This is a genomic window from Clostridium rectalis (assembly GCF_900626095.1).
In the GTDB taxonomy this organism is placed as follows: domain Bacteria; phylum Bacillota; class Clostridia; order Clostridiales; family Clostridiaceae; genus Clostridium_AS; species Clostridium_AS rectalis.
The window spans coordinates 57,672-173,014 of record NZ_UYZZ01000003.1; the positions used below are offsets into that span (position 1 = coordinate 57,672).

At 27.0% G+C, this 115,343-nt stretch carries 123 protein-coding genes, 1 pseudogene, 2 riboswitches and 1 other annotated feature (2 of these 127 cut by a window edge); of the genes and pseudogenes, 26 read left to right on the forward strand and 98 right to left on the reverse strand.

Translation table 11 applies throughout. From position 1 onward, the window contains the following. The 7 genes from mtnA to EJL03_RS05605 all read right to left on the reverse strand — a co-directional run. Positions 1-233 carry the 5' portion of an S-methyl-5-thioribose-1-phosphate isomerase gene (gene mtnA / locus EJL03_RS05575; protein ID WP_125152981.1) on the reverse strand. Its footprint begins 820 nt before the window's first position, so the window shows 233 of its 1,053 coding nt (coding positions 1-233); the start codon lies at positions 231-233; the stop codon falls past the left edge of the window. Positions 234-252: 19 nt separating this feature from the next. Then, complete coding sequence (locus tag EJL03_RS05580) at positions 253-606, reverse strand: hypothetical protein (RefSeq protein WP_125152982.1); 354 nt, start codon at positions 604-606, stop codon at positions 253-255. 70 nt (positions 607-676) lie between these two features. Beyond that, the gene (locus EJL03_RS05585; protein WP_125152983.1) at positions 677-2,392 is read right to left on the reverse strand and encodes a methyl-accepting chemotaxis protein; all 1,716 of its coding nucleotides are present in this window, start codon (positions 2,390-2,392) and stop codon (positions 677-679) included. Positions 2,393-2,581: 189 nt separating this feature from the next. After that, the gene (locus EJL03_RS05590) at positions 2,582-4,735 is read right to left on the reverse strand and encodes a YhgE/Pip domain-containing protein (protein WP_125152984.1); all 2,154 of its coding nucleotides are present in this window, start codon (positions 4,733-4,735) and stop codon (positions 2,582-2,584) included. Between the two features lie 111 nt (positions 4,736-4,846). Continuing rightward, positions 4,847-5,803, reverse strand: coding sequence for an NAD(P)-dependent oxidoreductase (locus EJL03_RS05595; RefSeq protein WP_125152985.1), 957 nt, complete (start codon positions 5,801-5,803; stop codon positions 4,847-4,849). A gap of 74 nt (positions 5,804-5,877) precedes the next feature. Further along, complete coding sequence (locus EJL03_RS05600; protein ID WP_125152986.1) at positions 5,878-6,111, reverse strand: heavy-metal-associated domain-containing protein; 234 nt, start codon at positions 6,109-6,111, stop codon at positions 5,878-5,880. Positions 6,112-6,209: 98 nt separating this feature from the next. After that, positions 6,210-6,737, reverse strand: coding sequence for an ECF transporter S component (locus EJL03_RS05605; RefSeq protein WP_125152987.1), 528 nt, complete (start codon positions 6,735-6,737; stop codon positions 6,210-6,212). A 295-nt stretch (positions 6,738-7,032) separates the two neighbouring features. Between EJL03_RS05605 and EJL03_RS05610 the strand changes: the two genes are divergently transcribed. Next, positions 7,033-8,391 carry a YjiH family protein gene (locus EJL03_RS05610; RefSeq protein WP_125152988.1) on the forward strand — a complete coding sequence of 453 codons (1,359 nt, stop codon included), beginning with the start codon at positions 7,033-7,035 and terminating at the stop codon, positions 8,389-8,391. Between the two features lie 71 nt (positions 8,392-8,462). Here EJL03_RS05610 and EJL03_RS05615 read toward each other — a convergent pair whose 3' ends face one another. The 3 genes from EJL03_RS05615 to EJL03_RS05620 form a co-directional block, all read right to left on the reverse strand. Continuing rightward, the gene (locus EJL03_RS05615) at positions 8,463-9,539 is read right to left on the reverse strand and encodes a M24 family metallopeptidase (RefSeq protein WP_125152989.1); all 1,077 of its coding nucleotides are present in this window, start codon (positions 9,537-9,539) and stop codon (positions 8,463-8,465) included. A 205-nt stretch (positions 9,540-9,744) separates the two neighbouring features. After that, on the reverse strand, positions 9,745-9,885 hold the full coding sequence (locus tag EJL03_RS15990) for a hypothetical protein (protein ID WP_164509007.1): 141 nt from the start codon (positions 9,883-9,885) through the stop codon (positions 9,745-9,747). Positions 9,886-10,007: 122 nt separating this feature from the next. Continuing rightward, positions 10,008-10,343 (reverse strand): ATP-binding cassette domain-containing protein, encoded by a 336-nt coding sequence (locus EJL03_RS05620; RefSeq protein WP_125152990.1) that lies wholly within the window; start codon positions 10,341-10,343, stop codon positions 10,008-10,010. A gap of 259 nt (positions 10,344-10,602) precedes the next feature. Here EJL03_RS05620 and EJL03_RS05625 point away from each other — a divergent pair, with 259 nt between their 5' ends. Continuing rightward, the gene (locus EJL03_RS05625) at positions 10,603-11,472 is read left to right on the forward strand and encodes a cation diffusion facilitator family transporter (RefSeq protein ID WP_125152991.1); all 870 of its coding nucleotides are present in this window, start codon (positions 10,603-10,605) and stop codon (positions 11,470-11,472) included. 45 nt (positions 11,473-11,517) lie between these two features. Here the strand turns inward: EJL03_RS05625 and EJL03_RS05630 are convergent, their stop codons facing one another. From EJL03_RS05630 to EJL03_RS05685, 12 genes are all read right to left on the reverse strand, one after another. After that, positions 11,518-11,985 (reverse strand): metallophosphoesterase family protein, encoded by a 468-nt coding sequence (locus EJL03_RS05630; RefSeq protein WP_125152992.1) that lies wholly within the window; start codon positions 11,983-11,985, stop codon positions 11,518-11,520. Positions 11,986-12,226: 241 nt separating this feature from the next. Further along, the gene (locus EJL03_RS05635) at positions 12,227-12,916 is read right to left on the reverse strand and encodes a hypothetical protein (RefSeq protein WP_125152993.1); all 690 of its coding nucleotides are present in this window, start codon (positions 12,914-12,916) and stop codon (positions 12,227-12,229) included. 50 nt (positions 12,917-12,966) lie between these two features. Continuing rightward, positions 12,967-13,683 carry a hypothetical protein gene (locus EJL03_RS05640; RefSeq protein ID WP_125152994.1) on the reverse strand — a complete coding sequence of 239 codons (717 nt, stop codon included), beginning with the start codon at positions 13,681-13,683 and terminating at the stop codon, positions 12,967-12,969. Positions 13,684-13,691: 8 nt separating this feature from the next. Continuing rightward, positions 13,692-14,390 (reverse strand): hypothetical protein, encoded by a 699-nt coding sequence (locus EJL03_RS05645; RefSeq protein ID WP_125152995.1) that lies wholly within the window; start codon positions 14,388-14,390, stop codon positions 13,692-13,694. Between the two features lie 8 nt (positions 14,391-14,398). Beyond that, positions 14,399-15,286, reverse strand: a complete 888-nt coding sequence (locus EJL03_RS05650) for an ATP-binding cassette domain-containing protein (protein WP_125152996.1) — start codon at positions 15,284-15,286, stop codon at positions 14,399-14,401. Between the two features lie 29 nt (positions 15,287-15,315). After that, positions 15,316-15,630 carry a hypothetical protein gene (locus EJL03_RS05655; RefSeq protein ID WP_125152997.1) on the reverse strand — a complete coding sequence of 105 codons (315 nt, stop codon included), beginning with the start codon at positions 15,628-15,630 and terminating at the stop codon, positions 15,316-15,318. Between the two features lie 54 nt (positions 15,631-15,684). Further along, complete coding sequence (locus tag EJL03_RS05660) at positions 15,685-15,888, reverse strand: hypothetical protein (protein WP_125152998.1); 204 nt, start codon at positions 15,886-15,888, stop codon at positions 15,685-15,687. A 25-nt stretch (positions 15,889-15,913) separates the two neighbouring features. Then, a complete protein-coding gene (locus EJL03_RS05665) occupies positions 15,914-16,486 on the reverse strand; it encodes a hypothetical protein (RefSeq protein ID WP_125152999.1) in 573 nt (190 codons plus the stop codon). 4 nt (positions 16,487-16,490) lie between these two features. Further along, on the reverse strand, positions 16,491-16,856 hold the full coding sequence (locus tag EJL03_RS05670) for a GntR family transcriptional regulator (protein ID WP_125153000.1): 366 nt from the start codon (positions 16,854-16,856) through the stop codon (positions 16,491-16,493). 149 nt (positions 16,857-17,005) lie between these two features. Further along, on the reverse strand, positions 17,006-17,518 hold the full coding sequence (locus EJL03_RS05675) for a hypothetical protein (protein WP_125153001.1): 513 nt from the start codon (positions 17,516-17,518) through the stop codon (positions 17,006-17,008). 110 nt (positions 17,519-17,628) lie between these two features. Then, positions 17,629-18,492, reverse strand: a complete 864-nt coding sequence (locus tag EJL03_RS05680) for a hypothetical protein (RefSeq protein ID WP_164509008.1) — start codon at positions 18,490-18,492, stop codon at positions 17,629-17,631. Continuing rightward, complete coding sequence (locus EJL03_RS05685) at positions 18,467-18,988, reverse strand: sigma-70 family RNA polymerase sigma factor (protein ID WP_243108670.1); 522 nt, start codon at positions 18,986-18,988, stop codon at positions 18,467-18,469. Before EJL03_RS05685 ends, EJL03_RS05680 begins: the two co-directional genes overlap by 26 nt. Positions 18,989-19,270: 282 nt before the next feature. Here EJL03_RS05685 and EJL03_RS05690 point away from each other — a divergent pair, with 282 nt between their 5' ends. Further along, positions 19,271-19,501: a DUF1292 domain-containing protein gene (locus tag EJL03_RS05690; protein ID WP_125153003.1), complete on the forward strand. Its 231-nt coding sequence runs from the start codon at positions 19,271-19,273 to the stop codon at positions 19,499-19,501. Positions 19,502-19,534: 33 nt separating this feature from the next. Here EJL03_RS05690 and EJL03_RS05695 read toward each other — a convergent pair whose 3' ends face one another. Next, positions 19,535-20,362, reverse strand: a complete 828-nt coding sequence (locus EJL03_RS05695) for an alpha/beta hydrolase (RefSeq protein WP_125153004.1) — start codon at positions 20,360-20,362, stop codon at positions 19,535-19,537. 202 nt (positions 20,363-20,564) lie between these two features. Then, positions 20,565-21,545: a diaminopimelate dehydrogenase gene (locus tag EJL03_RS05700; RefSeq protein WP_125153005.1), complete on the reverse strand. Its 981-nt coding sequence runs from the start codon at positions 21,543-21,545 to the stop codon at positions 20,565-20,567. A gap of 193 nt (positions 21,546-21,738) precedes the next feature. Continuing rightward, positions 21,739-21,929, forward strand: a riboswitch (cobalamin riboswitch). Positions 21,930-22,055: 126 nt separating this feature from the next. Between EJL03_RS05700 and EJL03_RS05705 the strand changes: the two genes are divergently transcribed. Genes EJL03_RS05705 through EJL03_RS05725 form a run of 5 tightly spaced genes read left to right on the forward strand, consistent with a single transcriptional unit; the run spans position 22,056 to position 27,120 of the window. Beyond that, positions 22,056-23,642 (forward strand): ABC transporter substrate-binding protein, encoded by a 1,587-nt coding sequence (locus tag EJL03_RS05705; RefSeq protein WP_125153006.1) that lies wholly within the window; start codon positions 22,056-22,058, stop codon positions 23,640-23,642. Further along, on the forward strand, positions 23,643-24,593 hold the full coding sequence (locus EJL03_RS05710) for an ABC transporter permease (protein WP_125153007.1): 951 nt from the start codon (positions 23,643-23,645) through the stop codon (positions 24,591-24,593). A gap of 1 nt (position 24,594) precedes the next feature. After that, positions 24,595-25,410 carry an ABC transporter permease gene (locus EJL03_RS05715; RefSeq protein ID WP_125153008.1) on the forward strand — a complete coding sequence of 272 codons (816 nt, stop codon included), beginning with the start codon at positions 24,595-24,597 and terminating at the stop codon, positions 25,408-25,410. A gap of 14 nt (positions 25,411-25,424) precedes the next feature. After that, complete coding sequence (locus EJL03_RS05720; RefSeq protein WP_125153009.1) at positions 25,425-26,366, forward strand: ABC transporter ATP-binding protein; 942 nt, start codon at positions 25,425-25,427, stop codon at positions 26,364-26,366. After that, on the forward strand, positions 26,350-27,120 hold the full coding sequence (locus tag EJL03_RS05725) for an ABC transporter ATP-binding protein (protein WP_125153010.1): 771 nt from the start codon (positions 26,350-26,352) through the stop codon (positions 27,118-27,120). The genes EJL03_RS05720 and EJL03_RS05725 overlap by 17 nt, the downstream gene beginning before the upstream one ends. Positions 27,121-27,197: 77 nt before the next feature. Here the strand turns inward: EJL03_RS05725 and EJL03_RS05730 are convergent, their stop codons facing one another. From EJL03_RS05730 to EJL03_RS05740, 3 genes are read right to left on the reverse strand one after another with little or no spacing between them, the layout of a single operon-like run. Then, positions 27,198-27,962: an ABC transporter ATP-binding protein gene (locus EJL03_RS05730; protein WP_125153011.1), complete on the reverse strand. Its 765-nt coding sequence runs from the start codon at positions 27,960-27,962 to the stop codon at positions 27,198-27,200. Position 27,963: 1 nt separating this feature from the next. Next, on the reverse strand, positions 27,964-29,016 hold the full coding sequence (locus tag EJL03_RS05735) for a FecCD family ABC transporter permease (protein ID WP_125153012.1): 1,053 nt from the start codon (positions 29,014-29,016) through the stop codon (positions 27,964-27,966). Positions 29,017-29,028: 12 nt separating this feature from the next. Beyond that, positions 29,029-30,015: an ABC transporter substrate-binding protein gene (locus tag EJL03_RS05740; protein WP_125153013.1), complete on the reverse strand. Its 987-nt coding sequence runs from the start codon at positions 30,013-30,015 to the stop codon at positions 29,029-29,031. A gap of 181 nt (positions 30,016-30,196) precedes the next feature. Continuing rightward, positions 30,197-30,372, reverse strand: a riboswitch (cobalamin riboswitch). Positions 30,373-30,505: 133 nt separating this feature from the next. Here EJL03_RS05740 and EJL03_RS05745 point away from each other — a divergent pair. Then, entirely contained in the window at positions 30,506-30,775 is a 270-nt protein-coding gene (locus EJL03_RS05745) for a DUF1294 domain-containing protein (protein WP_125153014.1), read from the forward strand. A 46-nt stretch (positions 30,776-30,821) separates the two neighbouring features. On the opposite strand, the gene EJL03_RS05750 is transcribed toward EJL03_RS05745, so the two are convergent. After that, entirely contained in the window at positions 30,822-31,103 is a 282-nt protein-coding gene (locus EJL03_RS05750; RefSeq protein ID WP_125153015.1) for a hypothetical protein, read from the reverse strand. Positions 31,104-31,311: 208 nt separating this feature from the next. On the opposite strand from EJL03_RS05750, the gene EJL03_RS05755 reads away from it, so the two are divergent. Then, on the forward strand, positions 31,312-32,043 hold the full coding sequence (locus tag EJL03_RS05755) for a hypothetical protein (protein ID WP_125153016.1): 732 nt from the start codon (positions 31,312-31,314) through the stop codon (positions 32,041-32,043). Between the two features lie 100 nt (positions 32,044-32,143). On the opposite strand, the gene EJL03_RS05760 is transcribed toward EJL03_RS05755, so the two are convergent. From EJL03_RS05760 to EJL03_RS05780, 5 genes are all read right to left on the reverse strand, one after another. Then, the gene (locus tag EJL03_RS05760) at positions 32,144-33,154 is read right to left on the reverse strand and encodes a WG repeat-containing protein (RefSeq protein ID WP_125153017.1); all 1,011 of its coding nucleotides are present in this window, start codon (positions 33,152-33,154) and stop codon (positions 32,144-32,146) included. 246 nt (positions 33,155-33,400) lie between these two features. Further along, positions 33,401-34,930 carry a GTP pyrophosphokinase gene (locus EJL03_RS05765; protein WP_125153018.1) on the reverse strand — a complete coding sequence of 510 codons (1,530 nt, stop codon included), beginning with the start codon at positions 34,928-34,930 and terminating at the stop codon, positions 33,401-33,403. Between the two features lie 167 nt (positions 34,931-35,097). Beyond that, positions 35,098-36,462, reverse strand: a complete 1,365-nt coding sequence (locus tag EJL03_RS05770) for a Na+/H+ antiporter NhaC family protein (RefSeq protein ID WP_125153019.1) — start codon at positions 36,460-36,462, stop codon at positions 35,098-35,100. A gap of 77 nt (positions 36,463-36,539) precedes the next feature. Beyond that, the gene (gene megL / locus EJL03_RS05775) at positions 36,540-37,745 is read right to left on the reverse strand and encodes a methionine gamma-lyase (protein WP_125153020.1); all 1,206 of its coding nucleotides are present in this window, start codon (positions 37,743-37,745) and stop codon (positions 36,540-36,542) included. Between the two features lie 196 nt (positions 37,746-37,941). Then, entirely contained in the window at positions 37,942-39,699 is a 1,758-nt protein-coding gene (locus EJL03_RS05780) for a helicase-related protein (protein WP_125153021.1), read from the reverse strand. Positions 39,700-39,899: 200 nt separating this feature from the next. Here EJL03_RS05780 and EJL03_RS05785 point away from each other — a divergent pair. Next, a pseudogene (locus EJL03_RS05785) lies at positions 39,900-40,158 on the forward strand (carbonic anhydrase); the annotation flags it as partial. A gap of 132 nt (positions 40,159-40,290) precedes the next feature. Here EJL03_RS05785 and EJL03_RS05790 read toward each other — a convergent pair. The 7 genes from EJL03_RS05790 to EJL03_RS05820 all read right to left on the reverse strand — a co-directional run bounded on the left by EJL03_RS05790 (position 40,291) and on the right by EJL03_RS05820 (position 47,796). Beyond that, positions 40,291-40,596: a DUF4190 domain-containing protein gene (locus EJL03_RS05790; protein ID WP_206427345.1), complete on the reverse strand. Its 306-nt coding sequence runs from the start codon at positions 40,594-40,596 to the stop codon at positions 40,291-40,293. Between the two features lie 217 nt (positions 40,597-40,813). Further along, positions 40,814-41,806 (reverse strand): dTDP-glucose 4,6-dehydratase, encoded by a 993-nt coding sequence (rfbB, locus tag EJL03_RS05795; RefSeq protein ID WP_125153022.1) that lies wholly within the window; start codon positions 41,804-41,806, stop codon positions 40,814-40,816. Positions 41,807-42,191: 385 nt separating this feature from the next. Next, positions 42,192-42,845 carry a hypothetical protein gene (locus tag EJL03_RS05800; protein ID WP_125153023.1) on the reverse strand — a complete coding sequence of 218 codons (654 nt, stop codon included), beginning with the start codon at positions 42,843-42,845 and terminating at the stop codon, positions 42,192-42,194. A gap of 154 nt (positions 42,846-42,999) precedes the next feature. Beyond that, entirely contained in the window at positions 43,000-43,620 is a 621-nt protein-coding gene (locus tag EJL03_RS05805; protein WP_125153024.1) for a hypothetical protein, read from the reverse strand. Between the two features lie 198 nt (positions 43,621-43,818). After that, positions 43,819-45,120, reverse strand: a complete 1,302-nt coding sequence (locus EJL03_RS05810) for an acetyl-CoA hydrolase/transferase family protein (RefSeq protein WP_125153025.1) — start codon at positions 45,118-45,120, stop codon at positions 43,819-43,821. Positions 45,121-45,458: 338 nt separating this feature from the next. Continuing rightward, positions 45,459-46,841 (reverse strand): sigma-54 interaction domain-containing protein, encoded by a 1,383-nt coding sequence (locus EJL03_RS05815; protein WP_125153026.1) that lies wholly within the window; start codon positions 46,839-46,841, stop codon positions 45,459-45,461. 67 nt (positions 46,842-46,908) lie between these two features. Further along, complete coding sequence (locus EJL03_RS05820; protein ID WP_125153027.1) at positions 46,909-47,796, reverse strand: HD domain-containing protein; 888 nt, start codon at positions 47,794-47,796, stop codon at positions 46,909-46,911. 412 nt (positions 47,797-48,208) lie between these two features. Here EJL03_RS05820 and EJL03_RS15995 point away from each other — a divergent pair, with 412 nt between their 5' ends. Then, positions 48,209-48,370 (forward strand): hypothetical protein, encoded by a 162-nt coding sequence (locus EJL03_RS15995; RefSeq protein WP_164509009.1) that lies wholly within the window; start codon positions 48,209-48,211, stop codon positions 48,368-48,370. Between the two features lie 45 nt (positions 48,371-48,415). On the opposite strand, the gene EJL03_RS05825 is transcribed toward EJL03_RS15995, so the two are convergent. Then, complete coding sequence (locus EJL03_RS05825; RefSeq protein WP_125153028.1) at positions 48,416-48,781, reverse strand: VOC family protein; 366 nt, start codon at positions 48,779-48,781, stop codon at positions 48,416-48,418. A gap of 155 nt (positions 48,782-48,936) precedes the next feature. Between EJL03_RS05825 and EJL03_RS05830 the strand changes: the two genes are divergently transcribed. Next, positions 48,937-49,266: a HesB-like protein gene (locus EJL03_RS05830; protein ID WP_125153029.1), complete on the forward strand. Its 330-nt coding sequence runs from the start codon at positions 48,937-48,939 to the stop codon at positions 49,264-49,266. 32 nt (positions 49,267-49,298) lie between these two features. Here the strand turns inward: EJL03_RS05830 and EJL03_RS05835 are convergent, their stop codons facing one another. The 14 genes from EJL03_RS05835 to EJL03_RS05900 all read right to left on the reverse strand — a co-directional run bounded on the left by EJL03_RS05835 (position 49,299) and on the right by EJL03_RS05900 (position 65,959). Next, positions 49,299-50,090 carry a Cof-type HAD-IIB family hydrolase gene (locus tag EJL03_RS05835; RefSeq protein WP_125153030.1) on the reverse strand — a complete coding sequence of 264 codons (792 nt, stop codon included), beginning with the start codon at positions 50,088-50,090 and terminating at the stop codon, positions 49,299-49,301. A gap of 133 nt (positions 50,091-50,223) precedes the next feature. Beyond that, entirely contained in the window at positions 50,224-51,930 is a 1,707-nt protein-coding gene (locus EJL03_RS05840) for a methyl-accepting chemotaxis protein (RefSeq protein ID WP_125153031.1), read from the reverse strand. Positions 51,931-52,109: 179 nt separating this feature from the next. Then, entirely contained in the window at positions 52,110-52,652 is a 543-nt protein-coding gene (locus tag EJL03_RS05845) for an NADH peroxidase (protein ID WP_125153032.1), read from the reverse strand. 90 nt (positions 52,653-52,742) lie between these two features. Next, entirely contained in the window at positions 52,743-53,915 is a 1,173-nt protein-coding gene (locus tag EJL03_RS05850) for a MalY/PatB family protein (protein ID WP_125153033.1), read from the reverse strand. A gap of 94 nt (positions 53,916-54,009) precedes the next feature. Further along, positions 54,010-55,422 carry an aspartate ammonia-lyase gene (locus EJL03_RS05855; protein WP_125153034.1) on the reverse strand — a complete coding sequence of 471 codons (1,413 nt, stop codon included), beginning with the start codon at positions 55,420-55,422 and terminating at the stop codon, positions 54,010-54,012. Between the two features lie 24 nt (positions 55,423-55,446). After that, complete coding sequence (gene cuyB / locus EJL03_RS05860; RefSeq protein ID WP_125153035.1) at positions 55,447-56,142, reverse strand: cysteate racemase; 696 nt, start codon at positions 56,140-56,142, stop codon at positions 55,447-55,449. Positions 56,143-56,167: 25 nt separating this feature from the next. Beyond that, entirely contained in the window at positions 56,168-57,406 is a 1,239-nt protein-coding gene (locus EJL03_RS05865; RefSeq protein WP_125153302.1) for a dicarboxylate/amino acid:cation symporter, read from the reverse strand. Positions 57,407-57,443: 37 nt separating this feature from the next. Beyond that, positions 57,444-58,619, reverse strand: coding sequence for an NAD(P)-dependent malic enzyme (locus EJL03_RS05870; protein WP_125153036.1), 1,176 nt, complete (start codon positions 58,617-58,619; stop codon positions 57,444-57,446). Between the two features lie 420 nt (positions 58,620-59,039). After that, positions 59,040-59,711, reverse strand: coding sequence for a response regulator (locus tag EJL03_RS05875; RefSeq protein WP_125153037.1), 672 nt, complete (start codon positions 59,709-59,711; stop codon positions 59,040-59,042). Further along, on the reverse strand, positions 59,704-61,302 hold the full coding sequence (locus EJL03_RS05880) for an ATP-binding protein (RefSeq protein WP_125153038.1): 1,599 nt from the start codon (positions 61,300-61,302) through the stop codon (positions 59,704-59,706). The genes EJL03_RS05875 and EJL03_RS05880 overlap by 8 nt, the downstream gene beginning before the upstream one ends. A gap of 92 nt (positions 61,303-61,394) precedes the next feature. Further along, positions 61,395-62,312, reverse strand: coding sequence for a ComEC/Rec2 family competence protein (locus EJL03_RS05885; protein WP_125153303.1), 918 nt, complete (start codon positions 62,310-62,312; stop codon positions 61,395-61,397). A gap of 164 nt (positions 62,313-62,476) precedes the next feature. Next, positions 62,477-63,175 carry a metallophosphoesterase family protein gene (locus EJL03_RS05890; RefSeq protein ID WP_125153039.1) on the reverse strand — a complete coding sequence of 233 codons (699 nt, stop codon included), beginning with the start codon at positions 63,173-63,175 and terminating at the stop codon, positions 62,477-62,479. Between the two features lie 232 nt (positions 63,176-63,407). After that, positions 63,408-64,643 carry an NAD-dependent dihydropyrimidine dehydrogenase subunit PreA gene (gene preA, locus EJL03_RS05895; protein ID WP_125153040.1) on the reverse strand — a complete coding sequence of 412 codons (1,236 nt, stop codon included), beginning with the start codon at positions 64,641-64,643 and terminating at the stop codon, positions 63,408-63,410. Then, on the reverse strand, positions 64,643-65,959 hold the full coding sequence (locus EJL03_RS05900) for an FAD-dependent oxidoreductase (protein WP_125153041.1): 1,317 nt from the start codon (positions 65,957-65,959) through the stop codon (positions 64,643-64,645). The genes preA and EJL03_RS05900 overlap by 1 nt, the downstream gene beginning before the upstream one ends. Positions 65,960-66,139: 180 nt before the next feature. Between EJL03_RS05900 and EJL03_RS05905 the strand changes: the two genes are divergently transcribed. Continuing rightward, complete coding sequence (locus EJL03_RS05905) at positions 66,140-66,598, forward strand: spore coat protein (RefSeq protein ID WP_125153042.1); 459 nt, start codon at positions 66,140-66,142, stop codon at positions 66,596-66,598. A 39-nt stretch (positions 66,599-66,637) separates the two neighbouring features. On the opposite strand, the gene EJL03_RS05910 is transcribed toward EJL03_RS05905, so the two are convergent. The 6 genes from EJL03_RS05910 to EJL03_RS05935 all read right to left on the reverse strand — a co-directional run bounded on the left by EJL03_RS05910 (position 66,638) and on the right by EJL03_RS05935 (position 73,310). Then, a complete protein-coding gene (locus EJL03_RS05910) occupies positions 66,638-67,894 on the reverse strand; it encodes an esterase/lipase family protein (RefSeq protein ID WP_125153043.1) in 1,257 nt (418 codons plus the stop codon). A gap of 208 nt (positions 67,895-68,102) precedes the next feature. Then, positions 68,103-69,899 (reverse strand): MutS family DNA mismatch repair protein, encoded by a 1,797-nt coding sequence (locus EJL03_RS05915; protein ID WP_125153044.1) that lies wholly within the window; start codon positions 69,897-69,899, stop codon positions 68,103-68,105. 63 nt (positions 69,900-69,962) lie between these two features. Next, a complete protein-coding gene (locus EJL03_RS05920) occupies positions 69,963-70,277 on the reverse strand; it encodes a YbjQ family protein (protein WP_125153045.1) in 315 nt (104 codons plus the stop codon). Between the two features lie 76 nt (positions 70,278-70,353). Continuing rightward, on the reverse strand, positions 70,354-71,130 hold the full coding sequence (locus EJL03_RS05925) for a nitroreductase family protein (RefSeq protein ID WP_125153046.1): 777 nt from the start codon (positions 71,128-71,130) through the stop codon (positions 70,354-70,356). 265 nt (positions 71,131-71,395) lie between these two features. Then, the gene (locus tag EJL03_RS05930; protein WP_125153047.1) at positions 71,396-72,088 is read right to left on the reverse strand and encodes a nucleotidyltransferase domain-containing protein; all 693 of its coding nucleotides are present in this window, start codon (positions 72,086-72,088) and stop codon (positions 71,396-71,398) included. 67 nt (positions 72,089-72,155) lie between these two features. After that, positions 72,156-73,310: an amidohydrolase gene (locus tag EJL03_RS05935; RefSeq protein ID WP_125153048.1), complete on the reverse strand. Its 1,155-nt coding sequence runs from the start codon at positions 73,308-73,310 to the stop codon at positions 72,156-72,158. Positions 73,311-73,688: 378 nt separating this feature from the next. Here EJL03_RS05935 and EJL03_RS05940 point away from each other — a divergent pair, with 378 nt between their 5' ends. Beyond that, positions 73,689-73,901 (forward strand): hypothetical protein, encoded by a 213-nt coding sequence (locus EJL03_RS05940; RefSeq protein WP_125153049.1) that lies wholly within the window; start codon positions 73,689-73,691, stop codon positions 73,899-73,901. Positions 73,902-73,967: 66 nt separating this feature from the next. On the opposite strand, the gene EJL03_RS05945 is transcribed toward EJL03_RS05940, so the two are convergent. Beyond that, on the reverse strand, positions 73,968-75,761 hold the full coding sequence (locus EJL03_RS05945) for a putative bifunctional diguanylate cyclase/phosphodiesterase (protein ID WP_125153050.1): 1,794 nt from the start codon (positions 75,759-75,761) through the stop codon (positions 73,968-73,970). Positions 75,762-76,054: 293 nt separating this feature from the next. Between EJL03_RS05945 and EJL03_RS05950 the strand changes: the two genes are divergently transcribed. Beyond that, positions 76,055-77,350 carry a M48 family metallopeptidase gene (locus EJL03_RS05950; protein ID WP_125153051.1) on the forward strand — a complete coding sequence of 432 codons (1,296 nt, stop codon included), beginning with the start codon at positions 76,055-76,057 and terminating at the stop codon, positions 77,348-77,350. A gap of 45 nt (positions 77,351-77,395) precedes the next feature. Here the strand turns inward: EJL03_RS05950 and EJL03_RS05955 are convergent, their stop codons facing one another. After that, positions 77,396-77,905, reverse strand: coding sequence for a tryptophan transporter (locus EJL03_RS05955; protein WP_125153052.1), 510 nt, complete (start codon positions 77,903-77,905; stop codon positions 77,396-77,398). A 128-nt stretch (positions 77,906-78,033) separates the two neighbouring features. Further along, positions 78,034-78,278: a binding site (T-box leader), on the reverse strand. Positions 78,279-78,419: 141 nt separating this feature from the next. Here EJL03_RS05955 and EJL03_RS05960 point away from each other — a divergent pair. Continuing rightward, positions 78,420-79,304: a DUF2156 domain-containing protein gene (locus EJL03_RS05960; RefSeq protein ID WP_125153053.1), complete on the forward strand. Its 885-nt coding sequence runs from the start codon at positions 78,420-78,422 to the stop codon at positions 79,302-79,304. A 33-nt stretch (positions 79,305-79,337) separates the two neighbouring features. Here EJL03_RS05960 and EJL03_RS05965 read toward each other — a convergent pair whose 3' ends face one another. Beyond that, complete coding sequence (locus tag EJL03_RS05965) at positions 79,338-82,265, reverse strand: insulinase family protein (protein ID WP_125153054.1); 2,928 nt, start codon at positions 82,263-82,265, stop codon at positions 79,338-79,340. Positions 82,266-82,630: 365 nt separating this feature from the next. Here EJL03_RS05965 and EJL03_RS05970 point away from each other — a divergent pair, with 365 nt between their 5' ends. From EJL03_RS05970 to EJL03_RS05980, 3 genes are all read left to right on the forward strand, one after another. Continuing rightward, complete coding sequence (locus EJL03_RS05970; RefSeq protein WP_125153055.1) at positions 82,631-82,876, forward strand: AbrB/MazE/SpoVT family DNA-binding domain-containing protein; 246 nt, start codon at positions 82,631-82,633, stop codon at positions 82,874-82,876. Between the two features lie 146 nt (positions 82,877-83,022). Next, positions 83,023-83,997 carry an SH3 domain-containing protein gene (locus EJL03_RS05975; RefSeq protein ID WP_164509010.1) on the forward strand — a complete coding sequence of 325 codons (975 nt, stop codon included), beginning with the start codon at positions 83,023-83,025 and terminating at the stop codon, positions 83,995-83,997. Between the two features lie 114 nt (positions 83,998-84,111). Continuing rightward, positions 84,112-84,468, forward strand: coding sequence for a hypothetical protein (locus tag EJL03_RS05980; RefSeq protein ID WP_125153057.1), 357 nt, complete (start codon positions 84,112-84,114; stop codon positions 84,466-84,468). Here EJL03_RS05980 and EJL03_RS05985 read toward each other — a convergent pair. The 5 genes from EJL03_RS05985 to EJL03_RS06005 all read right to left on the reverse strand — a co-directional run bounded on the left by EJL03_RS05985 (position 84,465) and on the right by EJL03_RS06005 (position 89,429). Next, positions 84,465-85,331, reverse strand: coding sequence for a DMT family transporter (locus EJL03_RS05985; RefSeq protein ID WP_125153058.1), 867 nt, complete (start codon positions 85,329-85,331; stop codon positions 84,465-84,467). The genes EJL03_RS05980 and EJL03_RS05985 overlap by 4 nt on opposite strands. A 28-nt stretch (positions 85,332-85,359) precedes the next feature. Then, positions 85,360-85,611, reverse strand: coding sequence for a hypothetical protein (locus EJL03_RS05990; protein ID WP_125153059.1), 252 nt, complete (start codon positions 85,609-85,611; stop codon positions 85,360-85,362). Positions 85,612-85,636: 25 nt separating this feature from the next. Continuing rightward, a complete protein-coding gene (locus EJL03_RS05995; protein ID WP_164509011.1) occupies positions 85,637-87,013 on the reverse strand; it encodes a sensor histidine kinase in 1,377 nt (458 codons plus the stop codon). A 173-nt stretch (positions 87,014-87,186) separates the two neighbouring features. Further along, positions 87,187-88,713: a sensor histidine kinase gene (locus tag EJL03_RS06000; RefSeq protein ID WP_125153060.1), complete on the reverse strand. Its 1,527-nt coding sequence runs from the start codon at positions 88,711-88,713 to the stop codon at positions 87,187-87,189. A gap of 14 nt (positions 88,714-88,727) precedes the next feature. Continuing rightward, positions 88,728-89,429, reverse strand: coding sequence for a response regulator transcription factor (locus EJL03_RS06005; RefSeq protein ID WP_125153061.1), 702 nt, complete (start codon positions 89,427-89,429; stop codon positions 88,728-88,730). Between the two features lie 236 nt (positions 89,430-89,665). Between EJL03_RS06005 and EJL03_RS06010 the strand changes: the two genes are divergently transcribed. Genes EJL03_RS06010 through EJL03_RS16800 form a run of 4 tightly spaced genes read left to right on the forward strand, consistent with a single transcriptional unit; the run spans position 89,666 to position 92,259 of the window. Continuing rightward, positions 89,666-90,040, forward strand: a complete 375-nt coding sequence (locus EJL03_RS06010; protein WP_125153062.1) for a GntR family transcriptional regulator — start codon at positions 89,666-89,668, stop codon at positions 90,038-90,040. 27 nt (positions 90,041-90,067) lie between these two features. After that, complete coding sequence (locus EJL03_RS06015) at positions 90,068-90,922, forward strand: ABC transporter ATP-binding protein (protein ID WP_125153063.1); 855 nt, start codon at positions 90,068-90,070, stop codon at positions 90,920-90,922. Positions 90,923-90,936: 14 nt separating this feature from the next. Then, on the forward strand, positions 90,937-91,572 hold the full coding sequence (locus tag EJL03_RS16795) for an ABC-2 transporter permease (protein WP_125153064.1): 636 nt from the start codon (positions 90,937-90,939) through the stop codon (positions 91,570-91,572). 21 nt (positions 91,573-91,593) lie between these two features. Then, positions 91,594-92,259, forward strand: a complete 666-nt coding sequence (locus EJL03_RS16800) for an ABC-2 transporter permease (protein WP_125153065.1) — start codon at positions 91,594-91,596, stop codon at positions 92,257-92,259. A 27-nt stretch (positions 92,260-92,286) separates the two neighbouring features. On the opposite strand, the gene EJL03_RS06030 is transcribed toward EJL03_RS16800, so the two are convergent. The 4 genes from EJL03_RS06030 to EJL03_RS06045 form a co-directional block, all read right to left on the reverse strand. Further along, positions 92,287-93,210: a response regulator gene (locus EJL03_RS06030; protein ID WP_164509012.1), complete on the reverse strand. Its 924-nt coding sequence runs from the start codon at positions 93,208-93,210 to the stop codon at positions 92,287-92,289. A gap of 171 nt (positions 93,211-93,381) precedes the next feature. Further along, on the reverse strand, positions 93,382-95,382 hold the full coding sequence (locus EJL03_RS06035) for a methyl-accepting chemotaxis protein (protein WP_125153067.1): 2,001 nt from the start codon (positions 95,380-95,382) through the stop codon (positions 93,382-93,384). 150 nt (positions 95,383-95,532) lie between these two features. Next, complete coding sequence (ymfI, locus tag EJL03_RS06040; RefSeq protein ID WP_125153068.1) at positions 95,533-96,279, reverse strand: elongation factor P 5-aminopentanone reductase; 747 nt, start codon at positions 96,277-96,279, stop codon at positions 95,533-95,535. 118 nt (positions 96,280-96,397) lie between these two features. Beyond that, positions 96,398-96,658, reverse strand: a complete 261-nt coding sequence (locus tag EJL03_RS06045) for a DUF3892 domain-containing protein (protein WP_125153069.1) — start codon at positions 96,656-96,658, stop codon at positions 96,398-96,400. 177 nt (positions 96,659-96,835) lie between these two features. Between EJL03_RS06045 and EJL03_RS06050 the strand changes: the two genes are divergently transcribed. Next, positions 96,836-97,960 carry a hypothetical protein gene (locus EJL03_RS06050; RefSeq protein WP_125153070.1) on the forward strand — a complete coding sequence of 375 codons (1,125 nt, stop codon included), beginning with the start codon at positions 96,836-96,838 and terminating at the stop codon, positions 97,958-97,960. A 63-nt stretch (positions 97,961-98,023) separates the two neighbouring features. Here EJL03_RS06050 and rd read toward each other — a convergent pair whose 3' ends face one another. From rd to EJL03_RS06080, 6 genes are all read right to left on the reverse strand, one after another. After that, positions 98,024-98,185 carry a rubredoxin gene (rd, locus tag EJL03_RS06055; RefSeq protein ID WP_125153071.1) on the reverse strand — a complete coding sequence of 54 codons (162 nt, stop codon included), beginning with the start codon at positions 98,183-98,185 and terminating at the stop codon, positions 98,024-98,026. A 159-nt stretch (positions 98,186-98,344) separates the two neighbouring features. Next, a complete protein-coding gene (gene trmB / locus EJL03_RS06060) occupies positions 98,345-98,980 on the reverse strand; it encodes a tRNA (guanosine(46)-N7)-methyltransferase TrmB (protein ID WP_125153072.1) in 636 nt (211 codons plus the stop codon). 71 nt (positions 98,981-99,051) lie between these two features. Further along, positions 99,052-99,690, reverse strand: a complete 639-nt coding sequence (locus EJL03_RS06065; protein ID WP_164509013.1) for a site-2 protease family protein — start codon at positions 99,688-99,690, stop codon at positions 99,052-99,054. Between the two features lie 103 nt (positions 99,691-99,793). After that, entirely contained in the window at positions 99,794-100,816 is a 1,023-nt protein-coding gene (locus EJL03_RS06070) for a hypothetical protein (protein ID WP_125153074.1), read from the reverse strand. A gap of 14 nt (positions 100,817-100,830) precedes the next feature. Continuing rightward, positions 100,831-101,847: a phosphodiester glycosidase family protein gene (locus EJL03_RS06075; RefSeq protein WP_125153075.1), complete on the reverse strand. Its 1,017-nt coding sequence runs from the start codon at positions 101,845-101,847 to the stop codon at positions 100,831-100,833. 222 nt (positions 101,848-102,069) lie between these two features. Beyond that, a complete protein-coding gene (locus EJL03_RS06080; RefSeq protein WP_125153076.1) occupies positions 102,070-103,446 on the reverse strand; it encodes a PhoH family protein in 1,377 nt (458 codons plus the stop codon). A gap of 675 nt (positions 103,447-104,121) precedes the next feature. On the opposite strand from EJL03_RS06080, the gene EJL03_RS06085 reads away from it, so the two are divergent. Continuing rightward, positions 104,122-104,316 (forward strand): helix-turn-helix domain-containing protein, encoded by a 195-nt coding sequence (locus EJL03_RS06085; protein WP_125153077.1) that lies wholly within the window; start codon positions 104,122-104,124, stop codon positions 104,314-104,316. 135 nt (positions 104,317-104,451) lie between these two features. Here the strand turns inward: EJL03_RS06085 and EJL03_RS06090 are convergent, their stop codons facing one another. The 19 genes from EJL03_RS06090 to EJL03_RS06180 all read right to left on the reverse strand — a co-directional run. After that, positions 104,452-104,634, reverse strand: coding sequence for a hypothetical protein (locus EJL03_RS06090; protein WP_125153078.1), 183 nt, complete (start codon positions 104,632-104,634; stop codon positions 104,452-104,454). Continuing rightward, on the reverse strand, positions 104,621-104,776 hold the full coding sequence (locus EJL03_RS06095) for a hypothetical protein (RefSeq protein ID WP_125153079.1): 156 nt from the start codon (positions 104,774-104,776) through the stop codon (positions 104,621-104,623). The genes EJL03_RS06090 and EJL03_RS06095 overlap by 14 nt, the downstream gene beginning before the upstream one ends. A 35-nt stretch (positions 104,777-104,811) precedes the next feature. Next, positions 104,812-104,952, reverse strand: a complete 141-nt coding sequence (locus EJL03_RS06100) for a hypothetical protein (RefSeq protein ID WP_125153080.1) — start codon at positions 104,950-104,952, stop codon at positions 104,812-104,814. A 144-nt stretch (positions 104,953-105,096) separates the two neighbouring features. Then, positions 105,097-105,879 (reverse strand): N-acetylmuramoyl-L-alanine amidase, encoded by a 783-nt coding sequence (locus EJL03_RS06105; RefSeq protein ID WP_125153081.1) that lies wholly within the window; start codon positions 105,877-105,879, stop codon positions 105,097-105,099. Between the two features lie 43 nt (positions 105,880-105,922). Then, positions 105,923-106,117: a hypothetical protein gene (locus tag EJL03_RS06110; protein ID WP_125153082.1), complete on the reverse strand. Its 195-nt coding sequence runs from the start codon at positions 106,115-106,117 to the stop codon at positions 105,923-105,925. Between the two features lie 12 nt (positions 106,118-106,129). Continuing rightward, entirely contained in the window at positions 106,130-106,354 is a 225-nt protein-coding gene (locus EJL03_RS06115) for a hemolysin XhlA family protein (protein ID WP_125153083.1), read from the reverse strand. A 95-nt stretch (positions 106,355-106,449) separates the two neighbouring features. After that, the gene (locus EJL03_RS06120) at positions 106,450-106,632 is read right to left on the reverse strand and encodes a hypothetical protein (RefSeq protein ID WP_125153084.1); all 183 of its coding nucleotides are present in this window, start codon (positions 106,630-106,632) and stop codon (positions 106,450-106,452) included. Between the two features lies 1 nt (position 106,633). Next, the gene (locus EJL03_RS06125) at positions 106,634-106,960 is read right to left on the reverse strand and encodes a hypothetical protein (RefSeq protein ID WP_125153085.1); all 327 of its coding nucleotides are present in this window, start codon (positions 106,958-106,960) and stop codon (positions 106,634-106,636) included. Between the two features lie 13 nt (positions 106,961-106,973). Next, positions 106,974-107,732, reverse strand: coding sequence for a hypothetical protein (locus EJL03_RS06130; RefSeq protein WP_125153086.1), 759 nt, complete (start codon positions 107,730-107,732; stop codon positions 106,974-106,976). A 93-nt stretch (positions 107,733-107,825) separates the two neighbouring features. Then, complete coding sequence (locus tag EJL03_RS06135; protein ID WP_125153087.1) at positions 107,826-107,960, reverse strand: XkdX family protein; 135 nt, start codon at positions 107,958-107,960, stop codon at positions 107,826-107,828. 1 nt (position 107,961) lies between these two features. After that, a complete protein-coding gene (locus EJL03_RS06140; RefSeq protein ID WP_125153088.1) occupies positions 107,962-108,309 on the reverse strand; it encodes a hypothetical protein in 348 nt (115 codons plus the stop codon). Between the two features lie 13 nt (positions 108,310-108,322). Further along, positions 108,323-109,735: a phage tail protein gene (locus EJL03_RS06145; RefSeq protein WP_125153089.1), complete on the reverse strand. Its 1,413-nt coding sequence runs from the start codon at positions 109,733-109,735 to the stop codon at positions 108,323-108,325. 3 nt (positions 109,736-109,738) lie between these two features. Next, entirely contained in the window at positions 109,739-110,365 is a 627-nt protein-coding gene (locus EJL03_RS06150; protein ID WP_125153090.1) for a putative phage tail protein, read from the reverse strand. Then, positions 110,346-111,440 carry a baseplate J/gp47 family protein gene (locus EJL03_RS06155; protein ID WP_125153091.1) on the reverse strand — a complete coding sequence of 365 codons (1,095 nt, stop codon included), beginning with the start codon at positions 111,438-111,440 and terminating at the stop codon, positions 110,346-110,348. Before EJL03_RS06155 ends, EJL03_RS06150 begins: the two co-directional genes overlap by 20 nt. Then, the gene (locus tag EJL03_RS06160; protein WP_125153092.1) at positions 111,440-111,850 is read right to left on the reverse strand and encodes a DUF2634 domain-containing protein; all 411 of its coding nucleotides are present in this window, start codon (positions 111,848-111,850) and stop codon (positions 111,440-111,442) included. Before EJL03_RS06160 ends, EJL03_RS06155 begins: the two co-directional genes overlap by 1 nt. A gap of 2 nt (positions 111,851-111,852) precedes the next feature. Further along, positions 111,853-112,197: a DUF2577 domain-containing protein gene (locus tag EJL03_RS06165; RefSeq protein ID WP_125153093.1), complete on the reverse strand. Its 345-nt coding sequence runs from the start codon at positions 112,195-112,197 to the stop codon at positions 111,853-111,855. A 9-nt stretch (positions 112,198-112,206) separates the two neighbouring features. After that, positions 112,207-113,181, reverse strand: a complete 975-nt coding sequence (locus EJL03_RS06170) for an XkdQ/YqbQ family protein (RefSeq protein WP_125153094.1) — start codon at positions 113,179-113,181, stop codon at positions 112,207-112,209. Between the two features lie 12 nt (positions 113,182-113,193). Further along, complete coding sequence (locus EJL03_RS06175; protein ID WP_125153095.1) at positions 113,194-113,856, reverse strand: LysM peptidoglycan-binding domain-containing protein; 663 nt, start codon at positions 113,854-113,856, stop codon at positions 113,194-113,196. Beyond that, positions 113,856-115,343, reverse strand: partial view of a hypothetical protein gene (locus EJL03_RS06180; RefSeq protein ID WP_125153096.1) — the 3' portion only. Its footprint extends 639 nt past the window's final position; only the last 1,488 of its 2,127 coding nucleotides appear in the window; the start codon falls outside the window, past its right edge; it ends in the stop codon at positions 113,856-113,858. The genes EJL03_RS06175 and EJL03_RS06180 overlap by 1 nt, the downstream gene beginning before the upstream one ends.

Genomic DNA, 115,343 nt, shown 5'->3' on the forward strand with positions numbered 1-115,343 from the left:
ATACACTCTTCCTTTTTTAAATCATTTTCTATACAATGTATAGATGATAATACAACTCCATAGGCTGCAGCCACTCCTATTGCTGGTGCTCCTCTAACCCCTAAAGTTTTTATAGCTTCTCCTAATTCTGTGTAATTATTACATATTATGTATTCCTCTTTTTCAGGTAACTTTCTACAGTCTAATAATATAAGAACATCATCTTTCCACTGAATAGTTTTAACATTTTCCATATCAACCCTCCCACATAATTTAAATTTCATCATCTGTATACCAAATATCTTTTGTAAACCATAGTATAATTACAATAGTTATAGCATCTCTCATTAATTGTTTTGTTGAAAAATTGGTAGCAATAGAAAAAAAACAATGAAGTATTTTAATAGTTAATATGCCATAAACTCCCCAAATTTTAGACTTCCATACTCCTATTAAACATATCATACCCAGTATTATCGCTCCAATATATATATATGCTATAGTTCCGAATTTAGTAAAAATATCACCATAAACACAAATTCCTATAACTATAATACTAGCTATAAAAGTTAATATTATAAATATATTCAAGAAATAGTTTTTTACTCTTTTCAAGTTATTTTCCATAATGCTCCCCCTTTTATAGCATTATAGCAGCGCAAACTTAATGTGTTCTTAAGTAAATCTTAAATAAGTTTTAATACAACTTTACTTTTTTAAATTTCTCTATAAGTTTAGTAGATGTGTCATCTAATTTATTTATCATAATCTTTAAATCACTTATATTATCAGATTCAACTTGTATAGATGAAGCTATTTCTTCTGCTGTATTATTATTTTCTTCAGAAATAATAGCTAAATTCTCAATTTGTCCAGTTATCATACTTATATTCGATGTCATTTCTTCTGTAGATGCTGAAACTTCCTCAATTTTACCTGAAACGTTATTTATAGACTTCACTATATCATTAAATTTTAAAGTAACACTCTCTACAAACTCCTCTTGTTTATATGTTTTGTTTGAAACTCCTTCCATTGATATTGATGCATCCTCTATCCCTTCTCGTACTTGTTTAATTAGAGAAAATATCTCCTCTGCAGATTTAGCAGATTCCTCTGCAAGCTTTCTAACCTCCTCTGCTACAACAGCAAATCCTTTCCCATGTTCTCCCGCTCTTGCTGCTTCTATTGAAGCATTTAAAGCTAATAAGTTAGTTTGGGACGCTATAGATCCTATTGCATCAGCTATACCATTTATTTGTTCAGACTTATCCCCTAAATTTTTTACTAACTCTGATGTTGTATTTACTACCTTAGAAATTTCATTAGAATGCTTTTTAAGGTTTTCCATAACCTCACTTCCATCTAATGCATTATTACTTGTATTTAAAGCCTGTTCCGTTACCATCTGTGAATTTTTAGCTATCTGATTTATTGCACAATTTATTTGAACTACACCATTAGATGTCTCAGAAAGTCCATTAGTTTGATTTTCTATTCTTTCTGACATATTTTTAATAGATATGTTCATACCATTAAAATCCTCTATAGCCTTTATAAAAGACTCAGTAAAATTTTTGCTTATGCTATTTAATTGTATAGATATATTATTAAATTGTTTTAACATATTTTGAATAGTATTTAGCATTTCATTAGTATAAAATGCCAGCTCTCCTATCTCATCATAACTTGATACCTCTATCCTCTTTGTTAAATCCCCCTCTAAATTGGCCATATCTTTCATTTTGTCTACTAAAATAGTTATAGATTTAGTTTGTCTCCTTGTAATTCCTCCTACAATTGCCCTTAAAATTATTAAACTTATTACCATAAATGCTGCTAATAATCCTAGTATAGTATATTGAATTTTTCTAATAACATTTAAATTAAAATCTAATCCTAATAATATATTTATACCTTTATCTCCCTTCATAGGGATAAGTATCTTAAGTATTTTAGAACTTTTACTATCTATAACTATATTATTTGTGTTAACTGCCTCTTGTATATCACCTTTGCCATTTTCTATATTATAAACATCTCCACATTTAAAAGAATTTTCTTGGGACTTATCTATTATGTATGTCCATTTACCTTTCTCAAACTCATTAATAACATAAATTCTATTAAATACATCGCCACCTCTGTTTGTTAAATAAATCAATGCTTTATCTACTTTTTGATATATATCACTATTCTCTTTTTCAGATATTAATGAACTTATATCCTGTCCTTCTAATTCATACGATATTATATTACTAAACATAGGTCCTGTTTTTAAAACTAAACTCTTAGTAACTGCTCTAATGGAAAAATATGCTCCTATAGCAATAATCAAAAATATAGAAATTATTAACCCCATTATTTTACGTGTCCACTGTTTTTTTAAAGATGATTTTTTACTGTAAGCCATAGTATTAATTTCAATCCTTCCTTTCCAATCTAATTTTTTAATGCGAATATATGCTACTTCTAATTAATTACATTAAAACCATTTATATATTATTATAACAGATTTTTTTATTAACTATATAAGTTTTAAAAAAATTCATACTTATTTGCTAAAAAAAACCTCTGAACTCTCAGAGGTTAAAATTTGTAATTATTCTTCTACCAATCCGCTGTCCTTAAATTTTCTTACGAATTTTTCATTCATTTTATTAAACCTTTTCTTTAGTAAAAGTGCTATCAAAATAGATAAAAAGAAATAAACCAAAAGCATACAACTATTAAATATTAATAATTCAGGAACTATTCCTCCTACAGCTTCTCGCATAGTTCCTATAGCATAAGTGAAAGGTAAAAATGGATTTATAATTTGGAAAAACCTAGGAGTTACCTCTATTGGAAACGTCCCACCTGAAGCAGATATCTGAAGTACTAATAAAATAACTGCTAATGCTTTGCCAACATTACCAAACACAGACACTAAGGTATACACTATCATTGAAAAAACTATACTTATAAATATAGAATATAATATAAAAACACCTTTATGAGCCGCATATATTTTTAATATAAAAATATCCCCCATACTTACTATAATTGCTTGAAATATAGCAATAGTCATAAATGTAAGGTACCTTCCAAAATAAACCTGATACAATTTAGTATTTTCTACATTATGTAGATTAACAGATAAAATTGAAACTAAAATCAATGCTCCAACCCATAAAGATAAAGTAGTAAAAAATGGAGACATACTTGAACCATAATTAGGAATAGGAAACATTCTATTTTCTTTTATATTTACTGGATTTGCTAAAAACTCGCTTTCTCTTCCTGCGTCATTTTTAAGAATCTTTATAATTTCATTTAGCTGTTTATTATCATTTAATGTCTTAACTTTATCTGCTATAGAACCTATGGACTTTTCTATTTTAGGTAAACTCTTTTTGATTAATTGTATATCTTCTTTCCCCTTTATAGTCCCTTTGTAAGCCTTATTCAATAATTCTTTGATCTTTGGTAAGTCCTTATTTGCATCGTCTAAAATTTTTGTAATATTTCCTGCTAAAATTACTATTTCATTAGTAACACTATTGATAGCTGGTGCAATTTTACTATCAAAATTTTCTATTATGTTATCTAAAATTGTAGTAGCTTCCTCGGCTCTTTTCATTAATTCATTTAATAAATCTATAGAAGGTTTTTCCCCTTTATCAATAGATTGTAAAATTAAGTTTATTAACTGCATTTCTCTACTTAGCTTGTCGTTAACCTTCGTCATTTTATCTACTAAATTTGATATTAATTTATTGTTTGAATTTTTATCAAAAGATTTTAAAAATCTTTTAATGTTATCAATTTTATCAGAAGCATTGTTTAATCTGTCATTAGCCTTTATTAATAATTCCCTAGCCCTTATAGTATTTGTTCCTATAATATTTACAGATTGCGATATTATACTTTCAGTTGATGAAATTATCTCCCTTATAATAATCATATCTTCTTTAATATAGGGTACAGATTTTTGTATACCTTCAGTAGCTTTTAATAAAAATTCCTTCCCACTTTTACATATGTTAGATCCTTTATTTATAGTATCCTCTATAAGTGGCATATCTTTATTTACCTTTTTTATAAAACTTTCCAAGGTAATTGCTCCATTATAAAGTTCATCTATAGACTTATTTATCTCAGGTATTTTATTATTTATATACAATATAATATTAATTAATTCTTTTATTTTAGGTTTTTCTTCTTCAATCTGAATTCCTAATTTATTGAAAATATCAAATATAACATTGTTTACTGTTTTAACAAAATTTTTGCTTATTTCATTTTGAATGCTGGTTACTCCTTTTTCTGTTATCTTAGGTGCTACTGCATTTCTCTTTTCATTAACAGAATATATTATATCTGGTTTTTCTATTTTCTCTCTTACAATGGATAAAAGCTTATATGAAAATTCTTCAGTTATAGTAATGCTAGCATAATATTTACCGTACTTTACCCCATTTTTCGCATCCTCTTCATCAACGAAAACCCATCCTATATTTTTATTTTCATTTAAGCTTTTTACAAGCTCTTCTCCAACATTTACAGAAATATCTTTGTAAGAACTACCTTTATCCTTATTTACAATAGCAACTTTTATTCCCCTTGTATTTCCATAAGGGTCCCAAGAAGACCTTATATTAAACCATGCATACAATGACGGTAAAATAATAAGTCCTAAAACTATCACTGTTGCAACCCAATTAGATAATATATTTAATATATCCCTTTTATAAATGCAAAAAATATTTTTCATATACCTTCAGCCTTTCTAAAACTATTTATACATATTTATTATCTTTAATGAAGGCCAAAATAATACATAAAAAGCAGGTTAATTAATTTTAACCTGCTTTTTATTCTGCTTTTACTTGCTTATTAAATTCTGGGGATTTCCCTCTTTCCATTTAGCTATATTTTCAATTACTATATGAGCCCTTCTTACCATGGCCTCTTTTGTAGCAAAACCAATATGAGGTGTAACCACTACACTTGGAACATTTAATAAATCATATTCTCTTTCAAGTGGTGGTTCATTATCAAATACGTCTATTCCAGCTCCTGCAATACGTCCCTCTTTTAAAGCCTTTGCTAAAGCTTTATTATCTATAATGGATCCTCTAGCCGTATTTATAATTACAGCACTCCTTTTCATTAATCCTATCTTTTCTTTATTGATTAAATATTTTGTTTCATCTGTTAAAGGTACATGAACTGATACTATATCACTTTCTTTTAATAACTTATCTAATGAAACATATTTTATTCCCATATCTCCAATTTCAGATTTTTTACTTCTACTATATGCAATAACTTTGCATCCAAATACTTGTGCAATTTCTGCTACTTTAATGCCAATAGCTCCTGTTCCTATAATACCTAATGTCTTTCCTAATATTTCAGTTTGTCCATATCCACATTTTGTTTTTCCTTCTCTTGTAATCTTGTCTAATGGTACTATATTTCTAAACACAGAAAGCATTAAACCATATGTAAGTTCTGCCACAGATGATGTACTATAACCAGCTGCATTACAAACAACAATATTTTTTTCTAAGCAAGCATTTATATCTACATGATCTACTCCTGTAAAAGCAACAGATATCATCTTAAGGTTTTCTGCGGATTTTATAACTTCTCCTTTTAAAGGCATATTAGCAATTATTAATACATCTGCGCCCATTACTCTTTCTTTTAAAATATCTGTGTCCTCAATTCTATCTTTATAAACTACTAATTCATTGCCATCCTTAATAATTGGCGACGCAATTTTTCTTATATCCTCTTCCGATATTCCAAGAGGTTCAAGTACCACTATTTTCATTATAAATTCCTCCTTAAAAAGTATTTACGCTTATAATGTTATAACTTATCTATACATACTGCAACATTTAATATTTATATAAATACATCATAGCCTATAGACTTCACTGCCTCTATTAATATATTAACAGGTATATCAAATCCTTCCTTTAAAACCACAACCGCACTTTTCCTAATGTAACTTACCTTAGCTTTTTTAACTCCTTCTATACTAGTTATCGCTTTTTTTACAGTTAACTCACAATGTGGGCACATCATACCTTTAACCTTTAGCTTTATCTCCTTCTCGTTATTCTTCTTAAAAAACATAAAATCACCCCCAGTTAAATATGATAATGAATATCATTATCATATTTAAGTTTATCAGTCTTTTTGATTTTGGTAAAGGGTATCCAATAAAATACTTTTTAATTGTCATAATTAGTTACTATTCCACTTTTATTCATAATAGGTTTTATTACTGATGATAGCGGAATGGTTATAGCCACTCCTAATGTTGTTGTTACTAAAGAAGATACCATCTTTAGTATAGCTGGGTAAAAACCAACAAATACAAGCCAATTAAATATAAAATATCCTAATAAAGATAGAATTCCACCAATTACAAAAGCAATTATGTTTTGCCATATACAATTTCCTTTTTTACCTCTTAAAAAGGAAATATAACCAACAGTATATCCTGTTAGCCCTTTTATTATAAAAGTAGGAAGCACCCATGCTACATATTTAGGATTAAATGCATCAAATAATGTACACCCTATTGCGCCTGCTATTCCTGCATCCTTTCCTATAACTATTGCGGAAATAAAGATAGCAGTAGTACCTAAATGAATCATAGTACTACTTCCACCTATATCAATGGATATATGTAAATAAGTTCCTATGAAACATACAGCTGCGAAAAATCCTATTAATACCATTCTCTTAGCCTTCATACATCTCACTCCTCATTGTAAATTTTACCATATATTAATTATAAGTTACCTTTAATATTTTAAAAAGTGTATGGATACAGATATATAAAGCTGTTGTATAATTTATCATGAATTTTTATAAGTTAATTTCATATTTCTTGCATATTAATAATTAGTTTATCTTTTTAATGTATTAAATACATGCATAAATCTGTATATTTAATTTTATTTTTTTGAATTAATTATCTTGATAAACTCATATTTATACATTATAATGTACATGCTATATGAATATTTATAAAAAGGAGCTACTAATATGGAAAATAAAATGAAATATAATTATTCTTTTAAAACTTTATTGCAATTTTTGTTTCCGTCCTTTATAGGAGTTATAATTTTTATGATTCCTATTATATATAAAGGTGAAGTTACTATACCTATTGCAATTCTTTCTAAATCAGTTCAAAATTTACTTGGCAATAGTCTTCCAGGTATTATGACTGTTTTAATTTCTACAACTTTTATAATTAGTGCTTTGACTAAACTTTTAAAACCTAAATTTATACTTAAAAATAATTATTTAAACAACTTATTTAATGTACCTTTAATGTGGTTTATGTGTAGAGCACTAGGTTTCATTTTTGCAATTTGTACATTTTTTGAAATTGGTCCTATATGGATCTGGTCAGAAGACACAGGTGGACTATTATTAAATAGCTTACTTCCAATATTATTTTCTGTATTTTTATTTGCAGGAATGTTTTTGCCGTTACTTTTAGATTTTGGTTTGTTAGAATTTTTCGGGATATTATTAACTAAAGTAATGAGACCTATCTTCAATCTACCTGGTCGTTCTTCAGTAGATTGCATAGCATCTTGGCTTGGAGATGGTACAATAGGTGTACTTCTTACTAGCAAACAATATGAAAATGGTTATTATACCAAAAGAGAAGCAGCGGTTATAGGTACAACTTTTTCTGCGGTTTCAATCACTTTTAGCTTAATAGTTATTGCCCAGGTAAACCTTACCCATATGTTTGTACCTTTTTATTTAACTGTAACCTTATCTGGAATCATTGCTGCTATAATAATCCCTCGTATTCCACCACTTTCAAGAAAACCTGATACACGTTACAATAATATAGAAGTGGAATATTCAGAGGTTATTCCAAAAGGTTATAATTCTTTAAAATGGGGGGTAGAAAAAGCTGTAGAAAAGGCATCTTCTAATCAGGGAATTTCTGGATTTTTAAATGGTGGAATTAAAAATATATTAGATATGTGGTTAGGAGTTGCTCCTGTAGTTATGTCTATGGGTACACTAGCACTTATATTAGCTAATTATACTCCTATATTTAGATGGCTAGGTATGCCTTTTATTCCTTTATTAAATTTATTACAAATTCCTGAGGCATCTAAAGCTTCTCAAACAATTATAATAGGTTTTGCGGATATGTTTATTCCATCAGTTATAGCTGCTACAATAAATAGTGAAATGACCAGATTTATAATAGCTTGTCTTTCTGTTACTCAGCTTATATATATGTCAGAAGTTGGTGGGCTTTTATTAGGATCGAAAATACCTGTTTCAATAAAAGACTTAGTAATAATATTTATTCAGCGTACCTTAATAACATTACCTATTATTACTTTAATTGCACATATAATATTTTAAAAAAATGGGACTAAAAGTCCCATTTTTTATATTTCAATTTAGCAATAAATTAACTTAATTAACATTAATTCTTATTTTATTACGGTTAATTCCTTGTTATAAGAATTTAATATCTCACATCCATTATCAGTTACTAACACTAAGTCTTCTATTCTTACTCCTACTTCATTTGGTAAGTATATTCCTGGTTCAACAGAAAATATCATTCCCGGCTTTAGAATATCGATATTTGTAGATGAAACATCCCCTAAATCATGTACATCTATTCCAATGGAATGTCCTGTTCTATGAGTGAAATATTTACCATATCCAAAGGACTCTATATATTCTCTAGCAACTTTATCTATATCACAAAATCTAACACCAGGTTTTACACTATTAATAGCCCTTTTATTGGCCTCTAATACTATATTATAAATTTTTTTTGCATTATCAGAAACACTTTTATAAAAAACAGTTCTGGTCATATCAGAGCAATAGGAATTAAATCTACATCCAATATCTATAATTATACCTTCTCCCTCCTTTAAAATTGTATTATCTATTTCATGATGAGGATCTGAAGTGTTTTTCCCGTAAGCTAAAATCGGATCAAAAGAATATCCTTCTGCTCCTAAAGATTCATATATATTTAAAAGTTTTTCTCCTAATTTTTTCTCTGAATATTTTTTTGGAATAATTTTAATTATTTCTTCCATAGCCATATCATTTATCCTAGAAGCCTCTCTCATTAAATTTTTTTCTTCATAATCTTTACACATTCTAATTCTATCTATAATTACAGAAGCATTTACATATTCGCTTTCTTTATTTAATTCTATAAGTTTTAATAAAAATTTAGCAGGCCAGTTTTTATCTATACCTATAATTCCTTTTTTATCTATATGTTTACATAAAATCTCTACTGCATCATCGGTATCCTTAAATCTTATTTGTTCTAAATCTAAATTTTCACTTGTAGGAAATAATTCATTAATAAATAATTTATGCTGTCCATTTGTATTTAGATATAAAACAAGCATCCTTTCTCCTGGATATATCCATTGTCCAGTTAAATAAAATATAGATGCTGGATCTGAAATTATAATTTGGTTTATATTATTCTCTTTCATTGTTTCCAATGTTTTATTTAATCTGAAATTTTTCACTAAATATTCCCCTCTCTAACTAGTTTTATTGCAAAATTTATAACATGGCTTATTAAATAGTGTAACACTTTTTTTAAATATAAACAAAATAACTACTTAAATAATTAAAAGAGAAATTTTAAATATTAAGTCTTCTCTCCTATCATTCTTTAATTTACAATTAAATTCTCTATATTTATTTTATTTTTTTGCGGTCCACTATTGATCAAAAATCTTGAGTTTTTTTAAGTTCAACTATCTCCTTTTGATTTATTGTATTGTGGAAATTATACCAATTATACATTTCCTTTGTTTCTTCTTTACTTAATCCAACTTCCTTAGAAGTTATACCACATCCAATTAACATATTTTGAGCTATTGTCACTACTAAAATTGATAAAACTATTCTTTTTAATTTTATTTAAATCCCCCTAAATTTATACACTTTTTAATTTTCACACATGGAAAGAGTACTTAATATATCATCTTTTAAATACATAAAATTTTTAAATCTCTAGGATATTTTTCTTGTATGGTATATTCCTTTTTTACTATACCTATATCTAAAATTATAATTCTATGTCCCAATAAAAGTGCCTCTTCTATATTATGGGTTATAAAAATTATTGCTTTTAGGGCTTTTTTATATAAGTTGATTATGTCCTGTTGTAAATACAATATAGTAAAATGATGTAATGCTGCAAAAGGTTCGTCCATAAACATCATATTGGGTTCATAAGATAATGTCCTTCCAATTTCAACTCTATAAGCCATACCACCTGATAATTCATAATGACAAAATTCTGAAAACTCCTCTAACTTCATAAGTTTTAAATATTTATTCTTTAAATGTTCATTTCTTTTTTAATTCAAATGATACTCATTTTTATAAAGTATTGTATCATTTTCAACATTCTTAGTGAAAATACCTTTTAAAATAATAAATAACTTATTTTTTAGATATAGGTTTTTATTATCAATTGATAATAATACTCAGAACTTATTTCCTGTTTAGTATTCACATTTCAAAGGTTTTAGAGTATAATGTTAATATAATTTTTATCAATTGAAAAGAGGTTTTCTTATGAATGAATATAAACTAGGAAAAAAAGTATCTTTAATAACCATATTACTAAACCTGCTCCTATGTATTTTTAAAGTTATTGCAGGAATATTTGGTAAAAGTAGTGCTATGATAGCCGATGGTATTCATACATTATCAGATGTAATAACAACAGTTATGGTAATTATAGGATTAAAAGTATCTAGCAAGAAAGAAGATGAATGTCATCCTTATGGGCATGAAAAGTTTGAACCTATTTGTGCAAAAATAATAAGTGCTTTATTATTTTTAACAGGTATTTTTATAGCTTATGAGGGTTTTAAAGTTTTATATAAAGGAAATTTCACTACCCCAGGTAAAATTGCTTTAATAGCCGCAATAATATCTATAATAACAAAAGAATTAATGTATAGATACACTATAAAAACAGCTAAAAGAATCAAAAGTGTTTCTATGGAAGCAGATGCATGGCATCATAGATCTGATGCATTTTCATCTATAGGAACATTTGCAGGTATTTTGGGAGCACGTATAGGACTTAAAATATTAGATCCTATAACTAGTATCCTAGTTAGCTTATTTATAATAAAAGTAGGGATAGAATTCTACCTAAAGTCCATAAAAGAATTGGTAGATAGTTCTGCTGATAAAGAAATAATTGAAAAAATTAAAGAAAAAACTTTAACAATCAGTGGGGTTGAAGAAATTCACAATTTAAAAACTAGAAATTTCGGTAGCAAAATATATGTAGACATAGAAATTTCTATTGATAGTAAATTAAGCGTTGAAAAAAGTCATGAAATAGCCACTAAAGTGCATGATACTTTAGAAAGAGATATTAATAATATAAAACATTGTATGGTTCATGTTGAGCCTTATTATCTTAAATAATTATATATAAATTAATAAGACTAGCTTAAATTAAAATGATTTAAGTTAGTCTTTTATGTATTTAAACTTAATTTTTAACTCATTAGATTCAAAATACAAAATCGCTATGCTTATTGGTAAATTAAACCTCTTAGGTCCTGCACCCCCAGGGTTTATAAATAATACATTATCTTTTTCCATTTTGCAAGCTATATGAGAATGTCCAACTACAACTATATCAACACCAGCCACTTTTAAATCAATATCTAAAGTATTAATATCATGTATAATATATATACACTTTCCTTGAAACTCAATCATTTCTGAAAAGGGTAATATCTTTTTTAAATTACCTTTATCACAGTTTCCTCTCACACTTATTACTTTACTTATTTTATTTAATTCATTTAATATATCTTCATTACCCATGTCACCCGCATGAATTATTAGATTCACCCCCTTTAATTCTTTTATAAATTCCTTTCTCAAAAGTCCATGGGTATCTGAAATAATCCCTATTTTTTTATTCTTCATATTTCCCTCCAATTTAAATATAATAAAACTTATAGTAAAAGATTTAACCTAAATAAAAATTATATAATATAAAGTTTTATATTATATATATTAAAATTTTATTATTGTCTATACTAAATGCACAGTTCCATTATACAATAATAAACTATTAATAAAAAACTTTACTGGGGATAAAATAATATATGTTTAAAAAATAGATAGTAAAAATTATACTCTTACTATCTATTTAAAATATATTATTTTATATTTTTTCTTCTTTACAAATACTTACACTAAACATATATAAGTACATTTCAACACACACTGCTATAAAATATATAAAAATCAATCCTATAAAAGTACTTTTAATTCCAATATTTAGTTCTGTTATTAAACCTATTAAACTGCCTACAGCTAATATTTGTACAAAATATTTTTTCCCAATTACTATTCCCTTTTTAAGCGCCTCCATAGGACTTTTATCATAATAAATTAAGTATGCCTTACAAGGTGTTAATATAACAGTAACATATAATAATGCAATAAATACAATAGGTATAAATATAACGCAAGATCCTATAAGCAGTATTCCTATAGAAATAGCATAAATAATTATATTTAATGCTAAATATCTTAAATAATATCTTAAACTTTCTTTAAAAGTTATACCATAATTTATATAGTTTTTATCCACTAGCTCTTTTATCCCTAACATTAAAATTGAATAAAATAATGATCCAACAAATAAATATAGTAGCATATTTATAGAATCAGTTTTTAAAAACTCTATAATAACCGAAAAATTTCCCCATATATTTTCTGTTACTTCTAATACATCATAGATATCATGTTTAAAATCTAGCATTTTAACTTCAATTAGAACTTGTAATAAAATAAATGGTAATAAAAATTTAAATCCTTTTATATATTTATTCCAAACTTTCTTACACAAAAAAACTCCCCCTTATTTTATATTTACTTATTTTAGTAACCTTATATAAATCAAACTTCTACTTTTTTTATATTCTTTAAGTTAAGATAAATCAAAATCATACTTAAAATAACAGCTATAATAAAACTATTGAAACCACCTAAAAAATTTAATATAACAGTCTTATGTCTTGTATTAACGCTTATAAAAATTAATAAAATAATAATATTTAAAGTAAAATTTAAACTTTTAAATCTATTAAGAATCTTTCTACTAATTTTCCCCCTCCTATTTTTACTCACCATAATCTTTATGATTAAACAATGTATAAAACTAGTTATAAAAATTATATATATACAATTGATAGCCATTGAACAAATAAATCCATATAAATTTCTATTTATCAACACAGAAAAATATCCAAAACTTTCATACTTTATTAAATTTATTACAGAAATTATTAAAGAAAAAATTATAGTTTTTATATTACTTTTAATTACTATTTTCATATAAATTTTTTTTCTTGTATAACCTAAAGTTAAAAATATTTTTAACTCTTTAGATATCTTTTCATAATCATAAAAAAATTTATTTACACAAAAATACACTAACAAAAAACTAACTACATTCCTTTGAAAATCACTAATTCCATCATAAAAATTATAAATAAATATTGTACCAAACCACCAATATAAAACTGAAAACATTATTAAAGTAAAAGGAAAACCTATATCATTAATTTCCTTTAATATATTAAACTTCAAATTTTTATCTTTAAATAAATTCATATCCCCTCCTAAATCTCAGCTTTAAGTAATAATTTATAATTAATAAAGGAAAATAGAATGCTCACTAAAACCAATACTAAAATCTTTTGTATAGGATTAATAGATATAAAATTTATCACTGGCAAAAATATTTTCTTTGCAATATTTTCTACCACAGAGGTGCGTGAAAAAATTAATATAAATACCATAATACTCAAAAATTTTTCCCCGTATTTTTGTAAAAACTTAATAGTAATCGTACTTATATTTATAAGCTTTATAAAAGAGTCTATAAAAAACATATAAATAAAATTTAAAATTAATAGCATAGTATATCCATTTATATTTTTACTTATAGAAAAACCAGAATAGTTAAACTCCTTATGGCTAATTAATGCCATAACTTGCAAACAAGTAATTACGCTAAAGATAATGCTTATAAAAATTATTAACACCATATAGTTTTTATAAAAATTTTTCCTTGTATCTCCCATACTTATTGCCACCTTAAACCCTTTAATAAATCCACTATCTGGTATATATAATGGAATAAATATAATCAGTCCAATTCCAGCTAAAAACCCGGAAAAATCTCCCTTAGTATCCTGAATGTAAATAACTAATAAAAAGGAAACAAAGAATAGCATAACTAATTTTATAATATATTGTATATTAAACATAAGTATTTTTATGGTTCTAATTAAAGTATATTTATTTATCTGCTCCATAGTTTCACCTACTTTAGAATATTTTTAGAGGATACCATATTGACAAATAGCTTTTGAAGGGGCATATTCTCAACTTTAAAACCCATATTTTCCAGTTCCTTTTTCTTTCCATAGCTAATCTTTTCAAAAACAGCTAAATTTAAATATCCTCCTACTTCCTCACTATTTATTAAGTTTAAATCCTTACATACTTCCTTTAATTTTTCCTTTTCTCCAGATACATAAAAAGCTTTTTCTTTTAATATATCTACTTCTTCACAAAGAACTAATTTGCCCTTATCCATTATTATTAAATTTTCGAAAAGTTTACTTACCTCATCTAAATAGTGAGTAGAAAATATAATACATCTGGGGTTTTTTTCATAATCTTCTAATAATATTTTATAAAACTCTTCTCTTGCTACAGGATCTAATCCTAAATATGTTTCATCATAAATAGTTATTGGCGCCCTACTGGCAAGTCCTATTATTACATTTACCATTGCCTTCATACCCTTAGATAAATCTGAATAAGAACATTTAGTTCTAATATTAAATTCAGTAACCAATCTATTTTTAAAATCCTCATCCCAGTTTTCCTGAAATGTTTTAGTGATATCAAATAAATCTCCTGCACTCATAGTAGGCAAAAAATTTTCCCCACTAGATACTAAACAAATCTTTGGTAATATTTTTTCATTTTCAAAGGGGTTTTCCCCAAATACTTTAATTTCTCCAGAGCTTTTAATATAATGACAAGCTATAGTTTTTAATAAGGTAGTCTTTCCTGCTCCATTTCTCCCAACTAGTCCATATATCTTATTTTCTTCAATATCAACAGAAAATTCATCTAAGGCCTTTATCCAATTGCTTTGAAAGGTTTTGCTTAATTTTTTTATCTCTATTGCTTTTGACATATTCTTTCCCCCTAACTTTAATAAAACTATTAAATCTCTACTTTTTTCAAAATAAAATAACTTCCTAATAAATTAAATACAATTAAAATTAATAATCCTATAAACATATCTGATATAACAGCAAACTTAATTATACCCTCTTCTTTATATATTCCATAAAATATAAGTACAGCTCTTAATACTCCCGCCAGTATTGGATACTCGCTTAAAGAATAAATTTCAATAAACATTCCTGCACTAGTTAACGCATAAATTAATATATACAGCAGTATAATATATGAAATTTTATCTATTATAGTAAATCCACTAATATTTATTTTAAATTTTATAATTGTTCCTGCCAATAATAGAGTAATAATGAAGCTAGCTATAAAACAGTATATAATTTTATTTATATACTATTTTTTTCTACTAGATCCAAAACTTATAGATAATTTAAATAGCTTATTATTACTCTCTACCCATACAATAATCAAAAGTGCAAAATTAATTAAGTATTGCCTATTTTTAATTGAAAATATTAAGGATGCTAATATTATTAAAATATAATAACTTATATTTTTTATATTAATTCTTAACATTTTAAAGTAAAAACCTCTCATACCCTCACACCCTTTATATGCTATATTAATTTATTTCTACAGTAGGTAATACTTTATAACTAAGAACTATATTAACTAAAGTAATTGTTAAAGTAATATATATGCCTTGTAAAATATCAGTTCCAGTTTTTAATATAATGAAACTATCGGAAAAAATAAAGTAAATAGAATAAACTAGTATAAAAAATATATTTAGTGCCTCATATTGGCTTACAGATAATATGTCTATAAGCATTGCAGAGGTAATAACAGCTAGAGTAGATAGAAATAAAAATATAAATACTATTATATTGAAATTATCGCTTATTATTTTACAATTAATATAGTTAAATTTCACATTTAATATTAATGCAATTACAAGTATTATAAAACTACATAAAATACAATATAATAATCGACTAATATAATATTTTTTTCTACTGCACCCTGTTGAAATAAAGAATTTTATTATGCTTTTATTTGCTTCTATTAAAATAATAATTATTGCTGCCACCCTTCCAATAAAATTAAAAGATAGCATTAAAGCTCCTAATATTATTAAAAAAATTATATAACTCTTTCCTTTGATTTTTAGCATCGCTTTAAAAATTCTTTCCATGTTATCACCCCCTATAACCTATAATCATGTCTATAATATCCTTCTTAGAAATCCCAATTTTCTCCCCCTCTTTTAAAGTTTCTAATATATACTCATTAAAAAAATTTTTCCTTCTTTTTTCCTTTATATAATCTTTGGCACTATCCTTTACAAACATACCCATCCCTCGTTTTTTATAAAGAATCCCCTCTTTAACTAATATATTTAGTCCCTTTCTGGATGTAGCTGGATTTATTCCATAAACTTGAGAAAATTGAGTTGTAGACATAACCTGCTCCCCTTCTTTTACTATATCATTTAATATATCATCTTCTATTCCCTCTGCTATTTGTATGTATATTGGTTTACTATCATCAAGTATAAGCTTCACAAAATATCTCACCTCCTATATTAATATTGCATCTTTAGTTAAATGGTTAATTACTTATATAACTAACTATATATGGTTTCTATTGTTTTGTCAATAAAATAAACATCTAGAAATAAAAATATTTTCTAGATGTTTATTTATAATATCTATTACTCCTTTAATAAATCAAAAATTATATCATATATAAAATCTCCAGTGTAACTAGTACAACCATAGTCTATTAATACATATTCATCCTGTATTTTCCCCCATGAAGTTATACTATATATATCTTCTCTTAACAGTAAAAACTTATTTGTAAGATTTTCAATATCCTCTATAGCATTTTTCTCTTTTCTTAATTTTTCAATTTTCACCTTATGTTTATTAAGACTATCCGCAATAGGTTCTGCCCTTCTCATAATAATAAATCTTGGTTTAAAATATATTATAGGGCAAAGATATTTTTTAAGTTTCCTATCCACATGGTTATATACATAGTTTTCTACCATATTTTGATAATGACCTTCTGCTCCTTTTGCCACCTTTATTACATATTTATCATTTAAAGCATAGACTTTTCTACTAATACCTTCCCCCAAATACTTATATCTTTTACTTATAGATTTGTTGCTTAAAGAATATATTTCTTTTAAGAAGCTTTTTTCACTATCTTTATTCATAAATTCTACAACTCCCATATATACTTATACTTATAAAATATGTAATTATTTTTATAAATGCTAATGATAAAAGAGCTGTATTAAAACTTAATTCTAATACAACTCTTTTATTATTTTATGGAATCTAATATTTTTTTTAAAACCTCTTCTGAAATATTGCCATTTAGTACATAGTAATCCCCATCTATATTCTTATTTATTTTATATTCTTTTAAAAAGCTAGCCTTAGTCTTTATACTTTCCCATGTTTCCTTATTTATCTTTTCTATATTAAAATAATACTCCCCATTTTTATACTTTATCTGTACTAATTCTTCCTTTTCTTTTTTATTAACATTTATATACTCTAAACTATATCCCATTGGTAAATATGATGGTAACTTTAATTTACCCTTCCGATCTTTTTCAATTTTTTTGTTTTTCTCATCTACTTTTAAAGAGTTTATTAATTTATTTTCTGGATTTGATATTTTCTTATCTTTTTTAGTATCAGGTTTGTTTAAACAAATATTATTTTCTTTAGGTTTCTTTAAACTATATTTTTTGTTTTTACCATCATGTATTTTATTTTCATCCCCTTTAGACAGTTCAGTTGTTTTTTGTATAATATCACTATTTACCTGCTTACTATCTTTTTTAGTTTTCTGATTATTTTTAAATTCATTGTATGTAATTTCTCCAATGGGCTTTACTAATTTTGCTTCCTTTTTTTCTTTAATTGCGTAATTATTTTTATCCCCATAAAAATTATAATAATAAAAGAAGTATCCAAACGTAAACATTGCTATAATGCCACATAGTACCACTGATCCTACAAAATATTTCTTACAAATCAAAAATTTCTTTGGAACTTTGTTGATAGCCTTACATTTCTCCAAAGTTTTATTCTTTAAATCCTCTGTTAGATATATATGCTGTAACCCTTTATCTATAATTTCTTTTATCTCCTTATCCATCAAATTGAATCTTCCCATCCATAACATTTTTAAGCATCTGTCTTCCTCTATATAATCTGCTTCTTACCGTTCCTTCTGGTATCTGTAAAATATTAGATATCTCTACTGTAGAAAATTCTTCATAATAGTATAGTAATATTGGTTCTTTATATTTATTTGGCAAATCCATTATATTTTTTAAAATCTCTTTTCTTCTCATTTTATTTATAACTTCATCCTCAATAACTTCTTGAGAAATCAAATTTGTTTCTTCCTTTTCTTCCCAAAATATAATTTTTTTAACCCAAGAACTTTTAAGAATATCTTTACAAGCATTTACAGTAATACTAATAACCCAACTCTTTTCATTCTCTAAATTATCTACCTTATGTATATTTTTATATATCTTTATAAATACTTCTTGAAAAATATCCTCTGCCTTATTTTTATCCTTTAAATATAGATACGCAATTTTAAGAACATCATTACCATATTGATCTATAAGTCTTTCAATTTCCTTATCCATATTGTCCATCAAGCCAACCCATCCTAGACCGTTTTGTACATCATTATAATACTTAACTTTTTATAATTATCTTTTTTAAATCTCCTCCTTCTAATAATACAAGTTTACACTAATTTCCCCTTAACTTCTAATTCATTTCCTATACATATATTAAACGATTCTTATATACATTACGCTTCAATTATTTTCTATAAAATATAATAAATTTACCTTTAATTTAAAATTGTAATATTAATATTAGAAATTGGTAAAGCTAAGATAGATTAATTTTATAAAAGGGAGTGTTTATATATGCAAGGAAAAGTCTATTCTTTTAGAAATGAAAATGGTGAATTAGTAAAATTCACTGTAAAAGAATACCTGGAATTAAATAAAAATGAATATATTTTAATGTCACCAGAAAATGATAAGTCTCATATAGACGTATATAAATTTAATTATAGTCATGGAAATGAAGCCTTAGAACTAGTGGAGGACGAACAAGAACTTTCAAAAATTAAATCTCTTTCCAAAGTCATATAATAAAAAAGGACGGTGCATGACCGTCCTTTTTTATTATATTCTATTATCTATCCATCTTATTATATCATTTATAATGTCATCTCTTTCTTCCTTTTCATTTAAAATTTCGTGATAACATCTATGATATATTTTTAATGTTTTATCTGTAGACTTTATATTTGAAAACAACCATTTTGAGGCCTCTGGAATGACAATCTTATCTTCTTCTCCATGTATTATCAAGCTAGGATAATTATACTCACTTACATTCTTATTTATAAAACTAGCTCCCTTTATAAATGCTTCTCCCAGTAATTTCACAGTAGTTTCTTCTAATACTAAAGGATCCTCATCATACTGTTTCACTATATCTTCATCTCTACATAATAATTTACTTAAACTATTGGGTACCTTTTCCATTGGGAACTTTTCAAAGTAACTGTCTTTTTTTATATCATCAAAAATAGGCATCTCCATGACTGCTGCACCAGACAATATTTGTCCACGTAATTTTGTGGGATATTTAATTCCATACCCAGTAGTTATAAAACCACCCATACTATGACCAAACATAAATATTGGTAAACTTTCATTTTCCTCCTTTGCCATATCCACTATCCTATTTGCATCCTCAAAAAAGTCCTCAAAACTATCAACATATCCTCTTTCGCCCTCAGATTTACCATGTCCTCTATTATCAAATCTGTAAACACCATACCCTACCTCATTTAGTTTTTTTGTAAAATAATCATATCTTCCTAAATGTTCACACAATCCATGGACTATTACCACTATACCCTTTACCTTATCTGGGATATCCTTTGTATAAAACATCTCTATACCATCAAAAGATTTGATTTTATTTTCTAAATGCATGCTCATAAAAATCACCTCTCTTAATTATTCATTCTACAGACTAAAAAAAAATCCTGTTTTAATTTAATAAATTATCTAATAATTTATTTTTACTTTGGAAATGAAATTAAACTTATAAATTATATGGTTCTTTCATAAACTGTTCATATTTTAACATTATAATGGTAAAAAATTAATGGTGAGTGTTTTTTATACTCACCATTATACTTTATAATAACTCTTTTCTTAATTGCTCAGGAGATTTAAATGACAAGTAAGCAAAAGGAATATCAAAAACTGTAACTGCACCTTTTTTTCCCTCTTGTGCTAATCTATTTACAGCCCTAGCATAAGCTACTAAAACGCTAGATGTAAATTCAGGATTACTATCCAATGTAAGACTAAATTCCATTCTTTGTTTATTTCCATCTCCAGTATTCCCTGTTCTAATTACAAAACCACCATGAGGCATACTAGAATGCTCCTTTTTAAATTCATTCTCATCTATAAAATATACTTTTGTATTATAATCTATAAAATAATTTGGCATATTCTTTATTGTAGACTCTATTTCCTTTAGATTGGACCCTTCTTCTGCTACAACATAGCAAACTCTTTCATGTTTTTCTCTTGTGCTTAGCTTAGGATTCTCTCCCGTTCTAACTTTATCAAGAGCTGATTTCAGTGGAACTGTATACTGAACAGCTTTTTTAACCCCTTCTATTCTTCTTACTGCATCAGAATGCCCCTGGCTTACACCTTTTCCCCAAAATGTATAATCCACTCCATCTGGTAAAATAGCTTCCCCTAAAATACGGTTTAATGAAAACAATCCTGGATCCCATCCTGTAGATATAAGACTTAAATTGCCAGTTTTTTTAGATATATTATTAATTTTCTCAAAGTAGTGTGGTATTTTAGCATGAGTATCAAAACTATCTACAGTATTAAATTGAGATGCCATTATGGGGCCCTGTTCTACTAAATCCGTGGCAGAACCTCCGCACAAAATCATAACATCAATTATTCCCTTATATAATTCTATTTTTGATATATGTACTAATTTAGAATTATTTTCATCAACCTCTTTTACATCTCTCCTTGTAAAAATAGCCTCTAGTTCCATATCTGAATTTTTATTTATGGCTTTTTCTACACCTTTACCCAAGTTACCATATCCTACAATTCCTATTTTTATTCTCTTATTCATATACTTCACCCCTAATATAATTTATACAAATTATATTATCAGATATTGATAGGTATTAACAACTCTTTTTTATATTCTTAGAAAAACCCTGCTATTTTTCTAGATTTTATTACTTTTTTCAACTTTATTAACTGTTATTTTATAAAAAGTTTGTAACTAATATAATAATTATGCTATAATTAGCTGAATAATTTAATATTTTAAATTTTATGGTGCAATAACGTTTATTGCTTAATAGGGAAATTGGTGAAATTCCAATACGGTCCCGCCACTGTAAATGGGAGTAAATCATTAATATACCACTGTTATGTTATTTTAATAATGGGAAGGTAATGGTTTACAATGATCTTAAGTCAGGAGACCTGCCATATTTTTATTACATATTTGCTCACGCGGATGAGGAGGTGTTTCTTATATTATTAATAAATATTAATATTTATTAATTTATTTCTGTCTTCTCCTATATGAGAAGATTTTTTTATTTTACAAATAAAAAATGGAGGATTGATTATGCATAAAATATTTTTTAATAAAAAAACTATATTAAATAAATTATTAATTCTTGTAATGGTATTATCCGTCAGTTTATCAGGTTGTGGAAGTAATACTAAAAATAGAACTGAGAAAACTGATAATAATAAAGAAATAATACTTGCTTCTCCTAGGGATATAACTTCTGGAAAAGAGAATATACATTTTACTAATGTTATTTCCTATGTTTGGGAACCACTAATTACTATGGATAAGAATGGACAACCTTCTCCTAAGTTAGCAACATCTTGGGAAATGTCTAAAGATGGTAAACAATGGACTTTTAAACTACAGCAAGGCGTTACTTTTCACAAAGGTGAAAAATTTAATGCTGATATAGTGGTTGCTAATTTTAATAGATATAAAAAACTTAAGAATGGTAAATCTAACTTTTATACTTTTAAGGTAGATAAAATATATAAAGGTCTAGTTGACTGTGTTAAAATTGATGACTACACTGTAACATTAACTTTTAAAAACCCACTTCCTACATTGCCATATAATATGGTTAACTTTGGTAGTCCAATATTCCATCCAAAGGACTTTGGTACAGATGGGAATTTTATAGTAGATATACCTAATGCCACTGGCCCTTTTAAGCTTAGTGAATATAAAAAAGATTCTTATTGCATCTTAGAGTCAAATGAAACATATTGGGGTGAAAAAGCCAAATCCAAAAAAATTAAAATTAAGACTATACCAGACGCCCAAACAAGATTTTCAGCTTTAAAATCCGGAGAAATTATGGGAGTCTTAGATTTAGGAGCAATCCCTCCTAATTTAGCTAAAGAACTTTTAAAAGATGATAAATTCCAAAGTTCTTACGAAAAATCCACTATTTCTCACTATCTTTATGCTAACGGAAATAAAGCTCCATTTAACAATGTAAAAATGAAACAAGCAATAAGCCTTGCTTTAGATAGAGATTTAATAGTTAACAAATTCTATAATGATTTTGGTAAACCAACACAAAACATTCTAAATTATACTTCTCCTTTCTATAATAATATAAAAGCAGAACATAACTTAGAAAAGGCAAAAAAATTATCTTCAGAAGTACTAAAGGGTAATACAATAAATATTAATCTTATAGTCCCTGCTCATTTAGTAAAGGCTTACCCTTATAAAGAAGAGGCAGAGTACATACAGTCAGCTTTAAAACCTCTAGGTTTAAATGTATCTATAATTAACTGTGAACTAGCTGCATCTAGAGAAATCGCTAAAAAAGGCGACTTCCATTTATTTATGGATAGACGTGGTCTACCAAACATGGAACCATATACAATACTTGAAACGCATATGAAAAGTACAGGTGATACAAATAAAGAATATAACCTAGGATATAGTAATTTTCATGTTGATGAGTTGTTATCTACAGCTACTAAAACTATGGATATGAAAAAAAGAAAAGATATATATAATAAACTTCAAAATATATCATCTATAGAACTTCCTACTATTCCACTTTTTAATGAAGTAAATTTAGTAGTATATAATAAGAAAGTTACTGGTCACGATGCTCTTATATATGGAACTACTCTTCCAAAACTTAAGTGGAGTAAATAAATGGAGTATTCTTTAAAATATATACTAAAAAAAATACTCCATTCTATTCCTATACTTATAGGGACTTCAATTATTTCTTTCACCTTAGGGGTATTAGCGCCGGGAGATCCGGCGCTTCAAATACTATCTATGGATGGTATAAACCAACCCACAGAAGAAGAATTACTAAATCTTAGGGAAGAAATGGGACTAAACGCTCCCCTTTATATACAATATGGAAGATGGGTAAAAAAAGCTTTGTCCTGTAACTTAGGAGAATCTTATATATCTGGCAAACCAGTATTTGATGAGTTAATTACAAGAATTCCAATATCTTTTTCCATAGCTTTATTTGCAGTAATTTTAGCAATATTAATTGGAATACCACTAGGAGTAATAATGGCAATAAAGTGCAATAGTTTTATTGATAATATAGGTAGAATTATATCTTTAATTTTTATCTCTATTCCAGGATTTTGGTTTGCATTTATACTTATAACTATTTTTTCAGAAAAGCTTAGAATCTTGCCCACTAGTGGTTTGGAAGGCTTTAAGAGCCTTATAATGCCCTCCTTTATATTAGCCTCAGGAACTATAGGAATAATAATGAGACTCACAAGAGCTAATATTTTAAAAGAACTGAATAAAAACTATATTTTAACTGCTAAGTCAAAAGGACTTCCATATAAAATTACAATTTTTAAACATGCACTTTTAAATTCCCTTTTACCCATAGTAACACTTATCGGCAACTACTTTGCTAGTATATTAGGTGGAACTGCAATAATTGAAAGTATCTTTTCTATTCCAGGCATGGGTAGATTTGTAATTGAGGGAATATTTAATAGAGATTATCCTGTAATACAAGGATATGTATTATTTACAGGTACTGTTTATATAGTGTTTAATTTACTTATTGACTTATCTTATCTTATTTTAAACCCTAAAATAAGACTAGGGGGTGGGTCTTAATATGAGAATATATAGATTTGCTATTATAACTTTAATTATAATTCTATTATTTACTATATTTGCTCCACTAATCTCTCCTTATGATCCTATAAAAGTAAACATGGCAAATACTCTAGCCCCTGCTTGTATGGACCACTTATTAGGTACTGATTCTTTAGGTAGAGATGTTTTTAGTAGACTACTTTACGGTGGTAGAAGTTCTATCCTTTTATCTATTATAGCTTCTATAGTAACTATGATTTTAGGTTTTATAGTTGGGATAATATCAGGATACTATGGTGGAAAATTAGACTCCTTTATACAAGTGATAGTAAATATATTACAATCTATCCCATCAATGAGTTTTATGGTTGCCATAATAGGTATAATGGGCCCCAGTATAAAAAGCATAATTTTATCTGTGGTTATTACATCTTGGGCAGGTTTTTCTAGAATAGTACGTAGTGAAGTTTTAAGCATACGTGTAGAAGATTATATTGAAGGTGCTAAATCTATCGGTGCATTAGACTTTTATATAATATTGCATCATATAATCCCCAATATAATAGGTCCCTTTATAGTTATATTTACTGTAAAAATAGGTAAAGTTATATTATCTATAGCAAGTCTTAGCTTTTTAGGATTGGGATTACAACCTCCTACCCCTGATTGGGGAATAATGATAAACGATGCGAGAACATATTATCTTAGCAATCCAATTTTACTAATAGCTCCCGGAGTTGTTATTATGCTTTTAAGCTTAAGTATTAATATTCTAGGGGATTTTGCACGTGATTATTTTGACAAGGGTACAAATAATTTTAGTAAATACATATAAATGAGGTAATTTGAATGACATTAGATATAAAGATAAAAAACTTAAATGTATCATTTTTAACTAATGAAGGAACTGTACAAACAGTGGATGATATTTCCTTAAAATTAGAAATGGGAAAAGTTTTAGGACTTATAGGTGAAACAGGTAGCGGGAAATCTGTACTAGGACTTTCAATATTAAATTTATTACCTAGTAATGCATGCGTTTCGGGCGAAATTTTTTATAAAAATATTAACCTATTATCATTAAATAAAAAATTAATAAGAAACTTCCGTGGGAAAGACATTGCGTTTATCCCACAAAATCCTGGTACTGCTTTAAATCCAATAATGAAAGTCGGAAATCAGATAGGTGAAGGAGTAAAGATTTCTAAAGAAATTAAAGAATCAAAAGTACTTAATTTACTACAAAGATTTCTTCTTTCACCTCCTGGTAAAATTAAAAACTCTTATCCTTTCGAGCTTAGTGGTGGTATGAAACAAAGAGTATTAGCCTCTATAGGAATCTTTAATAATCCTAATTGGATTATTGCAGATGAACCTACAAAAGGACTTGATGCTATAGTACGTCAGCAAGTATATGAAACTTTACATAAAATAACTAGTAACACTGATTGTGGTATGCTTTTAATTACTCATGACTTAATCCTCTCTAAAAACTTATGTAATACTATAGCCGTTATGTATGCTTCTGATATAATTGAAATTGGGAAAACATCTGAAGTTCTAGAAAATTCTAAGCATCCTTACACAAAAGGACTTATATTATCCCAACCCCATAAAGGATTAAAACCTATGTATGGATTTGCCCCTAGCCTTATTAATCCACCTAAAGGATGTAAATTCTATACCAGGTGCCCTAATAAAATGGATATTTGTTCATTAAAAAAACCTGATTTTTATAAAACAAAGGATGGTTCTAAGGTGAGGTGTTTTTTATTTGATAAAAGTAAATAACTTAACTAAAATCTATAAAAAAAATAACTTAAAGGGAACCAATTTTTTAGCTTTAGATGATGTTTCTATACATATAAAGCAGGGAGTTACCCTTGGCCTTATAGGTGAAAGTGGTTGTGGTAAATCCACTCTTGGTAGAGCAATACTTAAACTTATTTCTTTGGATAAAGGTATGATATATTTTAATAATATTGATATAACAAAATACTCTCAAAAGGACATGATAGCCTTAAGAAAAGATATGCAAATAATATTTCAACATCCTGATACATCTTTAAATCCTAGCAAAACTATATTGTTTAGTCTCTTTGAACCTATTTTAATACACAAATTAATGAATAAAAATGATGCACTTTTAGAAATTAAAAAATACCTAACATACGTTGGGTTAAAAGAGGAACTTTTAAGTAGATATCCTCACCAGCTAAGTGGTGGTCAAATACAAAGAATTGCGCTAGCAAGAGCACTTATTTTGAAACCTAAATTTATAGTTTTAGATGAAGCAACTTCTATGTTAGATGTATCCGTTCAAGCACAAATTATTGAACTTTTAAATAAAATAAAAAAAGAATTAAGTGTAACTTACTTATTTATTTCACATGATTTAGATCTAGTTAATAACTTTTGTGATGAAGTAGCTGTTATGCATAAAGGTAATATAATTGAAAAAGGAAAAGTTTCTAAAATTTATAATAACGCTACAAATGATTACACAAAAAAATTAATAGAAGCCTTTAAAATTTTGGCAAAATAATTATTAAAAAAAATGGGTAATTATATAAAATAAGCTACCCATTTTTTTATCCTATATACTTTTATTCATATAATAAATTAAGATAATATATAATTAATTTTGATTTTTTTTGTTATAGGATCCTCTGATAATTCAGACTCTACCTCATATAATTTCTTAATAAGTTCTACACTTAATACTTCTTTTGGAGTTCCACTAGCAACTATTTTCCCCTCTTTTATTGCATATATCCTATCACAATATTCTGCTGCCATATTAAGGTCATGTATTGATATTAATATGGTTTTTTTGAGGTTTTTAAGGAATTTAAGTATTTTTATTTGACACCCAATATCTAAATGATTTGTTGGCTCATCTAGTATTAAAAATTCTGTTTCCTGAGCTAATGCTCTAGCTATTAATACTCTTTGTTTTTCTCCACCTGACAATGAGGGAAAACTTTTGTTTATCATATTTTCCATACCAACTTTCCCCAAAGATTTTCTTATAATATCAACGTCTAATGAATCACTTCTTTGGAAAAGTTTCTTCCTTGGATATCTCCCCATTAAAACTATATCTTTAACAGTAAAATCAAACCCTATATTATTTTCTTGTGCTACCACAGCCATTTCTTCTGCAGACTCTCTATTTGAACTTTTAACTAAATCTTTATTATTTAAATAAATACTTCCTTCATTAGGTATTAAAACCTTATATATATTTTTTAAAAGTGTAGATTTACCACTTCCATTTGGTCCTATTATACCTATAAACTCTCCCTTATTTATATTTAGTTCTATTTTATGACATATGTTCTTGTTTTCTATTTCATAGCTAAGATTTTCTACTTTAAAATACATTTTATTCACTCCCAAAAGAATATCTATTACATTTAAGTAGCCATATAAAAAATGGTCCTCCTGTAAGAGCAGTTACTATACCTATAGGTAATTCTTCAGGAGATACTATAACTCTTGCTACAACATCTGCCCAAATTATTAAAAGTGCCCCTAAAAGTGAAGAAATAGGAATAACCTTTCTATGATCGGAACCAACAAAATTTCTTGTAATATGTGGAACTATTAGACCTACAAATCCTATAGATCCACTAATGGCAACTAAAGTTCCTGTAAGTAGTGCACAGAGCAAAACCACTATACTTCTTATAAATTTTATATTTATTCCTAGCACTATAGCTGTTTGTTCACCAATTAACATAGTATTTAGCCCATTACTTAAACTAAATAAAACTATTATTGAAATTATAAGTACTACTAAAGGTACGGGAATATATATCCATTTACTTCCTGAAAGTCCTCCCATCATCCAAAACACCGCATTTCTAATACCACTTTCATTATTTGAACTATATATAAGATAATTGGTAAATGCAGAAAATATTGAAGACACAGCAAGACCTGTAAGTATAAGTCTAATAGGTAGTATTCCCTCTTTAGTTCTCGATAAAGTATATACAAATGTTATAGCTACTAAAGACCCAATAAATGCGCCCATTGGCATAGCAAAAATCCCAAAAATATTAAAAACTCCTGTAAGAACCGCAGCCACAGCTCCTGTAGATGCTCCTGATGATATACCAAGAATGTAAGGATCTGATAGCGGATTCTTAGTAAAGGACTGTATGCTTACTCCTGCTATAGCTAAACCGCTACCTACTATTGCACTTAAGATAACTCTTGGTAATCTTAAATACCAAACTATACGTTCTATATTATTTTCTAAATGTGCTATACCTGCTATTTTAAATCCTAGTTTATATAATATAACTTTCCATACATCTATAAAATCAATAGAAACAGGCCCTATTCCAACAGCTACAATCATTGATATAATCATAATTATAAATAAAACTATAGAAAATAAAGCTGTTTTTTCTTTAAAGATTTTTTTCATTATTTCACCAACCTAATTAAACAAAACAGGATAAAATCCCTTTGCTAAATTTTCTACTGCATCTCCATTTCTAATTCCTGTAAATACACTTGGTAAAGGAAGAACGACAAATTTATTATTTTTTATAGCATCTACATCCTTTAATGCTTTATTACTTCTTAAAAACTTTATTTTATTTTCCGCTGATATATTTTCATAATCATTTATAACTATACATTGAGGGTTTTCTTCTACAACAGCTTCCCAATTAACTCTTTCCCATGTTTTCTTTAAACCACCAAATATATTTTCCCCACCTGCAAGTTCAATAATATTGCTCTCAAGACTATTCCCTGCTGTAAAGGCCTGATCATCACCACTATCATACACAAATACTCTAAGTTTTTTATCTATTTTAGATATTTTATTTTGTACACTTTCAATTTGATTTTTCATTTCCTTTACTATTTTCTCTGCTTTTTCTTCTACATTAAAAATTTTACCCAAATTATAAAAATCCTCATATGTATCTTCTATAGTAGCCCCTTCAGTATATGTAGCCTTTGAAACATATACCATTATGTCATTATCAATAAAATCTTTAACTGTTCCTACACCCTTTTCTACAAATGCAGAATTTCTACCATATACAAAATCAGGATTTACCCCAAGCAGTGCCTCCATTGAAGGATATTTTTCTGCTATTATAGGTATTTTCTTAAATTTTTCTTTATATTGAGGAAGTATTTCAGCATTATTATAGGATGTACCTATAATCTTATCCTCTAAACCCAAAGCAAAAAGATTTTCCGTAGTATGTGCATTAAAACTTACTACCCTTTCAGGAACTTTTTTATATTTTACAGTTTTATTATATGTTTTAAGTTCAAAGCTCTCATGCTTTGAAGTATCTTCACCATTATTTTTCTTGTTTTTTGAACAAGCTGTTAATAGGGAACCTAACATTAATATCATACAAATAACACTTATTATTTTCTTACAATTTAAGTTTTTTTTCATCTGTTTTCCTCCGAATATTATCTTTTATTATATTTTATGTATAACACTAAATTTTACGGTAAATTTTTTTATGTAAACTACCTTTAAAACAAAAACTTCCCAGCAATAACTGAGAAGTTTATATAAAATATTATGGTTTTTCAAAATAACCTTAATACACCCCCCTATAAACCGTAGAGTTATTAGTGCTTGTCTCCAGGCAAGTCTTCTGACTCTGGTTCTTCAATTTTATAAACCTTCCCTCTTACTAGAAGTGGCATATTTTATAAAATTTCCCCATTACAGCGGCGGTACCGTACAGGAATTTCACCTGTTTCCATATTAAGCAAGCTATGCACCTGTAGAAAAATATTTAATTATTTACTTTTGTATTATAAAATTATAAGATAGTATTGTCAATATATTTACTCTTTTTTATAATTCTTTTATAATATAAATTAAGCTTTATAATTAAATTTAACAATTCTACCTATATTAGAAGGAGTTTATTATGAAATTATTATTATACTATCTAATATCAATAAATCTTTTAGGAATATTAATAATGTATATTGATAAGAAAAAAGCTATAAAACATGAATATAGGATATCTGAAAAAAGCTTATTTTCAGTAGCTTTATTTTTAGGAAGTTTTGGAATGCTTTTAGGAATGTATATTTTTAGACACAAGACTAAACATCTTAAATTTAAATTGGGTATACCAATTATTTTTATATTACAAATAATATTATTAAATTATTTAAATAAACATATTCTTTAAAATAAAACATACGTAACCTTATAATTACGTATGTTTTATTAAAACCTTATAATATTACCTCATACAACTTATCATATTGCATATCACAAGAACCCATTTGATTTCCATCGGCACAATATTGTCTTTCTACATAATAATATTTATCATCTTTTCTATATACAGCCTTAAATGTATCATCATCTCCAAATTCACACACCTTTAGATAATCACCTTTCCCCTCTGTATCTAATCCACTATTTTGTATTATTTTATCATCTAATAGTTTTAAATTAGCTCTTCCACGCTTTATGTTTTCTATTATTCCATTTACAACTTCTATGTCTCTCATACTTTACCTCTCCTTTATAAACTGTGAAATCATGAAATATCCTATTATAATTATATATTTAATTTACTAAATTTTCAATACATTTATACTCTTTTCTAAAAATAATAATTATTTATTTGAAATTATTCACTATAAAACTTTTTAGTATCACATCATATAGCCTTTTTATATAATATTATTGTGAATATGAATAAGAGGAGATATTTTTATGTATTTTAGATTTCCGGAAAAAATACCACCAAATAACCATAAAATATATGTTTTGCAAATTAAATACGCAGATGTAAACGGTGACGGATTAAAAGAAACTTTAATACTTACAGGCAAAAAACCTTATGGGGAAAATAGTTTTATTGAAGACATAACTCTTACTGTAGAAAATAAAATAACTAATGTAAATCTAAAAGTAGTTCCAAAAGAAAATTCAGGATATAATCCTAATATGTTTATAGCAAGATTTTCTGAAGATAAAACCCCTCAAGTACTTCTTTCTATAAACTCTGGAGGAAGTGGAGGATATTATTATAACTATGTTTATTCCTTTAAGAACGATATGCCCTTAACCTTTTTTGACTACGATATATTTAATAATGAAAGTATTTTTAATGCTATATATGAAAACAATTATAAAGTAAGAGTTACCTCTGAAAATAAAGCTTTAAAGGGTATTATAGACCTAACGGCTATTAGAGATAAAGAATATCTATCTGCTATTTATGAGCCTAATGGGACTTTAAAAGAACCTATTAAAGGCGATGTTTTATCCCTTGGACTTTTATCGCCTTTTAGCATAACTGGATCAGAAATATTTGACTTAATAGCTTCTCAGCGAATTATAGGTCTATTTAATGGGGACACTTTAGGAAATGTGGAAACAATCTTAAGATTAGATAAAGATAAATTTATTCCTCTAGTAACTCGCCTTACAGTGCTTATGTAATTTATGTGTATTTAAAAGCGGCCAATGACCGCTTTCCCTATTTTATTTTAAATAAAAATACTATATAAGCTATAAATTATTAGTTAAATAAAAAATAATATCATATTTTATGAAACTCCCAAATAGATTCTCCTAATGTATTTATATATTTTAATCTATTTTTATATATTACCTTTGCTACTCCATTTATAAATCTTGATACCTCATCATAAATAGGTTCTATTACAAAATCCCCCCTTCTATTTATATAACCCCACTTACCTTTAACCTCAACAGAAATTAAATTATCATCAATAACATCTACATTATCAAATTCTACTTTTATTACCTCTATACCATATTTATCTATAAAACCATATTTATTCTCTATGGCTACTGCAGCAAATCCTTTATAAAAACTATCCACCCAATCATATTTTGGCTGTATTATCATATCACCTTTTTTATTTATAAAACCATATTTCCCTTTTATCTCTACAGCAGCTAACCCCTCACTAAAATCATTTCCTTCTGAATATATAGGTAATATAACTATATTGCCCTTAGTATCAATATAGCCATACTTATTATTCATTGAAACCGCAGCTAGACCCTCACTAAACCCATAAGCATAGTTATATTTAGGTTCTATAACTTGATTACCTTTATTATCAATATATCCTAGCTTACCTCCTAATTGAACTAGTGCTAATCCCTCACTAAAATTAAAAACACCTAAATATTTAGGTTCTATAATCATTTCATCATTTTTATTAATATACCCCCATTTATATCCTAGTTTAACTGCTGCCATTCCCTCTGAAAAACCATTAGTATCGTCATATTTAGGCTCAATTACTAAATTTCCTAACTCATCCACATATCCCTTTTTATTATTTACCTCTATTTCTGCAAGCCCCTCTGTAAAATCATAGACATCATCGTACCTTATGTCTACCGCTAAATCTCCCTTATTATTTATGAAATCAAATTTGTCACCTTTACTTACTATAGCAAATTTCCCATTAAACTCCTCAGCATAATCAAAAGTAGCAGGTATACATATTTCTCCACTATTATCTATATAACCATATTTTCCGCATATTTTTATAGGATAAAAACTTCTTTCCATTTTTAATCTCCTTTTCTAAATTCAATTTTTATTTACACTACATTTTATCACAATAAAGTAACTGTAGATAATTATATGTTATAATTTCTACAGTTTATATATAATTTGTTTTTTATATTCTATATTTATATAGTAATAAATACTTATTTTTATTTACCTAAGACATGCTAAAAACAATATTAAGTTTGTGACCCTATAGCACTTTCCTTTATTTTTATAATACTCCTTCTTTGTTATCAAATAAATTTATTTTTTTAATAATTTGATAAGTTCTTTTATATTAATTTTGTCAAAAGTATCAAATTTGTTTATGTAACCTAATACCATTTTCTTTAAAGCTATCTCTCCTGGGAAATGATCTGCTTCCTCTATAAAATGTATTATCCTAGAAGTTTCAACTTTGTAGTTGAAAATAGTTATTATTTTAATATAAAAGAATTCTAAATATATCTGTTTGAACTCTTTCCATTGTTCATAATAATCCATATTATCACAAATAATTTGCACCGTACTCCTTATAACCTTATTAATTTTTTCCATGTTATCACTATATATAAATTTTATACAAGGAATTTCACTAAAACTATATGCTATTTTTTTTAGTAGGTCTTCCTTTATAATTTCTGCTTCTTCATCATTAAAAACACACTTTAATTGAATAAAACTATTATTTTCATAATATGTATTTGTAAAAAATTCTATATAGTTTTCAAAATCCTCTGAATTATTACCAAGTTCTATCTCAAATAAAATTTTAAAAAATATATTCCACTGAAAATCATTATTAATAGCCTTTAAAATAGCATTCCCTATAATTTTTGAAAATTCGTCTTTGAAAAAAATCTGCCTTTCAAATACTATCTTTTGATCAAAATCAATTTTATTTTTGCTTATATCATTTAACCTAGACAAAGTTTTAATCAAAACTTTATTATAATCATTACAATCTCCTATATTATTAGTACTAAAAATATATTCTATTATTGCATCACACGATCTTTTAAAGTCCACAGTAAAACCTATACTATTTTTCATCTTTGTTGAAAATATATCGTTAATTATTTTAGAAAACACAGATTGTAGTTGATTTTTTCTAACCAAAGGGTTAATTGCATTAAGTTTATTAGCCTCATTATATATAAGTAATAATTGATTATCTATCATAGTTAAATTTTTTTTTATTGAGGCCATTATATCCTTGTAGAAGTCCTCACTAAGCATATAACTATTGTTTTTATAAACTACTTTATGTTCAATTTCCCCCCAAAATATATTAACTAAAGATTTAATTTGCAACTCAAAATTTATGGTCATATCATTAAAATAGTATACTCCATCTATTCTAAATATCTCAAATCCATTTTTCTGTTCTTCTGGTTGTCTAGTTTTTAAATTTAATCTTATACAATTGTTAACCGTATTATAATAATATCCTTTATCATCAATACAATTAAAATATTTTTTTAAACATTTATATGTTTTCCCTTCATCTTCAATAAATCTGCATTCAATCCTAACACCTATCAAATCTGATAAATTATATAAAAGTTCCTTTGGAGTTTTATATATTTTATAATAATCATTTCTAATTATCTTTTCTTTTAAACTAAAATCAGATTTTATTCTAGAGTTTACATTTAAAAACCCTTCTGAATTAGATGTCATAATATTTTTAAAATAACTTTCTATGTGGTTACGTGCATTTTCTAAATCTAATTGTAAACTTTTTAAAAATTCTATTGAATTTTCTATAAAATTAAACACTTCTAATTCCATATTATTCCTCCTACTCTAGTGAAGAAACTTTACTATTTTATAAAATTATATCATAGTTAACGTACTAAAAATGAACAAAACATAAAAATTTAGTAAATTTAATCGGAAAAGTGGTTATAAAATCCAAACAAGTCGAATAATTATAACCACATATAACAAATTGAACACTATAATAATATATCTGACTCTTTCCCTTTATTCCAATTCCACGGTTTTCTTTTTATAGTGCCATCCGCAAAAGGAATAAACATGGAGATTATTACTGATACTAATAATAATTGTTGATACCATAATAATGGTATTACTTCAAATGGTGTCACTTTTCCCTTAGTAAAACTTAATAGTATTAACATTTGTGCCCCATAAGGTATGATTCCCTGCATTATACAAGAAAAAATATCAAGTATTGATGCACTTCTTCTGGGGTCTACTTTATATTTATAGCACATTTCTTTAGCAATAGGTCCATTTATAATTATAGCTACTGTATTATTTGCAACTGCTGCATCTGTAAGTGCTACAAGTGCTCCCATACCAATCTCTGCACTCTTTTTACCCTTTACCATTTTTTCAATTTTATCTAATAAAAATTGAATTCCTCCAGCTTTTGTAATCATATTAGCAAGTCCACCTGTAAACATTGATAAAAGAAATATATCTATCATTCCTGTAAAACCATTAAATATTTCTTGAGAAAAAGTTAATATATTTAAATCCCCATAAAATATACCTATTGCTCCTGCAAGAATAATCCCCCCTGTTAAAACTACAAAAACGTTTATGCCTATTAAAGCCAAAATTAATACAAATAAATATGGTATAACTTTTATAATACTATATTCATAAATTTTTATAGGAGGAATTACTTCAGGTCTAGCAAATATAAATAATAACAATATAGTTATTATAGCGGCTGGAGCTGCTATAAATATATTTACCCTAAATTTATCTTTCATATCACATCCCTGGGTCCTTGTAGCTGCAATTGTAGTATCTGATATTACAGATAAATTATCTCCAAACATTGCCCCTCCCATTACAGTTGCTAATGTTAGCGGTAATGAAAGTCCAGATTTTTCAGCAAGCCCTATTGCAATAGGTGCAATAGCCACTATAGTTCCCACTGCAGTTCCTGTAGATATTGATATAAAACAAGCTATTATAAACAATCCTACAGTAATATATTCAGGGGGAATATAAGTTAGACCTAAGTTTATAGTAGATTCTACTCCCCCCATTGCTTTGGCTACGGCAGCAAACGCTCCTGCTAAAAGATATATTGTACACATTATAATGATGTCTTTATTTCCACACCCGTCTATTAAAGCATCAAATTTATCATCTATGGTTCCTTTGAGTATAAAAAATGCACTAATTATACCACAAAATATAGCTACTGGGGCTGGTAATTGGTAAAAAGCCATTTCTACCCCTTGATATTCTAATATTAAACCACTACCTAAATAAATAGCTACAAATATTAAAAAAGGTATTAATGCTTTACCATCTGATGGCATTTTCTTATATTCCATTCTTATATTCCTCCTATAACTTAGTGGCTATTTTATTTTTATATGGAATAATGTATATAATTTAAATTTTATATAAACTATTTTAATATTAAATCTAAAGCCTGTTTTAAGTCATTAATTATGTCCTCTGCTGTTTCAAGTCCTACTGATAGTCTAACTAACCCATCACTTATTCCTGCCTCTTTTCTTTCTGCCTCTGTATATGGTGAATGTGTCATTGAGGCAGGATGCTGAATTAAAGTTTCTGTATCCCCTAAACTTACAGCTAAACTAGCTAGTTTTACATTATTCATTACAGTTCTTCCTTCTTCAATTCCACCATTTAATTCAAAAGAAATCATAGCTCCAGGTAAATTCATTTGTCTACTAGCAAGATTATAGTATTTAAAACTCTTAAGTCCAGGATAATAAACCTTTTTTACTGCATCATGAGATTCTAAAAATTTTGCCACCTTTAAAGCATTTTCAGAGTGTCTTTGCATTCTTAGCTCCAATGTCTTCATCCCCCTTATTAATAAATATGCATTAAAAGGACTTGCTATGGCACCTGTCATATCCTTTACACCAAATAATTTAACTTCATTTATAAACGACTTTTTCCCAACTACAAAACCTGCCACCACGTCACCATGACCGTTTAAATATTTAGTTGCAGAATGAACTACTACATCTGCTCCTAATTTTAATGGCTTTTGTATATATGGAGTACAAAACGTATTATCTACAAATACCATGCAGTTTTCATTTTTATGAGCTATCTCGGAAATCGATTTAATATCAGTAATTTTTAATGTAGGGTTTGCCGGTGTTTCTAAGTACACAACTCTAGTATTTGGTTTTATAGCCTTTTTAACCTGATTCAAATTTGAAGTATCTACAAAAGTAACCTCAACTCCAAATCTAGTTATACCATGATTTAATAAAGCAAAAGTACATCCATAAAGTGTGTCTGCTGCAACTATATGATCCCCTGCCTTTAAAGCTGTCCATAACGCTGCTGAAATAGCCCCCATACCAGATGAGGTAACAACTGCCGATTCTCCACCTTCTAATATGGAAACCTTTTCTTCTACCTCGCTATTAGTTGGGTTTCCTAATCTAGTATATATATATCCTTCCTCCTGTAATGCAAATCTTCTTCCCCCTTGTTCAGCAGAATCAAATATAAAAGTAGATGTCTGATATATAGGTGTTGCAAGTGAACCATATTGTGTATCCTTAGTATGTCCTCCATGTATAGTTTTTGTTCCAAAACCCAACTTTTCACATTCTTCTTTATTCATATAAACCCCTCCCATATTTTTTAAACCATTTGTAAAATAGTTAATAAAATAAACATATCTATATCTTCATTATATAAATATGTTTATTAACTTCTTTAAATGTATAGAATATTCCTTCTATTTATAAATTATATTCCTAAGTTTTTTACAAGCACAAAAACATTATTACATTTATTTTAAAATCAACCCTTTTTTACTATATTTTAATTAATATATTATTTATGTCTTCACTTACTTTCAATCTTTCATAATATACCCAGTCCTTATCAAAATTTAATCTAAAAGATTTAGAAAAAGAATAATATAAATTTATTTTTTGATAATATGTCTCTAATTCATAAAGATCTTTAAATCTATATGAAGGTTTAGTTAGTTCATCTTTCTTAATCACAAAAAATTCATCCATGTACATTAAAAAACATTCCATTAACGAATTGTTAGTTACATCAAATGGTATTTTCAGAATTTTCCATTGAATCTTTTCCTTTAATTTATAGGATTTTATACTATCAAGTAAAATAATATATTCACCTATATCCATTTTTCTATAGAAATAAATTTTTTCTTCTCTTGTACTCCATAGTGCAAGCTTTTCCCTTAATGGAAGTGACTTCACCTTAACTATAGCTTCACTAGGAGCTATTACTGCCTTTTCTATAACTCTATCATCTATATTTAACATTTCCTCTATAAAATCTTGAGTTTTCCCATAAGATGCTACATATCCTATATCATATATTCCTTTCCTCCCAGCCCTTCCTGCTATCTGTTTTACTTCCTGTGAGTTTAAATATCTTACTTCAAAACCATCAAATTTTTTAATATCCATAAATATTATTCTTCTTATAGGTAGATTAACTCCCATACCTATAGCATCAGTAGTTATCAAAATAGATGTATTTTTGTTAATAAAATAATCATATTGTTTTCTTCTGACCCCAGGTGGTAAATCTCCATATATTAAACTTGCTTTTATTCCTATCGCAGTATAATAAGATGCTAATTGTATAACTCTTTTTTTAGAAAACACCACCAGTGCATCTCCCTCTTCTATGTCTCCATATGAAAATATATTATAATCAATTTTCAGTGGTATATCTCTTCTATACTCTATAAATTTATAATCATCTCCACAATCCTCTATCATTTCCTGGATTAATTCTTTAGCATTTAAAGCTCCACATATATGTATTTCTTTAGATTTTAATGCCAAAACCGCTCTAGTCCATGCAGAACCTCTTTTTTCATCATCAATCATTTGAATTTCGTCTATTACAGCAATATCATACTCTTCATTAACATTAAATTTTTCTATAGTGCAGGAAACATGTGTAGCATCTTTTACATTTATCTCCTCTTCTCCTGTAATCAAATTACACTTAACTCCTTCTTTATTTAACCTCTCGTAATTCTCTAATGCCAATATTCTTAGTGGTGAAAGATAAATCCCTTTTCTAGCCATTTTAAGCCTTTTCATGGCATTATAAGTCTTTCCCGTATTAGTTTCACCTAGATGAATAATAAACTTTCTTTTAATTTTTCTTGTTTTAATATACTCATTTTTAGGATTGTCCGGAAATATCCTTTCAAATTCCTTGTATATAATCTTTGGTATATGATTAGTTATAAGCACACTCCTAATACCAGATTTTAGATAAACTTCATAATTATCTTTCACCACATCTTCAAAGACAAAATTAGTATTATTTTTTTCATTATACTCATTTATAATTTTTACAGATATATAGTCTAATAAATTCAAATATCTTTCATATACAGATTTAAAATCTTTTAAATCTTGATTATCATATTCTCTTAATACTTTTAATTTCTTTCTAAGAGCTACCTCATGCTCCCAAAGGGAATTAGTCTTAGAATGTTTTATAATATCTTCCATTTGATAAATTTGGTGTTTAATTTTTCTAAAATTTCTTTCCATAGTTGCCTTTTTCATAATTTATCCTCCATATAATCTGTAGGTTTTTCATAAGTTTTTATATTTATTATAGTTCCCTATGTTTAAAAAGTTTATTGATTTTAATTTAATTATCATAGTTAAAAGTGAAATAAGCTCTACTAAAAATTTTAGTTTACAAATACATATGCACTCTATAAAATAAATACTAAATTATTTAAATCAAAAGGAGATTTTATATGAATAAACTTTATGAAATATTAAATTTAAATAAATCCTTCGTAAATAATAAAGAGTATACTGAATATGTAACAAAAATATCCATATAAAAAAATAGTAATATTCTCATGTATGGATACTAGATTAACGGAACTTCTTTTAAAAGCTTTAAATTAAGAAATGATGATGCTAAAACAATAAAAAATGCAGGAGCAATTATTTCTCACCCCCTTTGGTAGTATTATGAGAAGTATTTTAATGGCTATTTATGAACTAAATATGGTTATAATTTTTTATAGACTTTTACAAAATTAAAGATAGGATTATTCATAAATAAATCCTATCTTAATTAAAATACTGTTCTTATATGACTTTGTTTTTTAATAAAAATATAATAATATAATATGTTTATTAAGATTCTAAAAGTGAACCAACAAGTAATCCACACCCAATTAAAGATATTACAACTAAAACTACACCAACAACGCCACAAATAAATCCTGCTTTAGCCATTCCATAGCCGTCTAAGTTGGGATCTTTCCTTATTTTACCTTTAGAAATATTACCAAATACAATGGCTAATATGGCTGGTATAATCCCTAAACCATATACAATTGGCATAAACAAAAATACAAGTCCTACTATACCACAAACTAATGAAGCTATAGCCATTCCATCTGTTCTCTTTTGATTATTACATAAATTATTACTTTCCACGTTTTGTCCCCCCTAAAAACTGATGTACTTAAAGATTATATCATAATTTTACATTTTATTAAACTATTGGTTTAAATATATATTATATATTTCTATACTAAAATATAATAACCCTATAAAAATTTATAAGGTTATTATATAAAATAAAATTACTTCTAATTAATATTATCATTTTATACTTAACTGCATATTATTTATCTTACTTTAAAACTACTTTTTAATTAGAAAACTTTTTAATATACCAAATTACAGTGTTTTTTAATCCCTCCTCAAAGGAAATATAAGGTCTCCATCCTAAATTATATAATTTTGAAGGATCAATAGCATACCTTTTATCATGTCCTAATCTATCCTTAATATAGTATATAACATTATCTTTTATATTATATCTTCCATACTCATTTAATAGTTTTATTATTGACATTACTACATCTATATTTGATTTCTCATTATGACATCCTACATTATATACATGTCCACACTCTCCCTTTTCTAATACCATATCAATTGCTCTTAAATGATCTTCTACATAAATCCAATCCCTGACATTTAATCCATCCCCATATATAGGAACCTTTAGTCCCTTTATACAGTTAAAAATAGTCATTGGAATAAAATTTTCTATATGCTGAAAAGGTCCATAGTTATTTGAACACCTAGTTATATTTATTGGTAATCCATAGGTGTCATAATAGGATTTTACTATCATATCTGCTGAAGTTTTACTAGCTGAATAGGGACTTGTAGGGCTTATATAAGAGCTTTCTGTAAAATACCCATCTCTTCCTAAAGAACCATAAACCTCATCCTTGGAAATCTGTAAATACTTTATTTTGTCTTTTCCCCCTGCTTCTTCTTCCCAATATTTTTTAAAAACACTTAAAAGATTAAAAGTACCTTGTATATTGGTTTTTATAAATTCTTCTGGATCTTCAATACTCCTTATCACACTAGATTCTGCTGCAAAATTTATAACATAATCTATAGAATAGTTTTGAAAAACTTGAAATAGTTTTTTCTTATCACATATATCACCTTTTATAAATATATAATTGTTATTATTTTCTATACATTTTAAATTTTTAATATCTGAAACATAGGTTAATTTATCATAATTTATTATTCTTATTCCCTTGTATTTCTTAAACATATATATTATAAAATTTGCTCCAATAAACCCTGCCCCTCCAGTAATAAAATAAGTTTTCATATCTCCTCCTAAAATTAACTTATTCTTTAATTTAAAATTCATTATAATTTATCCTTTGCATATAAAAAACTAATATAAATACCATACTTAAAAAAGTTCTCATTATAAAATATCTATTAAAAAAATACTTAGTATATTCCTTCCATAAAAATATACCTCTAGTCCATAAATATCCTTGTTATATATAAACTTATAATTTCTATATTAAACATTTAACACTGAATAAGTTCTATATTTATCATATTCAATAAACCATACCTTGTGTTACTAGTTAATATTTACTTAAAAATATTAAAATACCTAAAAATAAGGTATCTATATTTTAATATAGATACCTTACTTTTAAAGATATATTAACCTTATATTTTTAGAATAAATTATAAGGTTAAAAATCACTTAATAAATTATAGGTATGCTGCAATATGTAAAATTTACTTACTTTGCAATTTTTCCATTTAGACTCCTCAATAGAAAATCCAGAATTTTTATACTGCTTACAAAACTTACTAAAAATATCCCCCTGAACGTATCCTGTTCCTGATATAAATATACTGGTATTATTATTTATAGTCCTACACCTTATATCTCCTTTTTCCCAGCTTAATCCTTTTTCTCCTTCAATACTTACTCTAGCTCCATCAACATATATTATCTCCTTATACAGCCCACTTTTAAACACTACAGCTAAACACTCAGATACAACTTTACAATTACTATCCTTATTTGATACTAGCACATCTACAAATCTTATTTTTTTGTATTCATACTTCCTATTTTTTATTATTATTTCTCCATCTTTTCTTATTTCTTTTTCATACCTATTTTTAATTTCACCTATTTTATCCTTAAGTTTATCTACTGATATATTATTTGAATTACTTAATTCTTTAAAATAATTTTCTTCTGTTAATTGAAATACTTCTAACTTTGTTTTAACTTTATTATCAAAATCATTAGGAGTCAAATATGCACCTGTATAATACTTAAATGTTATTAAAAATCCAAAGCATAAAAATATTAAAGCAACTAATTTTTTCATTACCTTAACATCCTTTCATTTTTACTTAAGTTTACAGGTATATTTTACCATATAAAATATTATTAGTAAATTTTTTCCAATATACATTAGTAAATTTTTCATATTTTTATAAAAAAAATCTTACTAAATTTTAAATTCAGCAAGATTTAAATTTTTAATGTATATATTTTTGTATTTCTCTAGAAATCATATAGAAAGTTTCCCTATCTTTTCTATCTAATGCTTCATCTGCTAATATATAAAGAGTATTTAAATACAATTTATTTTTTTCCTTTTTAACTAAAAAATAATTATTTATATTGCATAACTTTTTAGACATTTTTAGTTCTGCATATATTGCATTTAAAGAATTAATATATTGAAAAAGTTCAATTTTAGAAATTACAAAAAATATCCTTTTTTTAATATTTTCATATTCTTTTTCTGTACATAATTTAATATAGTTATCATTTAAAGTACTTAATGTTATATATTGCTTTTTATCTTTAATAAAAAATTCTTCACTTATTCTTTTTTTATTTTGAAAATGAGAATGAAATGATTTTAAAAAATTTATATATTCTTCAAACTCATTTTGATTCAATTCATAATTATTAAAATTTTTATTTTTCTTAAAACATATATTGTACAATCCTTGTCCCTTCAAACTACTCTTTACAACCACAATCATATAATGAGAATATTTATTTAGTGCCTTTTCTGGTATGAATTTTATGCCGTATTTAAACTTATTTTGGAGCGCATTTTTTGGTAAAACAAAATTATTTATATCCACGACAAATTCTCCTTTTTTTATTAATATAACAACAATATATAATTATACCTTATTTTTATTATTTTATGTATTTTACGAAATATTAAAATAATTTTGAACTAACTACATTTTATGAAACATAGATTAAAAACTCTACAAAAAGTAACCCCTAGATAATTTTTTATCCAAGGGTTACAGGGGATTTTTTTGATCTATATTTTAATACTTAGTATGAAACCTATTTTCAAATTCTTTTATTAACTCTTCTCTAAAATTAGGATGTGCAATACCTATTAGCTGCCTAGCTCTCTCTTTTAATGTCTTTCCTCTTAATCTAGCTATTCCATACTCTGTTATAACATAATCTACATCATTTCTTGTAGTAGTTATTGCTGCTCCTTTATCCAATATGGGAACTATTTTAGATATCTTTCCCTTAGCTGCAGTTGATGAGATAGCAATTATTGATCTTCCACCCTGACATTTACCTACTCCTCTTACAAAATCTACTTGTCCACCAACACCACTTATTTGATTAATTCCAACGCTTTCCGAACAAATTTGTCCCATTAAATCTATTTGAACACAGGAGTTTATTGCCACCATATTAGAGTTTTTCATTACAACTCTAGGGTCATTAACATAATCAACTGAATACATCTCTATCATAGGATTGTCATCTACAAAATCATATAATCTTTTTGTTCCCATAAGAAACGTTACAACAATTTTACCTGGATGATAACTTTTCTTTTTATTAGTTATAACTCCTGCCTCTACTAGTTCCACTACTCCATCAGAAATCATTTCAGAATGTATTCCCAAATCCTTTTTATCCTTTAAAAATAAAAGCACAGCATCTGGAATTGCACCTATACCAAGTTGTAGAGTATCTCCATCTTGTATTAATGAAGCACAATGTTTGCCTATAGCTTTCTCTACATCTCCTATTTTAGCAGGTTTAAGTTCTATTATTGGATGTGAGGTTTCTACTATATAATCTATATCTGATACATGTATAAAATTATCTCCTAAAATTCTTGGCATTTTATCATTTACTTCTGCAATTACTATCTTTGCACACTCTGTAGCAGGTTTAATATAATCATTTGATACTCCAAAACTACAAAAACCATGTTTATCTGGAGTACTTACCTGTACTATAGCTACATCAACTGGCAAATAATTACATTTAAATAATCTTGGTATTTCATGAAAAAAACAAGGAGTATAATCTGCCCTACCTGAATTTACTGCGTCCCTTGTAGGAGATCCAACAAACAAAGAATTATAATTAAAATGTTTTTCCATTCCTAATTTCGCATATCCACTCTCCCCAAGAGCAATCATATGGTCTATTTCTACATCTTCAAATTTTTCTTTATTATTAACTAAAGCCTCCATTATAGTTATAGGTTCCCCAGCTGCATGTCCCAAAACAATTCTATCTCCATTTTTTATATTTGATACAGCATCATCTGGGGAAACAACCCTACTTTTATATATTTCTTTCCACTCCATATAAAACACCCCTCATCATAAACTTTGTTAATTAATTTGCAATTAATTTTAAGATACTTATATATAATTTTATAATAATCTTTAAAATTTAATTTCATGCCCCTTATTACATAGTGATATCCATCCTTTCCCCTTTATAAATAATTTATTATATATATTAAGCAATTTCTATACCAAAAAAAGCAATTAGAAATCGTTATATATTTAACAATGATTACAGCCATTTACTTAGTTCTTATAAAAGATAATATCGTTGCATAAATGCAACAATATTATTTCGTATTTTATACTGTAACTATTGATATAACTAGTTTAATTCCTGTATGCAAAATTACAACTTAGTTTTGTTTATGCAACAAAAACTTTTTTGAATACTTTTTTCTTTTTCTAACAAAAGTAGATGGATCTATACTTAAAGCTTTGGCCGCTTCTCTTACATTTCCATGTCTCTCATATGATTTATCTATGAATTTTAACTCTACTTTTTCTATAAAATCTTTTAAATCAATGTCTTCGTTAAAATTATCAATACGAAATTTTATTTCACCCTTCTTTTCATTTATAAGAAAATCTGTTTTATATATTTTATCATCATTACTCATAATGATAGATCTTTCAACCATATTTTTTAACTCTCTAACGTTTCCTGGCCAATTATATTTATATATCTCCTCTTTTATACATTCAGAAAACTTTTTATTTAATTTATATCGTTTATTTAAATTATTTAAAAAGTGCTGTGCTAATGGTATTATATCCTTTCTACGCTTTCTTAAGGGAGGTACGGTAATGGATACTACATTTAATCTATAGTATAAATCATCTCTAAACAATTTTTTATTTATCATATCTTCTAAATTTCTATTAGTAGCTGCAATTATTCTTACATCTACTTTTATCAGATTTGTTCCTCCAACGCGTTCTATTTCCTTTTCTTGGAGTACACGTAATAATTTTACTTGCATATCTAAAGGCAATTCACCAACCTCATCTAGAAATATAGTTCCTCCATTTGCTAATTCAAATAGCCCAACTTTTCCATCTCTATTAGCTCCAGTAAATGCTCCCTTCTCATACCCAAACAATTCACTTTCCATTAAATTTTTGGGAATAGCTCCACAATTGACCTTTATAAAATTTTTATCTTTCCTTAAACTACTTTTATGTATATATTCTGCTATTTCTTCCTTTCCAACTCCAGTTTCTCCTAAAACCAAAACTGTAGCATCTACCTTAGCCACTTTTTTTGCAATACTTAACGTATTTAGCATTTTCTTATCATATGCTATTAAATCACTTGATTTTAATAATTCTTCCCTTTCAATACATTGCTCTTTTGTAATATTTTTTCTTTGTAAATCCTCTTGTATTTCATATAATTTTGACATATCTCTAATATTAGTAATCACCATAATTATTTTCCCGAACTGATCTATTATAGGGTTACTTGAAACCCATATTCTTTTTCCATTAATAAGTATATGTTCTAAAGTTATAGTATTATTACTTTTAATACATGAAAATATAGAAGATTGCGATAATTTATTTTTTTCTAATAACACTTTTATATTTTTATCTAAAATATCATTTCTTTTTACCCTAAAAATATGTTCACAAGCTTTATTAATACTTAAAATATTTGCTTGTCTATCTGTTACGCAAATTCCATCAAATGAATTCTCTATTATTAAATTTAATTCATTTACATTTAATATAGTCATATTATCCCCCCACCTGTAAAGCAAAATAATTCATTATATAAATTATACTATACATATATACTATTTTCTAAATGTAAAGCTTCCCCTCCAATCTTTTGTCATAATTTGACCAACTATCAAAGGGAACATCTTTTTTTACTTGATCAATTTTATTAAATGTTGCATCCACATAATCGGCATAATGAACTATATAGGCTTCTTGAGTATTTGGTTGTTTAGGAGAACCATATGCTACCTTCCCATGATGTTGAACAATACACCCTTTCATCCTTTGTTTAAAATCCTCACTATACAGTTCTTTATTTGCATTAAATGCCTCCTCTAACATTGAAACACCTATTACAATATGTCCTTCCATCTCACCCCTTAAGCTATATGAAAATGGTCCCTCTACTGAATACTCATAGATTTTTCCCATATCATGTAACTTAGCTGCTAATATAGCTAATTGTTTATACCTACAATTATATCTATAACTTAATACCTTAGTTAAATACATCACGTTTAAAGTATGTTCCGCTAACCCACCTATATAATTATGATGTTGACTTATCCCTCCAATACATCTTTTAAACTCTTTTAAAAAATTATCATCTTCAAAAAAATAATTATTTAAACATATTATCTCCTTATCTATAAACTCTTCTTCACTTATAATTCTAATCTCATTTAATATATTTTCTATAGGTTTTTCAACTGTAGGAAGATAATCCTCTAAATTAAATGCCTTCGTTATAACAAAAGACTTGACATCTATTATATTCTCTGATGCTATTCCATCTATACAAATAACATCTCCTACCTTTAAAATGTCATATCCAATTTCTACAAAAGCCTTTATATCTCCAGTTCTATCGCCTATATACATAGCCCCTCTATTTAATTTTTTCATTACCATAAAAGAAGAACTTATTTTTTCACCATTTTTTATTTCTCTTATAAATTTTTCCTTCAAATGCATCACCCTCTTTAAGAAAACATTAGTTGAATATTATTGTATTTAAATTTTTTACTATCTCTATGTCTTATAAATTTTAACTTATCTTTATATTTACCAAATAAGAAAAATTAATTTTTATTTTATTAGATGTTACTTTACATATTTATTATGTTCAATGTATATATTTTTTATAATACAAAAAATATATTGATAATTTCTATATGCTATTAATATTCCTTACTTTATAAGTTGAATATAAAATATTAGGTATATTTTTATAAAAACATGTTAAAAGTAAACTTAAATATATCTTACTAATTATTTTTATTCTTAAATTTATATAAAAAACATTGGATAATCAACTGGAAACTTTAAAATATTTATGGGATAATTTATTTATTCATAATAATTTCTATGAGGTGGTAATATGAGTGGAAAAGACATACAAATAGCTTTATTAAAAGAGGAGCTACAAGAACTAAATGAAAGTTTTAAATATCAATTCGGAGATAAGTACTTAGACTATCCTGAAGTTCAAGCAAGATTAAAAGTAATCACAGATATGATAAGTTTTTATGAAAAAGAATAATATTTTTTTAAGGTATGTGAAGATTCCTCACATACCTTTCATTTATTATTCTTTCAAAATCTCCGTCCAATATCCATCAGGATCAATTATAAAATAAAGTCCCATTTCTTTATTTTCATAGCAAATACATCCCATTTCCTTATGTTTTTCATAAGCAGCTTGAAAATCATCTGTACTTACTGCCATATGTATTTCATTATCCCCTAAATTATAAGGCTCTTTTCTATCTCTAAGCCAAGTTAATTCAAGCTTATGCTCCCCTGCACTACTTTTTAAAAACACTAGTTTAAAACTTTTATCAGAGTGGACATATGTATCTACCTTCTCAAACCCTAGAGCATCTTTATAAAATTTTTCACTCTTTTCAAGATTTAATACATTGATATTATTATGATGAAACCTAAATTCCATTTATAACCCTCCCATCTTTTATTATATTTTTTTATAATAACCTATTAAAGCGCATTAATCAAATTATTCCTTATAAATGCATTTGAAAATTTCTTTTCATTATATTACAATAAGATTATTATAGCAAAATTTTAACTATATAGGAGGAACAAAATATGTCCTTAGTACATATGAGCGATTTAGCTTATGAAGAATTTAAAAATTTTTTAGAAACAAACAATGTAAAGACTAATTTAATTAGAATTCATTTAGCTGGTATTGGGTGTAGTGGACCAGCTTTTAATCTTGTATTAGATCATAAAAGGGCAAATGACGAAATTGCTGAAATAAAAAACATAACATTTTTAATTGATAATGATGTTATAGCTCAATTTGGTGGATTCGAATTAAAATGTGCTAAAGAAAATGGTATAGGCGGTTTTTCACTTGAACCCTTAATTAAATACGAGGGTAGCGACTGTTCCACTTGTGGAGGATGTCACTAAAAAGCATGTAGTAAATTTTACTACATGCTTTTTTATTTATTTAAAATAAATTTTTCTAATGCAAATGCAACCCCTAAATTATCATTACTTTTTGTTATATAATCCGCTTTTATTTTTAAATTTTCAGATCCATTTTCCATAGCAATACCAAGACCTGCGTACTCTATCATTGATAAATCATTATCCCAGTCCCCAATAGCAATAACCTCATCTGTATTTATATTATATAAATTACATATTTTTTTTAGCATTACTCCTTTATTTACTTTCCCATTAAATATTTCTAAAAAATGAGGTAATGAAAATTGACTATTAATTTTTTCTCCGAAATGATTATCTAATCTCTTTTTTATTTTATTTAATTTTTCATTATTATCCACTAAAAGAAATTTTGTTATTATCTGATTTTTATAAAATAAAGATAGTTTTCCTACCTCTAAGGATCCCTTTACATAATTTAAAACATCCATAAAATCATATTTTTTTTCAACATATGTATTTTTATCAATAAACAAGACTGTATATAGTTTTTCTTCTTCGCATATGCTCAATATTTCTTTTGATATGTTATAGCTTAAATCCTCACTAAATATAATTTCTCCTCCGCTATCATATACCCTACATCCATTTAATCCTACAAGTAAATCCTTCGTATTCAAAACATCCATATAAGGTTTTGCCGCTATAAAATCTCTTCCAGATACTAATATTACCTTTATACCACTTTTTTGAACCTCTTTTACTCTTTTAATAGTGGTTTCATCCAATAAATGCTTACTATTTAGTAAAGTTCCATCTATATCTATAGCTACTAATTTATACATGTATTCCACCTCCTAATACTCTATACATAAATATTACTTTATCTTCCATGCTTTTTCCTTCTTTTTTTAAAAAAATAAATACTAAAACCTAAGAAATTCTTTTCTTAGCCTTAGTATCTATCAATTTATTTATTCATCTAATATCCTCTACTTTAAACTTATTAACATTTACTAACATATCTTTAGTCATATCTGTTAATACCTGAGAAGCTGTTGTCACATTTTCACTATGCAAATTTATCTGTTCTACAGAACTTGATATTTCCTCTATTGAAGCGGATATTTCCTGCGCCACTACAGACACTTCATTTATCTTTTCAAAGATTCCATCGCTCTCCATACCTATAGACGATGCATTTTCACCTAATCCTTTTATAATTGGCATAATCTTAGATAACATTTTTATAATTTCTTTAAAAGAGCTCATAGTATTTTCTATAACTATCATTTGGTTACTTAATTCTTCTTCCATGTATCCACTATTTTTTATCATATTGTTACTATCAATAGAAATACTATTTATTAAATCATTTATACCTGACACCGATACTTTACTTTGTTCTGCAAGTTTTCTAATTTCATCTGCTACTACAGAAAATCCTTTCCCTGCTTCTCCCGCTCTAGAGGCCTCTATAGCCGCATTTAGTGCAAGTAAATTTGTTTGTTCTGCTATACTATTTATAAGATTACTTATTTCATATATCTGTGTAACTTTATCTCCAAGTCCTAATATTTTATCTGAAAAAGAATTAAAAGATTCCTTTACTTTAACTACTGATTTAGTTAAAGTATTTATTTCCATACTGCTACTTTCAGCCATATGACTAATTTCATTTCCATCAGAATTTACTACATATATGTTATCTATCATGCTTTTTAATTCTTTACTAAACTTATTTACATTTTCATTTACATATAACAATCCTTCAGATTGCTCCTCTGTACCTTTAGCAATTTCCTCTAAAGCTGCTGATGCACTTTGTAACGAAGCCATAATCTCTTGTGACGTAGCAGATAGTCCCTCCGCTTCTTTATCTACAGAAAAAGAATTGCTTTTTACTTTGTTTATCATATTTGATACTCTATTTATAGTATCATTAATAGCTTTAGCTATAACTTTAAACTCATTTTTCCCATCATCATCTAGTTTTACAGTAAAATCTCCTTGAGAAACTTCATCCACGTTAACTATAATTTTTTTAGAATATTTTTTTATAAATCTATTTATTACTACACATATAGTAGTAAATACTATTATACTGATAATCAAAATAATGATAAAAACTTTAATTATAGATTGATAAATGTTTTTATTTTCCATATTAAGGTTCATTGCTTCCTCATTATTACATTTTATTAAATAATCTAGTTTAGTTTCTATTTCATTTCCGTAATCATCTAATATTAGAAAATCTCTATCGGAAAATTTATAACCTTTAGACAACCTTTTATCCATCTGGTACCAAATATCAATATATTCACTATATGCACTTTTTAAAGCCTTTAATACTTTATTTTGGCTTTGATGTACATTTTGAGAAGTATAGCTTTCAAAATTCTTCTTAATCCATTTATCAAAGACTTTTACCCTCTCTCCAAATTCCCTTTTGTATGCTCCATTTGCTCTATTAATTTGTATTCCTATATTTAAATAATCACTTCTTATTTCATTTAAATATGTGAGAGGTTTTACATTTTGTTTAAACATCATAGAAGAATTAGAGTACATTAGAAATACGTTTTTTAAAGCTAATATTCCTATAACTATAGTAAAAAGTACTCCTATTAATTCTAACACAAAAGTGCTCTGAGTTACTTTTAAATTTTTAATTTTAAACATATTTTCCCCCTGATATATTATTTATATTATGTTTAGCTAAACTATATATTATATTAAATTTTTAACTTATTTACATTATATATGTTTTATTTACAATAATCAACAAAATTATCAAAAATAAAAAAAGACTATGTTATAAAAGAAAATTTTTTCTTTTTAACATAGTCCTTAATGTAATTTTATTTAAAATATCTATTTAATAATCCCTTAAAGGCTAATCCATGTCTTGCTTCATCTTTACACATTTCATGTACTGTATCATGAATTGCATCATAATTAAGTTTCTTAGCAAGTGTAGCCAAATCTTTTTTCCCTTGACATGCACCATATTCTGCTTCAACTCTCATCTCTAAATTCTTCTTTGTATCCGCAGTTACAACTTCTCCTAATAATTCAGCAAACTTTGCAGCATGTTCTGCTTCCTCAAAGGCTATTCTCTTATAAGCTTCTGCTATTTCTGGTAACCCTTCTCTATCTGCCTGTCTACTCATTGCTAAATACATTCCTACTTCAGTACACTCTCCCATGAAATTGGCTCTTAATCCTTCTAAGACTTCTGTTTCTACGTCCTTGCCTACCCCTATTTTATGTTCATCCGCCCATTTCATATCATCTGTTTTTTTAATAAATTTGTCTGCGCCTGCTCCACATAATGGACACTTTTCTGGCGCCTTCTCACCCTCAAAAACATACCCACAAATAGTGCATACATATTTTTTCATCTAAAATTCCCCCATTCACTTAATATTATATTTATTTATCTTTCAACAATTATTATTATATAATAATTAATATTAATTTGCAAGCTTTTTTTAAATATTTTTATATGCTTTATAAATTCTATCTAAAGCTTCCTTTAAAACACTTCGTGGACAAGCAATATTTATTCTTTCAAATCCACCTCCATTCTTTCCAAATATATAACCTTGATTAAATGCAACTTTTGCTTTTTTTAACATGAAATTTTTTAACTCTTCATTATTCATACCTAACTCTCTAAAATCTAACCAGGCTAGATATGTACCCTCTGCTTCTATAACTTTTACCTGTGGTAATTTTTCTTTACAATACTCTTTTAAAAATCTATAATTTTCTTCTATATATTTTATCACCTCTAAATACCATTCTTGTCCTTTAGTATAAGCTACTTCCGTTGCTAAAATACCTAATGGATTTATTTCATCTATACCGTTTAATTTCATAGTATTTAAAAATTTATTTCTTAGCTTTTTGTTAGCAATTATTATATTGGAAGTTTGTAACCCTGCTAAATTAAAGGTTTTACTTGCAGCAGTACATGTTATTGAGTTTTCCAAAACATTATTATTAATTGAGGCTAATGAAGTATGCTTGTTATTTTTAAAAATTAAATCTCCATGAATTTCATCTGATACTATTAATGTATTATTCTCCATACAAATATTACATAAAGTTATAAGTTCCTTCTCTGACCATACTCTCCCAACTGGATTATGAGGATTACATAATATCATTAGCTTAACAGATGAATCCATCTTTTTCTTTAAATCCTCAAAATCCATATAATACTTATTATTTCTTAATATCAGAGGACTTGTAATAACTTTTCTTTTATTATTTTCTATACATTTAGCAAAAGGATGATAAACCGGAGTCTGTATCATAATTTTATCATCCCTTTTTGTATAGCTTTGTATTATCCAATTAATAGCTGGTATAATTCCAGGTGTTAAACATACCCATTCCTTTTTTACATGAAAATTATGTATACTCTTAAACCAATTAATCAATGCATCATAATATGTATCTGTTGGCTTAGAATATCCAAATATTCCGTGGTTTACTCTTTCTTTTAACTTTTCTAATATTTTAGGTGAAGCCTTGAAATCCATATCAGCTATCCACATAGGTATTATATCTTCATCATTAAAAAACTCTGTATTAAAATTCCACTTTATAGAATTTGTATTACTTCTATCAGTTATTTCATCAAAATTATACTTCATAGTAATTCCCTCCAACTTATTATATTTAATTTTATTTTAGCATAAATAAGCACAAGCTAAATATATTTTTAGCTTGTGCTTATTTAATTTCACTTTATTTCCTTAGTAATTCTTTGCCAGAAATACCTGGTTCTGTCATATTGTATGGATTAAATATTATATCTAATTCTGCTTCCTTTAATAATCCTTCTTTTAAAATCAATTCTTTTACAGATTCTCCAGTACTTATTGCGGTTTTAGCTATTTTAGCAGACGTTTTATACCCAACGTGTGGACATATAGCAGTTATAACACCTACGCTATTTTCTACTAACTCTTTACAACGTTTTTCATTAGCAGTTATATCTCCTACACAGTTATCTATAAGTGTATTCACACCATTATTAAGTGTTTCTACGGACTGGAATAAGTTATAATAGATTACTGGTTCAAAAGCATTTAATTCTAATTGTCCTGCCTCAACTGCCATAGTTATTGTCATATCATTACCAATTATATTAAATGCCACTTGATTAACTACTTCTGGTATTACAGGGTTAATTTTTCCTGGCATAATAGATGAACCATTTTGTTTTGGTGGCAAATTTATCTCTCCTATACCTGTCCTTGGCCCTGAGGATAATAATCTTAAATCATTACATATCTTAGATAAATCTATAGCACAAATCTTTAAAGCTGATGAAACTTCTGCAAAAGCATCTAAATTTTGTGTACCATCTACTAAATCTTCACATTGAATTAATTCAATATTAGTAACCTTGCTTAAATTTGGAGTAATATTTTTAACATATTTTTCGTCAGCATTTAGTCCAGTACCTATAGCAGTTGCACCAATACTTACATATTTTAAATCATCCTTAGTTCTTTTTATCCTTATAATATCCCTCTTAATTGCATTGGCATAAGCCCTAAATTCTTGTCCAAGCCTTATTGGTATTGCATCTTGCATTTGTGTTCTTCCCATTTTTATTACATGATCAAATTCTTTTGATTTTTTAAAAAGAACTTTTACTAAGTTATCCAATGTTTCTAATACGTTGTCTAAAAGTCTCATAGTTGCAATTTTCCCTCCAGTGGGAATAACATCGTTAGTAGACTGTCCCATGTTAACATGATCATTAGGATGAACTATAGCATAATCCCCCTTTTTGCCATCTAGTATTTCAATAGCTCTATTAGCAACAACTTCATTAATATTCATGTTCATAGATGTTCCTGCTCCACCTTGTATAGGGTCTGTTATAAACTGTTCTATAAGCTTTCCCTCTATAATGTCATCACAAGCGTTAACTATAGCCTTCCCTATTTTTCTATTCAAAAGCTCTATATCCATGTTAGTTATAGCTGCCGCTTTTTTGATTTCCGCCAAAGCCTTCACTAATTCAGGATGTATTTTTTCCTTAGTTATTCTAAAATTTTCATAAGCTCTTAATGTTTGTATACCATAGTAGGCTTCAATTGGTACTTGTTTTTCGCCTATTGAGTCATTCTCCATTCTATATAACATAAAAACTCCCCCTAGATATTATTTTTATTTAGCTAATTCCACCGTTTTTTTAGCTAAAATTTCCGTAGAAGATATTAAATTAAATTTTTTTAACTCATCTAAACTAAATTTATCAAATAATATAGGTAATTCAGTGCATCCCAGTATTATTACGTTTACATCCTTAAGTAAAAACTTATTTAATATGCCTAATACCTCATCTATCTTAAAATCCCTGTCCCCAGACTTTACCTTATAAATTAAATTTGAAACACATAGTTTATCTTCATCATTAGGTAAAATTATTTTTATCCCATACTTATTTAAATATTTATCATAAACTTTCGCCCTATAAGTTCCTTCTGTTGCAAGAAGTCCTACTGTGCAATTTCCATAAAACTTAAAAATATATTTTCCTACCTCATCTATCATATTTATGAAAGGTACCTTAACAGCTTCTGCTAACTGATCATAAAAATAATGTGCTGTGTTACAAGGCATAATAAGAATTTCTGATCCTAAATTTCTAAGTCTTATAGCAGTTTCCATTAACTCACTAATAGGATTTTCTCCCTCACCTAAAATAAACGCTGTTCTGTCTGGTATTTTAGTATTATTGTCTATAAGTATACGTATGTTATCCTGATCTGACTTAGCATAAGTAAAATCTATAATTTTATTAAATATATCTACAGTAGCTTTGGGACCCATACCTCCTAAAATTCCTACTACCTTTGCCATTAGTAAACCCCCATATTATATAATATTAAACCCCAATATTGCTTTTACTTTGTTTTATAGTTGCTTTAGTATAATCCAGTTCTTTTTCTGAAGCAGAGACTACTATTGATGCTGCCACATTTCCTGTTACATTTACTGCTGTTCTTCCCATATCTAACACTCTATCTATACCTGCAATTAATGCTGCACCTTCTAGAGGAAGTCCTACGGATGATAAGACCATCATAAGCATCATAAATCCAGCTCCTGGTACCCCTGCTGTACCTATAGATGCCAAAAGTGCTGTAAGTAAAATAGTAGCTTGCTGTCCTAAAGTTAAAGGAATCCCATAGGCTTGTGCAATAAATACTGCACACACTCCCTGGTATATAGCCGTTCCATCCATATTAATTGTTGTACCTAGCGGAAGAACAAAGCTAGCTATTCCTTCTGATACACCAAAAGATTCTCTTACAGTTTTTATAGTAATTGGTAATGTTCCAGAACTACTGCTGGTGCTAAATGCAATAGCCGTTGGCGTGGAAGTTCCCTTGAAGAATTCCTTTATAGAAATTTTTGAAAACATTTTTACAGAGAAAGAGTAAGCTATAATAGAATGTAATATAAATCCAGCATAACATACTCCTATTACTTTAATTAAAGGTATTAATACCTTTGGACCATTTTCAGCAATAACAGGAACTATAAGTGCAAAAACTCCATATGGAGCTAAATTCATAATAACTTCAGTAAGTTTATACATTATTTCAGCTAAACTATCACAAAATTTTAAATAAGGTTCTCCTTTTTCTCCTATATACACAGCTCCAACACCACTAAACAATGCAAAAAATATTATTTGTAACATATTACCTTTTGCTAATGCATCTATTGGGTTTGTTGGTACAATATCAAGTAAAGTCTGTATAAGTGATGGTGCCTCTGTAACTTTTTGAGGTGTGGAGCTAACTAAAGGAATACCTGCTCCAGGTTTAAATATATTTGCCAAGGATAGTCCGATAACTATAGCCACAGCTGTAGTTACAAAGAAATAAATCATAGTTTTTCCACCAATTCTTCCAAGCTTTTTTACATCTCCAATACTAGCAGCTCCTACAACTAAAGAAGAAAATACTAATGGTACTATTGTCATTTTTATTAAATTAAGAAACAACGTGCCTATAGGTTTAATATACGTAGTAGCAATTTTAGGTGATGACACAAAGAATAGTCCTACAAATACTCCAAGTATAAGTCCTATCATTATTTTAGTAATAAGACTCATTTTCTTTTTACTCATACGAAAGCCCCCCCTATATATTTTATTTTATTTTAGCAATACCAGTATTCTTAGCAATTTCCCCAACTTTTTCAGCCACTTTCTCTACTACTTTCTTATTGAAAGGATCTGGTATTATATATTCTTCTTTAAGCTCTTCTTTTGAAATTATACTTGCAATAGCTTCTGCTGCTGCAAGCTTCATATCCTCAGTTATTTCCCTAGCTCTTACGTCTAGTGCTCCTCTAAAAATTCCTGGGAACACTAAAACATTGTTTATCTGATTTGGGAAATCAGACCTTCCTGTTGCCACAACTTTTGCTCCCCCTCTTTTAGCCTCATCTGGTGTAATTTCTGGAGTTGGATTAGCCATAGCAAATATTATAGAATCTTTATTCATAGTAGATACCATATTTGAATCTAAAACATTTGGTCCTGATACTCCTATGAATACATCTTTTCCTTTTATTATTTCTTTCAAACCACCTTTTTCAAATTGTGGATTTGTTAACTTTGCCATTTCTTCTTGTACAGGATTCATCCATTTAGCTCCTTCTACTAAAGCTCCCTTTAAATCACACATAATAATATTTTTAAACCCTCTTGCTAATAAAAGCCTACAAATAGAAATTCCTGCAGCCCCAGCTCCATTAATTACTACCTTTACCCCCTCTATTTTTCTATTTGTTAGTTTTAATGCATTCAATAATCCTGCAAGTACAACTATTGCAGTTCCATGTTGATCATCATGAAATACAGGTATATCTATTTCCTCTTTTAATCTTTGCTCTATTTCAAAACATCTAGGCGCAGATATGTCCTCCAAATTTATTCCTCCAAAAGTAGGCGCCAAATATTTTACAGTCTTAATTATTTCTTCTACATCTTTTGTATTTAAACATATTGGAAAAGCGTCAACATCTGCAAACTCTTTAAACAAAATTGCCTTGCCTTCCATTACTGGCATAGCTGCCTCTGGTCCTATATCCCCTAGCCCAAGTACCGCTGTACCATCTGTAACTACCGCTACTAAATTTTTTTTAGCAGTATATTTATAAACATTATCTATATCCTCATATATTTTTTTACAAGGTTCTGCAACACCAGGAGTATAAGCTATACTTAAATCCTCCTTACTTTTCACATTTATTTTCGGTGCAATAGATATTTTGCCTTTATTTTTTTCATGTACTTTTAAGCTTACACATTTTATATCCATAAGCATCTCTCCAATCAGTTTTGTAACAATTTAATACCCCATTGGCCAATGGATAGCTTATTTATATAATAATTTATAAAATTATTATTTTCTATATATTAAAACTATTTAAAGTATTTTGTAAATAAATTTATTATTGTTAACTTATAAACGTAGATATAATATTACTGATAATAAATAATCCGCCTATATTATTTTTATGAAATAAGTAAGTGTAAACTATTCAAAATTACAAAAATAAAGTTTGTAAAAAAGTTTTTATTTTAGATAACTGAAATATATGTATATATATTACTTCTTTTTATGAAAAATACATTTTATTTTTTTTCATTATAATGTTAAAATTTTATCTTTTTAACTCTTAAATCACATAAATAAAAAACTTCCAATACAAAAATGCATAGAAGTTTTTCTTATATATTATATTACTCTGTATGTAGTTTTGGGTCTTCCAACTTCACCATACTCCACATCTCTATTTAATTTCCCTAGTTCCGTCATATATTCTAAATATCTCCTTACCGTAACTCTTGATAATTTAATTTTTTCTGATATTTCTTCACAAGTAAAATACTCCTTACCATAATTTTTTAATATCTTCTTTATTCTTTTTAAAGTTATTTCATTTATCCCCTTTTGAAGGTCCTCCCCAAAATTTATATAATTTTGATTAGTTATTTTATCTATATCTTTCTGGTTTAATACAACTTTAGTATTAAAAATTTCATATCTTAATTTAAACTTATTTAAAGCATCTTTAAATCTTTCATATTCAAAGGGTTTTATAAGATAATCTATAACTCCAAGCTTCAATGATTCATTTAATTTATCTCCTTCATCTGCAGCAGTTACCATAATTACATCTGTCATAAACTGATTTTTTCTAATTTCCTTTAAAAAGCTTATTCCATCCAATTTAGGCATATATAAATCAAGTATTATTAAATCCACATGTGAATTAATAACTATATCAATAGCTTCCCTACCATCATTGCATATTCCACAAACTACAAATCCTTCTAAACTTTCTGTGTATTTTTTATTTATTTGTGCTACCATCGGATCGTCTTCTACTATTAGTACATTAATCATTTTTATCCCCCTTTGGAATGTTCACTAAAAACTCAGCACCATCTCCAATTTGTGAAAACACTTTAATCTTTCCATCTAAATTTTTTATTACCTCCTTCACTAATGAAAGACCTTTTCCCCTATTTTCACCCTTTGTTGAAAATCCACTTTGAAAAATATGATGTATTTTATCTTTTTCTATTCCACCTCCTGTATCTTTTACCCTTATAATTAATTCATAATTACTCTCATTTATAAAAATTTCTATAATTTTATCTTGCTTCTCATTTAAACTTACTGATTCTATTGAGTTTTCTAATAAATTTCCTATTATTGTTACCAAAGCATTACTATTTATTTTACCATGAAATTTATTTAAATTACTTTCAGAATTAATAAATAAATCAACACCTAATTCCTTTGCTCTGCTTATTTTCCCAAGCATCAACGCAGCAATAGTAGTATCCTCTATTTTATTCATTACCAGACTTATCTTTTGTTGTTGTTCTTTTTTTTGTTTTATAATATATTTTTTTGCTTCTTCTATTTCATTTATTTGAATGAGTCCTAATATTACATGTAGTTTATTCATAAATTCATGATTATTTGCTCTTAAAGCCTCCACTACCTGTTTTACACCTGTGACCTCCTCTGCCAATTTCATAACTTCTGTTTTATCTCTAAATATAGTTACTGCTCCAATAGTTTTATTTTTATTTTTTATGGGTATTCTGTTAGTAAGTATAAATGTATCATTTATTATCATCTCTTTATTATACTGAGGTTGTCCATCTTTTAGCACAAATGATAGATTAGAATTGGAAATCAAATTTAATATATCTTTTCCTATAAAATCTTCTTCATGTTTTTTTAATATAGTTAAAGCTGTTTTATTATAAAAAGTAATTTTTAGTTTTTCATCTACTGCTATTATTCCTTCATTAAGTGCATCTAACACTTCCTGTTTTTGTATAAATAATTTAGATATTTGTTCTGCTTCATATCCTAAAAGACTTTCTTTTACACTTTTAGAAATAATAAGCGCTCCCACGCTTCCAATTAAAAGTCCTGATAATATTACTAAAATAATAAATGTTATAGTCTCATATTTTCCACCCTCTACATTTTCAGTCAATACCTTTGAAGTAACAAATCCAATAACCTGATTATTTTCATCATTAACTTTAACAAAACATATAAGCAATTTACCAAAACTTTCAACTCTATCCTCCACATACACCCTTCCTTCTAAGTGATTAATCCCTAATTTTTTAAACGATTTCTTTTTTATAGTGTCCCCCTTCAAAGAACCATATCTATTACCGCTTAAATCCATAATTATAATTGAATCTATATTTTTTGTAGCTTGCAAAACATCATCTAAATACTTTTTTAATATAGACGAATCCTCATTATTTTTTAAGGAATTTATTACTGTAGGTGATCTTGCTACACTTTTACTTATATTCATTAAATTTATTTCTGCATCTTTTCTCATACCTGATATTCTCATTTGATATATAAATATTATGGTAACAACTAAAGAAATAGAGACAACTAAAATATTTAGCATTGCAATTTTAGTCCTTAATTTTAAGTTAATCCTTTTCATATTAATACATACCTCTATACTTCCTTTATAAACTAATTATAGTAAAAAACCTATAGGTTTACATCCCATAGGTTTACAATTACAAAAACAATTTACTTTTTCCCTCTATTATAACTTCCTGGCTTACAATTAAAGCTTATATTTTTACCATCACTTGTTGCAACTATTGTTCCATTTTCATCTGTTCTATACAATTTCACTCCTGTTTCTCTAAGTTTTCCAACAATCTCCTTATGGGGATGTCCATAATCATTTCCTCTACCAGCACAAACCACTGCATATTTGGGCTTTACTCTTTTTAAAAATTCATTTGTTGTAGAACTATGACTTCCGTGATGTCCCAATTTTAAAACATCTGCTGATATGTTAAATCCCTTTTTAAGAATTTCTTTTTCTGATACTCCCTCTGCATCTCCAGCAAATAAAAAGGATTTATTATTATGCGTAACTTTTACTACTATGGAATAGTTATTTATATTATCATACTTACTCTTATTTGGTGCCATTATCTCACAGACAGTGTCACCAAAATTAAATTTTTCACCTGCAACAGGTTCTTTAGCCTTTATATTTTTACTTTTCATAGCAGATACTACATCTTTAAATGTTTTTGTATTAGCAGTCTTTTTAGGCATATACATAGTGCCTATATTAAAATTTTTTATTATATCATCCATTCCACCTATATGGTCTTCATGAGGATGGGTAGCAATTAAAAAATCTATTTTTTTTACAGCAACATTATTTAAATATTTTATCAAATTTTTTGCGGATGCATTTGTTCCTGCATCTATAAGCATATTTTTATCTTCAAACTGTAATAGAATGCTATCTCCCTGTCCCACATCAATATAATGTACCTTTAACTTACCTTTTTCCGTTACATTTTCCTTAGAATTATTTAATACATCTTTATTTACTTCTATGTTACAACCACCTATAGTTAAAACCAAAAATACTATAATCAAACATTGAATAAATTTTAGTAATGTATTATTATTTTTTAATATCTTAGTCACCTCTACACCGCCTCACAATAAATACATATCATAATATTACCATAAATACCTACTTAAAACCCTAAAATTTTCCCACATATTCTTATCTATTTACAGAAATTAGTATATCTTCATATTTTAAAACATAGCTCCTGTCTTTTAATAAATTAACTGATTTACTCTAAACCTGATTCATAAGATTTAATTAACTTATAGGGAAATCCTTTATATTTCATATCCTCCATAATTTTTTTATAATCATATTTAATCTCAATAATCTCTATATTAAAAAGTTTGTCTAATCTTATATCTAATATACCATATGTAGGATTAGGTCTTCCTATTTTAGGTTTACCTACACTTCCATCATTTATAATAAACTTATTTTGTGCTTTTTTTATATATGGTATATGCGTATGAGCACAAACTAAAACATCCTCTCTTAGATTTACTATTATTTCCTTAATTTCTTCATTATCCTCCTTTAAATATTCATTTATAGATCTATGGCTACCATGTACAAACAATATCCTTAACTTTTCAAATTTCAAACTTATTTTACTAGGTAAACTTTTGATAAACTCTTTATTTTCATCTGTGAGTTCATTCACCGTAAAAGGCAGTGAAAATTGGTTTATTTCTGTATCCCTAATATAACTAAATTTATTGTCAATAACTGATACATCATAGTTACCTTTAATTGATATTATGTTATTTGTTTTTATAATATTTACCACTTCATTTGGAAAACTTCCATATCCAACTAAATCTCCAAGATTTATAATACAATCCACTTCTCTATCTTTTATATCCTTAAGTACATTATCTAATGCAAAAATATTTCCATGTATATCTGATATAACTGCTATTCTCAATTTTACCCCCTCCAACTCTATTAAATTTTATCAAAAAATTTTACTCTTTTCAATTTTAGTTAAAATTTTGGCAATAATATTATTATAAAAAAAGAAGTATTTTTTATAAATACTAAATAATATTCAAAACAAATTTCTATTAAATATATATTTTTTATCTATTAATGTGGTTATTTGAATATATCGATTATAATTAGATAACATTAAAAAGGACTGTTAATAAAACAGTCCTTTAAATTACTATATCTCTCTTTCTACAATTATCCTTGAATTTTACTTCCCCAAACTCAATACAATTTGCAGGGCACACATTACTACACAAATGACAACCAACACAATTTTCTATCTCTAGTTGTGGGGTTCTATCTTCCTTATTCCATTTTATTGCTTGATGTCCTCCATCATAACAAGATATATAACACCTTCCACATCCTACACACCTATGAAAATTAAATTCAGGATAAATTATATAATCTCTTTCCAAATTTTCTGGTGGAACAATATTTTTTACTGCTAATCCCACCATCTCTTTAACAGTTTTAAATCCCTTTTCTTCCATATAAAAACTCAACCCACTTATCATATCTTCAACTATTCTATACCCATATTGCATTACTGCAGTAGTAACTTGAACATTACTTGCTCCAAGCATTATAAACTCTAAGGCATCTTCCCAAGTCTCAATACCTCCTATGCCACTTATAGGTACATTTTTTAATTCATTGCATTTAGCTAATTCACATATGAATCTTAATGCAATAGGTTTTATTGCCTTTCCAGAATAACCAGATATAGAAGACTTGCCATTTATAATAGGCAATGCTGATAATTTATTTAAATCTATATTTATTATACTTTTTATTGTATTTATAGCTGCTATTCCATTAGCACCTCCTTCAATTGATGCAATGGCAGGCGTTTTCATATTGCCTATATTTGGTGTCATCTTAGCCAATACAGGAAGTTTACTTCCTTTTTTAGTAGCTTTAGAATACATTTTAACTAGATTCTTACTTTGTCCAACATCTACCCCCATTGAATGACTTGTCATTTGAGGACAAGAAAAATTACATTCTATAATATCTGCCCCTGCCTGCTCCACTACTTTAGCTAATTTGGTCCACTCTTCTTCATTCTGCCCCATAATAGAAGCTACTAAAACTTTATCTGGATAATTTTCCTTTATTTTTTTAATTTGTTCAAGATTATATTCTAAACCATGCTCTGCTATTTGCTCCATATTTTTAAAACCTATAAAAGATATCCCTTCTTTATTCAAATTACAAAATCTAGGTGAAACTTCATTTGCAATAAAAAATCCAATTGTTTTAAATACAACTCCACCCCATCCATTATCAAAAGCTTTAGCACACATTTCATAATTATTTGATACTGGAGATGAAGATAAGAAAAATGGGTTTTCACAATTTACTCCACAAAACTCAATAGAAAGATCTGCCTTTTTCATCAAACTCCCTCCTCTTTTACTGTAGCTACTTCGTCTGAAGATTTATTTTCTTCCCTTTTATTACTTAAATATGCATCTATACCATTTGCAGCTTTTGTACCTGATGCCACAGAATATACTACGTTTCTATCACCTTCTATAATATCTCCACAAGCAAAAATACCATCTAAATTGGTTTTACAATTGTTATCTATAATTACTCCATTTTCATTTTTGTCTATATATCCTAGTTCTTCTAAATCACTCAATTCTTGACCTATAGCAAATATTATCATATCAGCTTCTAATTCTAATTTAGATTTATCAAACATTCCTTGAAATTTAACACTAGTTGCATATTTATCTTTACCATTAATCTCAATTGGTATAAAACCAGTAAAAACAGGTATATTTAAATATGTTAAAAATTTTTTACCATGAGCTTTAGCAGGCATTTTTTCTATATTTCTTCTATAAACTACTTTTACATCTTCAGCACCTAAAAATTTAGCTGTTGCCGCAGCATCTATAGCTACATCTCCTCCCCCTATAACGATTACTTTATTGCCTAGTTTTATGTTCCCTTTATTTATTTTTGCCTCTTCTAAAAAGTCCACCCCTTTTATTACTCCCTTTAATTCCTTGCCCTTTATATCTATATATTTGCTTTTTTGTAATCCGCAAGCTATTAAAATAGCCTTAAATTCATCTTCTATTAAAGATTTAAAGCTTTTATCTCTATTTATTTTGCAATTCAACTTAAATTCTACTCCTAATTCTTTAATATAATTTATTTCATAGTCTACAATCTCACTTGAAAGTTTATATGGCGGTATTCCATAACTTAGCCAACCTCCAGCTTTTTCTTTGTCTTCAAAAACAGTAACCTTATATCCTTTTTGTGCTAAATTAGCAGCTGCGGATAGTCCACTAGGACCTGATCCAATAATTGCTACCTTTTCTTTATCAAAAGCAGCTTTCTCTAATATCCTTATGTCATTAGTTTTTTCATAATGAATTAAATATCTTTGTATTTCTCCTATTTTTACGGGTGTATCAATACCGCATTTACTACAAGCTCCTTCGCAGTATTTATCATGTGGACACACTCTTGAACATACTCCCGCTAATACATTGTTTTCCCTAATAGTTTCTATAGCCCCTTTTAAATTTCTGAATCTCAATGATCTTATAAACTTTGCTGGATTAGTATTGGCAGGGCAAGCTTTACTACAAGGTGCATCATAACATAATAGGCATCTTGTTGCCTCTTCAATTACTTTATGTGGTGTATACACCTTTTTTATTTCTTGCAAATACCCTATACTTTCTTTCATATTCTCTCCTCCAACCATGTTAATTTTTAAAATAACACAGTAATATTTTACCATTTATCCAACTTTATTTCCATATATTTTTTTAAAATTAAAAATTTTCCAAAAACATTAATTTTTATTTTATTGTATTATGAATATATTTATCGATTTTAAAGAAAAATAGATGTGGAGGTGTTTTTAATGATTCAATTAACAGAAAAAGAAACTTTACTACTTAAAGATTTGAAAAGCCATGAGGAACAGTGTATTGAAAAATACAATAATTATGCTGGAAAAGCTTCTGATCCTCAATTAAAACAATTATTTAATTTTCATGCCCAACAAGAACAACAACATCTTAACACTATAAATACAATTTTAAGTGGTCAGCTTCCTAATATGAATTCTAATGCTAGTGGTAATAACCAAAAACCAACTAACTTCTCAAATTCTAATGCAAATTCCCCTGAGGATGCATATTTATGCAAAGATTTACTTATGACTGAAAAATATGTTTCTGGAGCTTATGATACCAGTATTTTCGAATTTACAAATAGTAATATCCGTCAATCTCTAAATCATATCCAAAAAGAAGAACAGCAACATGGAGAAGACATCTTTAAATATATGGAAAGCAAAGGTATGTATAACCCACAATAAATTAAAAGCATGTATCAATAAATGATACATGCTTTTAATTTATTGTATTTCAGGAAGTGAATTTAATCCATTTATTAATTTTTTATACCATGGAATAACATATCCTGATTTGTGTATTATATCTTCATGATCCATATTCTCCAATAAAGGCATATCATTCCATTTCCCAATTTGTGGCTTGCCATTAAATTTCACTATCTCATCCTTTGAACTAATCTTAGGTCCATTTTGACTGATAACATTTACAAAGCCATCATTAGGTTGCCAATTTTCATCTATAGTCACCCGTCCTGGTTCATTTCGAGTATATCTTCCCATTATTACTGAATTAGGTATAAATAAAGGATTCATATACTTTACATCTGGTATGGAATTCCCTGTTATATGAGACACTTTAGTTGCTTTAGTAGTCCATGAAAAATAATATTTATCTTTTTTTGCTGTTACCCACTTATTTATTTCTCTCGCACCATCTGTACTTAAATCCCATACACTTATATCCTTAGTATCTTTCCATATATTACTATTGAAAACCTTTTTAAAATATTGCAAAGTTAATTCATTTTTTTCCTTTTTTAATCCCCATTGATCTAATTTAAAGTCAAATACAGGTTTATTTAAATAACCAGTTATACTTCCAATTCCACCCATTAGCTTTTGAGCAAAATCTACTAATACGTTTCCACTACCCTCATCTGCTAAGGTAGTACCGTCATGAGGTGATGATATAGAGGTAACGCTAGCTAAAAACTGTTGCTCTCCCTTGAAAAGAGTTGATAATTCCTTTTCATCTGTCACACCTCTTTCTTCTTCACTACCTTCCTCAAGAAGTTGATCTAACACTCTTATAGTTTGTCCACCCATACTATGACCTACAATATGAACTTTATTTATTTTATCTTCTTTGTTAACTCTTCCCCATTGTGGATAAATTCCTTTATATGTTCTTCCATACCTAGCATGCCCATATTTTTTTGAATGAGCCTTTCCATAGTCAACGGTTCCACCTTTTATATAAGCATAAAGTTCACATGCCCTGTCCCAATTACTAGCTACGGGACCTACTGCTGCTACATAGACATCATACCCGTCTTTTCTAAGCTGCTTTTCTAAATCCGTAAATGCTCCCCAATAATGATATAACGGAATCTCATCCTTTCCCCAACCCATGAAACCATGTACAAGTACTGTTGGATGGCCCATATTTTTATGTTCTGTCTCAGCCTTTACTGATACTTTTAGCATAATCACTAAAAACAAAGCTAAAAATCCAGAAATAAACTTAAACCTGCGCATAATTATCCCCCTTTTTACTAATTACTATGTTAGATAATATTATATTTTAACATTTCTGTAAATAATTTTATTTATACATACTTTTACATTATACAACAATCAAAACATTTTTTATCATACGCAGCTATTAAGTTGGAAAATTTTATGTATTTTCCCCCATTATTATGTCATAAAATATATGATAATAATATATATCCAATTAACAAATTTACATATCTATACCAGCCATCTTCATAAGGTATAGTGCATTTCGTGTTGTTGAAACTCCAGGTTTTAATTTATAATCAAAATATATTTTATTATTTTTATAGTATTCTTTAAAATGGTAATTTTTAACTTTACTATTTTTATTCTCTAAATCCCCTAATTCCAAATCATGTGTTGATACTAACCCTAATACATTTTCATTGCTTAATTTATTTATTAAAATCTCGGCTCCAGTGTGTCTATCTAATGAATTAGTTCCCTTAAATATTTCATCTAATAAAAATAAAATTGGTTTCCCCGATTTCACACCTTTCATAAGTTTTTTAATTCTTAAAATTTCACCATAAAATGAAGATATATTTCTTTCCAAATTATCATCTATTCTCATACAAGTATAAATATCCATTTTACTACAACAAAATTCTGTTGCGCAAACAACTGAACCTATTTGAGCTAATAGTATATTTATGCCTACAGTTCTTAAAAATGTGCTTTTACCAGACATATTAGATCCTGTTATTAATAAAATCTTATGATCCTCCCCTATAGTAAAATCATTACATACCTTTTCACTATCTAAAAGAGGGTGCCCAACTTTTTTCCCCTTTATACTAAAACTATTTTTATTAAATTTAGGCATTGTCCATTGAGGATTTTCATAGCACATAATAGATAAACTAGAAATTTCTTCAGTACGCCCTATTGCACATAACCATTTCTCCAATTCATATGAATACTGCTTCTTCCAATTTTCTAACATTATCATACATCTATAATCCCATAATAATAATATATTTGATAAAATATAAAATAAATTTTTCCTATCTGATGTAAAACCAGATATATTACTTAAAGCCCTTATTCCTTTTAAAGCTTTATTTTCTTCATTATTCATAATTTTTTCTTTTATTTCTTTTAAATATTTACTTTGAAAATTCTTTTCACCTATAAGTTTTAACATGTTAGCATATCCACCTATAATTTTTTTATAATGATATACCATATCTAATGCATTATTTCTTTCGTCATTTTTTATTTTTAATATAACTGCTTGAAGAAACAACATAAAAAGTGGATAGTAAAAAGAAATATATTTTGTAAAGTACATTATAATGGTTATTAAGGTTATTGTAGGTAACAATAAGGTAAAAAATTTTAAGCTTTTCTTATTATATAAACTGCACTTCTCTTTTCCCCAAATTATTAATTTTTTCACATCTTCATTATTATTTATACAAAGTCCTTCTGATTGAAGTCTTTGTCTCCATGCTATATTATGAGCCATTTCTTTTATGGCCTCTTGTCTTTCATAAATTTGATCTATACTAAATTTGCAATTTTCTAATGAATTTTTTAATTCTTTTCTACCCATGTATGTAGTTGTTTCATTTAAATACTGAAAAAGAGAAGCCTTGCCAAACAAATCTAAATCTTTTGAATATGAATGCTCTTCATCTATAAACTCATTTCCATCATCTTTAAACCCTTTCCAATCACCTTTCATTCTAATTACTGATTTTTCATTTATTTGGCATATCTTTTCTACTACGCCTTTATTTTTTATTAATTTATCTTGTTTTTTAGCTAATAAAAGAAATCCACTTGTAAAAATGACTATACTTAATATAAGTAAATAATAATTATGAAATCTATAATAGCTTACAATAGAAAACACTATAGCTGAGATAAAAGTTATCATTCTTAATGCACTTATAAAATTTATAGTTTCTCTTTGTCTTTTTAATAGACTTTCATATTTCTGTATTCTTTTAATATAATTATTTTCTATATTCTCCATTTTCTCACCTGCCTGTTATTTTTTTATAATACTAAAGGGATTGTATTTACAATCCCTTTAGTATTAAATAAACTTAACCGCTGTTCCTGTAGCAATTACAGCTATAGCACTTCCTTGGGTCATGCTTGTCATAGTATAACGTATATTTAATACAGCATCTGCTCCTAAACTCTCCCCTTTCTTTTTTATCTTATCCAATGCTTTTGTTCTTGCATCATCAACCATTTCACTATACCCTGTTAATTCTCCACCTACTAAATTCTTAAATCCTGCCATGATATCTTTTCCAAAATTTTTAGCATAAACAGCACTACAATTCACCATATCTAAAAATTCAATTTCTTTTCCTGGTATTTTATCCATATTCGTAATAATCATCTATGTTCACTCCTTAAAGTATAATATATTTCCTTACACAATAAAATATATTTTTAACTTTCAAATAAATCTACGATTAAGTCTCTATGGCACTTATAATATAGTTTAAATTTTCTTTATTTTTACCAAATAATTTTTTTAATTCTATATCCATATTAAAGCTTTTAGCCCCTAAGAGCAAATGACTTGCAGCTATACCACAATCTATTTTATTTAAATCCTCTAATTTTTTAGCTATAAACTTCCTTTTTATAGAATACAAATTAATTATATCATTTTCTTTAAATATCCTCCAAGGTTGAAAATTCATAGATGAAGGTGCCTTTCTAACTAACTCTAAAATATCTATCCACCCACCTTGAAAATCTCCAGATGCGAACTCAATTATATTTTTTCTTTTATGATAATTTTTTCTCATTTTATTACTTTTTTCATATCCAAAAGCAATAACTATTATAGGTTCATTATTAAGCGGTATTTTTATGATTGTATTTAATAAATTTTCCTTTAGTCCAGAACCAATCCAGCAACTTCCTAAACCCATAGATGTAAGTTCCAAAACTATTCCCTCTAAAGTAAACCCTATATTTTCTAGATAACCATGTTTTTTCTCAGATGTTATTACTAGATAATGGGGAGCTTTTACTTTACCATAATTACTTATAATTCCATTTAGAATTTTAAATACTTTTTCCCCATCTTTTACTATATGTACATTCATATCTATGTCTTTAAAAAGTCTTTCCGCTTTAGATATTTTTTTTTCAATTTTTTCTAAAGTATCTAAGTTCACTTGTTCATTTTCATATTCTCTTACAGAATGCCTATTACTAATGGCATCTATTAAATCCATATCTTCCTCCTCACTAAATATACTTATTTAATATTTTTACCTCATTTTATTAATTTTACTAAATTTTATACAAAATTTCACCTAATATTTTAAAAATTAATCTATATTTAATATTTTTAGGAGGCATTAATTTATATATTTTATAAATTAATAAATAATTAACACTTTTCCTTTAAAAACAATAAAAATATTATCTCAAATTAAGATTTAATATACAATTTGATACTTATAAAATAACATACTTGGGTTTTAATAGGGGATTATTTTAATCCCCATTCTGATCTATAATATTCATACACATTCGGTAACATAGCATCATTATTTTCTTACTTTTACCTAAATACTCTTTAATATCACGATGTAAAAATTTTTCATAAACTTCTATGATATTTTTTTCTCCTTCTGTGCAAACTTCCTTCAAATCTTGTAAATTTTTATAATACACTCCACTATAAGCTGTATACTTGTATCTTATTGCCCACATAAGAGGTTTTAAAATTCTCTTTCTAATTTTTCTTTTTAATAATAATTCTTCTTTTTCATTGGTACATACAAAATGTCTTATTCCCATAATTACATAAACAGCTAACCTTTTACTTTCTAAACTGAATTCTATTTTATTAGGAGAAGGTATCTTTAATTCTCCATACAATATTATACCATCTGTATTATATTGTATTGGACTATATTCTCTTGAAAAATAGGTTGACATACTTTCATTAAAGGATGTACACTGTGGATTAAGTTTGGGAATTGGATCTAAATTTAATAAAATATCCCCTATAGAAAATAAATCTTTTTCTAACACTTTATCTAAAAATATCCATATATCTATATCACTATCTTCCGTATTTTCTCTCCTTGAATAACTTCCTGTAAGTAAAATACACTGTAGCCGTCCATTAAAAAGATGTATAATTTTATTTTTAAATACTTCTATTTTCTTATCTCCCTCCATATAATCCCCCTAAAACACATATTTTAAAATTATAATATCCGTACTTAGGAAATCTGATAATTTTATTTTATCTAGAATACACAATATTTCCATCTATAATTGTATAAATAAGACTTGTGAAATTCTCTAAAGGATTACCGTTAAAAATGGCCATATCTGCATCTTTGCCTTCTTTTAAACTACCTACCCTATTATCTATTCCCATTATTTCTGCTGCATTTATAGTTATAGCCTTAAGTGCTTCTTCCAAAGCTAATCCCTCTTTTACAGCCAATGCTGCACATAGTGGCAAGTATTCTATAGGAACAACCGGATGATCTGTCGTAATAGCAAACTTTATACCCTCTTTATTTAGTATATATGGAGTAATAAAAGATTTGCCCTTTGTCTCTACTTTTCCCTTACTTGTTAACCCTGGTCCCAATATAGCTGGAACATCTGCATTTTTTATATATTTTGCAATTATATCACCCTCTGTACAATGATCCAACGTAATAAGAATATTAAACTCTTTTGCTAATCTAATAGCAGTAAAAATATCATCTGCTCTATGCACATGAGCTTTTAATGGAATTTTTCTTTCCAAAACAGGTATTAATGACTCCATTTTAAGATTAATATCAAAATTCTCTCCTTTAAGATAAGCAGTATCCTTTCTCCTCTTATAGTTTTTACTATCAGTTAATGTTTGTCTAAGTAATGCTGCTGTTGCCATTCTAGTTGTTGGCATTTTACCTTTTGAATTATAGACCCTTTTAGGATTTTCACCAAATGCCACTTTTATTGCTGCAGGCTCTTTTATTACCATTTCATCTACACATATTCCACTTGTTTTTATAGCAACAAATTGGCCTCCCATTACATTAGCACTTCCCGGACCTGTCATAACAGAAGTTATTCCTGCCTTTATAGCATCCTTAAAAGCATCATCTAAAGGATTTATACCATCTATTGCTCTTAACTGTGGAGTTATTGGATTTGTACTCTCATTTATATCATTTCCCTCAACACCAACACCTTGCTCTAAAAGTCCAATATGACAATGAGCATCTATTATACCTGGCATAACCCATGCACCTTTAGCATCAATAATACTAATTTTTGAACTAATATTTATATTTTTTGATATTTTCACTATCTTACCTTTATCAACAAGTATATCTCCTTTTTCATAATTGATTCCCTCCATAGTGAAGATTTTCCCATTTTTTATTAATAACACTTTATCACCTCTAAATAAAATACATATTATTATATAAATATATCATTTTAAATACTTTATTCCACAAAATATTAATATAGAATAACTTTATAATTAATCTTCCGTTAACTATACATATTAAACTTATTTAAATACTTTATCATAAAATAAAAAAAATTTATCATTTGTTAATAGATTTATAATTTTAAATTAATAATTAGAAATTATAATGATAACATACTAATTAAAATAAACAAATTTTAATTAATTAGAATACTTTTCACACAACCTCCCCCTAAAAACGGAAGATATCTTCCGTTTTTTATTTTTTTAATACTATGTTTTAAAAATATAATTATATATATTGAATTATTTTTCTATAAAAGGAGTGTATTTAATATGAAAATAGAACATAAAAATCTTATACAAGCTTTTGGTTTTTCTATATGCCATATAATAGAAGAAGACACTGGCTATATCAAATTTTTTCAATCAATGGATGACGCCTTTCATCAAAGTTTTAATATTGCAAAGCTAGATGAGAATACAAACTGTATTAAAATATTTGATAATAGAAATGTTTTATTAGATACTTTAAGACTTCCTAAATAAAAAAAGATGTAAAGTAAAATGGTACCTAAACACAGGGTCCATTTTACTTTACATCTCTTTCTTTATTTAAATAAACTTTAAATATTTTTCTACTTCATTACTAGGTACAGGTCTACTCAAAACATATCCCTGTATTTTATCACATTCTTGAGTTTTTAAAAATTTTACTTGCTCATACTTTTCTACCCCTTCTGCTATTACATCTATTTTCATCTTGTGGGCTAATTGTATTATTTCCCCTGTTATACCATCATCCACAACAGAATTTTTTATGTCATCTATAAAAGATTTATCTATTTTCAAGGTATCTATAGGTAGTTTTTTCAAATAACTTAAAGACGAGTATCCCGTTCCAAAATCATCTAAAGAAATCTTTATTCCCATTTTTTTTAACATAATTAATTTTTCTACATTAGATTCAATAGAACTCATTAAGGTACTTTCCGTTATCTCTATTTCTAAAAATTTAGGATCCATATCAGTATATTCTAAAACTTCCCTTACTGTATTTATAAAATCATTTTGTTGAAGTTGAAGAGCTGAAACATTTACCGCTATTCTTATAGGTTTATACCCTGATTTTTGCCAAAATTTGTTCTGTAAACATGCATTTTTAAGCACCCATTTACCCATTGGCAAAATAAGTCCTGTGCTCTCTGCTAAAGGAATAAAATTGCCAGGAGGTATTAATCCTTCTTTAGGATGACTCCATCTAATAAGGGCCTCCACACCAATTATACTTTCTGTTTTAAGATTCATTTGGGGTTGATAATATAATATAAACTCATTTTTTTCCACAGCCCTTCTTAAATTTATCTCTAAATATGATCTTTGCAATATCCTATTATATATATCCTCATCAAAAAATTCATATCTATTTTTCCCGTGTTCTTTTGCACTATACATAGCACTATCTACATTTTTAAATAAAGTGAAAACATCATCTCCATCTTGTGGATAAATTCCTATTCCTATACTTACATTAGTATACACCTCATGTTTATCAACAACTATACAATTTCTAAAATACTCTAAAATACTTTCTGCAAAGTCTGATGCATTTTTTTTATTACCTATACAACTCTTTACAAGTAAAAATTCATCTTCCCCAGTTCTATATATATTATCATCAACATCTAAAAATTTTTTTAATCTATTGCTTACTTCCTTTAAAACTTTGTCACCAAATTTATGGCCTAGTGTATCATTTATATTCCTAAAATTATCAATATCTATAAGTAAAAGTGCGAAGTTAAAATATTCTTTATTTTTTTCTATTTTAGTATTCATATTTTCCTGGAAATAATGGAAATTAGGCAGATTGGTTAGTCTATCAAAATATGCCATTTTTTTAATTTTTTCCTCATATATTTTCCTGTCAGTTATGTCTGATAATGATCCTGCCATTCTTATAGCTACACCCTTTTCATCCCTTAAAAGTTTACCCCTACTTAATACCCATCTATAACCATCCTCTTTATACTTCATTCTAAACTCACACATATAGTAAGGTTTGTTACCTTTTAAATATTCTTTTAAAGCATCCATTGCTAAATTAACATCATCACAATGTAACATTCTTGTAATTCTACCTATTATGCTTAAGTTACTATTGGAAATATAACCCATTTCTTCTTTCCACTTATCTGATATAAAAAATTTATTATTAATGAAATCCCAATCCCACAGAGCATCATTAGCTCCTTCTACCGCAAGTCTATATCTCTCTTCACTTATTTTTAGGGCCTTTTGATTCTTTCTTAATTCTTCATATTGACTTTTGATGTCTTCCTCTGTAGCTGCTAATTCTTGATAAATAGGAGAATTCATTTTAACTCCATTATATAAATATCTGCCCATGATTTTACACCTACTTATATAAAACTTATTTGTCTTTAAAGTACCATTTTTATGTTACTTATTATGTAATATATTCCATATAATTAATATTATATTATCATATTTCAATGCTATAATACAGACATTTATTAAATGACATCAATAAAATAATATTATTTTATCCAATTATATGTATAATCTGTAGCTATATTTGAAATTATCTATATAAAACTTATATAAATTTAATATTAATTAATATACTATATATATACATAAAATTAAAAGGGAGTGGTATTTTGAAAAAATCCTTTTATATGTTAATTATAATTTTTCTTAGTTTTATAACTTTATTTATATTTACTGTTCAAAAAGAAGAAAGGACTAATGTAAAAAATTTAAAAACATCACCTTCTTACACTCTATTTATAGAGGAAAATAAAAAAGTTTACTTGCCTAAAGCTTCTGATATGGCTATTTCTTATAAAATCACTAATTTAAATATATGGTCCATAGATTTAATGCTAAGTTTTTTAATTCCTATATTATTTATAATAAGCGGTCTTTCTGTTAAACTTAGAAATTTTTCACATAATAAAACTAAAAGTTTTATATTAATTGTAAGTATTTATTTTATATTATTTACATTAATTAATTATATTCTTACCTTTCCCTTAAATTTTTATAGTAATTTTATTAATAAACATAATTATGGTCTATCAAATCAAAATTTTGTTAGGTGGTTCAGTAATTCAATAAAAGATCTTATTATTTCTACAACTATTGGTGCTTTATTTTTATGGTTACCTATAGTAACAATAAAAAAACAACCTAAATATTGGTGGTTACATATGGGGTTATTATCTATACCTATATTATTATTTATAACTTTTGTATCCCCTACTTTTATAGATCCTTTATTTAATAAGTACGAAACTATACAAAACAAAGAATTAGAAAAAAAAATCTATACCCAATTATCTAAAACTCCTTTAGATAATTGTAAAGTTTACCAGGTAAATAAAAGTATCGATACAAAAGAGATGAATGCTTATATGACTGGTATATTTAATTCTAAAAGAATAGTTTTATGGGATAATACTATAAATAATTTAACACAAGATGAAACCTTATGTATATTAGCTCATGAAATGGGACATTATTTAATGGGGCATGTTTGGAAATCAATAATACTTGGTAGTATACTTATAACTTTTATTTTATATATAGTTAATAAACTATGTTTATATATAATAAATAATTGGTCTAATATTTTAGGTTTTAATCAACTATTTGATGTAGCAGCTATTCCTCTTATTATACTTTTTATAAATTTTATGATTTTTATAACTAACCCTATTACTAACAGTTACTCAAGGTATTTAGAAAAAGAAGCTGATAGATTTGAAATAGAACTAACTAAAGATAATTATTCTACAATAACTTCTACAATTAAACTCCATGAGGAAAGCTTAACTCTTCCTCATCCCAGTAAATTATATAAAATATGGTATTTCTCCCACCCACCATATTATGAAAGAATAAAATTTGCAAATGAATATATGCCTTGGCAACAAAATAAACCACTAAAATACGAAAAATATATCAATTAATATTTTATATTTATTGGGACACGTAAAAATTACGTGCCCATACTTTTAATTCTGAATTGAATATTTTAAAGCTGTATTTACTATCTTAAATATTATAAATGAAACTATAGAATTTACCACTGTAGCTGGTAAAACTACCGTCAAAACTAAAGCTTTAAAAGTAATAGGAAGCCCTACTATAAAAAATGCTGACGTTAAAAATATAATCCCACTTATAAATGTACCTATAACAGCTATTAATATCATACTTATATTTTTATTTAATTTATACCTTAATAATTTAAACATAATATATACAATCTGGCTAGTAATAATTTTATCTATAATATTAGATATCTGTCCCCCTGGGAAAGTAGTAGTAGCTGCTGTCAATAATCCAGATATTAGCCCTATGCATATAGTTAATTTATAATCCTCTGCTGCAAATATAGCAATAAACATCATAACAAGTAAAAAATCAGGTTTCATTCCAAATAGAAAAGGGGGTGTAAGCTGATGAAGTATAAAGCCTATAGCTAAAAAAAGTGCACTAATTATGAATTTTTTTATTTTCATATAAAATATCTCCTTTTTAATATTAAATATATTACAATACACAAAAATACAGTTTATTGTTTTTAACTTTCATAACATAATTACCCCTCCTTTCATAAAATATAATAAAAAAACCTTCACCCTAAAAATATTAGGGCGAAGGTATAGTTCACGGTACCACCTAAATTATGCACAAGTGCATATCTCATACTAAAATACTAACATATTTTGTCCTTTTTAACGGTAGGATTCCGGTAACTACTACTATCTTATACAAGATTTCGGGTTACTTCTATAAGGTCCATTCATTAAAATCTATATTGCCGAAATTCCACCACCATCAGCTCTCTTTAAATAATCAATTTTAATTACTATTCCTCTTCAATGAATTTATTATTTTAAGTTTACAATAATTTTACCACCTTCAGCAGAATTTTTCAACTATTTTTCACCACTTTTCATAATTAAAATTTTGTACTATAATAAATATATCCTATTATCTAATATTTATTATACATTAACAAGGAGTGTTGATATGTTTAATTTCAAGCCTCTTACATTAGAGGATAAACCTATATTCGATAAATTTTTAAAAACTTATAATTTTTTATCATGTGAATATTCTTTTACAAATTTATTTTTATGGAAAAAAGGTTGTAATATAGAGTATACCATTTTAAATGGTACTTTGATAATTAAAAAAACAGATTTTGATCATTCCTCTCACTTTATGCAACCTATAGGGTATAAAAAAGATAATTTAAAAGAATTGGTAGAAGAATTAATAAAATATAAAGATCAAAATAATTTAGATTATTTATTTAAAGATTTAGAATCTCCATTCATAGAGGATATTAAATCTATTTATGGTGACAAAATAAATATAATAGAAGACAGAGAAAATGCTGATTATATTTATTTAAAAGATGATTTAATCAATCTTAAAGGTAAAAAATTCCACAGTAAAAAAAACCATTATAATTATTTTATAAAAAGTTATAACTATAAAACAATGCCAATAACAAAAGATATATTGAATGACTGTTTAAATGCAGCAAAACAATGGTGTTATGAAAATAACTGTAAAGGCTATATCCTTTATGAACTTTATGGTATACAAGAGTTACTAAATAATATTGATAGTTTAAATTATATTGGAATGGCAGTATATGTGAATAATAAAATATCAGCCTTTACCATAGGTGAAATAGTAAATAATGATATGGCAATTATCCATATTGAAAAAGCTGACCATAGTATAAGAGGTCTTTATCCCTATATTAACAAAACTTTTGTAGAAAAATATTTAAATGATGTAAAATATATAAATAGAGAACAGGATTTAGGTATAGAAGGTTTAAGAAAAGCTAAACTTTCATATAATCCTATTAAATTAGAAATGAAATATTCTATAAAATAAAAACAATACCCCCCATAAAAATGGGGGGTATTGTTACTCAAATACATGAATTAATTCATTAAATAAATCCTTATTTTTCTTTATTTTTTCTTCGCTTCCTAATACACAAATATAGTTTTCTTTCATACAATCCTTCACTAAAGATGTTAACTTTTTAATTTCTTCCACATTTGTAGATAAAATTTCATCTCTTTCTTTTTGAATATCCTCTTGCGTAATATTACTTATATAATTAGCTGCAGCTTTATCTCCTTTCATAGATGGAGTAAGAGGCGAATCTATATCACTCATAGTTCCTATGATATACTTAGTTATTTCTCTATCATCTGCACTAAATTTATCTATATAAGAATATGCATTATTATATACTTCTATGGTGCTTTTTAAATTTGGATCTCTATAGGACACAAAATACATATTACCATTTTTATTAAATCCGCCGAAACATCCATAAGCTCCACCTTGGACTCTAACCTTATTCCACAAATAATTAAAGCTTATTACTGTTTTTAACACTTGAAGTGATCCTTTATAATTATATCCTAACTTTTTAAAATTAAAGCCCTTAGCGTTATATTGAACCTCCCCTGATGTCATAAGACCTTGGTTTACTTTACTATATTTAATATCATATTTATTAGGCATACAAGCCTTTGTTCCTAACCTATTTTTTAATATATAAAAATTATCTTTAAATTTATTATAATCTTCCTCCTCTAAAGTTACACTTAGCATAAGATTTTCCCTGTTAAATATAAGTTTAGAAATTTCTTTTAAATTGTTTATTATCTCACTTTTCCTATTTTCAAAATTTTTATCTATATCAACTATAAAATGATAAAATCCAAGTCCTGAAACCTTTTCTATATAATTAGATGAAGCTGAAAAATACGAAGCTAATCTTGCAGCTGCTACCATATGACCTCTATCAAATATCGACATTTCAATTCTTGACTTAAGTTCCTGAATTATTTGTTTTATACGATTAAAGTCGTCAAACTTACTATCTTTGATTTCTTCCCCTAGAATTTTAAATAATTTAGGTATTTTTTCCACCAAAACTTTTGTTCTTATTTTTAATATTGGTGAAAAATCATCAACAATTTTATTGTTAGAATAAGCAGTTGCAGTATAACTAATTCCTCCTGTATTTATATTAATTTCATTAGACAACTCTTCATAGGAATATCCCTTCGTATTTACCTTTCCTATAACCCCAGCTAAAAGACCTATATATGGTATTAAATCCTGTGGTACATTCCTAGTATCAAAATATAAATTAATATATGCTATCTTATTTGTGAAAATATTATGTTTTAATACCTTCATATCTTCTATTTTGTCCTCTATAATAGGTAATTTTTCAGAATCTTTTTCTATGTCTTCTATGGAAAGTAATGGTATTTTCTTTAAATCTTCTAAAGAATCCGGGGTCTGCTGCCTTTCTTTAAGTCTTTTAGTAGTTGAAATAAGTTTTTCTAATTCCTCTTGTTGTAATGTACTTTTATAATTGCTCAATTTCTCTTTTAAATTTTTTTCCTTTTCATCAGCTAATCCTTTTTTAGGTTTAACAATCAATAAAGAACTATGGTTATTATTTAAAATATACTCATTTATAAATTTTTCAAAATAATCACTAGTTAAAGCTTTCTTGACCTTTTTTAATTGTGGTTCATACTGGATATGCATTAAAGGATCCTTATCATAAAGCCAACTATCCATACATTTAATAGCATAGATTAGTCCTTTAGGATATCCTTGAAAATCTGCTTCCCTTAATTGAAATTCTTTTATATTAATTGAAGATTCTATAAGTTTTTTATCTATTCCTTTATCCACTAATTCTTTTAATGTTTTTAATACTACTTTTTTAAATATTTCCTTTTTATCCTCATTAGAATTTTTTACAACTACACTAAATGTAGGTTGTAATATACTATTATCGAAACTACCAAAAACATCTTTTCCAATATTAGACGCTATTAATGCCTTTTTTAATGGAGCTGCAGGAGTTTCTAAAAGTAAATGTTCTAATATATCTAAAGCCAAATAGGTTTCTCTGTCTGTTGACTTTCCTGTTACAAAATTAAGACTTAAAAAAGTTTTATCTTCTTCCTTTTCATTACAAGATATAGGATATTCTATTATTTTTTCTCTCATTTTACTAAAAGGTTTTTGAATATGAATTTTAGAATCTACGTTTAATGCTTCAAAATCCTTAAGATATTTGTCATTTATAAACTTTAATTCCTCTAATATCTCCCCATCACCATATAAGAATATATAACTGTTTGATGGGTGATAATATTTTTTATGGAAATCTATAAACTCCTCATAACTTAAAGTTGGAATATAATCTGGATCACCACCGGACTCAACTCCATATGTAACATCCGGAAATAATGATTCTGATATTTTTCTTATTAAAATAGATTCCGGAGATGAAAAAGCACCTTTCATCTCATTATAAACTACGCCTTTATACTTTATATCACTTTCTTCACTTTCTAATTCATAGTGCCAACCTTCTTGCATAAATATTTCAGGATACTTATATATATTAGGATAAAATACAGCATCTAAATATACATCCATCAAATTTAAAAAATCTTTTTTATTTCTGCTTGCTACAGGATACATCGTCTTATCTGGAAAAGTCATAGCATTTAAAAAAGTATTTAAAGAACCCTTAATAAGTTCTACAAAGGGCTCTTTAACAGGAAATTTCCTAGAGCCGCAAAGTACAGAATGCTCTAGAATATGAGCAACACCTGTACTATCCTTGGGAGGAGTTCTAAACCCTATAGAAAACACTTTATTGTCATCTCCATTATATAGCTTTAAAAGCTTAGCTCCTGTAATCTTATGAACAAATACTAATGCTTGAGAATTTATTTCTTCTATATGCTCGTTTTGAAGTAGTTGAAAACCCATGTAGACCTTTCCTATCTCTAAATTCATCTTTTTACCTCCTAAATATAATTTTAATTACTCTCACTTAATACTAACCTCTAAATGTATGCATAATTATTACTATTTTATGAACAATTTATAAGTTAAATTGATTATATCTATAAACTATAGTATAAGTAAAATATCAATAAAAATTTACTTATTTTTATATTTATATTATGCCATAAAAAATAACTTATTTTTATATATTTTTAGCATTTTTATAATAAATATCTATATTTTTTATAAAGTTCTTTATCATAACGAAATTATTAATTTTATTTAAATATCTAAAAATTATATTGACTATTTATGTTATTATTGCTATTATTTAATTAAATAAAGTCGAATATTGTTTTAAGGAGGTAATGAATATGAAATCAACAGGGATTGTAAGAAGGGTTGATGAACTTGGCAGAATAGTAATTCCAATCGAATTAAGAAGAACTCTTGATATTGAAATAAAAGATTCTTTAGAAATATTTGTGGATGGTGAACAAATAATACTAAAAAAATATAGTCCTTCATGTATTTTCTGTGGAAATGCAAAAGATGTAATTAACTACAAAGGTAAAAATATCTGTAAAGTTTGTCTCGAAGAATTACATACAGAAAAATAATAAAATATTTAAATTAAAAAAGGCACATTGCTGTGTCTTTTTTGTTTTCAAAATATAAACTCTTTTTATATATCAATTAAATAAAAAGAAGTTTTCTCCGATAATAATTAATGTATAAAATATCACCTTTTGGGAGGCTTATAAATATGAACAAACTTAAACATTTATTAATAACTACTTGCATATGTACTTCATTAATAGGTACATCTTTACTATATAGTGTAAAGGCTTCTAATATATCCTTATACCCAAATATAAATAGTTCATCATATAACCAAAACAATATCTTTACTCTATGTGGTTATAAAGGTCAATGTACTTGGTTTACATATGGACGTACTTTAGAAAAATTAAATTTAAAATTACCTAAAAATTTTTATGGTAACGCAGTTACCTGGTGGTATCAAAATATTAATAATAAAACTTACCCCTATGGCAATGAAGCAAAAGCAAATTCTATTGCTGTATGGTCAGGAGGAAATTTAGGATATGGTCATGTAGCTTTTGTTGAAAAGGTAGAAAATAATTTAATATATTTTAATGAAGGTAATTTTAGTGTCCGTGGAGACTATGATAAGAATATAAAACTTTTATCAAAAGAAGCTATAAAAAACAGAGGGAATCTTTATTTAAAAGGATATATATACCTTGAAAATAATTCTGATACTATAAATTCTAGTGAAGATGCCTTACTAAAATATGGTACAGTAAATATATCTTGTAATTCCTCACTTAATGTTAGAACCAATCCTTCTATTACTTCTAATGTATGTGGTTCATTAAAAAAGGGTAACAAAATAATTATATTAGATAAAATTTATGACTTTTACAAAATTAAATTTAATTCTACTTTTGCATTTGTACATTCTAAATACATAAATATTACCTCTAATAATGTAAATAATAACACTTCTACTTCCAATAAATTTGCAACAGTTATTTTAAAAGATAAATCCTCAAAATTAAACGTAAGAAATATTCCTTCTCAAAATGGTAAAATTTTATCTTGTATAGCATATGGCGCTAAAGTAGAAATTCTTCAAACATTAAATGGTTGGTATAAAATAAAAGCTGCTAATCTTATAGGTTATGTATCAATTCCATACATAAAATTAAGTTAAATACATAAAGAGCTATATTAAAAATTATAATATAGTTCTTTTTATAAATAAGATAGAAATTATGTGGTAATATATAATAAACCCATTAAAATTTTTATGAAAATAGGTGGTATATTGAATAGCAAAATAAAAATAAGAATTTCCCAAAAAGCTTACAATGAATTATTAAAATTATTAGATGATAATAAAGAATATAATTGCATAAATTTCTCCTACTACTCAACTTGTTGCCAAAATGGCAAAATTTCTATTTCATTAGATAATTTAAAAGATAACTATATAAAAGATATTATTGATAATCTTAATATAATTTATAATAAAGACTTATTAAGGGAAATAAAACAAATAGATTTAGTATATAAAAATAATTCTTTCTATGTTAAAGCTATACCTCTTACAAATACTACGAATTCTTGCAATAGTTGTTGCAAAAAATCTTGTTATACTTGTAATAAAAATATGCAAGATTAATTTTCTTGCATATTTTTACTATGGGTAAATACTAGTATTGAAGAGGCAATTATTAATATATATCCAATAATGCTAAATTTATCTGGTACCTCTTTCCATAGTATAAAGGCAATAACTTGAGAAAAAATTATATTCGTATAATTATATATTGATACTTCAGAAGCTTTAGCATATTTATAAGATATAGTAAGTGCAAATTGAGCTATAGCCGCGAAAGTTCCAGCTCCTATTAACATAAATAATTGACAAAATGTTAATATTTTAAAATTCATTAACATAAATGGTAGTGGTAAAACAGTAGATATAAAAGAAAAATAAAATACAATAGTATAGTGCTTTTCTTTATTACCTAAAAATCTAACCACAGTATAAGCTGCTCCTGCAAAAGCCGCTGACATAAATCCTATAAATGCGGGTATTACACTAATATCAAATTTAGGCTTTATAATAAAAATTGCTCCTATAAAAGCAATAACTAATGCAGGAATTTGAATTGATGTAAGTTTTTCTTTCAAAAACACAACGGCAAAAATAGTTATAAAAAATGGATTCATTTTATTAAGCATAGATGAATCTGCTAAAAGCATATTATCTATGCAATAAAAATATGCAATCATTCCTATGGTTCCTAATACTCCCCTAGCTATTAAGTACTTTCTATTTTCTTTCTTTCCTAAAGGATTTGCTCTATTATAAATAATCATAATAGTAGAGATAATTAAACTTACAAAATTTCTAAAAAAAGCTTTTTCTAAGGTTGGTACTTCTCCTGACATCTTTACTAATGCTGCCATAATAGCAAAACATAAAGAGGATATTAACATAAAAAATACGGCCCATGTTTTTTTTGATGAATTATTCAATAAAGTCTCCCCCTAAAATTAATTTATATTATATCTCTTGTAAAATTTTTTTTGCTATTTTTTCTGCGTCAATGTTATCATCTACTCTTATATTTATTTTTCCGCTAATTCCCTTTGCTTCTCCTGTTTTATAAATTATTTTGCCCATAGTATCATTTATCTTTTTTACTACAATTGCTTTATCTCCTTTTGTAACTTTTATATTTTTTCTACTTTCAGTTTTTATATAAAACTCATTTGTAAATTCTATTTCTTGTCCTATTTTATATTTATAACCCATAATACACCTCAATTCTTTTTATTTTTTACAAATATATATCTGAGAATTCTATTTTTATTTTTTCCACATTACTCTGTTGTTGTAAATAGAAATCCTTATTTTCATTTCTTATAGTTGTATTAGGGAATTCTATTATAAATTCACATCCATTAGTATACTCTTTATTAAGATATACCTTTCCCTTATGCATATCCACCAGTGCTTTTACTAAAGATAAACCTATTCCACTTCCTTCATTATTTCTAGACAAAGATTTATCAACCTGTGTAAATCTTTCAAATATGCTGCTCTGTTTCTCCTTAGGAATACCTATCCCAGTATCCTTTACAGAAATTTGAATATATTCATTCTTTTCTTTAATATTTACAAATATTTTACCTCCTTCATTTGTAAATTTTATAGAATTAGATAATAAATTCAACATTATTCTTTCAATTTTATCCGGGTCACAGGCTATAACTTTTTCCTCTACATCCGTATCAAAAATAATGTCAATTCCCTTTATATTTGAATAATCTACTATAGACATAGTTATATCTTCTATTACAGTAATAATATCTTCATTTTTAAGTTGAATCTTAAAATACCCTGAATCTATTTTAGTAATATCAATAATATTATTTATAAGTCTAACAAGTCTATAACAATTTTGCTTCATCATATTAGTATATTTACAAAGCTTTAATTTGTTTTCTCCATCTAAGTCCTCAACTATTAAATTACACATTTGAATAGCACTAAATATAACATTTACAGGAGTTTTAAGTTCATGAGAAATATTAGCAAAAAACTCTGTTTTTAATTTATCATACTCTACTACTTCTTTTAATAGTTTGTTTTTCTTTTTCACCTTTCTCTCTAATTTTTCATTTAATTTTTCTACTGTATTATACATAAATTTATTCTCTATAGATATTACTGCATGAGACCATAGCATTTGTATAATTTTTATTTTATCTAAATCAAAAACATGCTCATATATATTATTTTCTAAATATAAAATAGCTTTTAGATCTCCTTCAAAAATTACAGGCATACACAATACAGATTTAATTTTATTTCTGCTTACATATTTATCATTTGAAAATTTATTATCCTTTAATGCATTTTCTAATACAACAGTTTTTAAGGTTTCGGCTACATAATATATTATACTTTTAGGTATATCATTAAAAAAATTTAAAGGAATTATTTCTGTTTCATTTTCAAACATATTCACTTTAGTATTTACAAATAATCCTTTATCTGATTGTTTTATTAAATAACCCTTTTCAGCTTTAGAGTTTATAATGGAAACTCTTAATAAATTATTTATCATATCCTCCATATCAATATTTTTAATATGAAATATTTTTTTTATAGATTCTTCTTCAGAAAAATTCCATTTACAATCACCCTTCATTTTATCCCCTCTCCTGTAAAAAAATACTTAAAAATAAATATTTTTTAATAAATAATAAATAATTCAAAACCGACTTTTCTTAATGTTAATTATATCAAATAATTATAGATTTGTATTATATTTCAACATTTATTTGCAAATAAGAAAAGACATATTAATATGCCTTTTCTTATTTATTCTATAGGTAATTTTACATAAAAACTTATATCATTTTCATCACACTCTACCCAAATTTCACCATTGTGTAAATTAACAATGCTTTTAGATATTGCTAAGCCCAATCCAGTTCCTCCTGTATTCTCCGATCTAGACTTTTCTACCCTATAGAATCTATGAAATAATTTTTTCAAATCTTCATTAGGTATATTTTTTCCTTTATTTTTCACATATACTATAGCCTTATTTTCCTCTTTGTATAACCCAATTTTTATTTCACCAGGTTTAAAACTATACCTTACTGCATTCATAATTAAGTTATCAAATACTCTTACAAGTTTATCTCCATCTGCATTAATTTTAACATCCTTAGTTATATTTTTATTTGCTATTAATTTATTATCCTCAAAGACGGGAACAAACTCCTCTACAAGTTGCTCTAAAAACTCATCTAAAGATATTACCTCTTTATTAAGTGTTACTCCTTCTCCTGATAATTTTGTATACTCAAAAAGTTCATCTATTAATACTTTTAATTTTTCTGATTTATTATAAGCTATATTTACATATTCTTTAAGTTGTTTATCATCTCTAAATTTATTATCCTTAATCAAGTTCAAATAACCAATTATTGATGTTAAAGGCGTTCTCAAATCATGTGAAACATTTGTTATCAGTTCACTTTTATTTCTTTCTATTTCTCTTTCTTTTTCAATCTTATAATTAAGCTCTGCTGCCATATAATTTATATTATCGGCTAAATGTGCCAATTCATCTTCTCCCTTTCCATCTATTCTATAATTTAAATCCCCATTGGCCATATACATAACAGCAAGTGCAATTTCTTGCATATACTTTACCTTTTTTCCTGTTAAATAAAAAAATAATCCTATAAAAAAAACTCCTGATATTAAAAGTGCTAAAAAAGATTTTTCCTTCTCATTATAATTAGTTTCTATCCTTCCCTCTGGTACCCCTTTAATTACTACATAGGCCCTATTGTCTGAAAAATCTATAGGATAAAAACTAACAAACTCACCTGATCCACTACTATACTCTCTTTGATCATATATAGCATTTTTAAAACCTACGGAATTTTTTATTATTGTATGAATATCTACTTGATTTTCATAAGTATTTTCAGATTTATATAATACTTTACCATTAAGATCAACTACTAACACCTTATAGTTTGTATTGCTATATCTATTTATTACCTGCTTAATTTTGTCACTATCCTTAGAAGATACTTTTATATTATCTACTTGTTTCCCTATATCCAACACTAAATCTGACATTCTTTTAATACTATCCATATAATTTATAGTAGAGTAGGATGTTCTTTTAGTAAAATAGGAATTGGTTAGTGTAAATAACATAAACGAGGCAAATAAGCATACTCCAAAAGTTACTATTAATTCCATTCTTATATTCTTATTTACTCTATCTTCTGCTCTATAATATATTTTCATAAACCTTGTAAATAATATTCTAAAAGGTTTAGTAAAAAAACGCCATAGCCATTTAATTAATCTAATTAACATATTTCACCTCATTTTTATATCTTCTCAACTTTATATCCAACTCCCCAAACGGTTTTCACATACTTAGGCTTCCTCGGATTTTCTTCAATCTTTTCACGTAGTTTTCTAATATGAACCATAACAGTATTATCCGATTTAAAAAACTCTTCTTTCCATACTCTTTCATAAATTTTTTCTATACTAAATACAATTCCCTTATTTCTAGCGAGCAACTCTAATATATCAAATTCTCTAGGAGTAAGTTTTACTTCTCTTTCTCCTACTTTTACTTCATGAGTATCTGTATTTATAGTAAGTTCATCTATTTCTACAATATTTTCATTTATAACATTTAAATTTGTATTAAACTTCTTATATCTTCTTAATTGTGACTTTACCCTAGCTATAAGTTCTAAAGGATTAAACGGTTTAGTAACATAATCATCTGCACCTGCTGTAAGTCCCCATATCTTATCCATATCCTCAGTTTTAGCTGAAAGCATAATAATAGGCATATTTTTTTCTTCTCTTATTTTCATACAAGCTTCTATACCATCCATTTTAGGCATCATTATATCTAAAATTATAAGATCTACTCTTTTCTTTTCCAAAGCTTCAATAGCTTTTATTCCATTTTCCGCCTTTATAGCATAGTAGCCCTCATTCTCTAAATATATGGCTATTAAGTCCCTTATTTCTTTTTCATCATCAACAATAAGAATACTTTCTTTATTCAAAATAATCACCTCTAAAAATATTATCCAATTTTATATTAATACATAATAGTTATAAAAAATTATAATATATCCTTAATAATTTCTTAATTTTATTTATAACTAATTATATCATTAAATACTTATAAACTTTATAACATATAACCAACAATAAATATTTATTGACTTTCTATGAATTTTTGTATATACTGTATATGTACGTTATATACAGTATATACAGTATGAAAAGGAGACTTATGATGAATATAATTATATCCAATTCTTCAAGAGAGCCAATTTATGAGCAGATAACTAAACAAATTAAAAATTTGATTTTAATGGGCTCCATTAAAGAAGGTGATGCCTTACCATCCATAAGAAATTTGGCTCAAGGACTTAAAATAAGTGTAATAACTACTAAACGTGCCTATGAGGAATTAGAAAAAGAGGGCTTTATAGAAACCGTTCCTGGTAAGGGTTCTTTTGTAGCATCCCAAAACAAAGAACTGCTGAGGGAAAGTAAAATTAGATCCATTGAAGAAAAATTTTCACAAATAGTAGAAGAAAGCAAATTAATAAATTTAGGTTTAAAAGATTTAGAGTATATGCTTAGAGTAATATATGAAGAAAGCTAATTTAAAATTTATTTAGGAGGATGAAATATGAATAATATATTGGAAATTAATAATTTAGGTAAAAACTATAAAAACTTTTCTTTAAAAAATATAAACTTTTCTTTAGAAAAAGGATATATTATGGGATTTATAGGCCCCAATGGAGCTGGAAAAAGCACTACTATAAAACTTATAATGAATCTTATAAAAAAAGACACTGGAAAGATAAAAATCTTTGGAAAAGATAATATTGAGTTTGAAAAAGAAATAAAAGAAAAAATTGGATTTGTATATGACGAAAACTATTATTATGAGGATTTAACTATAAAAGACACTAAAAGAATAATCTCACCTTTTTATAAATATTTTGATGATAATGTTTTTAATAATTATTTAAAAAAATTTAATTTAGACCCTAATAAAAAAATTAAAGTTTTATCTAAAGGTATGAAAATGAAGTTTTCCTTAGCTATTGCCTTATCTCATAATGCTAATCTTATAATAATGGATGAACCTACTTCTGGTCTAGATCCAGTGTTTAGACGTGAGATATTAGATATACTTTATGAATTAATTCAAGATGAAAATAAAAGTATATTTTTTTCTACACATATAACCACGGATTTAGAAAAAATAGCAGATTATATTACTTTTATAAATAAAGGAGAAATAGTTTTCTCTAAAAATAAAGATGCAATTTTAGATAATTACTCAATTATTAAAGGTCCTAATGAAATTTTAAATAATGATATAAAAAAAGAATTTATTTCTTTTAAAAGTAACGATTTCGGTTTTGAAGCCCTAACTTCTAATGTAGATAAAATTAAAAGACTATATAGCGAAAATATAGTTGTTGATAAAGCTTCTTTAGAAGATATAATGTTTTATTATGTTAAAAAGTAAAGAAAGGTGATATTATGTTTAATTTGATAAAAAAAGATTTAATTGTTCAGAAAAAAACCCTTTTTTTTATTATACCTTATTTCTTATTTTCTTTGATCACTTTTGATAATATGTCTCCCAATGCGTTTATTAGTTTAATGACTATAACATCTGTATTTATATTATCTACAGCATCTTTTAGTTATGATGAAAAAAATAAAAGTACAATTTTATTTTCTAGCCTTCCTATTACAAAATTAAATATTGTGCTTGCTAAATATATAAATACCATAGTTTATAGCATTATTTCATTTACTTTAGTAACTATTATTATGATAATATCTAATATAAATAATTTAAATTTTTTAAGTGCATTAAATATAATCTTGTTCATAAAACTGACATCTGTTTCCATGCTTATAGCCTCTATTACATTTCCTCTATTCCATAAGTATGGTTTTATTAAAACCAAATCAATAATATTTATTATTTATTTTATATTATTTGGAATAATAACAAATTTATTCCAAAATAATAATTTTTATATTGGATATTTCATTAATTCCATTTTGATACCAAATATGCTAATCATTTTGTTAATTATATTGCTATTTTTTATAAGTTCCATACTTATTTCATTAAAAATATATGAAAATAAAAATCTATACTAAATATTTAAGGAGGACTACCTTATGTATAATCTATTGATTAAAGATTATCTTCTTCAAAAGAAAGTTCCTATAATAACTATATCTTTGTCCATTTTCATGTGTATTATATATTTACTATCCGGAGGAAAAACCATTATTCTAACTTTAATGAGTATGTTTGGTATATTTTGTTGCACCTTCATTTCCGTATCCTACTCAAATGGTTATGAAGAAAAAAATAATTCTTTAATTATTTTAAATAGTCTCCCTCTTAAAAGAATAGTCATAGTGTTATCAAAATATATATCCTTAATAATGTTTTGTATTATTAATACCAGTGTATTTATATTTTTTTCTTGCCTAGCCTATTTTATAAAAAATAGTAACATTTATGTAATACCCTATGAACTAATTTTATTAACATTTATGATTTTAATAATTATGTTTTCTATATATTATCCCTTATACTTTAAATTTGGATACACTTATTCCAGAATATTTCTAGCACTCTTTTATGCTATTATACTTTCTTTACCAAAAATTTTAGAAAAACTAAATTTAATAAATAAAGATTCAATAAAAGCTTTTTTTCACTGTATTCCCATTAATCAAAATAGATGGATTACATTATCATTTTTTATTAGTATAATTGTATTATTAATTTCACTTTTTCTTTCCATATTATTTTATAAAAATAAAGACATGTAATAAATAATAAGTAATAGCTTATCAATTTTATGATAAGCTATTTACATTTTCTATATTCTCTTTTAATAATTTTTCTGCTTTTTTTATTAACTCCTCCGACTTCATTCCCTGATCTGGATAGACTACATAACTATATTTCAAACCATATTTTTTCAATTTAATATTATTTGATTTTAGTTTATTATAAAGCCTATCTAAATATTTTTCAGTCTTATTTATTTTTTCCCTGTTTGAACTAGGTAGCACTGCTGCAAATACACTAAATCCAATTCTAAATAATTTATTAGGCTTATAAAAGCTTGACTTTAGTTTTTCATATACTTGTTCATTTAAAAGAGAATATTCTTCTTTTACTTCTACTCTTTCTTTATAATCCTTCCATTTTATGAAGGCTATCAATAATATACTTATTTTTGTGTCCTTATCTTTTAGAGAAGAAATTTTTAAATAAAGATGTTTTCTAAAATCTTCATTCTCATATTCTTCCTTATCCTTACTTTTAAACTTTTTTAGCTCCTTTTTATCATGAAAATCTTTCTTAATTTTATCTAATTCGGACCTAGATATTTCTCCAGCCCATTTGCCACCATTTTCTATACATCCTATTACTCTGTTTACTAGCATATTATTTTCATATGGTTTTAATATATAATCCACAATACCACCTTGTACACATTTCACAAAACTTTTTCTCTTATTTTCTGAGGTAACAACAATAATAGGAATTAATATTTTTTTTTCTTTAATTTTATTTATAACTTCAAGCCCATCCTCACCATATAAATTTAAGTCTAAAATAATTAAATCTATTTCCTTTTGTTTTTCAAAAATTCTATTAAAAAAGTCCAAGGAACTGCTGGTTTCTATTACATTTAACCCATTATTCTCTAACAAATCTTTTAACCTATATCTCGAATATGGCATATTTTCTAATATTATTACCGTTTCCACTTTCATCCCTCTTATCACTCTCAAATCTTTTAATATTTATTTTAATTATACTATAATTATCATTAATTTGTAAATGTTGTTAATGTATTATTAGTTTATTTTATTCATAATCTTTTATATACTTATACTATTTCAAAACAAAACCTCCACATATCTTTGTGGAGGTTTTGTTTAAAGTTTAAACTCATTTATTTTATCGTTAATTTTATAAACCAATTCCTTTAAGTTTTCCGATTCCTTTTTAGCTTTATTCATATATTCTAACTGTTGCTCCGTAGAAGCAGCTACTTCTTGTGAAGCTGCCGTAGTTTCTTCCGAAACCGCTGATACATTACTTATGCTATTAACAATTTCTTTAGTATCTCTATTCATAATATTAATATGCTCATCAGATATTTCTATTTTATTAATAATATCATTTACCGAGTTATAAATAGTATTAAAAGAACTATTTACCTTATCCACAGACTGGGCTTGAATATTAGATATTTCTTTAACCTCTTTCATTACAGTAACAGAATTATCACTATCATTTTGTATTTGTGTTACTATTTTTTTTATTTCATCTGTTGCATTTTTAGAGTTTTCAGCTAATTTTCTTATTTCATCTGCTACTACTGAAAATCCTTTACCCGCCTCTCCTGCACGAGCGGCTTCAATAGACGCATTTAACGCTAATAAATTAGTTTGCTCAGAAATTTCCAAAATAGTTTCTAATATGTTGTTTATCTCTATAGAATTATTATTTAACCTTTCAACTGCCTCTTCAATACTTATAATAGATTCATTATTCAAATTATTATTTTCCTTTAACTCTTCTAAAACATTTATACCATTAACATTTTCTTTTACCACATTATTTGAAAAATTCAACATATCTTTAGAGCTAATTCTTAATTCATTTAATTTATTTGAAAGATTAGAAATTAAGTGAGAACCATTTTCTATATCCTTAGCTTGATCAACCATTCCTGTAGATATTTGCTCCATGGAGTTAGACACTTCTATAGACATAACATTTGTATCCTCAGCAGTACTAGATAATACTTCAGATGCTGTATTTATATTATCTCCTACCAATTTTATATCCCCCATCATCTTACTCAAATTGTCAACTGCCAAATTTAAATTCTTACTTAATCCTTGAAACTCATCTTTAGTTTTTATATTTAATCTATATGTAAAATTTCCATTTTTCAATTCTTCAATAGCTCTAATTATTTTATTTATTAATCCTGTAAAATAATTAGAAAATCTAACCGCTATAATTAAAGCTACTATTAAAGCTATTCCTCCTATAATAAATGTATTAATAAGCATAACCTTAGATCTTGATACTACTTCATGTATAGGTATAGTACCGAGGACTTTCCATTTAGTTTTATCTATACGTTTAAAGGCCGCAAATCTCTTTACTACTTTGTTATTTTCATTGCTATTATATTCTATAAAACCACTACTCTTTTTCCCTATCTCATTTTTTATACCTTTAATTTCCATAGGTTTAGATATTAATTTTCTATTTTTATGTGTCATATAATTTAACTTATCATCAAGTATAACCCCATATCCTTCTTTACCTATACTTATTTTATTTATCACATAAGAAAGTGTATCCAATGATATATCCACACTTAATACCGCTATTACATCTTCTCTATTATCATTATTGTAAACTGGAACAGATAAAGATACTACCATCTGCTTTGAATCCTCATCCATATAGGGTTGCGTCCAAATTTTACCTCTAGTAGCCATTGTTTCTTTATACCATGGTCTTTTAGTAAAATCAGAATTTTTATGCTCATATATAGGATGGCTTATAAATCTTTTTTCCTTACTAGCAACATATATTGATACAATATCTTTATGAGATTCACAATACTCTATAAAAACTTTTGAAATATCATCCTTATTTTTATCATCACTTATATTATTAATTTCTCTTATGCTTTTGCTTTTAGATAACATTATTAAATCATTTTCAAATTGTTCAAGATATACATCTACCATTCTTTCAATACCATCTACACTACTTTTAGAATACTCAGTTAAGTTATCCTTTATAATAGATTGGGTTTTTGTATATGTGCTAATACCTAAAATAATTAATGGTACAGCTATTAGTACAATAAATATAGAGATTAATTTTGTTCTTATACAAACCTTCATTTATCTACCTCTTTTTTCAATTTTATTCATATTATATTATTTTTAGTGCATATTTGTCATTCTAATACAAATTATAACATAAAAGGTTTATATATTCAATATTTAAAACAAAAAAATTTACTAATATTTCAAAATGAATGATTTACTATATTAAATCATTCCCCCATCTATAGTAATAATTTGCCCAGTTATATAATTTGAGTCATCACTAGCTAAAAACACTACTGCTTTACCAATATCTATGCATTGTCCAAATCTACATAATGGTATCTCCTCCATTAGTTCCTCTCTATCCTCTTTACACATCCAACTATTCATCTCTGTATCTATAACCCCAGGTGATACTGCATTAACTCTAATATTAGACGGTCCTAACTCCTTAGCTAAAGCCTTAGTAAATGAATTTATTCCTCCCTTTGAGGCAGAATATATTACTTCACAAGAAGCTCCAACATTCCCCCACATGGAAGAAATATTTATTATACTTCCTACTCCTTTATGTAACATATGAATCACCACATTATGACTACAGTTAAAAACACCCTTTAGATTTATATTTAATATATTATCCCAATCCTCTTGTTTAGCATCTATAAAAAGTCCTATCTTAGATATTCCAGCATTATTAACTAGAACATCTATTTTACCATATTTTTTTATTATATTACTAATCATTACCTTACATTCACTGTATGAACTTACATCTGCCTTATAGCATTCTCCATATCCTCCTAATTTTTTTACAAGTTCTAAAGTTTTTTGAGCAGAGTTACTATCCTGTTTATAATTTATAATCACAGTTGCACCTTCCCTAGCTAGTTCCAAAACAATTCCTTTTCCAATTCCTCTGGATCCACCTGTAACTAATGCAACTTTTCCAGTTAGTTTATTCCCCATATTTAAGCACTCCTTAAATCAAATTTATACAAGTTTTATTTTACTCACATATTTCCTATTAATCAATATAATATGTTTTTTAATTATATAAAAAAGTTCCACATAACTGTGGAACTTTTTACTCTATATTTTCGCTTTCTATTACAGGTAAGTTTTCTAAATTGTTATTTATATCTCCATCAGGTAAACTTTTTAAAAATTCCTCCCCAAGTTTTGATATCGCGACAGAAACTCCTTTTATAGAACTTTGTTTTGCCATTATTACAGCTTGCTCTTTTGATATAACCTCTCCATTTTCTAATTTATATGCTACAATCTCTCCATTTTTATCTTTAGAAACAGATACTATTGTATGGGCAAAAGTTTGATCTATACTCATAATTTTTCTCCTTTCTATCTAGTCTTTAATTATATTGTTCCCTTTTTGATTAAAAATACTAATTATTTAAAGTAATATATTATAACACCGATAATATAAAAAACCTTCATTTTAAATATAATGGTTTAATTAAATATTTTAAATTTATAAAATAACTCTAAATTTTAGGTGAAATTAATGTATATAGATTTTATTGAAAACTTAAAGTCAAAAAAAATCCTAGATGAAAATGACATAAAAAAGCTAAAAAACTATATTGATATTAAATTTAAAAATTCAACTTCTAAAGAACAAGCTACTATATTATCTAATACAATTAACAATATTATTGTTAATTCATTTAAAGGTATAAATAATAATGTAAAGAATAATCTAAGAAAATCTATAATAAAAAATACCTTATTGAAAAACAAAAATGCTATTTCCATGTACGATATCTTTTATGCTATTTCATCAGAAGAATTTCAAGATGAAATAGCTACAAATGAGATTATAAACTGGATAGTAAACTCAACAGATATAATTATTACTAAAAAAGATATAGAATTTTTTAATGATAAATCTATTATAAACTTTGAAGAAATAAAAGATAATATAAATTTAACTCCCTTTAAAACCTCTGTGAAAAATATAAATTCTAATATTAGTATAGAAAAAAAGATAAATATGAAAACCAAAATAAAAAGTAACTATATTAGTATTTTCTCAATAAAAAAAGCATTATTATACTTTTTAATAACTTTGTTAGCAAGCGGGTATAGCTATACAAAAATATACAGCTTAACCTCTTCTAAAAATAAGCGTATAGTAAATTTATCTCAAAAGTCTACTTATACTTCAGAGAAAATTAAAGAAGATAATAATCAAGCTGGAATACCAACTTATTTTTATTATAAAGATATAAACAAAACAAAATTAAAAATATTTTTAAAAGATAAAAATTCTATATTACAATATGAGCCATATTTTTCTGATATAATTTCATCAGCTAAAGAATTAAATTTAGATCCTTTAATTCTTTTTGCAATAACCGGTCAAGAACAATCCTTTGTACCTAAAAATCATAAACATGCTAAAAAAATAGCTAACAATCCTTTTAATGTATTTCATAGTTGGAACGAATACAATACAAATATAAAAGATAGTTCAAGAATTGCAGCTAGAACAGTCATAAATTTATGTGAAAATAAACCACAAAAAGAAAACCCATTTAAATGGATAAATAGAAGTTATGCAGAAGATAAAAATTGGTGGAAAGGTGTAAACTATTTTTATACTTCTTTATGTAAGTATATACACTAATACTTTCTAATAAAGAATAGGTATAACTATATTAATTATGCCTATTCCTTACTACTTTAAAAACTACTTCATCCTCTCAAATTCTGCTTTTGATACTCCACATAATGGACATACCCACTCATCTGGAATCTCTTCAAATTTAGTACCAGGTTCAATACCCGAATCTAAGTCACCAATCTGGGGATCATAAATATATCCACATACTGTACAAATATACTTATCCAATATACAATCCTCCTTTTATATAAGTTGTTAATACAAAGATTTAAAAAAACGTTAAATTTAAAGTCACTTAATAGTATATTTTATAAACTCTTTTTTATACAACAAAAAAGATCATATCAAAATATACATTAAATATTTTGGTACAATCTTTTTATAAACTTATATTAACCTACCTATTAAGAACTTTATTTTTGTTCCCATAGTTGAAAATTTTTCTTCGTATTCTGTTACTATGTTGTTCTTAAAATCTGAATTATGTAGATCATAGGTTAAGTATTCTATATTAAAACCACTTTCTTTAAAATATGTTATAGAATCCTCAAACAACTGGTCATCATCTGTTTTAAACCATATTTCACTACCAGATTTTAGGAATTTTTTATATTCTGTTAAAAACTTTGTATGTGTAAGTCTTCTTTTATTATGTCTTTCCTTTGGCCATGGATTACAAAAATTTATATATATCTTTTCAATCTCATCTTTATCAAAAATTTCACTAATAAAAGTAATATTTAATGGAACTATTCTTACATTTTTTAGTTCCAGTTCTTCTACTTTCCTTAAACCATATATTAAAACCTCATCTTTTAAATCCACAGCTAAATAATTTTTATCCAAATTTTTCTCCGCCTTTTGAGAAATAAAGCTACCTCTTCCACAACCTAATTCTAAGTGAATAGGTTTTTTATCTCCAAACTCATCCTTCCATTTTCCCTTGTATTCTCTTGGTTTTATAACACAAAATTCAGAAGCCTCCATTTCTGGTCTAGCCCACCATTTCTTCCTAAGTCTCATTAAACTCCTCCATTCTCTTATGTATTTATGCAAAAATAATCATAAATATTAATTATACTATTTTAATATATTTAAATAATACTAAACACGGACATAATAAAAGAATATAACCTATTAGCTGGAGTTCGTACTAATATACTAGCTATAGGAGTCATTATAAAAATCAAAAAAATCACCATCTGATATCTATAAGCTATATCTGAAAACTTATAAAACTTTCCTGGAAATAAATCTGTAAGTATATGAAATCCATCAAGTCCTGGCAACGGAATTAAATTAAAAAAAGCAAAAATACAATTAAGATATACTATAACATTTAATATTTTTATAATTATTCCAATTATATTAGTCATAAACATAGCTGGAGGTAAAAATTTAAACATAAGAGTCATAATACCTGCCCCGATAAATGCAACTAATATATTTGCCAAAGGACCTGCTAAAGATACTTTTAAATCATCTTTATAATAATTTTTAAAAGCTCTAGGATTTGTCTGTACTGGCTTTGCCCATCCAAAATTAAACAATACTATACATATAAATCCAATAGGATCTATATGTGCTATAGGATTAAATGTAAGTCTTCCTTGAAATTTAGGAGTTTTATCACCTAATCTATCCGCAACAAAAGCATGTGCATATTCATGAAAAGTAAAAGCTACTAGTATAGCTGGTATTTGAATTATTATATCCATCAAATTATTTCTCAAATTTTTCACCCTCTCCTTAATTAAATGTAGTTTCATTATATCAAAGCATATACGCTTTCACAATTAATAAAAAATCTACACGTAAAAACGCATAGATCTTTTATTAATTAAAGTTTGTTTTTACCAATTTTCCATCCAATATTGATGCAATTCCTGTACTAAATATTTGAAGAATTTTTCCTTTATATACAGTTTCTTTACCGGTGCCAATATCTTTTATAACCCCTTTTATACTATCATTTACAAGTATTTTACCTTCATTTAAAATAAAAATATCTTCCTTTGAAGCAGGCTCTTTTAGAGCCATCTGAGTCCATTGACTTGTTGCCTCTTCTAAGTTTCCATAATATATTTTTGTCATCTTATTGTTTTCCATAGCTCCTATATACACATTATCCTCTGTATCCACCCCAAGTAAACAAGGATTCTTGACACCAGTAATTTCTACTGATTCATCCATATTTGTTCCAAAAATTTTATTGCTATTTGCATCTTCATACAAGAGTTTATCCTCATGATTTAATATTGCAGTATGTCCAACCGAATATGCTTGAATAGGTACTTTCTTCATTTCTTTCATAATGTTTATCCAGTATAAATTATTTTTTTCTTCTCCTCTACTCACATTCACATATATTACATTTGTCAATGTAGAAGCCTGTATATCTTCTACCTCTGACACCTGATCTCCCCAAGTTAAATCTTTTATTTCTTCTTTACTATCCTTATCTACATCATAATAAGATAATTTAAAACCATATCCATCTTCTGTACTATGTTTTTCAGCTATAAGCATCCTATTTCTATCTGAAATCCATTTATAATAAGATACCTTAACACCATCATCAAAGGATATATCTTTTATTTTTCCAGTTTTAGTATTAACAACTTTTAATACATCCTCCTGATAATAAGCTGCATATTTTCCATCAAATGAAACTCCCGTATGAGTTGCGTTTGACGGTATTGCTACTTCTATATCTGGTTGTTTATTTTTATTTTCAATTTTTTTTACTTTTACTCCTGTATCCACAGCTAAATAATATTTATCAATATAAAACAAACCTGCAAACTGTATTACAAGTGATAAACATATCCAAGAAAATATTCTCTTAAAATTTTTCATTTTTCCCTCTCCTTCTAAGGTGTAACATATATAACAGATGGAACTGCTCTTTCTCCCAATGGATCACAAGGATTATTTATTACTTCATCTTCATAATACATTGTAGTAGATGAGCCACCATCTAAATTTGTGGCATTATAAGCCCCATATTCCAGCATAATATCTTGTACATCTCTTAGTGTAGCTCCTAAGCTTTTAACTTGCCTTCCATCTATTACCAATAACAATATAGCCCCATCTTTTCTCTGACCTATTGCTGTTCTAGGGGCTATTCCCCATCCACCATCACCAGATTTAATAGCAGACTCCCCATTTACTACAAGAGCAGGTCCAAAAGTTATAGCTTCCTTAACCGAAAGATTTTTCATTTCATTTAAACTATATCTACCTACTAATAAGACACCTTTAGAAGTTATTGCCACTACATCATCTTTTTTATCTGGATTACTTATATCATTATGAATTACTTTACCATTAGTCATAAGTATACCTACGGGTTGTCCACCTGTCCCCGTCCAATTTCCATCAGAATTTTTATCAGTAAACCCTCCCCCATTAATTGCTGCTACCGCATTATTATTTTTTGCTATTTGACTTGTAAGTTCCCCGGACTTTCCTAATTTACTACTATATCCAATTTTTACTCTACTAGGGTCATGTATAACTAACATATATCCTTTAAATTTGCTTCCTTCTATATCATATCTTTCAATATTTTCATCATGCTTATTGTCAAAATCCAACTGTTCTAATGTTTCCTTCTGATCTATTACTTCTACTGTGTCCTCATTTAAAATTTCTTTTATTTTTTTATCTGACAAAAAAGTTGTTGCTATATATTGATGACTTAAAGTACTCATAGCCGCACCAACAATGGTTTTTCTTACATTGTTAAATGGTCCATAAAAAACAATTAATGGTCCAGTTAATGCTGTAAAAATAAATTCAAATATAATAAAAGTAATAAATATCTTAACTGAAAATTTCTTTTTTTTCTTCTTTATTTTCTTTATTTTCTTATTTTTAGTCATGTTTCAACCTTTCCTTTCACAAATACATACATTTCTCATTTTACAACAAATCCTTATTTTTTTAAATAGTAATCAATATATTTATACTTTATTTATCTGTACTTGTATATAAATAAATAATGAATTTTTTATAAAATTTTTACTTTTAAACAATAAAAAGGGTATGTATAGTTAGTTTTCAATAACTCTAACTATATATACCCTTATTAATATTTAAGTTATTTAAAGCCTTTTTGATGCTTCATAAGCTAATGGTGATCTTTCACATTCATCATATTTTAAAGTAACTTGATAACAAAGTTCACTACCTTTCATTTTTTCAGAAGCATAACATAATCCATTAGAACGGGAGTCTAAAAATGGTTGATCTATTTGATCCGGGTCCCCTATCAACATAAGTTTTGTTCCTTCCCCAACTCTTGTAACAATAGCTTTTACTTGTTTTGGGGTTAAATTTTGAGCTTCATCTATTATTACCCAATTTTTAACTATAGACCTTCCTCGTAAATATGCTACTGCCTCTGTAGTAATAATCCTTCTATCAAACAATTCTTTAATTTTATCCGCTAATTCCTTTTCGTTTTTATACCTTTCCTTTTCATCTGAGTCTACCAATATCTCTAAATTATCTAATATAGGTCTCATAAATGGAGATATCTTTTCTTCCTCTGTTCCAGGTAAAAATCCTATATCCTCATCCATAGTAACATTAGGTCTACATATTAATATCCTTCTATATTGATTATTTCCCTCTTCTAATATTTTATTTAACCCAACCGCCAAAGAAAACAATGTTTTAGCCGTACCTGCAGGTCCTTTTACTATAACTAGAGGCGCTTTAATAGCATCTGTATATAGAGATTCTAACATAAATTTTTGCCCAACATTTCTAGGACAAATATTAAGTGGATTCATATCTTTGTAATACAAAGGCACTATTTTTTTTCCATCAAATCTTCCCAGGGCAGTTTTTCTTATATTTTCTAAAGAATGAACTATAACAAACTGATTATTATATAAAATAGGTTTTGTATATTTATCATTATCACTAGAATAGTACAATAAATCTTCACTCTCTATAAATTTATTATGATAAAACTCATCTATCTTTTTAGAGGAGGCATATAATTCTACTCTACCTGTATATTGACTGTCATTTTCTGGTACTACTTTTTCATAAAAATCCTCTACATCTATATCAACTATATCTGCCTTTATTCTTTCAAAAATATCTTTAGTAATAAGGCATACATCTTGCCCTTGTTCTTTTAGACCTTTGCATACCTGTATTATTCTGTTATCCGGTTTTGTTTTATCCCAAGCTATAGGTATTTTAGTATCCTGATGATTCATTTCAACTCTAAGTTTTCCACCACCTGGAAGGATCACTCCATCATTTAACTTTCCTTGTTTCCTTAATTTATCTATCAATCTAGAAGCATGCCTTGCATTTGCCCCTAGGTCATTTTTATCCTTTTTAAAAGCATCTAGCTCTTCTAATACAACTTCTGGTATAACCACATCATTTTCACCAAAAGAAAGAAGGGCTCCAGGAGAATACAGAATAACATTTGTATCCAGCACATAGGTCTTTTTCAAGAAGCATTCCTCCTATCATTAATTAATATCATAATATGCCAATATAAAATAATTGATAATTTAATAAAACCACATTAATTAATATTATGATTTAAATAAAAAAAATAGACTTAGATATAATCTAAGTCTATTTTACGCTTTGGTAGCCCCTAGGGGAATTGAACCCCTGATTCCACACCAAAGTAGGTTATTAATTCTATTTTATACTGTAACAGTTGGAATATAAGTATTTATTAACTATCCCCTACTACCTTTATTTATACCCTTCTAAAACTAATGTGGGAAAAGTGTGGGAAAATAAGAGTGCTCATTTTTGCTTAGCACTCTTATTTTTTATCATTTCTTTTAAAGTTTCATTTAATATTCTTTTCAATTCACCTCTTGTACATTTTGAAGTTATACTACCCATTTTTTCTTTTGTCTCCATCAATATAACCCTCCTGTCTTATTATATAATTTCATATTAACACTTTTTTCTATAATTGTAAAGAACACATGTTCCCGTTATTTTTTATTGTAATTAGATATCTAATTCTTGTTTGCAGTTCTATTATAACCCGAACGATATTCATGGTATGAATATCGTTCGCCTTTTTGCCACACTATTCTTATTTTACACAAGTAAAATCTGTCGTAAAATTAAAACAAATGTGATATTTTGGCGAGGTGGTGCATATGATAAAGATTTTTCGAGAACATAAAGGAATTAGACAAGAAGATTTAGCAAACAGATTGGGTATAACACAACCTTATTTAAGTAAATTAGAAAACAACTCTATATATAAGATTAATGTAAATGTAGATCTTATAGAGAACTTAGCAATAGAACTTAATATTTGCTGTCCTTTTGAAGTTTATAAGAAAGAATAACCGTCATTTGGCTTTATAAATATTTAACTGCTATAGACTTAAAGAGTACAAATGACAAGGATTTAATAATAGATATTATAAAAGTAATAGATAAGCATAAAAAATAAGGCAGCCAATCTGACTGCCTAAATAAAATTATTCATTTTCTAAAATTTCCTCTCTTTCTTTTATAAGTTGTTTTAGTTCTTCTAAATCTTCTTTAGTAGCAAATTTTTTTATAAAGCTTCTTGAGTGTGATCGCTTATTTAAATATTTAGCATGTTCCTTATTTTTTTCATACCATTTTTTATTTGCTTGTGTTTGATTACTTTTTACCATCATAATCATCCTTTTCATTTTCAATCTGATGTTTTTTTATTTCTAATTTAGCTTTTTTCCTTTTATTGTACGTTAATTTAACTAAAAGTAATGCTATTATTATAATTGATATTGTTAATAAATAATTTAGTATTTTATTCATATGATTGTGATATAATATAGGAAAGGTGGAGGGGCTTAATCCCCCTCTTTTAACCTTTTGATTTCTAGCCTTAGTTTTTTAATTTCTAACTCCGTCTTTCTGTTCTGCAAACTCAGTTGACGTATTGTTAGTATTGAAATTACTAAGGCTATTAACTTTCCTATAGTTTCTATCACTTGCTCACCTCCTTATCAATTACTATACTTATATTATACTATGCATAGTATAATAAGTCAATACCTTTTTAGTCATTTATTTTATTTTTTAAATATTTTTTCCATTTTAAAAAGAGGTGGCTCCGAAGAACTACCTCTAAAAAACTATAACTTTTTACAGAACTTAAGTACTCCTTTAATAACTCCCCACCTATCTGTATTTGCACCTATTACTTTAGCATAACAACTAAACTTTCCTCCGCCTACGCCATATACATTCTTAATTCTGCTATAATCAAACGGAACTGCCTTATTATCTATGGTTGGACATTTTAAGTAATCTGCAAGATACTCTGCTGCTCTCTTGTCAACCTGGTTATTATAGCAAACTATATTCTCCATTTCATTCTTCTCTCCTTCTTGCTCCTTTATTTCAGAACCTACTAAACCTTTTACTATAGCATCAGCCATCTTATCTGCATTATATCTATCCATATCCGAGGAATTATCACAGAAACAACATTCTATAAGCATAGATTTCATTTTAGTATTTCTAATTACATATAAATTACTACCATTCTTTATACCTCTATTTGCATAACCTAAAGAAACTATATTATTTAATACTCTTGATGCTTCTTTAAAAGATTTACCGCCATGTGTCCATATTTCACTTCCGTAAGCACTACCATTATAGCAATTAAAATGAATAGATACATATAAATCTACATTGTTGTTATTAGCTGTATTAGTTCTATAACTTAAACTATCGTTTAAACTACTGCAACTATCCTTATAACACTTAATAACCGTATGTCCTAAAGCTTGTAATTTACTTATTACTTTTGTTCCTACCTCTCTAGTTAAATTTGACTCTGCTTTTATTCCTACTGCTCCATAATCAGCACCAGACATTGTATGTCCACAATCTATTCCGTATATAGCCATTTATACATTCCTCCTATAAAATTTAATATAAAAAAGAACAGGTTTATTCCTGCTCTTTACTTTCTTTTACTGCTTGTCTAGCGCTAGATTGACCAAAATAAAATGCTATAACCATACTAAATATAGTTAAAAATTCTGTGCTGCTTATATTTCCTCTACAAGCTAAGATACAAAATACTATAGTAGTTAATAATGCTATTATCTTTTTTATCTGTAAGAACTGCTTTAAAAATTCCATTTAATCACCTCTCTATTTAAAAGTTATAATTGCACCTATTGTGCCCAAAATAATAGCTCCAGCAATTGTACGCCAGAGCCATTTTTGGTTATCTTTTATTTCAGATATATCTTTTTCATTTTGACAAGCCCTTGTATAAGCCATATCTGCTTTTTCTCTTGTACTGTTGTATCCATCTATCTTAGTTTCAATTCTTACTATCCTCTCTAAAATTTCCTGTTGTATGTTTTGTTCCATGTGAAGCCCCCTTTCTATAAAATAGACAAAATAAAAACACCTACAGGGTGTCTACTTTGCCTTTATAAATTATTTAATTTTGTCGTATTTTATTTCTATTGCGTAACAAAATCTTCTCCTGTAGCATCTGCTGTATTGGTTATTATATAATCCTCTACTGCTTTCCTATAATCTACGTTTGTTACATCATCAAGTTCAAAAAGTCTTTTCCTTAAAGGATTTAAGCCTTTATTCATTATTCTTTCTGCTATTATTCTTACTACTATTTCATTAACCATATTATAATATACCTCCTGTTTCTTTATTTTCTTTTAATAATAATTGATTTTCTAGTTCTTCTTTCTCTCTTTTTAATTTTTCTTCTTGTGTTTCTATGTGTTCTCTATATTTATCTATAATTATTTCTTTAGTTTCGACATTAACATGATAAATGATTGCATTTTTTAAAATTTCATTGCCATATTCCATATCAATATAATCTATTTCCTTCGGTCGTAAGTTATCCACCATTTCATCAGTTAAACCAGAATCAAAACGCTCCTCTAAACAATCATTTAAAACTGTACCTGTAGATTTATTAAAAATAATTCTTTTTCCTATCTCCATTAACAACACTCCTTTATTCAAAAGCCCAATATCTCAATTCTCCGCCATATCTAGCATCGCAAAAAAGATGCTGCATATCAACATCAAAACCTTTGTCTACAATATAGTTCGTAGTATAGTGTGCTGCACCTGTTCTTGTACCTGTTGTACATGAAACTGTGCACACCTCATAAATACTTGAATTATAGTCATTGGAAAGTATCAAAGTCTCTAATAACTTCCCCCAAGAACTGTTAATATCGGCAAAAACTATAACTTTTGATGGTGTAAAGGATAGCCCTCTTATTTCTATTAATGTTTGACTCTCTGTGGGTTCTATCGTCCTTGTGGCAGTTGCAAATTTTTTACCAATACTAATATTTGCTACTTTATTTATTAAATTATTCAAAGATTCATTACTATTTGATGGTTGTTGTTTTGATGTTAAATTACTAGCAAAAGTATTTTTAAGAGTTTGTGTTTTACTTTTTAGGGTAGAAAAACTATCCCCTGTACTTAGAGGACTGCCGACAACGTCTACCCAGTTTTTCTTTCCATTATCGGCAAATGTAAAAAGTTCCTCCATACCTTCTTTTACAGTTTTGCTTTTTAAATTTGTGCTATTTAAATTTACCTTTTCTGCACTTAAGTCAATGTTTTCTATATCAGACTTAATATGTTCTAATGCTTTATCCAAAGTACTATCATTATTTACATACACTGCCTTTGCATGTGTTACAGGGAGTATATCAGTTTTATCAACATCTTTCAGTTTTTTTATTCTAGCTTTCATTTTATCACCTCTTATTTTTAAAAAACAAAATAAAAAGACCTGATATGGTCCTTACTTTGCTTTTAAATTATTTAATTTTGTCGTATTGTATTGCTATTTCGTAACAAAATCTTCTCCTGTAATAGTTTTAAACTGTTCTTCTGTTATACATCCCCATCTAGTCGCTTCTCTTAGCGTTTTTAAATCCAAATACCCTACTTTATAAAATGTATTATAAAAATTAAACATACTAATTCCCTCCCTTTAATTTATTTAACTCTACGTTTAAATCTGCTGTACTTTGCGCCAATTGATTTATTAATAAATTTTTCTTTCTGTTTTCCATAGTTAAGTCTGCTACTGTTTTTGCTAATATTTCGTTATTTTTTTTAATTTGTTCAAACTCGCTTAATTGAGCTGAACTTTCCGGCTCAAATTTTTCTTCACTCCATGTATGTGTCTCAAAATCATATTTATGCCATAACATAGTTTCATCCTCAACTTTTATATAATTTAAAGGTACATTTATTAACTGCTGACAGTACGTAACCATACTTTCTGCTATGTTTTTTTGGTTTAAAATCATGTATTTTTCCACGTTAAATTCCTCCTTAATTAAATTCTACTATTTGCCAATAAAACTTTATACTATCATGGTAAACCCCTCCTATATCTGTTACTTCTAATCTAATAGTATTATTATCTTCAATAACTCCTGAATAAGTATAATAGCATGAATAATTGTAATTCCCGCAACGTATATATTGCAATGATAATAAGCTTTTATTAATATCTATAGTTTTAGGCAATGTAATGTGTCTTACTTTTAATGATGTATCACCATCCACCTCTCCTCTCAATATTTGTTTAACATTATTAAACTCTACAACAACACAGTCGATTTTTCCATAATCTTCATCAATGTAATATGGATTTTTAATTTTCACATTAATATTATTCACTAATTTTGCAAATGCAAAAGCATTTATAGCTTTGATACTATCACTGCGTAGCCATGAACAATGAGAGAACGTAATTGTTTTATCTATATTGACTGGATTTATTGTAAAAACTTGATCTTCAAATGTATAAGTAGAGATTCTTTGCACGCTTTTAATGCCACCAATGTTAATATCATTTACTTTACCTATCAATCCTCCCAGTCTTTCTGTTCCATTAGCACTTACTTGTTTACTACTTAAATTACTAGCAAAAGTATTTTTAAGTCCCTGTATTTTAGATTTAACTTGCTTTGCTGTATCTGTAGCTAAAACAGGACTGCCGACAACATTAGCTACAGATTTCTTGTAGTTATCGGCAAATGTAAAAAGTTCCTCCATACCTTCTTTTACAGTTTTGCTTTTTAATTTAGTGCTATCTAAATTTACCTTTTCTGCACTTAAATCAATGTTTTCTATATCCTTCTCCATATCAGCCATTTTTGATTCAACTTTTTCAAACTCTTCTTTGAGGAGAGGATGCATTTCTCCTTCGATTGTAACAGATTCATCTAAGAAGTCTTCGGCTGAGATTACTTTTAGATTTTCAATCTTATTTTCTAATAGCTCTAAATCTGACTTTTTAGCAAAAATTATTGTTGGGTCTATTTTAAGGGTTACATTTTGTGTATTAGAAACTTCTAAATTCATTCTCATTAGTAGTTCTTTTGTACTACCATCTGCGGCAACTGGCTTGTATGTTTCTGGACACTTAGCTACACCTAACATGTTATTTTCTTCATCAAAAATTCCATATTCTCGTATCATAAATCCACCAACATTTGCAGGAATCATCATTTCTACTTTTATCCAATTAGGATTTTCTTCATCTATAGTAATATGATTTATATTTCCTTCATATACTGCATTAACTAAATCTTCCTGATTTTCTGTTGGATTGTAATAACTTCCCCCACCATCTCCAACTTTCATTTTTACAAAGTTAACCTTACTTCCAAATCCAGCGCTATTAGCTATTTTCGCTTTACCTATTTTAGTTAGTATTGTATAAAATTGTTCTGCCATTGATTAACCCTCCTTTCTAGGGTATACTGTTATATTTTCTACTCCTGTATTGCTACCCATAGCTATATTAACTTTACCTTTAGATGTTATATCTTTAGGCATCCATGGATAAACAGTTATTTCCTCGCCACTTGTTATAGCACTAGCAAAATAAATATTAGTATTTATTTTTTGTACCAAAGTAGAACTTAGCATCATATTACATGGAATTATATATCTAAAGTTATCTATTATTTCATTAAACATACTCCAATCAAAAGTATTTATTTCTACTTTTAATACATATTCATCATTAAGTACTTCAACTTTATAGTTACCCTTGCCAAATAAGGCATTTAGTTTATATTCAAGTGCCCTATGAGTTATAGGCATCTTATCCATCTTTCTATTTTTAATTCTTAACTTTCTAAACTCTAATGTATCATTTACTAAGTCAGCTTTAATTTTAAATAACTTTTCTTGATGTTCTATTCCATAATCTGTTGCAGTGTCTATAAAATTCTCTTTTAAGATTCTTTGCTGTCCCTTTTCTAATAATTTAAGTTCTTTATCTTCTGTAGAAGTAATTTGTTTAAAATCTTCTATATTAGCTATTTGTGGCGGTAAAAAATCAATTAACTTCTTTTTCATTTATAACCACCTCTTTTAATATTGGAACTTCTTTAACTCCTAATATTAAATTTTCTTCTTTACCATTTATCTTAGTATTAAATAAATCAGCCACACCTTCTACGTTCAGAATTCTAGCTTCAATCTGACTTATTCTAACTATTGTATTATCATCTTCATGCCATTGTTTTCTAAGTTGTTTCAGATATTCATTTATAATTTTTTTAATATCTTCTTGAACTTGGCCAATAGTAAGTCCTCTCTTTAAAAGTATGTTTGTTTCTATAGTTATCTCTATATCTTTAGCACCTAATACAGTAACAACATGACCTACTGGAGCAACACCAAAACCTTTGCCTTTATTTTGTACTGGATCTAAAATAGTTTGTACCTTATCTATTAATTCTGTTGTAGGAACACTATAATCACTATCCAAAAATACTATTTTTACAGTTCCACCACCATTCCATATAGGAAATACCTTTACGGTTCCAACACCTTCAATAGCCCTAGTATTAATTTTATAATCTGCTATATTACCTCCATAAGGTTTCTCATTTAAATGCTCTATATATCTATCATATAGACTCTCGTTACTTTCAACATCTTCTCCTGGCATAATAAGTTCTCCTAATGTAGCAATAGATAAACCTTCTATATATTCTATTGGTATTAATGGTCCTGTTATAGAATTTCCTTCTATGCCGGTTGCTTCACATTGCATTTTATAAATACCAGTAGAAATTTTCTCTAAGGCTATAAAATTAAAATCTTCTATAGAAAATCTACTATTCAAAGGAATATCTATTAATTGATTTTCTTCATTGTAAAAATAACCTTTCTTTATAGAAGATGTAGCCATTTCTCTTTTAAGCCCTTCTTCTGCAACTCTTAGATCCAAATATTCGTCTGGCATATCAGGGCTTACAAAAGTACATTTTAAAAAGTAATCCATATCTGAATACATCTTTGCGACTTCTTGTGCTGCAGGTGCTAAGGCATTATAAATAATAGAACCTTCTCTTTTGTCTAAATCGTTAGATATTCTATTCATCATTCTTGTCAATATAGCTTCTTCTGTTTGTTCTTCAAACACTACAGCACCTCCTTATCTATAGAAAATTCTCCATAAATAGAAAAGACGGTAAAACTTACTTCTACACCGTCCTTATCATATCTAAATATAAAGTTATCAACATTGTTAATTCTATCATCTTGTATAAGAGCTTCCTTAATTCTCCTCTTATATTCAGATTCTGCTATAGCTCTATCCTGTGTTTTTAACTCTTTTAATTCACTTCCATAGTTGTCTGAATATATAAGATACTCATATCTTTCAGTGCCTAATATCAATTGTATTGCTTGTTTTAAAGCTTCTTTACCATCTGTAAATCCTACTATTCTATTATCTTTAATTTTATAAGTCTTTGTTGGCTCAATTATTTCTTCCACTTCTAGGTCATCAGATATAACTGCTCCTTGTGGTAATATACTAACCTCACTCACACTCACACCACCTTATCTAAGATTACATACTGTTGTCCACCTTGAACTCTAAGCAATAGAACCTTATCACCTTGTTTTAAACCTTCTCTAATTAATAACTTATCTAAAGATGTTTTTATGTTACTATTGATAGAACTATCTATATAATTGTGTGTATGTTTTAAATCAACCTCATACCTAGTTAAGCTTTCAGGAATAATAAAAAAATCCTTATCCAACACTAATTTCTGGTCCACCTTTATTTTTAATTTATCTACATTTATAACTTCCCCAAATGAAATATTAACTGGATTACTAGCTCCAACTGCTCCCATACTTGCTTTTTTAATTGTATCTATCATTCCCATATCTACTATCTACACCACCTTTAAATCAAAATCCATTACTAAATTACCTTTTTGAAACTTATGTGTAGCTTCTTCTATAAGATAATACTGTTTTATTCCCTTTTCTTTTATATCTACATACACACCACTGCCAGCTCTTAATTTTAAATCTGCTTTAATATCTGTGCTAATAACATCTTTTAATTTTAAAGTCTTAGTTTCTCTATTCTTAAGTTTTAAAGACGAATTAACCATCTGTTGAATTTGTGCCTTATTCATTTTTTCATCTACTTTATGATAGTATTGGAGCCTTCCCCATTTAGCAATGTTCTTACTATCCTGTGCTATATATACATCTCTGCCTTTAGTTTCTTTATTATCTCTTACTATTTTAACTCTATTATAAGTATCACTATCTATGCTATTTTTCCAATCATAATCTCCTAAATTATTATCATCAGAAATTACTACAAGCTGTTTCATGTTATTTATATTTCTTAAGTTTAAATATCCAAAATCATCATATAATGTATAAGTTCTTTTATTGTTCATTAATGTTTTTTCTAAAGAACTATATATTATATCTAATAATTTCTTATCATCTTCAAGAAGTTGTGGTATAACATATCCTGTATCTTCTATAGTTCCTATTCTTAGCTTAATATCTTTTGCAATTTGCATTAAAATTTGACTTGCTTTTTTATTTTTAAATACATAAGTATCATTAAACAGCAAATATCGTAATTGATCATAAGCAGTTATTTTTGTAATTGGATTTTTATTTCCGCCATTTTCAAATGTATATCCATAAAACACTGGATTATTACCTACTTTAAAACTGACTACATCACCATTATTTATAGTAATTTGCTTATCTTTTAATATTTCAAAATTCAAACTAGAGGGCTTATCTTTTCTTTTAGTTTTCCAAGTAACTTCACTTACTAATTCAGATATGTCAAATATATTTCCATTCTTATTATCTAGTAATAATTGTATATTCAAACTATCACCACCTTACGGAAGCCTTAAAACTTGTCCTGTATATATTAAGTTAGGATTCTTAATCTTGTCTTTATTTAGGTTGTAAATTTCTTTCCATCTAGCTCCATTCCCTAAATACCGTTTAGCTATATGCCAAAGCGTATCATTTCCTGTGACAGTATGTGTTTTAGGCTTAATTTTATTATTTTGTCTAGGAGGCGGACTATTTGTTTTAACTATTGATTTAACATTTTTTTTAGTTATTATAGAAACTTTTTTAGCAGTATATTTTTTATATCTTTTAAGTTCTACAGAATAATAAATGTCTCCAACTTCTCCTCCATGCTCTTCACACTTAAAATTTTCTATCGAAAATAAATCATTTATTTCTACTTGTCCTCCAACAAAAATAAATCTTATCTTTTGTTTTTTATTTCTCCATTCTCTAATCTTTGCAATATAAAAGCTCGGTTCAAATAATTGCTCCGAGCTTACATAAGGACCTTTATGCCTTGGAAAGAAACTTTCAAAACTTATTTCAGTTAACTTGGGTAAATTTATTGTATTAATTTCACCTAAATTAATTATGTCATAGGTTTTATTATCTCCATCCTCATTAAATTCAATTTTTTCTGGTAGTACAGGAAGGGTAAATCCCTCTTCACCATCGTTAATTCCTAAATACATTTTATACATTAAACATATACCCCCTCTGCACTGTTAACTAATTGATTTTCCATATAAGTTTCTATCTTAGATATTATTTTATTTATGTCTGCTTCTTCTTTTACTTGTACATCTCCAAAATTTACATTAGGCTGTAATGTTACGAAGTTTTGTATGCTTTCCATTTCTGCTAAATCTCTCATCATTTCAAGATGCTCATTAGAAACGTCTATTTTATCATCTATATTTTTTAAGTGTTTATTAGCATCTTTTAATCCTTTATTTTTACCGTTATCGCTGCCCATTGCTAATTTCCCTGGACCCAATTTTTTATTCCACGCCCCTAAATCACCTTTAGGTAAATTCTTCTGTATTTCTGGTATCTTAAACATATCCTTGACCCCATTAGAGAATGCAGCTCCTTTTCCATATCCGTAATCAAATTCATTCCCATAATTGAATCTTTCCATATGAAAATCTCTAGAATCAAGTCTGTCAACCTTTATTTTAGCTTCTCCAACTAAATCATCTACTGCGCCCTGAAGCCCCTCTCTCCATCCACTTACGGCATCAGCTAAATTAGATCCAAAAATTGTGTCTATAGCGGATGCTATTCCTTGTAAAATTTCTAAAACTGCATCCCCCATTCCTGCAAATAGCCTAACTATTGCCCCTACAGGATCTACAAAAACATTAGCTATAAATTCTGCGAATGTAGCAAACATATTATATAGCAAAATTATAATATCCGCTACTGCATTATAAAATGTTACAAATAAATTTCCTACAAATCCAACAGTAGTCATAAATGCTCCACAAATTAAACCTGTTGCCGATACACTTGTCCCCGCGAAATGATTCACTGCTGCAGTAGCAGCATAAAATAAAGCTATTAATATAATTATTGCAATAATAATCCATGTTAAAGGGCAAGCATATAATGCCGCATTAAGACCATGTTGTGCTACTGTCTCCGCAAATGTTGCCCCCGTAGCAATACTTGAAGCGGCCGCTCGTGTAGATTCTAAAAATGTTTGTTTTGCTATAATTCCATTTGTTATTAATGATACTGTATTATAAGCTATCATAGCTGCTACAATACCCCAGACTATAGGACTAATTATACTCCAGTTATTGCCCACAATATTTCCTATTTTACTAAAAACATCAATCAATTTCATGGTTATATTAACTACAGTAACTATTCCCTTAGATAGCCCATCGAAAAAGGGTTGAAACCGCCCTTCCCTAAAACCTTCATTTAATGTTCTTAATAACGGCTTTAACGCTTCCAATGCATTATTACCAGCCTTTGAGAAAGACGTTGAGATGTTGGCTATTAGGTTATCCCATAAAGATAACGCGGCACCTGCCGCTTCTTCTACAGCCAGTTGAGTACCACCTTTCCTATTTAGCATTTTATCAAACTTATTCATAAAATCATCCATGTCTTTTGAGGCTTTGAGGTTCTTTATCTCTTCAGGACCAAAACCAAATCTGCCTTTTAAGGACATCCC

Coding starts and splice junctions, on each gene's coding strand:
- EJL03_RS05745 (WP_125153014.1), top strand. CDS start 30,506: ATGAAATTATTATTATACTATCTAATATCAATAAATCTTTTAGGAATA.
- EJL03_RS05650 (WP_125152996.1), bottom strand. CDS start 15,286: ATGTCAAAAGCAATAGAGATAAAAAAATTAAGCAAAACCTTTCAAAGC.
- EJL03_RS05845 (WP_125153032.1), bottom strand. CDS start 52,652: ATGAAAAAATATGTATGCACTATTTGTGGGTATGTTTTTGAGGGTGAG.
- EJL03_RS06010 (WP_125153062.1), top strand. CDS start 89,666: ATGAATATAATTATATCCAATTCTTCAAGAGAGCCAATTTATGAGCAG.
- EJL03_RS05830 (WP_125153029.1), top strand. CDS start 48,937: ATGTCCTTAGTACATATGAGCGATTTAGCTTATGAAGAATTTAAAAAT.
- EJL03_RS05880 (WP_125153038.1), bottom strand. CDS start 61,302: ATGAAAAGGATTAACTTAAAATTAAGGACTAAAATTGCAATGCTAAAT.
- ymfI (WP_125153068.1), bottom strand. CDS start 96,279: ATGGGGAATAAACTAACTGGAAAAGTTGCATTAGTTACAGGTGGATCC.
- EJL03_RS05945 (WP_125153050.1), bottom strand. CDS start 75,761: ATGGGCAGATATTTATATAATGGAGTTAAAATGAATTCTCCTATTTAT.
- EJL03_RS06120 (WP_125153084.1), bottom strand. CDS start 106,632: ATGGTTAATGAAATAGTAGTAAGAATAATAGCAGAAAGAATAATGAAT.
- EJL03_RS05680 (WP_164509008.1), bottom strand. CDS start 18,492: ATGGGAAGATTCAATTTGATGGATAAGGAGATAAAAGAAATTATAGAT.
- EJL03_RS05965 (WP_125153054.1), bottom strand. CDS start 82,265: ATGAATTTAGAGATAGGAAAGGTCTACATGGGTTTTCAACTACTTCAA.
- EJL03_RS06070 (WP_125153074.1), bottom strand. CDS start 100,816: ATGAAAAATTTTAAGAGAATATTTTCTTGGATATGTTTATCACTTGTA.
- EJL03_RS05930 (WP_125153047.1), bottom strand. CDS start 72,088: ATGGAGGGAGATAAGAAAATAGAAGTATTTAAAAATAAAATTATACAT.
- trmB (WP_125153072.1), bottom strand. CDS start 98,980: ATGAGACTTAGGAAGAAATGGTGGGCTAGACCAGAAATGGAGGCTTCT.
- EJL03_RS05620 (WP_125152990.1), bottom strand. CDS start 10,343: ATGAAGTTAGAGGAGTTTTCAGAATTTTGTCATTATGAATTATCAGGT.
- EJL03_RS06125 (WP_125153085.1), bottom strand. CDS start 106,960: ATGGAGATAGGAAAAAGAATTATTTTTAATAAATCTACAGGTACAGTT.
- EJL03_RS06095 (WP_125153079.1), bottom strand. CDS start 104,776: ATGAATAAAATACTAAATTATTTATTAACAATATCAATTATAATAATA.
- EJL03_RS05765 (WP_125153018.1), bottom strand. CDS start 34,930: ATGGAATTAGAAGTGTTTAATTTTATAGAAAATTCAATAGAATTTTTA.
- EJL03_RS05800 (WP_125153023.1), bottom strand. CDS start 42,845: ATGAAAAAATTAGTTGCTTTAATATTTTTATGCTTTGGATTTTTAATA.
- EJL03_RS06145 (WP_125153089.1), bottom strand. CDS start 109,735: ATGGCAGAACAATTTTATACAATACTAACTAAAATAGGTAAAGCGAAA.
- EJL03_RS06150 (WP_125153090.1), bottom strand. CDS start 110,365: ATGAAAAAGAAGTTAATTGATTTTTTACCGCCACAAATAGCTAATATA.
- EJL03_RS05760 (WP_125153017.1), bottom strand. CDS start 33,154: ATGGAAAGAAGTTTTTATCCTATAAAAATATGCGGAAAATATGGTTAT.
- EJL03_RS05955 (WP_125153052.1), bottom strand. CDS start 77,905: ATGAAAATAAAAAAATTCATAATTAGTGCACTTTTTTTAGCTATAGGC.
- EJL03_RS05730 (WP_125153011.1), bottom strand. CDS start 27,962: ATGTATTTTAAAGTAGAAAATCTTAGCTATGAAATAGAAAACAAGAAC.
- EJL03_RS06115 (WP_125153083.1), bottom strand. CDS start 106,354: ATGGAACAAAACATACAACAGGAAATTTTAGAGAGGATAGTAAGAATT.
- EJL03_RS05925 (WP_125153046.1), bottom strand. CDS start 71,130: ATGGATTTAATAGATGCCATTAGTAATAGGCATTCTGTAAGAGAATAT.
- EJL03_RS05675 (WP_125153001.1), bottom strand. CDS start 17,518: ATGAATAAAGATAGTGAAAAAAGCTTCTTAAAAGAAATATATTCTTTA.
- EJL03_RS05740 (WP_125153013.1), bottom strand. CDS start 30,015: ATGAAAAAAAACTTAAATTGTAAGAAAATAATAAGTGTTATTTGTATG.
- EJL03_RS06110 (WP_125153082.1), bottom strand. CDS start 106,117: ATGGAATTTTTAAAGCAGTTCTTACAGATAAAAAAGATAATAGCATTA.
- EJL03_RS05645 (WP_125152995.1), bottom strand. CDS start 14,390: ATGGAGCAGATAAATAAATATACTTTAATTAGAACCATAAAAATACTT.
- EJL03_RS06035 (WP_125153067.1), bottom strand. CDS start 95,382: ATGAAGGTTTGTATAAGAACAAAATTAATCTCTATATTTATTGTACTA.
- preA (WP_125153040.1), bottom strand. CDS start 64,643: ATGAAAAAGGCAGATCTTTCTATTGAGTTTTGTGGAGTAAATTGTGAA.
- EJL03_RS05625 (WP_125152991.1), top strand. CDS start 10,603: ATGAATGAATATAAACTAGGAAAAAAAGTATCTTTAATAACCATATTA.
- EJL03_RS06085 (WP_125153077.1), top strand. CDS start 104,122: ATGATAAAGATTTTTCGAGAACATAAAGGAATTAGACAAGAAGATTTA.
- EJL03_RS05605 (WP_125152987.1), bottom strand. CDS start 6,737: ATGAAGGCTAAGAGAATGGTATTAATAGGATTTTTCGCAGCTGTATGT.
- EJL03_RS05850 (WP_125153033.1), bottom strand. CDS start 53,915: ATGAAGTATAATTTTGATGAAATAACTGATAGAAGTAATACAAATTCT.
- EJL03_RS05690 (WP_125153003.1), top strand. CDS start 19,271: ATGCAAGGAAAAGTCTATTCTTTTAGAAATGAAAATGGTGAATTAGTA.
- cuyB (WP_125153035.1), bottom strand. CDS start 56,142: ATGGCAAAGGTAGTAGGAATTTTAGGAGGTATGGGTCCCAAAGCTACT.
- EJL03_RS05975 (WP_164509010.1), top strand. CDS start 83,023: ATGAACAAACTTAAACATTTATTAATAACTACTTGCATATGTACTTCA.
- EJL03_RS05580 (WP_125152982.1), bottom strand. CDS start 606: ATGGAAAATAACTTGAAAAGAGTAAAAAACTATTTCTTGAATATATTT.
- EJL03_RS06135 (WP_125153087.1), bottom strand. CDS start 107,960: ATGTTTAATTTTTATAATACATTTTATAAAGTAGGGTATTTGGATTTA.
- EJL03_RS15995 (WP_164509009.1), top strand. CDS start 48,209: ATGAGTGGAAAAGACATACAAATAGCTTTATTAAAAGAGGAGCTACAA.
- EJL03_RS05695 (WP_125153004.1), bottom strand. CDS start 20,362: ATGAGCATGCATTTAGAAAATAAAATCAAATCTTTTGATGGTATAGAG.
- EJL03_RS05865 (WP_125153302.1), bottom strand. CDS start 57,406: ATGAGTCTTATTACTAAAATAATGATAGGACTTATACTTGGAGTATTT.
- EJL03_RS05825 (WP_125153028.1), bottom strand. CDS start 48,781: ATGGAATTTAGGTTTCATCATAATAATATCAATGTATTAAATCTTGAA.
- EJL03_RS05700 (WP_125153005.1), bottom strand. CDS start 21,545: ATGAATAAGAGAATAAAAATAGGAATTGTAGGATATGGTAACTTGGGT.
- EJL03_RS05920 (WP_125153045.1), bottom strand. CDS start 70,277: ATGATTATTACGAATATGGATAAAATACCAGGAAAAGAAATTGAATTT.
- EJL03_RS05810 (WP_125153025.1), bottom strand. CDS start 45,120: ATGGAGTGGAAAGAAATATATAAAAGTAGGGTTGTTTCCCCAGATGAT.
- EJL03_RS05855 (WP_125153034.1), bottom strand. CDS start 55,422: ATGTTATATAGAATGGAGAATGACTCAATAGGCGAAAAACAAGTACCA.
- EJL03_RS05685 (WP_243108670.1), bottom strand. CDS start 18,988: ATGGACAATATGGATAAGGAAATTGAAAGACTTATAGATCAATATGGT.
- EJL03_RS06090 (WP_125153078.1), bottom strand. CDS start 104,634: ATGGTAAAAAGTAATCAAACACAAGCAAATAAAAAATGGTATGAAAAA.
- EJL03_RS05905 (WP_125153042.1), top strand. CDS start 66,140: ATGATTCAATTAACAGAAAAAGAAACTTTACTACTTAAAGATTTGAAA.
- EJL03_RS05780 (WP_125153021.1), bottom strand. CDS start 39,699: ATGAAAAAGGCAACTATGGAAAGAAATTTTAGAAAAATTAAACACCAA.
- EJL03_RS05660 (WP_125152998.1), bottom strand. CDS start 15,888: ATGAGAGGTTTTTACTTTAAAATGTTAAGAATTAATATAAAAAATATA.
- EJL03_RS06165 (WP_125153093.1), bottom strand. CDS start 112,197: ATGGGAATGATAGATACAATTAAAAAAGCAAGTATGGGAGCAGTTGGA.
- EJL03_RS06050 (WP_125153070.1), top strand. CDS start 96,836: ATGTATATAGATTTTATTGAAAACTTAAAGTCAAAAAAAATCCTAGAT.
- EJL03_RS05640 (WP_125152994.1), bottom strand. CDS start 13,683: ATGAATTTATTTAAAGATAAAAATTTGAAGTTTAATATATTAAAGGAA.
- EJL03_RS05990 (WP_125153059.1), bottom strand. CDS start 85,611: ATGGGTTATAAATATAAAATAGGACAAGAAATAGAATTTACAAATGAG.
- EJL03_RS06000 (WP_125153060.1), bottom strand. CDS start 88,713: ATGTTAATTAGATTAATTAAATGGCTATGGCGTTTTTTTACTAAACCT.
- EJL03_RS05600 (WP_125152986.1), bottom strand. CDS start 6,111: ATGTTTTTTAAGAAGAATAACGAGAAGGAGATAAAGCTAAAGGTTAAA.
- EJL03_RS15990 (WP_164509007.1), bottom strand. CDS start 9,885: ATGTTAATTGGATGTGGTATAACTTCTAAGGAAGTTGGATTAAGTAAA.
- EJL03_RS05835 (WP_125153030.1), bottom strand. CDS start 50,090: ATGTATAAATTAGTAGCTATAGATATAGATGGAACTTTACTAAATAGT.
- EJL03_RS05715 (WP_125153008.1), top strand. CDS start 24,595: ATGAGAATATATAGATTTGCTATTATAACTTTAATTATAATTCTATTA.
- EJL03_RS05870 (WP_125153036.1), bottom strand. CDS start 58,619: ATGGATATAAAATGTGTAAGCTTAAAAGTACATGAAAAAAATAAAGGC.
- EJL03_RS06045 (WP_125153069.1), bottom strand. CDS start 96,658: ATGAGTATAGATCAAACTTTTGCCCATACAATAGTATCTGTTTCTAAA.
- EJL03_RS06075 (WP_125153075.1), bottom strand. CDS start 101,847: ATGACTAAAAATAAGAAAATAAAGAAAATAAAGAAGAAAAAAAAGAAA.
- EJL03_RS05900 (WP_125153041.1), bottom strand. CDS start 65,959: ATGAAAGAAAGTATAGGGTATTTGCAAGAAATAAAAAAGGTGTATACA.
- EJL03_RS05940 (WP_125153049.1), top strand. CDS start 73,689: ATGAAAATAGAACATAAAAATCTTATACAAGCTTTTGGTTTTTCTATA.
- EJL03_RS05840 (WP_125153031.1), bottom strand. CDS start 51,930: ATGTTTAAAATTAAAAATTTAAAAGTAACTCAGAGCACTTTTGTGTTA.
- EJL03_RS05610 (WP_125152988.1), top strand. CDS start 7,033: ATGGAAAATAAAATGAAATATAATTATTCTTTTAAAACTTTATTGCAA.
- EJL03_RS05950 (WP_125153051.1), top strand. CDS start 76,055: ATGTTAATTATAATTTTTCTTAGTTTTATAACTTTATTTATATTTACT.
- EJL03_RS05970 (WP_125153055.1), top strand. CDS start 82,631: ATGAAATCAACAGGGATTGTAAGAAGGGTTGATGAACTTGGCAGAATA.
- rfbB (WP_125153022.1), bottom strand. CDS start 41,806: ATGAAAACTTATTTTATTACTGGAGGGGCAGGGTTTATTGGAGCAAAT.
- EJL03_RS05915 (WP_125153044.1), bottom strand. CDS start 69,899: ATGGAGAATATAGAAAATAATTATATTAAAAGAATACAGAAATATGAA.
- EJL03_RS05995 (WP_164509011.1), bottom strand. CDS start 87,013: ATGAAGGGTGATTGTAAATGGAATTTTTCTGAAGAAGAATCTATAAAA.
- EJL03_RS05735 (WP_125153012.1), bottom strand. CDS start 29,016: ATGAAAAAAATCTTTAAAGAAAAAACAGCTTTATTTTCTATAGTTTTA.
- EJL03_RS05705 (WP_125153006.1), top strand. CDS start 22,056: ATGCATAAAATATTTTTTAATAAAAAAACTATATTAAATAAATTATTA.
- EJL03_RS05590 (WP_125152984.1), bottom strand. CDS start 4,735: ATGAAAAATATTTTTTGCATTTATAAAAGGGATATATTAAATATATTA.
- EJL03_RS05630 (WP_125152992.1), bottom strand. CDS start 11,985: ATGAAGAATAAAAAAATAGGGATTATTTCAGATACCCATGGACTTTTG.
- EJL03_RS05750 (WP_125153015.1), bottom strand. CDS start 31,103: ATGAGAGACATAGAAGTTGTAAATGGAATAATAGAAAACATAAAGCGT.
- EJL03_RS05710 (WP_125153007.1), top strand. CDS start 23,643: ATGGAGTATTCTTTAAAATATATACTAAAAAAAATACTCCATTCTATT.
- megL (WP_125153020.1), bottom strand. CDS start 37,745: ATGAATAAAGAAGAATGTGAAAAGTTGGGTTTTGGAACAAAAACTATA.
- EJL03_RS05595 (WP_125152985.1), bottom strand. CDS start 5,803: ATGAAAATAGTGGTACTTGAACCTCTTGGAATATCGGAAGAGGATATA.
- EJL03_RS06015 (WP_125153063.1), top strand. CDS start 90,068: ATGAATAATATATTGGAAATTAATAATTTAGGTAAAAACTATAAAAAC.
- EJL03_RS05585 (WP_125152983.1), bottom strand. CDS start 2,392: ATGGCTTACAGTAAAAAATCATCTTTAAAAAAACAGTGGACACGTAAA.
- EJL03_RS05770 (WP_125153019.1), bottom strand. CDS start 36,462: ATGGAATATAAGAAAATGCCATCAGATGGTAAAGCATTAATACCTTTT.
- EJL03_RS05875 (WP_125153037.1), bottom strand. CDS start 59,711: ATGATTAATGTACTAATAGTAGAAGACGATCCGATGGTAGCACAAATA.
- EJL03_RS05910 (WP_125153043.1), bottom strand. CDS start 67,894: ATGCGCAGGTTTAAGTTTATTTCTGGATTTTTAGCTTTGTTTTTAGTG.
- EJL03_RS16795 (WP_125153064.1), top strand. CDS start 90,937: ATGTTTAATTTGATAAAAAAAGATTTAATTGTTCAGAAAAAAACCCTT.
- EJL03_RS05755 (WP_125153016.1), top strand. CDS start 31,312: ATGTATTTTAGATTTCCGGAAAAAATACCACCAAATAACCATAAAATA.
- EJL03_RS06105 (WP_125153081.1), bottom strand. CDS start 105,879: ATGGCTATATACGGAATAGATTGTGGACATACAATGTCTGGTGCTGAT.
- EJL03_RS05960 (WP_125153053.1), top strand. CDS start 78,420: ATGTTTAATTTCAAGCCTCTTACATTAGAGGATAAACCTATATTCGAT.
- EJL03_RS16800 (WP_125153065.1), top strand. CDS start 91,594: ATGTATAATCTATTGATTAAAGATTATCTTCTTCAAAAGAAAGTTCCT.
- EJL03_RS06175 (WP_125153095.1), bottom strand. CDS start 113,856: ATGTATAAAATGTATTTAGGAATTAACGATGGTGAAGAGGGATTTACC.
- EJL03_RS05665 (WP_125152999.1), bottom strand. CDS start 16,486: ATGGAAAGAATTTTTAAAGCGATGCTAAAAATCAAAGGAAAGAGTTAT.
- EJL03_RS05720 (WP_125153009.1), top strand. CDS start 25,425: ATGACATTAGATATAAAGATAAAAAACTTAAATGTATCATTTTTAACT.
- EJL03_RS06130 (WP_125153086.1), bottom strand. CDS start 107,732: ATGAAAGCTAGAATAAAAAAACTGAAAGATGTTGATAAAACTGATATA.
- EJL03_RS05815 (WP_125153026.1), bottom strand. CDS start 46,841: ATGACTATATTAAATGTAAATGAATTAAATTTAATAATAGAGAATTCA.